This window comes from Rothia nasimurium (assembly GCF_928391935.1).
In the GTDB taxonomy this organism is placed as follows: domain Bacteria; phylum Actinomycetota; class Actinomycetes; order Actinomycetales; family Micrococcaceae; genus Rothia; species Rothia nasimurium_D.
Genome location: NZ_CAKMTD010000002.1, coordinates 57,672 through 173,014 on the forward strand (window position 1 = coordinate 57,672; position 115,343 = coordinate 173,014).

General features: G+C 59.4%; 96 protein-coding genes, 7 tRNA genes and 1 riboswitch (2 of these 104 cut by a window edge). Of the genes, 39 read left to right on the forward strand and 64 right to left on the reverse strand.

Features of this window, described 5'->3' with window-relative positions; translation table 11 throughout:
• Positions 1-1,323, reverse strand: partial view of a DNA polymerase I gene (polA, locus tag L7A15_RS03555; protein ID WP_336603510.1) — the 5' end (the start) only. The gene continues 1,500 nt to the left of window position 1, outside the view; 1,323 of the gene's 2,823 nt are visible here — the first part of the coding sequence; its start codon is at positions 1,321-1,323; its stop codon lies off the left edge, out of view.
• A gap of 104 nt (positions 1,324-1,427) precedes the next feature.
• On the opposite strand from polA, the gene L7A15_RS03560 reads away from it, so the two are divergent.
• The 3 genes from L7A15_RS03560 (at position 1,428) to L7A15_RS03570 (ending at position 3,438) form a co-directional block, all read left to right on the forward strand.
• Positions 1,428-1,844, forward strand: coding sequence for a PaaI family thioesterase (locus tag L7A15_RS03560; protein WP_237208780.1), 417 nt, complete (start codon positions 1,428-1,430; stop codon positions 1,842-1,844).
• Positions 1,845-1,973: 129 nt separating this feature from the next.
• Positions 1,974-3,242, forward strand: a complete 1,269-nt coding sequence (locus L7A15_RS03565) for a dicarboxylate/amino acid:cation symporter (RefSeq protein ID WP_237212276.1) — start codon at positions 1,974-1,976, stop codon at positions 3,240-3,242.
• A gap of 25 nt (positions 3,243-3,267) precedes the next feature.
• A complete protein-coding gene (locus tag L7A15_RS03570) occupies positions 3,268-3,438 on the forward strand; it encodes a hypothetical protein (RefSeq protein WP_237187663.1) in 171 nt (56 codons plus the stop codon).
• Positions 3,439-3,569: 131 nt separating this feature from the next.
• Here L7A15_RS03570 and L7A15_RS03575 read toward each other — a convergent pair whose 3' ends face one another.
• Positions 3,570-4,184 carry an ANTAR domain-containing response regulator gene (locus L7A15_RS03575; RefSeq protein ID WP_237187662.1) on the reverse strand — a complete coding sequence of 205 codons (615 nt, stop codon included), beginning with the start codon at positions 4,182-4,184 and terminating at the stop codon, positions 3,570-3,572.
• Positions 4,185-4,359: 175 nt separating this feature from the next.
• On the opposite strand from L7A15_RS03575, the gene L7A15_RS03580 reads away from it, so the two are divergent.
• The 3 genes from L7A15_RS03580 (at position 4,360) to L7A15_RS03590 (ending at position 5,210) form a co-directional block, all read left to right on the forward strand.
• Positions 4,360-4,442 (forward strand) — tRNA-Leu (locus L7A15_RS03580).
• A 101-nt stretch (positions 4,443-4,543) separates the two neighbouring features.
• The gene (locus tag L7A15_RS03585; protein ID WP_237187661.1) at positions 4,544-4,756 is read left to right on the forward strand and encodes a hypothetical protein; all 213 of its coding nucleotides are present in this window, start codon (positions 4,544-4,546) and stop codon (positions 4,754-4,756) included.
• 217 nt (positions 4,757-4,973) lie between these two features.
• A complete protein-coding gene (locus L7A15_RS03590; protein ID WP_237187660.1) occupies positions 4,974-5,210 on the forward strand; it encodes a hypothetical protein in 237 nt (78 codons plus the stop codon).
• An 88-nt stretch (positions 5,211-5,298) separates the two neighbouring features.
• On the opposite strand, the gene L7A15_RS03595 is transcribed toward L7A15_RS03590, so the two are convergent.
• From L7A15_RS03595 to pyk, 3 genes are all read right to left on the reverse strand, one after another.
• Positions 5,299-5,481, reverse strand: a complete 183-nt coding sequence (locus L7A15_RS03595) for a hypothetical protein (RefSeq protein ID WP_237212277.1) — start codon at positions 5,479-5,481, stop codon at positions 5,299-5,301.
• A 373-nt stretch (positions 5,482-5,854) separates the two neighbouring features.
• Positions 5,855-6,313 carry an SRPBCC family protein gene (locus L7A15_RS03600; RefSeq protein WP_237212278.1) on the reverse strand — a complete coding sequence of 153 codons (459 nt, stop codon included), beginning with the start codon at positions 6,311-6,313 and terminating at the stop codon, positions 5,855-5,857.
• Between the two features lie 140 nt (positions 6,314-6,453).
• Complete coding sequence (gene pyk, locus L7A15_RS03605; RefSeq protein WP_237212279.1) at positions 6,454-7,923, reverse strand: pyruvate kinase; 1,470 nt, start codon at positions 7,921-7,923, stop codon at positions 6,454-6,456.
• Between the two features lie 320 nt (positions 7,924-8,243).
• Here pyk and L7A15_RS03610 point away from each other — a divergent pair, with 320 nt between their 5' ends.
• The gene (locus L7A15_RS03610; protein WP_237208788.1) at positions 8,244-8,828 is read left to right on the forward strand and encodes a flavodoxin domain-containing protein; all 585 of its coding nucleotides are present in this window, start codon (positions 8,244-8,246) and stop codon (positions 8,826-8,828) included.
• A gap of 36 nt (positions 8,829-8,864) precedes the next feature.
• Positions 8,865-9,425 (forward strand): flavodoxin domain-containing protein, encoded by a 561-nt coding sequence (locus tag L7A15_RS03615; protein ID WP_237208789.1) that lies wholly within the window; start codon positions 8,865-8,867, stop codon positions 9,423-9,425.
• An 88-nt stretch (positions 9,426-9,513) separates the two neighbouring features.
• On the opposite strand, the gene L7A15_RS03620 is transcribed toward L7A15_RS03615, so the two are convergent.
• The 3 genes from L7A15_RS03620 to adhP all read right to left on the reverse strand — a co-directional run bounded on the left by L7A15_RS03620 (position 9,514) and on the right by adhP (position 17,302).
• Positions 9,514-10,977, reverse strand: a complete 1,464-nt coding sequence (locus L7A15_RS03620) for a glutamate synthase subunit beta (RefSeq protein ID WP_237208790.1) — start codon at positions 10,975-10,977, stop codon at positions 9,514-9,516.
• Positions 10,970-15,670 (reverse strand): glutamate synthase large subunit, encoded by a 4,701-nt coding sequence (gene gltB, locus L7A15_RS03625; RefSeq protein WP_237208791.1) that lies wholly within the window; start codon positions 15,668-15,670, stop codon positions 10,970-10,972. The genes L7A15_RS03620 and gltB overlap by 8 nt, the downstream gene beginning before the upstream one ends.
• 588 nt (positions 15,671-16,258) lie before the next feature.
• Positions 16,259-17,302: an alcohol dehydrogenase AdhP gene (gene adhP, locus L7A15_RS03630; protein ID WP_237208792.1), complete on the reverse strand. Its 1,044-nt coding sequence runs from the start codon at positions 17,300-17,302 to the stop codon at positions 16,259-16,261.
• A 153-nt stretch (positions 17,303-17,455) separates the two neighbouring features.
• On the opposite strand from adhP, the gene L7A15_RS03635 reads away from it, so the two are divergent.
• On the forward strand, positions 17,456-18,478 hold the full coding sequence (locus L7A15_RS03635; protein ID WP_237208793.1) for an aminoglycoside phosphotransferase family protein: 1,023 nt from the start codon (positions 17,456-17,458) through the stop codon (positions 18,476-18,478).
• Between the two features lie 116 nt (positions 18,479-18,594).
• Here L7A15_RS03635 and lgt read toward each other — a convergent pair whose 3' ends face one another.
• The 5 genes from lgt to L7A15_RS03660 all read right to left on the reverse strand — a co-directional run bounded on the left by lgt (position 18,595) and on the right by L7A15_RS03660 (position 23,043).
• A complete protein-coding gene (lgt, locus tag L7A15_RS03640) occupies positions 18,595-19,503 on the reverse strand; it encodes a prolipoprotein diacylglyceryl transferase (protein ID WP_237208794.1) in 909 nt (302 codons plus the stop codon).
• A gap of 11 nt (positions 19,504-19,514) precedes the next feature.
• Positions 19,515-20,363, reverse strand: a complete 849-nt coding sequence (gene trpA / locus L7A15_RS03645; RefSeq protein WP_237200741.1) for a tryptophan synthase subunit alpha — start codon at positions 20,361-20,363, stop codon at positions 19,515-19,517.
• The gene (trpB, locus tag L7A15_RS03650; RefSeq protein ID WP_237208795.1) at positions 20,363-21,697 is read right to left on the reverse strand and encodes a tryptophan synthase subunit beta; all 1,335 of its coding nucleotides are present in this window, start codon (positions 21,695-21,697) and stop codon (positions 20,363-20,365) included. Before trpB ends, trpA begins: the two co-directional genes overlap by 1 nt.
• 94 nt (positions 21,698-21,791) lie before the next feature.
• The gene (gene trpC, locus L7A15_RS03655) at positions 21,792-22,619 is read right to left on the reverse strand and encodes an indole-3-glycerol phosphate synthase TrpC (RefSeq protein WP_237208796.1); all 828 of its coding nucleotides are present in this window, start codon (positions 22,617-22,619) and stop codon (positions 21,792-21,794) included.
• A 172-nt stretch (positions 22,620-22,791) separates the two neighbouring features.
• A complete protein-coding gene (locus L7A15_RS03660; protein WP_237187643.1) occupies positions 22,792-23,043 on the reverse strand; it encodes an HGxxPAAW family protein in 252 nt (83 codons plus the stop codon).
• 623 nt (positions 23,044-23,666) lie between these two features.
• Between L7A15_RS03660 and L7A15_RS03665 the strand changes: the two genes are divergently transcribed.
• Positions 23,667-24,239, forward strand: coding sequence for a hypothetical protein (locus L7A15_RS03665; protein WP_237212280.1), 573 nt, complete (start codon positions 23,667-23,669; stop codon positions 24,237-24,239).
• Between the two features lie 84 nt (positions 24,240-24,323).
• On the opposite strand, the gene hutH is transcribed toward L7A15_RS03665, so the two are convergent.
• From hutH to hutU, 4 genes are all read right to left on the reverse strand, one after another.
• The gene (hutH, locus tag L7A15_RS03670; RefSeq protein WP_237212281.1) at positions 24,324-25,865 is read right to left on the reverse strand and encodes a histidine ammonia-lyase; all 1,542 of its coding nucleotides are present in this window, start codon (positions 25,863-25,865) and stop codon (positions 24,324-24,326) included.
• A 132-nt stretch (positions 25,866-25,997) separates the two neighbouring features.
• Entirely contained in the window at positions 25,998-27,017 is a 1,020-nt protein-coding gene (gene hutG / locus L7A15_RS03675; protein ID WP_237212282.1) for a formimidoylglutamase, read from the reverse strand.
• A 3-nt stretch (positions 27,018-27,020) separates the two neighbouring features.
• Positions 27,021-28,208, reverse strand: coding sequence for an imidazolonepropionase (hutI, locus tag L7A15_RS03680; RefSeq protein ID WP_237212283.1), 1,188 nt, complete (start codon positions 28,206-28,208; stop codon positions 27,021-27,023).
• Positions 28,209-28,210: 2 nt separating this feature from the next.
• Complete coding sequence (gene hutU / locus L7A15_RS03685; protein WP_237212284.1) at positions 28,211-29,875, reverse strand: urocanate hydratase; 1,665 nt, start codon at positions 29,873-29,875, stop codon at positions 28,211-28,213.
• Between the two features lie 147 nt (positions 29,876-30,022).
• Here hutU and L7A15_RS03690 point away from each other — a divergent pair, with 147 nt between their 5' ends.
• Complete coding sequence (locus L7A15_RS03690; protein WP_237208802.1) at positions 30,023-30,772, forward strand: UTRA domain-containing protein; 750 nt, start codon at positions 30,023-30,025, stop codon at positions 30,770-30,772.
• Positions 30,773-30,847: 75 nt separating this feature from the next.
• Here the strand turns inward: L7A15_RS03690 and L7A15_RS03695 are convergent, their stop codons facing one another.
• The 3 genes from L7A15_RS03695 to hisI all read right to left on the reverse strand — a co-directional run bounded on the left by L7A15_RS03695 (position 30,848) and on the right by hisI (position 33,533).
• The gene (locus tag L7A15_RS03695; RefSeq protein ID WP_237208803.1) at positions 30,848-31,471 is read right to left on the reverse strand and encodes a Trp biosynthesis-associated membrane protein; all 624 of its coding nucleotides are present in this window, start codon (positions 31,469-31,471) and stop codon (positions 30,848-30,850) included.
• Positions 31,472-33,040 carry an anthranilate synthase component I gene (locus L7A15_RS03700; RefSeq protein ID WP_237208804.1) on the reverse strand — a complete coding sequence of 523 codons (1,569 nt, stop codon included), beginning with the start codon at positions 33,038-33,040 and terminating at the stop codon, positions 31,472-31,474.
• Between the two features lie 94 nt (positions 33,041-33,134).
• A complete protein-coding gene (gene hisI / locus L7A15_RS03705) occupies positions 33,135-33,533 on the reverse strand; it encodes a phosphoribosyl-AMP cyclohydrolase (protein WP_237208805.1) in 399 nt (132 codons plus the stop codon).
• A 177-nt stretch (positions 33,534-33,710) separates the two neighbouring features.
• On the opposite strand from hisI, the gene L7A15_RS03710 reads away from it, so the two are divergent.
• Positions 33,711-34,349, forward strand: a complete 639-nt coding sequence (locus L7A15_RS03710; protein ID WP_237208806.1) for a TIGR03085 family metal-binding protein — start codon at positions 33,711-33,713, stop codon at positions 34,347-34,349.
• A 97-nt stretch (positions 34,350-34,446) separates the two neighbouring features.
• On the opposite strand, the gene L7A15_RS03715 is transcribed toward L7A15_RS03710, so the two are convergent.
• The gene (locus tag L7A15_RS03715; protein ID WP_237212285.1) at positions 34,447-34,938 is read right to left on the reverse strand and encodes a DUF2087 domain-containing protein; all 492 of its coding nucleotides are present in this window, start codon (positions 34,936-34,938) and stop codon (positions 34,447-34,449) included.
• Positions 34,939-35,417: 479 nt separating this feature from the next.
• Here L7A15_RS03715 and L7A15_RS03720 point away from each other — a divergent pair, with 479 nt between their 5' ends.
• The 8 genes from L7A15_RS03720 to L7A15_RS03755 all read left to right on the forward strand — a co-directional run bounded on the left by L7A15_RS03720 (position 35,418) and on the right by L7A15_RS03755 (position 47,929).
• The gene (locus tag L7A15_RS03720) at positions 35,418-37,409 is read left to right on the forward strand and encodes a type I restriction-modification system subunit M (RefSeq protein ID WP_237212286.1); all 1,992 of its coding nucleotides are present in this window, start codon (positions 35,418-35,420) and stop codon (positions 37,407-37,409) included.
• 2 nt (positions 37,410-37,411) lie between these two features.
• Positions 37,412-38,599: a restriction endonuclease subunit S gene (locus L7A15_RS03725; protein ID WP_237212287.1), complete on the forward strand. Its 1,188-nt coding sequence runs from the start codon at positions 37,412-37,414 to the stop codon at positions 38,597-38,599.
• Positions 38,599-39,471, forward strand: a complete 873-nt coding sequence (locus L7A15_RS03730) for a DUF6602 domain-containing protein (RefSeq protein WP_237212288.1) — start codon at positions 38,599-38,601, stop codon at positions 39,469-39,471. The genes L7A15_RS03725 and L7A15_RS03730 overlap by 1 nt, the downstream gene beginning before the upstream one ends.
• Positions 39,431-41,065, forward strand: a complete 1,635-nt coding sequence (locus L7A15_RS03735; RefSeq protein WP_237212289.1) for a hypothetical protein — start codon at positions 39,431-39,433, stop codon at positions 41,063-41,065. The genes L7A15_RS03730 and L7A15_RS03735 overlap by 41 nt, the downstream gene beginning before the upstream one ends.
• 239 nt (positions 41,066-41,304) lie before the next feature.
• A complete protein-coding gene (locus L7A15_RS03740; protein WP_237212290.1) occupies positions 41,305-41,499 on the forward strand; it encodes a hypothetical protein in 195 nt (64 codons plus the stop codon).
• A 261-nt stretch (positions 41,500-41,760) separates the two neighbouring features.
• Positions 41,761-43,419 carry a hypothetical protein gene (locus L7A15_RS03745; RefSeq protein ID WP_237212291.1) on the forward strand — a complete coding sequence of 553 codons (1,659 nt, stop codon included), beginning with the start codon at positions 41,761-41,763 and terminating at the stop codon, positions 43,417-43,419.
• Positions 43,420-43,547: 128 nt separating this feature from the next.
• Complete coding sequence (locus L7A15_RS03750; protein ID WP_237212292.1) at positions 43,548-46,694, forward strand: type I restriction endonuclease subunit R; 3,147 nt, start codon at positions 43,548-43,550, stop codon at positions 46,692-46,694.
• Between the two features lie 233 nt (positions 46,695-46,927).
• Positions 46,928-47,929, forward strand: coding sequence for an Abi family protein (locus L7A15_RS03755; protein ID WP_237212293.1), 1,002 nt, complete (start codon positions 46,928-46,930; stop codon positions 47,927-47,929).
• 1,005 nt (positions 47,930-48,934) lie between these two features.
• Here L7A15_RS03755 and hisF read toward each other — a convergent pair.
• The 7 genes from hisF to pnuC form a co-directional block, all read right to left on the reverse strand.
• Positions 48,935-49,696 carry an imidazole glycerol phosphate synthase subunit HisF gene (gene hisF / locus L7A15_RS03760; protein WP_185173038.1) on the reverse strand — a complete coding sequence of 254 codons (762 nt, stop codon included), beginning with the start codon at positions 49,694-49,696 and terminating at the stop codon, positions 48,935-48,937.
• An 81-nt stretch (positions 49,697-49,777) separates the two neighbouring features.
• A complete protein-coding gene (gene hisG / locus L7A15_RS03765) occupies positions 49,778-50,623 on the reverse strand; it encodes an ATP phosphoribosyltransferase (protein ID WP_237187619.1) in 846 nt (281 codons plus the stop codon).
• Between the two features lie 25 nt (positions 50,624-50,648).
• On the reverse strand, positions 50,649-50,912 hold the full coding sequence (locus tag L7A15_RS03770; RefSeq protein ID WP_135012131.1) for a phosphoribosyl-ATP diphosphatase: 264 nt from the start codon (positions 50,910-50,912) through the stop codon (positions 50,649-50,651).
• A gap of 147 nt (positions 50,913-51,059) precedes the next feature.
• Entirely contained in the window at positions 51,060-51,374 is a 315-nt protein-coding gene (locus L7A15_RS03775; RefSeq protein WP_237201042.1) for a helix-turn-helix domain-containing protein, read from the reverse strand.
• The gene (locus L7A15_RS03780) at positions 51,361-51,717 is read right to left on the reverse strand and encodes a type II toxin-antitoxin system RelE/ParE family toxin (RefSeq protein WP_237208311.1); all 357 of its coding nucleotides are present in this window, start codon (positions 51,715-51,717) and stop codon (positions 51,361-51,363) included. Before L7A15_RS03780 ends, L7A15_RS03775 begins: the two co-directional genes overlap by 14 nt.
• Before the next feature lie 111 nt (positions 51,718-51,828).
• On the reverse strand, positions 51,829-52,941 hold the full coding sequence (locus L7A15_RS03785; protein WP_237208312.1) for a thermonuclease family protein: 1,113 nt from the start codon (positions 52,939-52,941) through the stop codon (positions 51,829-51,831).
• A gap of 249 nt (positions 52,942-53,190) precedes the next feature.
• Positions 53,191-53,904 (reverse strand): nicotinamide riboside transporter PnuC, encoded by a 714-nt coding sequence (gene pnuC, locus L7A15_RS03790; protein ID WP_237208313.1) that lies wholly within the window; start codon positions 53,902-53,904, stop codon positions 53,191-53,193.
• A gap of 143 nt (positions 53,905-54,047) precedes the next feature.
• A riboswitch (FMN riboswitch) is annotated at positions 54,048-54,182 on the reverse strand.
• Positions 54,183-54,327: 145 nt separating this feature from the next.
• Here pnuC and L7A15_RS03795 point away from each other — a divergent pair.
• Positions 54,328-55,722 carry an MFS transporter gene (locus tag L7A15_RS03795; protein ID WP_237208314.1) on the forward strand — a complete coding sequence of 465 codons (1,395 nt, stop codon included), beginning with the start codon at positions 54,328-54,330 and terminating at the stop codon, positions 55,720-55,722.
• 44 nt (positions 55,723-55,766) lie between these two features.
• Positions 55,767-56,075, forward strand: coding sequence for a hypothetical protein (locus tag L7A15_RS03800; protein WP_237208315.1), 309 nt, complete (start codon positions 55,767-55,769; stop codon positions 56,073-56,075).
• Between the two features lie 7 nt (positions 56,076-56,082).
• On the opposite strand, the gene L7A15_RS03805 is transcribed toward L7A15_RS03800, so the two are convergent.
• Both L7A15_RS03805 and rpe read right to left on the reverse strand, forming a co-directional pair.
• A complete protein-coding gene (locus L7A15_RS03805) occupies positions 56,083-56,880 on the reverse strand; it encodes a tetratricopeptide repeat protein (protein WP_237208316.1) in 798 nt (265 codons plus the stop codon).
• A 6-nt stretch (positions 56,881-56,886) separates the two neighbouring features.
• On the reverse strand, positions 56,887-57,552 hold the full coding sequence (gene rpe / locus L7A15_RS03810; protein WP_237187609.1) for a ribulose-phosphate 3-epimerase: 666 nt from the start codon (positions 57,550-57,552) through the stop codon (positions 56,887-56,889).
• Between the two features lie 170 nt (positions 57,553-57,722).
• On the opposite strand from rpe, the gene L7A15_RS03815 reads away from it, so the two are divergent.
• The gene (locus tag L7A15_RS03815; protein ID WP_237212294.1) at positions 57,723-59,075 is read left to right on the forward strand and encodes a Na+/H+ antiporter family protein; all 1,353 of its coding nucleotides are present in this window, start codon (positions 57,723-57,725) and stop codon (positions 59,073-59,075) included.
• Positions 59,076-59,158: 83 nt separating this feature from the next.
• On the opposite strand, the gene L7A15_RS03820 is transcribed toward L7A15_RS03815, so the two are convergent.
• The 14 genes from L7A15_RS03820 to L7A15_RS03885 all read right to left on the reverse strand — a co-directional run bounded on the left by L7A15_RS03820 (position 59,159) and on the right by L7A15_RS03885 (position 70,439).
• Entirely contained in the window at positions 59,159-60,937 is a 1,779-nt protein-coding gene (locus L7A15_RS03820; RefSeq protein ID WP_237212295.1) for an RsmB/NOP family class I SAM-dependent RNA methyltransferase, read from the reverse strand.
• Positions 60,934-61,860, reverse strand: a complete 927-nt coding sequence (gene fmt, locus L7A15_RS03825; RefSeq protein WP_237212296.1) for a methionyl-tRNA formyltransferase — start codon at positions 61,858-61,860, stop codon at positions 60,934-60,936. Before fmt ends, L7A15_RS03820 begins: the two co-directional genes overlap by 4 nt.
• Before the next feature lie 13 nt (positions 61,861-61,873).
• Positions 61,874-62,482: a peptide deformylase gene (gene def / locus L7A15_RS03830; protein WP_237212297.1), complete on the reverse strand. Its 609-nt coding sequence runs from the start codon at positions 62,480-62,482 to the stop codon at positions 61,874-61,876.
• Between the two features lie 24 nt (positions 62,483-62,506).
• Positions 62,507-63,388, reverse strand: a complete 882-nt coding sequence (locus L7A15_RS03835) for a PD-(D/E)XK nuclease family protein (RefSeq protein ID WP_237187604.1) — start codon at positions 63,386-63,388, stop codon at positions 62,507-62,509.
• A 123-nt stretch (positions 63,389-63,511) separates the two neighbouring features.
• Positions 63,512-64,735 (reverse strand): CapA family protein, encoded by a 1,224-nt coding sequence (locus tag L7A15_RS03840; protein WP_237212298.1) that lies wholly within the window; start codon positions 64,733-64,735, stop codon positions 63,512-63,514.
• A gap of 66 nt (positions 64,736-64,801) precedes the next feature.
• Positions 64,802-66,445, reverse strand: a complete 1,644-nt coding sequence (locus L7A15_RS03845) for a hypothetical protein (protein ID WP_237212299.1) — start codon at positions 66,443-66,445, stop codon at positions 64,802-64,804.
• An 88-nt stretch (positions 66,446-66,533) separates the two neighbouring features.
• Complete coding sequence (locus L7A15_RS03850) at positions 66,534-67,328, reverse strand: MOSC N-terminal beta barrel domain-containing protein (RefSeq protein ID WP_237212300.1); 795 nt, start codon at positions 67,326-67,328, stop codon at positions 66,534-66,536.
• A gap of 660 nt (positions 67,329-67,988) precedes the next feature.
• Positions 67,989-68,060 (reverse strand) — tRNA-Val (locus L7A15_RS03855).
• A 1-nt stretch (position 68,061) separates the two neighbouring features.
• Positions 68,062-68,135 (reverse strand) — tRNA-Cys (locus L7A15_RS03860).
• Between the two features lie 47 nt (positions 68,136-68,182).
• Positions 68,183-68,255, reverse strand: a tRNA-Gly gene (locus L7A15_RS03865).
• A 49-nt stretch (positions 68,256-68,304) separates the two neighbouring features.
• Positions 68,305-69,969: an ABC-F family ATP-binding cassette domain-containing protein gene (locus tag L7A15_RS03870; protein WP_237212301.1), complete on the reverse strand. Its 1,665-nt coding sequence runs from the start codon at positions 69,967-69,969 to the stop codon at positions 68,305-68,307.
• A 207-nt stretch (positions 69,970-70,176) separates the two neighbouring features.
• Positions 70,177-70,252, reverse strand: a tRNA-Gly gene (locus tag L7A15_RS03875).
• 19 nt (positions 70,253-70,271) lie between these two features.
• Positions 70,272-70,343 (reverse strand) — tRNA-Val (locus tag L7A15_RS03880).
• A 23-nt stretch (positions 70,344-70,366) separates the two neighbouring features.
• Positions 70,367-70,439, reverse strand: a tRNA-Gly gene (locus L7A15_RS03885).
• A gap of 228 nt (positions 70,440-70,667) precedes the next feature.
• Here L7A15_RS03885 and L7A15_RS03890 point away from each other — a divergent pair.
• On the forward strand, positions 70,668-71,237 hold the full coding sequence (locus tag L7A15_RS03890) for a GNAT family N-acetyltransferase (protein WP_237218499.1): 570 nt from the start codon (positions 70,668-70,670) through the stop codon (positions 71,235-71,237).
• 260 nt (positions 71,238-71,497) lie between these two features.
• Here L7A15_RS03890 and zapE read toward each other — a convergent pair whose 3' ends face one another.
• Complete coding sequence (gene zapE / locus L7A15_RS03895; protein ID WP_237208326.1) at positions 71,498-72,559, reverse strand: cell division protein ZapE; 1,062 nt, start codon at positions 72,557-72,559, stop codon at positions 71,498-71,500.
• A gap of 221 nt (positions 72,560-72,780) precedes the next feature.
• Between zapE and ybaK the strand changes: the two genes are divergently transcribed.
• Positions 72,781-73,278, forward strand: coding sequence for a Cys-tRNA(Pro) deacylase (ybaK, locus tag L7A15_RS03900; protein ID WP_237208327.1), 498 nt, complete (start codon positions 72,781-72,783; stop codon positions 73,276-73,278).
• 78 nt (positions 73,279-73,356) lie between these two features.
• Here the strand turns inward: ybaK and L7A15_RS03905 are convergent, their stop codons facing one another.
• Positions 73,357-74,661, reverse strand: coding sequence for an alpha/beta hydrolase family protein (locus L7A15_RS03905; protein WP_237191619.1), 1,305 nt, complete (start codon positions 74,659-74,661; stop codon positions 73,357-73,359).
• Positions 74,662-74,824: 163 nt separating this feature from the next.
• Between L7A15_RS03905 and msrB the strand changes: the two genes are divergently transcribed.
• The 3 genes from msrB (at position 74,825) to L7A15_RS03920 (ending at position 77,165) form a co-directional block, all read left to right on the forward strand.
• A complete protein-coding gene (gene msrB, locus L7A15_RS03910) occupies positions 74,825-75,268 on the forward strand; it encodes a peptide-methionine (R)-S-oxide reductase MsrB (protein ID WP_237208328.1) in 444 nt (147 codons plus the stop codon).
• Positions 75,269-75,364: 96 nt separating this feature from the next.
• Complete coding sequence (locus L7A15_RS03915) at positions 75,365-76,636, forward strand: HRDC domain-containing protein (RefSeq protein ID WP_237208329.1); 1,272 nt, start codon at positions 75,365-75,367, stop codon at positions 76,634-76,636.
• A gap of 43 nt (positions 76,637-76,679) precedes the next feature.
• The gene (locus L7A15_RS03920) at positions 76,680-77,165 is read left to right on the forward strand and encodes a Rieske (2Fe-2S) protein (protein ID WP_237208330.1); all 486 of its coding nucleotides are present in this window, start codon (positions 76,680-76,682) and stop codon (positions 77,163-77,165) included.
• A 94-nt stretch (positions 77,166-77,259) separates the two neighbouring features.
• On the opposite strand, the gene dxs is transcribed toward L7A15_RS03920, so the two are convergent.
• Positions 77,260-79,236, reverse strand: coding sequence for a 1-deoxy-D-xylulose-5-phosphate synthase (dxs, locus tag L7A15_RS03925; protein ID WP_237208412.1), 1,977 nt, complete (start codon positions 79,234-79,236; stop codon positions 77,260-77,262).
• 350 nt (positions 79,237-79,586) lie between these two features.
• On the opposite strand from dxs, the gene L7A15_RS03930 reads away from it, so the two are divergent.
• On the forward strand, positions 79,587-81,119 hold the full coding sequence (locus tag L7A15_RS03930; RefSeq protein WP_237208331.1) for an alanine/glycine:cation symporter family protein: 1,533 nt from the start codon (positions 79,587-79,589) through the stop codon (positions 81,117-81,119).
• A 77-nt stretch (positions 81,120-81,196) separates the two neighbouring features.
• The gene (locus L7A15_RS03935) at positions 81,197-81,820 is read left to right on the forward strand and encodes a mismatch-specific DNA-glycosylase (RefSeq protein ID WP_237208332.1); all 624 of its coding nucleotides are present in this window, start codon (positions 81,197-81,199) and stop codon (positions 81,818-81,820) included.
• Positions 81,821-82,008: 188 nt separating this feature from the next.
• On the opposite strand, the gene acnA is transcribed toward L7A15_RS03935, so the two are convergent.
• Positions 82,009-84,693, reverse strand: coding sequence for an aconitate hydratase AcnA (gene acnA, locus L7A15_RS03940; protein ID WP_237208333.1), 2,685 nt, complete (start codon positions 84,691-84,693; stop codon positions 82,009-82,011).
• A gap of 290 nt (positions 84,694-84,983) precedes the next feature.
• On the opposite strand from acnA, the gene L7A15_RS03945 reads away from it, so the two are divergent.
• The gene (locus L7A15_RS03945; RefSeq protein ID WP_237212302.1) at positions 84,984-85,748 is read left to right on the forward strand and encodes a hypothetical protein; all 765 of its coding nucleotides are present in this window, start codon (positions 84,984-84,986) and stop codon (positions 85,746-85,748) included.
• An 81-nt stretch (positions 85,749-85,829) separates the two neighbouring features.
• Positions 85,830-88,412, forward strand: coding sequence for a DNA gyrase/topoisomerase IV subunit A (locus tag L7A15_RS03950; protein ID WP_237212303.1), 2,583 nt, complete (start codon positions 85,830-85,832; stop codon positions 88,410-88,412).
• Positions 88,413-88,547: 135 nt separating this feature from the next.
• Here L7A15_RS03950 and L7A15_RS03955 read toward each other — a convergent pair whose 3' ends face one another.
• From L7A15_RS03955 to L7A15_RS04000, 10 genes are all read right to left on the reverse strand, one after another.
• Positions 88,548-89,045 (reverse strand): hypothetical protein, encoded by a 498-nt coding sequence (locus L7A15_RS03955; RefSeq protein ID WP_237212304.1) that lies wholly within the window; start codon positions 89,043-89,045, stop codon positions 88,548-88,550.
• A gap of 171 nt (positions 89,046-89,216) precedes the next feature.
• Positions 89,217-92,912: a thiol reductant ABC exporter subunit CydC gene (gene cydC, locus L7A15_RS03960; protein ID WP_237212305.1), complete on the reverse strand. Its 3,696-nt coding sequence runs from the start codon at positions 92,910-92,912 to the stop codon at positions 89,217-89,219.
• A gap of 210 nt (positions 92,913-93,122) precedes the next feature.
• Complete coding sequence (gene cydB / locus L7A15_RS03965) at positions 93,123-94,202, reverse strand: cytochrome d ubiquinol oxidase subunit II (protein ID WP_237208337.1); 1,080 nt, start codon at positions 94,200-94,202, stop codon at positions 93,123-93,125.
• A 15-nt stretch (positions 94,203-94,217) separates the two neighbouring features.
• Positions 94,218-95,789 (reverse strand): cytochrome ubiquinol oxidase subunit I, encoded by a 1,572-nt coding sequence (locus tag L7A15_RS03970; RefSeq protein WP_237208338.1) that lies wholly within the window; start codon positions 95,787-95,789, stop codon positions 94,218-94,220.
• Between the two features lie 263 nt (positions 95,790-96,052).
• Positions 96,053-96,214: a hypothetical protein gene (locus L7A15_RS03975; RefSeq protein WP_237212306.1), complete on the reverse strand. Its 162-nt coding sequence runs from the start codon at positions 96,212-96,214 to the stop codon at positions 96,053-96,055.
• Positions 96,215-96,251: 37 nt separating this feature from the next.
• Positions 96,252-98,180, reverse strand: coding sequence for an ATP-binding cassette domain-containing protein (locus L7A15_RS03980; protein ID WP_237189208.1), 1,929 nt, complete (start codon positions 98,178-98,180; stop codon positions 96,252-96,254).
• A gap of 10 nt (positions 98,181-98,190) precedes the next feature.
• Positions 98,191-99,261 carry a peptidoglycan-binding domain-containing protein gene (locus L7A15_RS03985; RefSeq protein WP_237189207.1) on the reverse strand — a complete coding sequence of 357 codons (1,071 nt, stop codon included), beginning with the start codon at positions 99,259-99,261 and terminating at the stop codon, positions 98,191-98,193.
• Positions 99,258-100,097 (reverse strand): hypothetical protein, encoded by an 840-nt coding sequence (locus L7A15_RS03990; protein ID WP_237189206.1) that lies wholly within the window; start codon positions 100,095-100,097, stop codon positions 99,258-99,260. Before L7A15_RS03990 ends, L7A15_RS03985 begins: the two co-directional genes overlap by 4 nt.
• A 267-nt stretch (positions 100,098-100,364) precedes the next feature.
• A complete protein-coding gene (locus L7A15_RS03995) occupies positions 100,365-101,381 on the reverse strand; it encodes a malate dehydrogenase (protein WP_237189205.1) in 1,017 nt (338 codons plus the stop codon).
• 126 nt (positions 101,382-101,507) lie between these two features.
• On the reverse strand, positions 101,508-103,601 hold the full coding sequence (locus L7A15_RS04000; protein ID WP_237189204.1) for a DNA gyrase/topoisomerase IV subunit B: 2,094 nt from the start codon (positions 103,599-103,601) through the stop codon (positions 101,508-101,510).
• 234 nt (positions 103,602-103,835) lie between these two features.
• On the opposite strand from L7A15_RS04000, the gene L7A15_RS04005 reads away from it, so the two are divergent.
• From L7A15_RS04005 to L7A15_RS04015, 3 genes are all read left to right on the forward strand, one after another.
• Positions 103,836-104,033, forward strand: a complete 198-nt coding sequence (locus L7A15_RS04005) for a DUF7455 domain-containing protein (protein ID WP_237189203.1) — start codon at positions 103,836-103,838, stop codon at positions 104,031-104,033.
• Positions 104,034-104,250: 217 nt separating this feature from the next.
• Positions 104,251-104,805, forward strand: coding sequence for a hypothetical protein (locus L7A15_RS04010; protein WP_237189202.1), 555 nt, complete (start codon positions 104,251-104,253; stop codon positions 104,803-104,805).
• Positions 104,806-105,335: 530 nt separating this feature from the next.
• On the forward strand, positions 105,336-106,157 hold the full coding sequence (locus tag L7A15_RS04015; protein WP_237189201.1) for a dihydrodipicolinate synthase family protein: 822 nt from the start codon (positions 105,336-105,338) through the stop codon (positions 106,155-106,157).
• A gap of 85 nt (positions 106,158-106,242) precedes the next feature.
• On the opposite strand, the gene L7A15_RS04020 is transcribed toward L7A15_RS04015, so the two are convergent.
• Both L7A15_RS04020 and L7A15_RS04025 read right to left on the reverse strand, forming a co-directional pair.
• Entirely contained in the window at positions 106,243-107,718 is a 1,476-nt protein-coding gene (locus tag L7A15_RS04020) for a class I SAM-dependent RNA methyltransferase (RefSeq protein WP_237189200.1), read from the reverse strand.
• A gap of 29 nt (positions 107,719-107,747) precedes the next feature.
• Positions 107,748-109,688, reverse strand: a complete 1,941-nt coding sequence (locus L7A15_RS04025; protein ID WP_237189199.1) for an APC family permease — start codon at positions 109,686-109,688, stop codon at positions 107,748-107,750.
• A 197-nt stretch (positions 109,689-109,885) separates the two neighbouring features.
• Between L7A15_RS04025 and L7A15_RS04030 the strand changes: the two genes are divergently transcribed.
• Complete coding sequence (locus L7A15_RS04030; RefSeq protein WP_237189198.1) at positions 109,886-110,578, forward strand: potassium channel family protein; 693 nt, start codon at positions 109,886-109,888, stop codon at positions 110,576-110,578.
• Positions 110,569-111,222, forward strand: coding sequence for a potassium channel family protein (locus L7A15_RS04035; RefSeq protein ID WP_237189197.1), 654 nt, complete (start codon positions 110,569-110,571; stop codon positions 111,220-111,222). The genes L7A15_RS04030 and L7A15_RS04035 overlap by 10 nt, the downstream gene beginning before the upstream one ends.
• A 107-nt stretch (positions 111,223-111,329) precedes the next feature.
• Here the strand turns inward: L7A15_RS04035 and L7A15_RS04040 are convergent, their stop codons facing one another.
• Genes L7A15_RS04040 through dut form a run of 3 tightly spaced genes read right to left on the reverse strand, consistent with a single transcriptional unit; the run spans position 111,330 to position 113,139 of the window.
• On the reverse strand, positions 111,330-111,848 hold the full coding sequence (locus L7A15_RS04040; protein WP_237212307.1) for an asparaginase: 519 nt from the start codon (positions 111,846-111,848) through the stop codon (positions 111,330-111,332).
• 5 nt (positions 111,849-111,853) lie between these two features.
• Positions 111,854-112,657 carry a DUF3710 domain-containing protein gene (locus tag L7A15_RS04045; RefSeq protein ID WP_237212308.1) on the reverse strand — a complete coding sequence of 268 codons (804 nt, stop codon included), beginning with the start codon at positions 112,655-112,657 and terminating at the stop codon, positions 111,854-111,856.
• 38 nt (positions 112,658-112,695) lie between these two features.
• Positions 112,696-113,139, reverse strand: a complete 444-nt coding sequence (gene dut / locus L7A15_RS04050; protein ID WP_237189194.1) for a dUTP diphosphatase — start codon at positions 113,137-113,139, stop codon at positions 112,696-112,698.
• A 157-nt stretch (positions 113,140-113,296) separates the two neighbouring features.
• Between dut and L7A15_RS04055 the strand changes: the two genes are divergently transcribed.
• Positions 113,297-113,761: a DUF3093 domain-containing protein gene (locus tag L7A15_RS04055; protein WP_237189193.1), complete on the forward strand. Its 465-nt coding sequence runs from the start codon at positions 113,297-113,299 to the stop codon at positions 113,759-113,761.
• A 98-nt stretch (positions 113,762-113,859) separates the two neighbouring features.
• Here the strand turns inward: L7A15_RS04055 and L7A15_RS04060 are convergent, their stop codons facing one another.
• Positions 113,860-114,159: a DUF4193 domain-containing protein gene (locus L7A15_RS04060; RefSeq protein ID WP_237189192.1), complete on the reverse strand. Its 300-nt coding sequence runs from the start codon at positions 114,157-114,159 to the stop codon at positions 113,860-113,862.
• 422 nt (positions 114,160-114,581) lie between these two features.
• Between L7A15_RS04060 and sepH the strand changes: the two genes are divergently transcribed.
• On the forward strand, positions 114,582-115,343 hold the 5' portion of the coding sequence (sepH, locus tag L7A15_RS04065; protein WP_237212309.1) for a septation protein SepH. The gene runs 609 nt beyond the window's last position; the window shows 762 of its 1,371 coding nt (coding positions 1-762); the start codon lies at positions 114,582-114,584; its stop codon lies beyond the right edge, outside the window.

Sequence of the window (115,343 nt, forward strand, 5' to 3'; positions counted from 1 at the left end):
GGGATCCTCAACCACCCCGGCCAGGGGCAGGTTGAGGGCAGCCAGGGACTTAAAGTTCTGCTTAACATCGAAGGTAATCTTTGGGGCAGACTCGTCTCCCAGCCAGGCAGAGAGGGCTGAGCGGACGTCGTCGCCCACCGTGGCCAGGTCACAGTAGGCGGCCTGGGCCCCGGCTAGTAGAACCAGGCCGTGTAGGGCCTGGGCATGGGCGGGGCTGGTTTCCCCGGCCCCGGTATCAACCACCGGGTAGAGGGTCACGGCGCTGGCCAGTCTCTCAGGCAGCTCTTTGCTTCGCTCAACAGCCCTGTGGGCTTCTTCAGTCTGGGCCAGGAAGCTGGTCAGCTCGTCTACGCTCTGAATCTCAAGCACAGATTCAACATCCAGGGAGACAGCAGGGGCGCTGGGCAGGCGTCCTGCAAAGGCCTCCTGCACCCGCTTACGAATCGAGGTGAAATCCAGGTAGTCAAACAGCTCACCCAGCTCAGGCTCCTGGGGGCCAAAGCTGTGGGCGTCCTCCAGGGTAACCTCCAGATCAAGGTCATCCACCAGGCGGTTGAGACGGCGGTTCCGCAGGACGTTCTCCACGTTCTCCCGCAGGGCCTCCCCCTTCTTACCCTTAATCTTCTCAGCGTTCTCCAGGACGCCCGCCAGATCGCCGTACTCGTTAATCCACTTGGCCGCAAAACCAGGGCCAACACCGGGAACACCGGGCAGGTTATCGGCCTGCTCCCCCGTTAGGGCAGCAAGATCAGGATAAAGATGAGGCGCAACCTTATACTTTTCCTCAACAGCTGCCGGGGTCATGTAACGAATACCCTTCGTGGGGCCAGTGGTCACCGGGTAGAGCACCGTCACCATATCACTGACCAGCTGGAAAGCATCCCGGTCCCCCGAGACAATCTGAACCTCAAACCCAGCCTCACGACCCTGGCGGGTATAGGTGGCCACAATATCGTCCGCCTCATACCGCTCCTTGGTCACAGACGGAATCTTCAAGGCCGCCAGGGCCTTCTGAATCAGCTCAATCTGGCCGTAAAACTCCTCAGGAGTCTCATTCCGGCCACCCTTATACTCCCCATACTCCTCAGTGCGGAAAGTCCCGCCCGAGAGATCAAAGGCCACAATAATATGGGTCGGGGACTCACTCTTAATCAAAGAAATCAGGGTGGAAAGGAAACCATGCACCGCATTCGTGTGCTGGCCCTCCTTATTCACAAAAACGTCAACGGGAGTACCGTAAAAAGACCGAAAAGCCAGGGAATGGCCGTCGATCAGCATGAGCTTGCCAGGGCGCTGGGCTGTTGATTCAGATGAAATAGTCACATCCCCATCCTACCGCCTGCCCAACCTGCCAGGCAGAACCTAGCCCGCACAGGCGTCCTGACCCTACAATAAAACCAACCACCCCACCCACTGAAAGGCCCCCCATGAGCACCCCCACCGACTACCAGGCCCTGCTTGCCCGCACCGGTCCTGGCGCCCTCTCCCAAAAACTCGGCATCACCATCCTCGAAGCCTCCCCCGAATACACCGTTGCCACCATGCCGGTAGAGGGCAACACCCAGCCCGTCGGCCTGCTCCACGGGGGCGCCTCCGCAGCCCTCGCTGAGACCCTTGGCTCCATCTCCGCCTACCTCTCCGTCGCTGACCAGGGCAAGGCCGCCGTCGGCGTCGACCTCAACATCACCCACCTCCGCCCCGCCCGCGAAGGTACCGTCACCGCAACCTGCCGGGCCGTCAAACTAGGCCGAACCGTCTGTGTCCACGCCATCGACATCACCGACGAGGCCGGTAAGCTCCTGGCCACCGCCCGCATTACCAACAACATCATCGACCTCCCCTAAGCCGCCCGCCCGTGATACCGGGCATACTTCCCCCTCAAACCGCCCAAGAAACCACATCACCGCACAGATTTGCATACACTAGCAGTCTGTGCACGCGCACAAAACCCACACAAACCCACAAGGAACCCCATGAAAAAGATTCCTCTGCTCGTGTGGATCATCGTCGCAATCCTTGGCGGTATCCTCATCGGCTCAACCACACCCGGCCTCATCTCAGGTATCAACGGCGCCCTCGGCACCTCCCTGCCCACCGACGTCATCGTCCAGCTCTTCGTGAGCTTCTCCACCCTCTTCAGCGCCTTCCTCAGCTTCACCATCCCGCTGATCATCATCGGCTTCATCGTCCCCGGTATCGGCTCCCTCGCCAAGGGTGCCGGGAAACTCTTGGGCACCACCGTCGCCCTCTCCTACCTCTCCTCTATCGCAGCAGGCTTCCTGGCCGTCACCGTCGCCCACCTGCTCTACCCCATCATCCTCAAGGGCCAGCAGCTCACCGTCTTCGACAACCCCGAAGAATCCCTGTCAGCCGGTTACCTCTCCTTCACCCTTGACCCCATCATGTCGGTCATGAGCGCCCTGATCCTGGCCTTCATCCTCGGCCTTGGAATCTCCGGCCTTCGCACGAAAACAATGCTCGGAATCTTCCAGGACTTCCAGACCATCATCGAAAAGCTCCTGGGCTACGTCATCATCCCCCTACTTCCCGTCCACATCGTCGGCGTCTTCGCCAACATGACCCTAGCCGGCCAGGTCGGCCAGATCCTCGCGGTCTTCGGCAAGGTCTTCATCATGGTGCTGATCCTGCACTGGGTCATGCTGGCAATCCAGTACACCGTCGCCGGGGCCGTCTCTAAGCGCAACCCCATCACCATGCTGCGCGGTATGCTGCCGGCCTACTTCACCGCCATCGGCACCCAGTCCTCAGCCGCCACCATCCCCGTGACCGTGGCGTCCGCCAAGAAGGTGGGTATCAAGGGCAAGATCGTGGACTTCGCTATCCCCCTCTGCGCCACCATCCACCTCTCAGGCTCCATGATCACCATTACCTCCTGCTCAGTGGCCGTGGTGTATATGACCAGCGGCTCCCTCAGCTTCACCGCCATGATTCCCGTAGTTCTGGTGCTGGGCCTGATGATGGTTGCCGCCCCCGGTGTGCCCGGCGGCGCTGTGATGACAGCTATCGGCCTGCTGCAGTCCATGCTGGGCTTCGACGAGTCCATGATCGCCCTCATGATCGCCCTCTACCTGGCCCAGGACTCCTTCGGCACCGCCACCAACGTCACCGGCGACGCCGCCATCGCCTCCCTCACCGAGCGCGTAGCTAAGGCCTTCGGTGCGGACGAGGACGACCTGCCCGAGACCGACGAGCTCGACGGCAGCCTGGCAGCAGCCCACTAAATCCCTGGCAAACGAAAGGCCCACCATGACCCCAGCACGCCGCAAACTAATCGGCAATATCTTCCTGGTTCTGACCCTCATGTTCACGGTGACAGCCCTGAGCCAGGGCGGCCTCTGGTGGGCCGCTGTAACCGTCAGCGCAGCCGTCACCCTCTGGGGTATCGGAACGAAGAGCAACCACAAGGACGCCCTCTAGCGCCGCCCCAGAAGAAGGAGGGGCGGGCACCTACCCCACCGGTAGGCGTCCGCCCCCTTCTTGTGAAGACAGCGAAGCCCGCCCCAGCAATACGCTGGGGCGGGCTTTGCTCTGCGCTTTAGGGTCTGCCCTTATTGGACCTGCTTGACGATGGTTTCGGCAACCTCACGCATGGAGAGGCGGCGGTCCATGGAGGTCTTCTGGATCCAGCGGAAGGCCTCGGGCTCGCTCAGACCCATCTTGGTCATGAGCAGGGACTTGGCGCGATCAACCAGCTTGCGGGTTTCGAACTGTTCCTTGATGTTAGCTACTTCGTCTTGCAGGGCCCGGATCTGTTCGTAGCGGCTGATGGCTACCTCAATGGCGGGGATGAGGTCGTTGGGGGTGAAGGGTTTGACGACGTAGGCCATTGCCCCTGCCTCGGTGGCGCGGTCGACGAGCTCTTTCTGGCTGAAGGCGGTGAGTAGCACGACGGGGGCTAGCTGCTTCTCGTTGATGAGGCCAGCTGCTTCAATGCCGTCCATGATGGGCATGTTGACGTCCATGAGGACGAGGTCGGGCTGGTGTTCTTCTGCCAGCTCGACGGCTTTCTGGCCGTTGTCGGTTTCGGCAACGACGGTGAAGCCCTGGTCTTTGAGGATTTCGACGATATCGAGGCGGATGAGGGCCTCGTCTTCTGCGACGACGACGGTGCGTGCCGGCTGCGGTTCGTGGTTCTCGGGCTCCTGGGTGGTCTGCTCTGACATCCCTGCTCCTTTTGGGTCGTATCGGCTGCGTGTCTATTGGGTTGTGTGTCTTACCCCTTATTTTGACATGTGTTTTAAGATTTATGGTGTTTCCTGTCAGGTGATTATGGGAACGTCTGGCGTCGATTGGCGCAACCGCCCTCTCACCGTGTAAGGTAGAAGAGCTTTACCGCTTGCCCAAGTGGCGGAATTGGCAGACGCGCCGCACTCAAAATGCGGTTCTTCGGAGTGTGGGTTCGAGTCCCACCTTGGGCACCACAAAACGCCTAGTCAGGGCGATATAAACCCTCTCCTGTTGACAGGAGAGGGTTTTTTGACATGGTAGAGATGAAGCCAGAAGAAAAGGATAAGCCACTGCTATGGAACTAACCTGTGCTGACGTCCAAAAAATCTTCGATGGGGTCAAGCACCTTATCCCTAAAAAACGCCATCAAGATATCAAAGATTTCCTCTTTGTAGGGGAACCAATTATGGCTATGGATTTCATCAAAAATTCCTTCATCTATGATGGGACTCCCATCCCAGAGGAATTCCAAGATACGATCGGCACTTGGGAAAACCGTATGTTTTGACCTCAGAAGAATAGCTAGCAGCACTAGCCGGGGCGGGCGGGCCTGTGAAGATTCCAGGACCAAATCTTGTGTTCAGCCGTGGATTCATTCGTAGGGGAATTGAGCGAGCAGGCGTTATCTAGGCAGCCTTCCCTGGGAGAAGAAGGTATTAAAATCGTTACGGCAAAAGGTGCAAGACCGTCTGCTGTTACTCCACACCAAGAGAGATGAGGCCCCAATGTCCCCGGCTATCACCTCAGATGAGGAACGCATACACGCAGCTGCAGAAGAGATGTTAGACATCCTAAAAGAATTTCTTCCAAAGATTCTGCTAGAAGAAATTTCAGTGTTGCTGTTCGTTGGGGAAGAAGGCATAGCCATTGACTTTATGGTGCCCTATTACAAAGCTTCCAACGTTAAGCTATCCCAAGGCTCACTGGACTCCATTGCAGAGCTGCACGAGCTTTTTCTTTAGATTCTTGAAAAGCCCTGCACCTGAAACAACCCTTGCTTAGAAACACCCAGAAAAGGTAACTAGCTCATTTGTGCTAACAACAACGGTTTTAGTCATGACGGTTGCCTGCTTTGAGGTGCAGTGCCAAAGTTGCTGCATTACCTGCAGCCAAGACTCCCCAGAGAACCGCCATACCGGTGTTGCCCTGACTAATCTGCAAAAGGACCAGCGTCACTGAAAGCACCAGAATTGCAATATTGAGGGCAATCAGCCCTTTTCTACTCTGTTTCATGGAGTTACCTATCTACTTATGGGGGAAGGGCCGCCCCGAAATGCCAGCCGAATTCAAACGCCCCGCCCCAATAATAACTTCAAACCCCAGCCCAAGAGCCCCTACCGAACCCCGTTCGATAGGGGCTCTTGCTCTACCCACAGTAGAAACACGTGACCGATACCAGCCCTGAGAACACAGGCATAAAAAACCCGCCCACCCCTTTTTTGGGGTGGGCGGGCTGGTGAGGATTCCAAGACCAAATCTGGTTTTGATCTTGTGGTTCCTGCGGTGGTTCGATTCAAAACCAGATCATCAGGCCTTGAATCACCACTACCAGTCTACACCGGCTAGGCAGGTCTGATAGACAGGTTACTTAAGATGTAGGGGTTTCTTAGGCCGATTCAGCCAGGGCTTTGAGGGCCTGCAGGCCCCGGTCGAAGTCAGCCCCGATCCGCTTCTGCATGTTAAAGACCTTGAACATTACCTTCATCATCAGGTTCTGCTCCCCGCTCATAGACCAGGCCACGACGGTACCTTCACCGGTTTCCTGCAGCTTGAAGTGGCTCCGATTCTCAGCCTTCCAGGGCTTGAGGAACTCAATATCGATTTCAACCAGGTCAGGCTCAACCGTAGCAACGGTCATGCGGCCCTCCCCTGCCTGCTTGTTGCCCTGCCAGTCCATGCGGGCGCCAACGCCTCGCTCAGCCCCTGAATAGGTCTGCTTCATGGCCGGGTCCAGGGCCTGCCAGGGGGACCAGCCCTCCCAGGCGTGCAGGTCTTCAATGAGGGAGCGCACCCGGTCTACCGGGGCTTTAATAACAATGGTGCGAGTGAGAAAGGTTTCTACCATAGGGGCCAGTTTACTGCCACCTGCCCAGGCGGGCGGGCGCGTCCTTTCGTACCCTTCAGCACACAAAAACCCCGGCCCCTCCCACGATGGTGGAGGGGCCGGGGTTACGGCTCACAGGGTAGGCCCTGAAAAGCGTAGGTTTAGTCGTTGAAGGGGCCGACCTGCTCGCGGGCCTCAGGCAGGACAGCACCGGCGTCGTCCAGGTCGCCTACACGGTGGACCTTGACGGTGTTGGTGGAACCTGCAACGCCGGGAGGTGAACCGGCTGCCATAACGATCATGTCGTTGGCTTCAGCCAGGCCGTTGGCCAGCATGTAGCGGTCAACAACGGCGGTCATTTCGTCGGTGTCCTTGGCGGCCGGGGAAACGGCTGCTTCAACACCCCAGAGCAGGGAGAGGAAGGCGCGGACGGACAGCTCGGGGGTCAGAGCCAGCACGGGCTTGGCCGGACGCAGGCGGGCCAGACGGCGGGCGGTGTCACCGGACTGGGTGAAAGCAGCAATGTACTTGACGTCCAGCTGGTCGGCGATGTTGACCGCTGCGCGGGTGATGGCGCCGCCACGGGTCTTGGGTGAGGTGCCCAGTTCGGGAACACGGAAGAGGCCGCGTTCTTCGGTGGACTTGATAATGCGGGCCATGGTCTGGATGGTGATGATCGGGTACTTACCCACAGAGGTTTCACCGGAGAGCATGACGGCGTCGGCACCATCGAGGATGGCGTTGGCGCAGTCAGAGGCTTCTGCACGGGTGGGGGTGGGGTTCTGAATCATGGTTTCCAGCACCTGGGTTGCCACAATGACGGGCTTTGCCCAGCGGCGGGCCAGTTCAATGGCCCGCTTCTGAACCAGGGGGACCTCTTCGAGGGGGAACTCAACACCGAGGTCGCCACGGGCCACCATAATACCGTCGAACTTATCGACGATATCCTGCAGATTCTCTACAGCCTGGGGCTTTTCGATCTTGGCGATGACGGCGATCTTGCGGCCCTCTTCTGCCATGATTTCGTGGACGCGGGTGATGTCGTTGCCGGAGCGGACGAAGGAGAGGGCGATGATGTCAACACCCATGTTCAGGGCGAAACGGAGGTCGCGCTCGTCCTTTTCGGTCAGGGCCGGGATGGAGACGGCAACGCCGGGCAGGTTAATACCCTTGTTGTTGGAGATGGGGCCGCCGACGATGACGCGGGTGGTGACGGTGGTTTCGTCAACTTCGATGGCTTCGAGGCGGATCTTGCCATCGTCAATCAGCAGGGTGTCGCCGGGCTTGACGTCGCCGGGCAGGCCCTTGAAGGTGGTACCGCAAATTTCCTTGGTGCCTTCAACGTCGTTGATGGTGATCTTGAAGGTGTCACCGGGTTCCAGGACCTCAGAGCCGTTCTTGAAGGTTTCCAGGCGGATCTTGGGGCCCTGCAGGTCAGCGAGAATTGCGACGTTCTTGCCGAGCTTCTCAGCCTGCTCGCGGATGGTCTTGTATGAGTTGGTGTGAACCTCATGGTCACCGTGGCTCATGTTTAGTCGGGCAACGTTCATGCCCGCTTCGATAGCCGCTGCAATCTTCTCGGGAGCTGAAATTGCGGGGCCAATGGTACAAACAATCTTTGCGCGTCTCATCAATCAACCTTAGGTCTGTAGGGGGCTGAGAACCTGGTGTTGGATCGGGAGGTGGACTTGCCCAGTGAAAACCAACGTATTCACAGGTAGCCAGGCCGAAACCAACACTTCCAGGTTTCATTATACGTTGTTTTATGAGGTTTTATCTGAGGTATGGGGCACTTTTTTAGGAAAACTTCCCAAAAAGTCCAACAAGAACACACATAAACAGTCACAAACAAAACACACTCCTCCTGGCCCTCCCCAAACTCTTGAGTCAGACCACCAAGGCTTGTATTCTGAATTTTGGTCTCCATTTTCATACAACTAACGAGGTTTCTATGCCCACCCCTACGGTCCTCATCCTCTTTGGCTCCACCTACGGCCACACCGAACGCTACGCCCACTGGATCGCCGAGGACCTCTCCGCCCTCACCCCCGCCCCGCAGGTGACCCTCTCCCCCGTCACCGAGGCCACCGACGAGATGATTGAGCAGGCCGATATCCTCATCATCGGCGCCAGCTACCTGGGTGGCTTCCTCACCGGCGCCCCCACCCTCCGCAAGCGTCGTGAGGCCATGGCCAAGGTCCCCCACCGCCTCTTCTACACTGTCTCCTTCAACGGCACCGCCGTCTACCCCCGCTCCTACCTGGACGACCGCGTCCTTAAGTCTTACAAGGCTGAGATTGCTGAGGGCCGCCCGGCCTTCCACTTCCGGGGTGGCCTCAAGATGGATGAGATGTCTAAGCTGCACCGCACTGCCCTGACAGGTGTCAAGACCGCCTACAAGCTCAAGCCCAAGCAGAACGAGTACGACAAGCAGCTCATTGAGGCCTTTGAAAACGGCGGGGCTGACCACATGGACCGCGCTTTCATTCAGCCGCTGGTAGAGCAGGTTGCCGCCTACCTGGCCGAGCAGTCCTAGCCCCTCAATTCCAAACCTCTTAGGGTGGTAGGCCAGATGAAAACTGTTCTGATTGTTTTTGGTAGCCAGTACGGCTACACCCAGCAGTATGCCCAGTGGATTGCTGAGGGCCTGGAGGGGCTTGCCTCCCCGGTGCTTGTTTCCACTGACCAGCTGACGGAGCGCCTGGTTGCAGACGCGGACGCCGTCGTGGTGGGTATGGGTGACTACGGTGGGTTTTTGACCGGGGCGGCCCAGGTTAAAGGCTGTGAGGCTGAGCTTCGCGTGCGCCCCCTGGTACTTTTTACGGTGTCTTTCAGTGGGCTTGCCGGGGCTAGCCAGGAGAAGCTGGACGGCATGCTCACCAAGAACCTGGGGGCGGCCCTGGTGGACGACGCCCTGGGCACCTTCCACCTGCGCGGCGGCCTTGACCACACCCGTCTTTCCCTCAAGCACAAGACGGTGATGGTGGGTATTCGTTCAGCGATTGCGGCCCTGCCCAAGAAGTCTGAGGCTAACCAGCAAATGCTCGATAGCTTTACATCCAAGACGGTTGATTATTCGACCCGTGAGCAGGTCCAGCCCCTGCTAGAGGTGCTCAAGAAGGCCCTCAAGTAGGTGAGCAGAACTCCCTCTCCCCTTTCCTTAAAAGAGCCCAGGCCCTGAACCTCCTTGTGAGGTTCAGGGCCTGTTTCGTGTGGTGGGGTTAGACGCTGAGGTCGATTGCCCGGTCGCTGGGGGCGACGGGGGCCGGCAGCAGGGTTGAGCCGGTCAGGTGCTTTTCGACGGCGGCGGCGCAGGCGCGTCCTTCGGCGATAGCCCAGACGACCAGGGACTGGCCGCGGCCGGCGTCCCCGCAGGAGAAGACGCCGGGGACGTTGGTCATGTAGTTCTCGTCGCGGGCGACGTTGGTGCGGCGGTCGAGTTCTGCCCCGATCTGGCTGGTGATGGAGTCGTTGTCCTGGCCGGTGAAGCCCAGGGCCAGGAATACCAGGTCAGCCGGGATGACGTGCTCGGTACCTGCCTTGGGCACGCGGCGGCCGTCGGGCAGGTATTCGGTTTCAGCGACCTTGAGGCCGGTGAGTTTACCGTTTTCACCCACGAATTCGACGGTGCTGGCCAGGTACTTGCGTTCGCCGCCCTCTTCGTGGGAGGAAGATACCTCGAAGACCTTGGGGAACATGGGCCAGGGCTCATTCTCAGGACGTTCGGTGCTGGGCTTCTTGCCGATGGCCAGGGTGGTGATGGAGGCAGCTCCCTGGCGGACGGCGGTACCAATGCAGTCTGAGCCGGTGTCGCCGCCACCGAGTACGATCACGTGCTTGCCTGCGGCGTTGATGCTCGGTGCTTCTAGGTCACCAGCTACCACCCGGTTGGCTTCGGTTAGGTAGGGCATGGCATAGTGGACGCCGTCCAGGTCGGCCCCGGGGATGGGCAAGGCGCGGGGGGCGGTGGCGCCGGTGGCCACAATGACGGCGTCGTAGCGGCGCTTGAGGTCGTCCCAGGTGATGTCCTTGCCGATTTCTACGCCGGTGCGGAAGCGGGTGCCCTCGGCCTTCATGACCTCGATACGGCGGTCCACGATATCTTTTTCGAGTTTGAAGTCGGGGATACCGTAGCGCAGCAGGCCGCCGACCTTGTCGTCGCGTTCGAAGACAGCGACGGTGAAACCTGCCTGGGTGAGCTGCTGGGCAGCGGCCAGACCGGCGGGGCCTGAACCGACGACGGCCACGGTCTTATCGAGCATACGGTCGGGCATAATGGGCTCGATGTAGCCGCCCTCGAAAGCCTGCTCGGCAATGGTGTACTCAATCTGCTTGATGGTCACCGCAGGCTGGTTGATACCCAGCACGCAGGAGGTTTCGCAGGGGGCCGGGCAGACGCGTCCGGTGAACTCGGGGAAGTTGTTGGTCGCGTGCAGGCGCTCAACGGCCTTCTCGGTCTGCTCGCGCCAGGTCAGGTCGTTCCATTCGGGAATCAGGTTGCCCAAGGGGCAGCCGACGTGGCAGAAGGGAACGCCACAGTCCATGCAGCGGGAGGCCTGGGTCTTGAGGACGGCCGAGTTCTGGGCGACCTGTACCTCGTTCCAGTCCAGGATGCGCACGGGGACGGGGCGCTTGGGTCGGTCTTGACGGGTGGTTACTTTCAGAAAACCGCGGGGATCAGCCACGAGCGGTCACCTCCAAAATCTTGTTCCAAACCTGCATGGATTCGGGGTCTTCGCCGGCGGCTACAGCCTCGGCACGGATTTCTTGAACGGCTGCGAAGTCGCGCGGGAGCACCTTGGTGATTCGACCAATGGTGGCGTCAAGGTCTTCGAGCAGGCTGGCTGCCAGGGTTGAGCCGGTCTCGGTGTGGTGGCGGGTCAGCAGCTGGGCGACCTCTGCGCGGTCGTCCTCAGAGAGTTCCAGGAAGCCGAGTTCGCCGGATTCGCGAGACTGCTTGTTGACCTTGGCCATGTCGAGGTCCAGGACGTAGGCGATGCCGCCGCTCATACCGGCACCGAAGTTGCGTCCGGTTGAGCCCAGGATCAGGGTCTTGCCGCCAGTCATGTATTCGCAGCCGTGGTCGCCAATGCCTTCAACGACGGCGGTTGCCCCGGAGTTGCGGACGAGGAAGCGTTCACCGACGATACCGCGGATGAACATTTCACCGCTGGTGGCGCCGTAGCCGATGACGTTACCGGCAACCACGTTCTCCTCAGCAACCAGGGGGGCGGCGGCGTCCGGAGCCACGATGATACGGCCGCCGGAGAGACCCTTGCCCACGTAGTCGTTGGAGTCGCCGGTCAGGCGGATGGTGATACCCTGCGGCAGGAAGGCACCCAGGGACTGGCCTGCGTGGCCGGTCAGGTTGAGGGTGATGGAGTCGTGGTCCAGCACCTCAATACCGAAGGTCTTGGTGACGGTGTGGCCCAGCATGGTGCCGATCGAGCGGTCGGTGTTGACCACGGGCGAGTCGATAGCCACCGGGGTGCGGTTGCTCAGGGTTTCCTGGGCAGCTGCAATAAAGGTGTTGTCGATGTGCTGATCCAGTTCGTGGTCCTGGTCCTTGAGGTGGCGGATACCCTGCCCCTCGTAGTCGACGGCGGTTGAGGTCAGCACCTTGGTCAGGTCGAGCCCGTCTGCCTTCCAGTGGTCAATAGCCTGAGACATGTCGAGCACCTCGGCGTGGCCGATGGCCTCATCCAGGGTGCGGAAGCCTAGCTGGGCCAGGTATTCGCGCACTTCTTCAGCGATGAATTCGAAGAAGTTGACCACATGGTCTGCCTGACCGGTGAAGCGGGCACGCAGGTCGGGGTTCTGGGTGGCAACGCCCACGGGGCAGGTATCCAGGTGGCACTTACGCATCATGATGCAGCCTTCTACGACCAGGGGTGCGGTGGCGAAGCCGTATTCTTCGGCACCGAGCAGGGCGGCGATGATGACGTCGCGGCCGGTCTTGAGCTGGCCGTCCGCCTGCACCACCACGCGGTCGCGCAGGCCGTTGATCATGAGGGTCTGCTGGGCTTCGGCCAAGCCGAGCTCCCAGGGGGCACCTGCGTGCTTGAGGGAGTTGAGCGGGGCTGCGCCGGTGCCGCCGTCGTGGCCCGAGATGAGGACGACGTCGGCCTTGGCCTTGGTGACGCCCGCTGCCACGGTACCGATACCGATTTCGGAGACCAGCTTCACGTGAACGCGGGCGGACGGGTTGGCTCGCTTGCAGTCGTAGATTAGCTGGGCCAGGTCCTCGATGGAATAAATATCGTGGTGGGGTGGCGGTGAGATTAGGGAGACACCGGGGGTGGAATGGCGGGTCTTGGCTACCCAGGGGTAGACCTTCTGGGCCATGAGCTGGCCGCCCTCACCGGGCTTAGCACCCTGGGCCATCTTGATCTGGATATCGTCGGCGTTAGTCAGGTAGAGGGAGGTGACGCCGAAACGGCCGGAGGCTACCTGCTTGATGGCTGAGCGACGTTCGGGGTCCAGCAGACGGTCAACGTCCTCGCCGCCCTCACCGGTGTTGGACTTGGCACCCAGGCGATTCATGGCAATGGCCAGAGTCTCGTGGGCCTCCTTGGAGATCGAGCCGTAGCTCATAGCACCGGTGGAGAAGCGCTTGACGATCTCGCTGACGGGTTCTACCTCGTCAATGGAGATGGGGGTGCGGTCTTCGGTAAAGGTGAAGAGGCCGCGCAGGGTCATCAGGTCCTTGGCCTGGTCGTCGACCAGCTTGGTGTAGGACTTGAAGATGTCGTAGCGACGGGTCTTGGTGGAGTGCTGCAGACGGAAGATCGTCTCGGGGTTGAAGAGGTGGGGCGGGCCCTCGCGGCGCCAGTCGTACTCGCCGCCTGTTTCAAGAGCGCGGTGGGGTACGGCAACACCGTCGTCGGGGTAGGCGTCGTGGTGGCGCTTGCGGACCTCAGCTTCAATGACGTCCAGGCCGACGCCGTCCATCTGGGAGTGGGTGCCGGTGAAGTACTGGTCAACCAGGGTCTGGGAGAGGCCCAGGGCCTCAAAAGTCTGGGCACCGCAGTAGGAGGAAACGGTGGAGATACCCATCTTGGACATGATCTTCTGCAGACCCTTGCCCAGGGCCTTGATGAGGTTGTAGACGGCCTCAGACTCGGTCACGCCGGTGATCTCGCCCTGGGCTACCAGCTCTTCTACTGATTCCATGGCCAGGTAGGGGTTGACGGCTGAGGCACCGTAGCCAATCAGGGTGGCGACGTGGTGGACCTCGCGCACGTCACCGGCTTCAACGATCAGGGCAACCTTGGTGCGGGTAGCTGAGCGCAGCAGGTGGTGGTGGACGGCACTGGTCAGCAGCAAGGACGGGATGGGTGCCCAGGCGCCGTTGGAGTTACGGTCAGACAGGATCAGGAACTGCACGCCACGTTCCACCGCGGCAGAAACCTTTTCACAGATTTCAGCCAGGCGGGCCCGCAGGGCCTCCTCTCCCCCATGAGCCGGGTAGAGGCCGCTGACCTTGAGGGCGGCGGGCATGCCGTCCTCGTCCTCGATGTGGGCGATCTTATCGAGTTCGTCGTTGTTAATAACCGGGAAGTTGAGCCCAACGTGCTGGACCTTGACCCGGCCGTTGCGGAGCAGGTTGCCGTCAGCACCGATAGAGGTCTTGAGGCTGGTCACCAGCTCTTCACGGATGGAGTCCAGCGGCGGGTTGGTCACCTGGGCAAAGGACTGCACGAAGTAGTCAAAGAGCAGGCGGTGGCGGGTAGACAGCACCGCAATGGGGGTGTCGGTGCCCATGGCGTAGATGGGCTCAGCGCCGGTCTTGGCCATGGGGGCCAGGATCTTCCGTAGCTCTTCTTCGGTGTAGCCGAAGGTCTGCTGACGCTTGAGAATCGACTTGCGGGAGGCACGGATGTGCTCGCGCTCGGGCAGATCAGCCAGGTCAACGATGTTCTCGTCGGCCCACTGCTTCCAGGGCTGCTCGGCGGCAACCGCTGCCTTGACCTCTTCGTCGGGCACCAGGCGTCCTGCCTTGGTATCAACGAAGAACATCTTGCCGGGTGAAACGCGGCCCTTCTCAACGATCTTCTCTTCGGGCATGTCGACCACGCCGACCTCAGAGGCCAGAATGACCAGGCCCTCATCGGTGACCCAGTAGCGGCCGGGGCGCAGACCGTTGCGGTCAAGGACGGAGCCGACGTTGTCGCCGTCCGTAAACGCAATCGCGGCGGGGCCGTCCCAGGGCTCCATGAGGGAGGAGTGGTAACGGTAGAAGGCGCGGCGGTCCTCATCCATGGTTTCGTGGTTTTCCCAGGCCTCGGGAACCATCATCATGAGCACCTGGGCTGCCGAACGGCCCGAGAGCATGAGCAGTTCAGCAACCTCATCGAAGCTCTGGGAGTCAGAGGCACCCACAGAGCAAATGGGGAAGAGCTCTTCGGGGTTGCGACCCAGCACCGGGGACTTGAGCTGGGACTGGCGAGCCCGCATCCAGTTGCGGTTGCCCTTGACAGTGTTGATTTCACCGTTGTGGGCGATGGTGCGGAAGGGCTGGGCCAGGGGCCAGGAGGGGAAAGTATTGGTGGAGAAACGCGAGTGGACGATCGCCAGCTTGGTGGCAAAACGCGGGTCGGAGAGATCCGGGTAGAAGGGCTCCAGCTGGGCGGTGGTCAGCATGCCCTTGTAGACAATCGTGCGGGAGGACAGGGAGGGGAAGTAGATACCCAACTTGTGCTGGGCCCGCTTACGGACGCGGAAGGCCTTCTGATCCAGCTGACGGCGCTCGGAATCCTCATCCAGGTTAATGACGGGAATGTGCCCGGTGAAGGGGGCGTTGACGGCATCCAAGTCTTCGCCGGAGGCTTCAGCGATGAACATCTGCACGAAGTAGGGCATGACCTCGCGGGCAGCCTGGCCCACAATATCAGCCTGAACCGGAACCTCACGCCAGCCCAGAACCCGCAGGCCTTCACGCTCAGCGATCTGGGTCAAACCAGCCTTTAGCTCATCAGCATTCTCACCACCGGTGGGCAGGTAGGCGGTACCTACGGCGTACTTACCGAGTTCGGGCAATTCAAAGTCCACGACCTCGCGCAGGAAGGCGTCAGGAATCTGCAAGAGAATACCAGCGCCGTCGCCAGTACCCTCGTCTGCACCCACAGCGCCACGGTGCTCAAGACGACGCAGGGCCGTCAGGGCATGATCAACAATGTCGTGCCCGGGGGTGCCGCGCAGGGTGGCAATCATGGCCAAACCACAGGCGTCCTTTTCGTTCTCCGGGTTGTAGAGACCGGTAGCCTCGGGAATTGCTGCGAAAGTTGTGAAAGGTGAGGGTGCGTGCCCAAGGGTGTGGGGATCCTGGGCAAAGGTCCCTGCAGCGTGTGCTGCACCGCCGATCGGTGTGTGACTCATAATGGCCATTCCTACTTACGTTCTAATGTGCCTGGGGGCTAAACGTAATGGCGGAGAAGCTAGCAGGGCTTGGCGCCTCGTTTAGCCGCTCCCTTGCAGCATGTTTGGTCGGTGGGTGCTTCGCAGGCTCGGTGGAGCGCGTGAGCTAATCCTTGCCCGTGGTGGGGCTGATGATTCACCGTGTTCTACAGCCATGAGTTGGCGGCAGTGAACACAGCACCCATTCTGTTTGTCTTGAGTTACGTCTGTGTAAATTTATACGCACCTGAGAGTAAGTTTTCAACAGGTTACCCCCGGGGAGTGTTTAGACAAGTACCGAAGAAACGGCTGTAATGCCTGATTTTTCAAGGGAAAGCGAAAAATATAGGACTAGACAGGCACTTATTAGGTCATGAATAAATGTCGTAATTATTCATCAGTGGGCGTGTCACAGTGGCACCTGAGTGAAACACAAAAGCAACAATTAGTATCATATTTTGAGATTTTGTGTTTCATAGTGAGATTACCGGGGGTAAGCAAAAGGCCCTGCACCGAAGTGCAGGGCCCTCAGCCTACCCCGTGCGGGCAGGTACTAGGTGGGGTGCGAGCTTACTTGGTTGCCCCGGTAAAGTCGAGCACCATACGTCCGTTAATCAGGCCGGCGTGCATTTCATCGAAAATTGCCTGGGCGTCCTCAACCGGGCGGAGCTGAACCACGGGCTTGACCCGGCCCTGGGCGCCGAATTCAAAGGCTTCGACCAGGTCCTGGCGGGTACCCACCAGGGAGCCCTGAACCTTAATGCCGTCGAGCACCAGACGGGGGATGTTGAGGTCCATGGATTCGGTGGGCAGGCCAACGGCAACTACGGTGCCACCGGCGCGGACGGAATCAACGGCCTGGTTGAAGGCGGCCTTGGCAACAGCGGTGACGACGGCGACATGGGCACCTACCCCGTCGGTGGTCTTCTTGATTTCTTCAACAACGTCCTCAACATTGGCGGCGTTGATGACGACGTCGGCGCCGCTGTCCTTAGCCAGAACCAGCTTGTCTTCGTTGAGGTCAACGGCAATGACCTGGGCGCCGAAGACGTTCTTGGCGTACTGGACGGAGAGGTTGCCCAGGCCACCTGCGCCGAAGCAAACAATCCACTGGCCGGGGCGGACGCCGGATTCCTTGACGGCCTTGTAGGTGGTGACGCCTGCACAGGTAATGGAGGTGGCCTCTACGGGGTCGAGGGCGTCGGGCACCTTGACGGTGTAGTCGGCGTAGAGCAGGGTGTATTCGCTCATGCCACCGTCTGCGGTGTAGCCTGCGTTGATGACGGAGCGGCAGAAGGTTTCGCGGCCACTGGTGCAGTATTCGCAGTAGCCGCAGCCCTTGAAGAACCAGGGGACGCAGACGCGGTCGCCTACTTTGAGGTGGTCGACGCCGGGGCCGACTTCGGTAATGACGCCGACGCCTTCGTGGCCGAGTACGCGGCCGGGCTTTTCGCCGAAGTCGCTGGCTGCGACGTGGAGGTCAGTGTGGCAGATACCTGAGTATTCAATCTTGGCGAGGACCTGGCCGTGGCCTACCTCGGGAACCGGGAGGTCTACGATGTCGACGGTGCCATCGAGACGTTCAGAGACTACGACTGCTTTCATGGTTGCCATGGTTTATCTCCTAGGGGAGTTCATTGTGTCTGGTGTTGTGGCTCACTTAAAGAATAAACCTGACAGGTGGCTCCTTGCTAGGGGGTTTTTGATTTTTCTTCTCTGTTACGGTGCCGCCGCCCCTAAGCACACCTGGGTGACTACACTGAAAACATGAATGAGCAGAATCCAGTTGTTACCGCCCCCACTCAACGTGCCACCTGGGCAGACCTCCCCCGCCCCGTCCAGGTGTGGGTTGAGGAAGAACTCGGTGGTAGCGTCGTAAGCTCGGAGTCACAAAGCGGCGGGTTCAGCCTGGGCACAGCAGACCGTCTTGTCACCGCAAACGGGCGTAGGGCTTTCCTCAAGGCTGTTGACGCTCAACTGCACCCTGGCACAGCTGACCTCCACCGTAAGGAAGGTCTGATCACTTCTGCTTTTCCCGCCACCGCCCCAATCCCGGCCGTCCTTGCAACCCGCAATTTTTCCGGGTCGGACGGCACAGGTTGGGTTGCCCTGCTCCTGGAAGATATCGAGGGGCGGCACCCGGAAAATCCCTGGCAGAAAGAGGAGCTGGCCGCCGTTTTTCGGGCCTTAGAGAGCATGAGCCAGGTTCCTGTTGACCCAAGGCTCAACCTGCCGGCCACCGAAGCTGACCTGACCGAGGAACTCATCTTCTGGCATCAACTCGCCCAGGGTGTAGCCCTAGAGCACCTGGTCTATGTTCAGGGCACTGATTCCTACCAGCAGCTGGTGCAGCTACTGCCCTTGATCAACCAGAAGGCCGCCGAGTTTGCTGCCTTTGTGGACGAGCACCTGGTTGCCCATCTGGCAGGTAGCTCCTATGTGCATACCGATTTGCGGGGTGACAATATTCTGATTCGCCCCACCGGCGAGGCTGTTTTGATTGACTGGCCCTGGGCAACGGTGGGCAATCCCCACTATGACGTCGCTTCTGTCGCAACGGACGCCCTGATTGCCGCCCCTAGCCTGAGCCTCACCGAGGTAAGGGAGCTGATTCCGGCGTCCGGGCGCCCTCCCCTTGAGTTTTTGAAGGCCAATGTCATCGCACTAGCGGGCTACTATCTCTACGCTTCGATGCAGAAGCCCAGCGAATCAACCAACGCGTCTCTGGTGAATATGCGGGCCCACCGCGCCGCCGCCCTGCTGACCAGGCTGGCCCAGGGCGAAGAATAATCTGCGCTTAATTCTAAGACCCCCTCCATTCTCTCTTCACCCCCTCAAAAATCAAGGGGGTAAAGAGAGAACGGAGGGGGTCATGTGGAGTTCTGTGGGCTAGAACCCGGGGGCTACTACCTGCCTGTACGGACGGACGCCGGGGCGGGGTCGTCCGCGCCGGGCACAACAGCACCCTGCATGTAGGCGCCAGGCAGCTCCCCGCGTCTACGCGCTCGTAGCCCCATCAGGGCAAACATGACGATACCCAGCAGGAAGATCGAACCGGACGTCCAGACGTGAATACGGACGCCCAGCAACATCTCAGCAGTATCAATCCGCAAGAAGGTCTCAATCATCAGGCGGCCAAAACCGTACCAGACAACATAAGTCCAGAAGACCTGCCCCAGCTGGAAGATACCGCGACGCCCCAGGGCAAGCAGCAGGGCCGCACCCAGGAGGTTCCACAGGGACTCATAGAGAAAAGTCGGGTGGAAGAGGGTGCCTGCCGGGTACTGGTCGGGGAAATTGGGCGAGGTAGCCGAAATTTCCAGGCCCCAGGGCAGGGTGGTGGGCTTGCCGAAGAGCTCCTGGTTGAACCAGTTGCCCCAGCGGCCCATAGCCTGGGCGATCATGATGCCGGGGGCGGCGGCGTCCGCGAACTTAGCCAGCGAAATCCCGTACCGGCGGCAGGCGTACCAGGCACCCAGGCCACCGACCGAAATTGCGCCCATAATGCCGATACCGCCCTCCCAAATCTTGAAGACATCAAGCGGGTTGGCGCCCTCACCGAAGTAGGAGCCGGGGTCGGTAATCAGCACATGGTAGAGGCGGGCCCCAATAATGCCGGAGGGGATTGCCCACATGGCAACGTCCCAGACGCGTTCGGGGTCTTCACCCCAGGCAGCCCAGCGGCGGCCGGTCAGCCACATGCAAACCACAATGCCCGCCAGTATGCAGAGGGCATAGAAGTGGATAGTCAGGGGGCCCAGCTGGATGGTTGAGATGGACGGCGAAGGAATAGAGGCAAGCAGAGTGGAAGTCATAAGCCCCTACCCTATTCGCGGCCAGCCAGCTGGCGGGTCAGGGCGCCGACGGCTGCCGGGCCACCCTCAGCCAGGGCCTTGACCAGGGCGGTACCCACGATCACACCGTCGGCGTAGGCCCCGATTTCTTCAACGTGCTCGCGCTTGGACACGCCCAGGCCCACACAGGCAGCGGGGGCACCGGCAGCCCGCAGGTCAGCCACCAGGGTTTCAGCAGCGGTGTTCACCGAGGAACGGGCCCCGGTCACGCCCATGACGGATACAGCGTAGACGAAACCGCTAGAGGCCTGAGAAATCAGGGCAAGACGCTCGGGGGTAGAGGAGATAGCGGCCAGGAAGATGCGGTCTAGGCCGTGCTTCTCAGAGGCTTCAAACCAGTCAGCTGCTTCGTCGGGCACCAGATCGGGGGTGATTAGGCCAGCGCCACCGGCTGCTGCCAGTTCCTCAGCGAACCGGTCAACCCCGCGTCGCAAAACGGGGTTCCAGTAGGTCATGACCAGCACGACGGCGTCGGTGGCGGCGGTAATCTCGCGTACCGCACGGAAGAGGTCGTCGGTGCGGAAGCCCTTGTCAATGGCTTCAACGGTGGCCCGCTGAATCACGGGGCCGTCCATGACCGGGTCTGAGTAGGGCAGGCCGAGTTCAATAATATCGACCCCGTTGCGGCCCATCTCAATCGCGGCCTCAATAGACTCATCAACACTGGGGTAGCCCACCGGCAGGTAGCCGATCAGGGCGGCCCGGCCCTCAGCCTTGCATTCGGCCAGGCGGGCGGCCAGCTTGGAGTCGGGGTTGGGGGCGGGGAAGCTACCCTTGCGTACCGAGTAGCGGGCCTCGTCCGTAAAATCGATGTGGCTCATTAGGCACCCTTGCTTTCGTTCTGTGTGGCTGTTTCTGCGGCGGCTTCTTTGTTGCCCACGTTCAGGCTGGTTGAGGGAATAGCCTTGCCCAAACCGAACCAGGTGAGGGCGGTTTCCATGTCCTTATCCCCTCGGCCGGAGAGGCACACAATCATGGACTTTTCGTGGGCAGTGGCGGGGTCTTCTGCCGCCCACTGGCGGGCGACGCGCAGGGCCCCGGCCAGGGCGTGGGAGGATTCGATGGCGGGGATAATGCCCTCGGTGCGGCAGAGTAGGCGCAGGGCGTCCATGGCTTCGGTGTCGGTGACTGCCTGGTAGTCGACGCGGCCGATGTCGGAGAGGTAGGCGTGTTCGGGGCCGACGCCGGGGTAGTCGAGGCCCGCTGAGATGGAGTGGGATTCGATGGTTTGGCCGTCGTCGTCCTGCATGAGGTAGGTGATGGCCCCGTGGAGCATGCCGGGCTTGCCCAGGGAGATGGTGGCTGCGTGGCGGTCGGTGTCGATTCCATCGCCGCCGGCTTCAAAGCCGTAGATTTTGACGTCGGCGTCATCCAGGAAGGCGTGGAAGAGGCCGATAGCGTTGGAGCCACCGCCGACACAGGCTGCGATGCCGGTGGGCAGGGTGCCGGTTGCTTCAAGGAACTGTTCGCGGGCTTCTGTGCCGATGGCGTCGTGGAAGTAGCGCACCATGGCCGGGAAGGGGTGGGCGCCTGCTGCGGTACCGAGCAGGTAGTGGGTGGTATCGACGTTGGAGACCCAGTCGCGCAGGGCCTCATTGATAGCGTCTTTAAGGGTGCGGGAGCCGGTCTGCACGGCAATGACGGTGGCACCCAGCAGCTGCATACGGGCGACGTTGAGGGCCTGGCGTTCGGTGTCTTCTTCGCCCATGTAGACCACACATTCCATGCCGAAGAGGGCGGCGGCGGTGGCGGTGGCTACGCCATGCTGGCCTGCGCCGGTTTCGGCAATCAGGCGGGTCTTGCCCATGCGCTTTGCCAGTAGGGCCTGGCCGATGACGTTGTTAATTTTGTGGGAGCCGGTGTGGTTGAGGTCTTCGCGCTTGAGGAAGAAGCGCACTCCCCCGGCCTCGGCAGATAGGCGGGGAACCTCGGTCAGCAGGGAGGGGCGGTTGGAGTATTCGGCTGATAGGCGGCGGAACTCGGCGAGGAATTCGGGGTCGTTTTTTGCCTCGTTGAAGGTGGCTTCGAGCTCGTCCATAGCTTTAATCAGGGATTCTGCCATGTAGCGCCCACCGTACTGCCCGAAGTAGGGGCCGGGGGCGTTTTTGAGGCTCTGGCCTGCTGCCAGGAATTGTTCTGCCAGGGTTTCGGTCATGGGGTTTCCCTTCGGTGGGCTGGTCTTAAAGTTTGTGGGTGAGGGGCGGACGGCTGGGCCTGCCTTTCCTCACAGGGGGCAAGGACGCTCGGGGTTAGGCAGGGGCAGAGCCCAGCCAGGTTTTGCGGGCCTGGCTACCGGCGGCGCGGAAGTCCCGCAGGGTTTCGGTGGGGGTGCCAGACTTGACCAGGGCCTCACCCACCAGCACAGCCTTAGCCCCATGGGCGGCGTAGTCGGCGACGTCCTGGGGGCTGGCAACGCCCGACTCAGCCACGATGATGGCGTCCTGAGGTAGCAGGGGGGCTAGCTTGCTGAAGTTGGCGTTATCGACCTCTAAGGTCTTGAGGTTGCGCACGTTGACACCCACAATGCGGGCGCCCACAGCAACAGCCCGTTCGATTTCTTCGGGGGTGTGGGTTTCGACCAGGGCGTTCATGCCGAGTTCGTGGGTGAGGTCGAGGAAGCGGCGCAGGGTGTCGTCGTCCAGGGCGGCGACGATGAGGAGGATGAGGTCGGCCCCGTGGGCGCGGGCTTCATAGATTTGGTATTCGTCAACGGTGAAGTCCTTGCGCAGTACCGGGATGGTGACGGCGGCGCGGACGGCGTCGAGGTCGGCCAGGGTGCCCTTGAAGCGGCGTTCTTCGGTGAGCACAGAAATGGCGGCTGCTCCCCCGGCCTGGTAGGCAGCGGCCAGTTCGGCGGGGTCGGGAATGTCGGAGAGGGCGCCCTTGGAGGGTGAGGACCGTTTGACTTCGGAGATGATTTCGACGGTGCTTTCTGCTGCCCCGAGGAGGGCGGCGTGGGCGTCGAGGGCGGGGGCTGCTGCGAGCGCTCGGGCTTTCATGGTGTCGAGTGGGATGATGGCCTGGCGTGCTGCCATGTCTTCGCGGACGCCAACGATGATGTCGTCGAGTACGGTCATGGGTGCCCCTTTGTGGGTGTGGTGGTGGCTGTCTGGTGTGTTCTAGTATCTCGCAGGTGGTGGCTGGTGTGCCAGGTGGGTTCACCGGCTGAGAATATTTGGTTGGCTGGATACAGGGCGGGGCACCCGGCTGTGTGCTGGGTGCCCCGGAGGGTGTGACTCTCTTTGAGTCTTAGTGGTGGGTGTACTTGGTGTGCTTGCCGCCCTGGCCGTAGCCTGCTGAGCGGAGGACGATACCGGCGACAATGCCGATGGCTAGCACGGCCATACCGACGATGAAGATGGGGGTGTTGGCGAGGCAGAAGCCGACTGCGCCGATGATGGAGCCGACGGTCATGATGATGACCATGGCCCAGGAGGCGGTGGTGTTGCCGTGGTTGGGGTAGGGCAGGTCAGGGACCATCTCAACGGTCTGGTGTGCCATGTGAGTCTCCTTGTGGTGTGTGGGGTGCGCTGGTGTATGGGCCTAGGCGCACGGGTGCTTGGTTTCTATCTTAGGAGATGGGGGGTGAAAGTCTGAAATATTTAGGACGGTGTTGTGCCACCTTTGTGGGGTGGGCCTCATGGTGGGGTGGTCGGTTTTATACTGGGGTTGTCTTTTCACGATTATTTGGGGGTTGTATGCCTGGGGGTATGTGGTCGTTTCGGCCGGTTGTTGCTGTTGCTGTTGGGGCTGTGCTCTTAGTGTCGGGGTGTTCGGCGGGTAAGGATTCTGCAGCTGATGCTTCGCAGGGTGCTACAGCTCTATCTGTATCGGCAACTTCTTCACCGTCTGTGTCGGTGACCCCTTCTAGCGAGTCCAAGGTAGCTACTTCTGCTAGCCCGGCGGCTTCTGAAGCCACTTCTGCTACTCCAGAACCTGCGGGTGATGGCGCATCAGTTGCGCCTGATGTGGCATCCCCAGCTGAGTCGCCTGCCCCGGCGGAATCACCTGTTCAGGCCATTCAGCCTCCTGCGGTGAACCCGGCTGAGGCTGCCCCGGGTACCTCGTGCGGGCCGTCCTCAACGGGGGCCTCTACCCTAGTGGTGGCTTCTAACGGGACGGAAGTGACCTGCGACCAGGTACAGTCCATCTTTGCAGAGTTCAACACCACCTTCACCAGCGGAGATACCTCCAACTACCAGATTCAGGGATTTACTTGCCACACCAGGTCCCAGAAGGATGTTTTGGATGACGCACGTTCCGTCACTTGCACCCAAGGTGGTACGAGGCTTGAAGCTATGACGTATTATCCGCTGGGAGGAATTCCTGTGCAGACTCCCGCTGCATACCGAACAACACCAGAAGATATCGTCTTTACAACCGATACTATGTCATGTCGAATTTGGTCTGGTACTGCCAGCCATGTCAGTTGTTCTCTCACCTATCAGGGGCAGCCTAGTGAAGCTGTGTTCAGTGATACCTATATTTCACGTTCAGATGATAGTTTTGTACGAAATGCGCCGCAGATTCGTCCTGCACAGTCCGCGTCTATCACAGAACAGGGCAAATACCTGGGTGTCAATGAAACGATTAGTGAAGGCTCAGTAGCATGCATTAATCATGGGCAATCTGTTGAATGCGCCGGTGAAGCTTACTCAGGTTTTATCGTCAGTGAAAATAGTTTCCAAGTTAGATAACTGTTTAGGGGAGGCACTTTCCTGTGCCTCCCCATTATTGTGCCCACAGAAAGGGGCAGGGTTTTTTGCCCTGCCCCCTGCCTGTTAGTTGAGGGGCCCGGTGACTGTCTCGGCGGCAGCCAGCAGCTCACCATGAGCCACCAGCTCAACCGTGCGCTCAATTTCGGGTGAGAGGAAGCGGTCGGGGCCGGGGCCAGCGACGTCCTGACGCAGGCGCCCGATCACAGCGGCAGTTGCCGGAGAAGGGGTCTGCGGGGCCCGCAGGTCGATACCGCGGGCGGCGGTCAGAATCTCAATGGCCAGGACGCGGGTGAGCCCGTCCACTGCCTTCCGCAGCTTACGGGCAGCCGACCAACCCATCGAGACATGATCCTCCTGCATAGCCGAGGAAGGAATGGAGTCCACGGAGGCGGGCATGGCCAGGCGCTTGAGCTCCGAAACAATGGCGGCCTGGGTGTACTGGGCGATCATGTGGCCCGAGTCCACGCCGGGGTCGTCGGCCAGGAAGGGCGGCAGGCCGCGGTTGCGGGCAACGTCCAGGAAGCGGTCGGTGCGGCGCTCCGAAATGGAGGCGGCATCGGCTACGGCAATCGCCAGGAAGTCCAGCACATAGGCCACCGGGGCGCCGTGGAAGTTACCGTTGGACTCCACCCGGCCGTCCAGGGTCACCACGGGGTTATCGACGGCAGAAGCCAGCTCGCGCAGGGCAACGGTGCGGGCGTGTTCAATGGTGTCTCGCACAGCCCCAGCGACCTGGGGTGCACAGCGCAGGGAGTAGGCGTCCTGCACATAGGTGGTGACGTTCTCGGCGTGGTGCTGGATAATGCCGGAGCCTTCCAGCACCTTCTTCATGTTGGCAGCTGCTGCCCCCTGGCCGGGGTGGGGACGCAGCTGGTGCAGGTCGGGGGCAAAGACGCGGTCGGTGCCTGTCAGGCCCTCCACGCTCATAGCCGCAGCGACGTCGGCGAGCTTGACCAGGGCGTCCAGGTCGGTCAGGGCCAGCACCAGCATACCCAACATGCCGTCAGTGCCGTTGATGAGGGCCAGGCCCTCCTTTTCAGCCAGTTCAACCGGGGTCAGCCCGTACTTTTCAAAGGCGTCGGCTGTCTCGTAGAGCTGGCCGTCAGCGTCCCGCACCTGCCCCTCCCCCATGATGGCCAGGGCGCAGTGCGAGAGGGGGGCCAGGTCGCCGGAGCAACCCAGCGAACCGTACTCGCGCACTACCGGGGTCAGCCCGGCGGAAAGCATGTCAGCGTAGGCCTGGGCGACGACGGGGCGGACGCCGGTGCGGCCGGTTGCCAGGGTGGAGAGGCGCAGAAGCATGAGGGCGCGGATGACCTCGGTTTCAACCTCGGGGCCAGATCCTGCTGCGTGCGAGCGCACCAGGCCACGCTGCAGGGCCTGACGCATGTCCACTGGAATGTGCTTGTTGGCCAGGGCGCCGAAGCCGGTGGAGACGCCGTAGACGGGGCGGTCCTGGTTGGCGAGGTTGCGTATGTGCTGGCTGGATTTTTCGATTTCAGCCAGGGCTTCGTCGCTGATGGTGACGGCGGCCCCGTGGCGGGCAACTGCGACGAGGTCGGCGAAGCTGACGGGCCCCAGGCCGACGGTGACGGTGGTGGTCATGGTTTCTCCTTTGAAAGTGTATGAGGCGAAGCAGGCTCGCAGCGAAGCTGCTGGCTGCGGGGCTGGCGTGAATCGCTTGTGAGCGCTAGCGAACCAGCGAGAGGGTCGGCAGCAAGCGCGAGCCTGCGGAACCTAGAGTGTTTCTGAATCTGGAAGTGGCATATGCCGGGTCAGGGCGGTGTGGATGAGGCGGGCGGCGGTTTTGGCGGTGTGGCCGTCGATGTCGAGGGAGGGGTTGAGTTCGGCGACGTCGAAGGCTACGAGTTTGCCGGAGGCCGCTACCTGGCCGATGATTCGGTTGATGATGGCCGGGTCGACGCCAAGGGCAGCGGGGGCGCTGACGCCGGGGGCGACGGCTGCGGGCAGGACATCCAGATCCAGGGTGAGGTAGACCAGGTCGACGCTGGCAAGGAAGGTAGCGAGGAATTCGTCGAGGACGGCGGTGTTTGCCCAGGTCACTTCTTCGTCGATTAGGTAGGGAACCCCGTGGGTGTCGGCCGTGTCGAAGAGAGCCTGGGTGTTGGCTGCTTCTGATATGCCGATGACCGCGTAGGTGATCTGCCCGCCGGTTTCGGTTTCCCTGGCTAGGGCTTGGCTGAAGGGGGTGCCGCTGGTGGCGCGGTCGGCGGTGCGGAGGTCGAAGTGGGCGTCCAGGTTGAGAATACCCAGGTGGCTGCCGGTTTCTGCCTGCTGGCGGAGGGCTGAGGTGGCGACCCCCAGGTAGGTGCCGTAGGCGACTTCGTGCCCGCCGCCGAGGACGACCGGTAGGCTCCCGGCGTCGATAGTGGCGGCGACGGATTGCCCCAGGCGGTCCTGGCCGTCTTCGAGCTGGTCGTCCTCTACGAGGATATCGCCTGCGTCGGCTAGGGAGAGGTCAGCCCGCCGGTCACTGCCAAAGGCGCGGGCCAGGGCAATGGTTCCTAGGGCTGAGCGCAGGGCGGTGGGCCCTTCGGCGGCCCCGGTGCGGCCCTGGTTGCGGGCGACGCCTGCGTCTGAGGCAAAGCCGATGAAGACGGCGTCGGGTACAGGCCCGTCGAGGCTGTCGAGGCTGGTCAGGGGGCGAACCGCCTGGAATACCCGGCGGTGTTCGGGGCCGGGCCCGTCGTCGCGTCCGCTCCATGCCGGGGCGGGTCGGTCTGTTCTGATCTGCACGATTTAACCGTCCTTTCTTAGATCAACGACCAGTTGCCCGTCCTTCCAGACCCCGGCGACCAGGGGTACGCCGGGCCGGTAGGCCAGGTGCAGGTGGTTGGGGGCGTCCAGGGCCAGGACGTCGGCGCGGGCTCCCACGGTAATGGCACCGATGTCGGTACGCCCCAGGGCAGCTGCTCCCCCGGCGGTTGCCGCCCAGACGGCCTCGTCCGGGCTCATGTGCAGATCGCGCACAGCCAGGGCGATGCAGAAGGGAATGGAGGTGGTGAAGGAGGTACCGGGGTTGCAGTCTGCCCCCAGGGCCACCGTCACCCCGGCGTCCAGCAGGCGGCGGGCGTCAGGGTAGGTGCCCCGGGTCGAAAAATCAGCCCCGGGCAGCACGGTAGCCACCGTGGAACTATTGGCCAGGGCGTCGACGTCCGCGTCGGTCAGGTAAACCACGTGGTCCACGCTTGCGGCCCCTAGCTCAACGGCCAGCTGCACACCGGCACCGTAGGTCAGCTGGTTGCCGTGAACCCGCGCCTTCAACCCAGCTGCCATACCGGCCTTGAGCACGGCCCGCGACTCCTCCTCGTTGAAGGCCCCGCGCTCGCAGAACACGTCAATCCAGGAGGCGTAGGGGGCGCACTGGGGAATCATGGTGTCAATGACCATCTGCACATACTCGTCCTGCCGTCCCTGGTATTCGGGCGGGGCGACGTGGGCCGCCAGCAGGGTGACCTCGTCGGTGCAGGCTGCAGCCACCTGCACCGATTTCAGTTCAGATTCAGCTGACTGGCCGTAGCCGGTCTTCACCTCAACGGTGGTGGCCCCGCTGCGCCGGTACTCGGCCAGCAGGGAACGGACCCCCGCTTCCAGGTCAGCCGACGAGGCCGCCCGGGTCGCCGCAATGGTGGTGCGGATCCCGCCAGCCTCATACGGTTTGCCCTCCATGCGGGCGGCGAACTCAGCCGAGCGGTCCCCGGCAAAAACCAGGTGGGAGTGGGATTCCACGAAGCCCGGCAAGACGGCCCGCCCGGCCAGGTCGGTTGCCCGGTCGCAGGCCGGGGCCTGGCTGGCTGCGCCAACCCAGGTGATCCGGCCGTCCTCCATGACCAGGGCGGCGTTCTCAAGCACGCCGAGGGGGCCGCGCTCAAGGGCCGGGTCATTGGTGACCAGGGAGCCGATATTGGTTAAAAGGTGGCTGGTCATGGCTAACGGTTTTCCTGCATGGGAATCCGCACCCCGCGCTCAGCTGCAACCTGCTGGGCGTACTCGTAGCCGGCGTCCGCGTGGCGAATCACGCCCATGCCGGGGTCGTTGGTCAGCACCCGCTCCAGCTTGGCAGCGGCCAGCTCAGAACCGTCGGCAATGCAGACCTGGCCTGCGTGGATAGAGCGGCCCATGCCCACGCCGCCGCCGTGGTGGATGGATACCCAGGACGCACCCGATGAGGTGTTCACCAGGGCGTTGAGCAGGGGCCAGTCAGCAACGGCGTCGGTGCCGTCCTTCATGCCCTCAGTCTCCCGGTAGGGGGAGGCCACCGAACCGGAATCCAGGTGGTCACGGCCAATGGCGATGGGGGCAGACAGCTCACCGCTTGCTACCATCTCGTTGAACTTGAGCCCAGCCTTGTGGCGCTCGCCGTAGCCCAGCCAGCAGATACGGGCAGGCAGCCCCTCAAAGGCGACCTTCTCACCGGCCATGGTGATCCAGCGCTTCAGGTGCTCGTTCTCGGGGAAGAGCTCGAGAATAGCCTGGTCGGTCTTCTTGATGTCTTCAGGATCGCCAGAGAGGGCGCACCAGCGGAAGGGGCCCAGGCCCTCTTCGAAGAGGGGGCGGATGTAGGCGGGTACGAAGCCGGGGAAGTCAAAGGCACGCTGGTAGCCTGCCTTGCGGGCCTCGTCGCGAATGGAGTTGCCGTAGTCGAAGACCTCAGCCCCGGCGTCCATAAAGCCCACCATGGCCTCAACGTGGGCGGCCATGGCCTCGCGGGAGCGCTTGGTGAAGAGTTCGGGGTCGCGGGCAGCTTCTGCCTTCCAGTCCTCGAAAGCGACCTCGGTGGGCAGGTAGCTGAGCGGGTCGTGGGCGCTGGTCTGGTCGGTGACGATGTCGATGGGGGCCTTGCGGCGCAACAGCTCGGGGAAAATCTCGGCGGCATTGCCGACGACGCCGATGGACAGGGGCTTCTTGGCGTCGCGCGCCTCAATGGCTAGTTCTAGGGCGTGGTCGAGGTCGCGGGCCTTGACGTCCAGGTACTTGTGGTCGATGCGGCGGTCAATGCGGGATTCGTCCACGTCCACGCAGATAGCGACGCCCTCGTTCATGGTCACGGCCAGGGGCTGGGCACCGCCCATACCGCCAAGGCCAGCGGTCAGGGTAATGGTTCCGGCCAGGGTACCGCCAAAGCGCTTGCGGGCAACCGCGCCAAAGGTCTCGTAGGTGCCCTGCAGAATACCCTGGGTGCCAATGTAAATCCAGGAACCTGCGGTCATCTGGCCGTACATCATCAAGCCTTCGGCTTCGAGCTTGCGGAAGTGCTCCCAGTTGGCCCAGTCGCCCACCAGGTTGGAGTTAGCCAGCAGGACGCGCGGGGCCCACTCGTTGGTGCGGAAGACACCCACGGGCTTGCCAGACTGCACCAGCATGGTTTCGTCGTTCTTGAGGGTCTTGAGGGTGGCGACGATAGCGTCAAAGGCCTCCCAGGAGCGGGCAGCGCGGCCGGTGCCGCCGTAGACCACCAGGTTATCGGGGTGTTCGGCTACCTCGGGGTCGAGGTTGTTCATGAGCATACGCAGGGCACCTTCCTGCTGCCAGCCAAGGGTGTTGAGTTCGGGGCCGCGAGGGGCGCGGACGGGGCGGGGGCCGCTGGTGGTCATGTCTACTCCTTTGTGCATGATGGTCTGCTTTGCCCAGCTTCTGGTTCTTTACTTTTTCCCCGGCCGCTAGGGGCGGTACAGTGTAAAGATGAAGAGGGTCACACCCCCATCATCTTGTATATACAACCACTTGTCAATGGAGTCGGCGTGTCAAAATTAGAAGCCCTGACAGCTCAATACCTCAAGGAACGGGCCTCAGACCTCCCTGCCTACCTCACCCTCAAGCGGGCCCTGACCGACTTCATCGCCGCTGGCTCCTGGCAACCGGGTGAGCCTGTCCCGTCCGAAAACGAGCTGGCCAGCGCCCTGCACCTGTCCCGCATGACCGTCAACCGGGCCGTCCGCGAGCTCACCCACGACGGGCTTCTCACCAGGACGCGCGGGGTCGGCACCTTCGTTGCCGACGGCAAGAAAACCTCCTCCCTGCTGGAGGTCCGCAACATTGCCGATGAAATCACCGAACGCGGCAGTGCCCACTCCAGTATCGTGCGGAGTGTCGAGGTGATTGGTAGTGCCAGCGCCCCTGCCTGGGTCAGCCGGGAGCTGGGGGCTGAGATGGGCCGCAGCCTGATTGTTCACCTGGACGACGGCACCCCCATCCAGTTGGAGGAACGGTATGTGAACCTTACTGTGGCCCCCCACTACCCCACCCAGGACTTCGCCACCATCACCCCTAACGCCTACCTCAATTCGTGTGCCCCTATTACCCGGGGAACCCACAGCGTTGAGGCTGTGCTACCCACCGGCGCCCAGGCGTCCGACCTGCACATCTCCCCCACCGCCCCCTGCCTGCGCCTGCAACGAAGCACCTGGTCAGGCGACACCCTGGTTAGCCAGGTGCGCCTGCTCCACCCGGGGGCCAGCAGCAGGCTAGAAGGGTCTTTCACCCTGCACTAGCCACCCTCCCTTTAAGCACATAAGAACCCCCTTGATCGCTCAAGGGGGTTCTCTTACACGGACGACGGGCCGGGTTTAGGCGGTTGGGTCCTGCCCCTCGCTCAGGGCGTCCCAGGCGTCGATTTCGTCCGGCGCGTCGGCTGAGGCCAGGCGGGCGGTGCGGGCCGCTGACCGGTCGTACTTGCGGCCGGTCTTCCAGTAGGAGGTTGCCACCAGGGCCCAGACACCCGCCAGAGCAACCAGCACACCAGCAGCTGCCGCCAGCAGGGGCAAGGCTGTCAGCTCATAGGCCTGGGCCGGGGCATTAGTGCCGGTGATAGCACTGACCTGGGCTATAGAAGCAGCCTGCGGGTCAGCATTCACACCAAAGGCCGCAACCGCAAGCCCTAAGCCAGCACCTGCCAGCAGCAGGGCCAGGATCTTCCGCAGCTTTGGGCCTGCAATACGCACCGCTACCGAGGCCACCAGGGCCACCAGGGCCAGGGCTGAAACGGCCGGGGCTGCGTCCGCCCCAGAAATATCGAGGGTCGAGGTGGAGACGACGGTGGTCACCTCAGCCCGGATCCACACAGGCAGGGTGGTGAAAAAGGCTGCCGCAGAAACGGCTAGGGAGCCCAGCATGACGCGGGCGGGTTTGGCCCAGCCTGGCACGGGGCGGGTGGCGGTGCTGGCCTCAGCAGCGGCCTGATTCTGACCCATTTAGTCCATCACCTCGGTGGACAGGGGCGCCAGGCCCGAGGCGGTGAGCACGGCACGCAGGGGGGCCGCAGCCTTATTGACGGTTTCCTGGGCTTCAGAGACGGGCACCGAGTCCATGACGATACCGGCACCTGCCTGCACGTAGCCCCGTCCGCTCTTGAGCACGGCGGTGCGGATAGCAATGGCCATATCCATGTTGCCCGCAAAGTCGAAGTAGCCACATACCCCGCCGTAAATGCCGCGCGCGCTGATCTCGTACTCGTCCAGCAGCTGCATGGCGCGGGGCTTGGGTGCCCCGGAGAGGGTGCCTGCGGGGAAGGCCACGCGCAGCACGTCGTAGGCGTTCATGCCCTCAGCCAGCTGAGCTGTGACCTCTGAGGAGATGTGCATGATGTGGCTGAAGCGTTCGATTTCCATGAACTGGGTGACACTGACGGAGCCGGGTACGGCGATTCGGGAGAGGTCGTTGCGGGCTAGGTCGATGAGCATGAGGTGCTCGGAGCGTTCCTTCTCGTCGGCAAGCAGCTCTTCGGCCAGGGCCAGGTCTTCGTCGCGGGTGGCGCCGCGCGGGCGGGAGCCGGCGATGGGGTGGGTGGTGGCGGTGCCGTCCTTGAGGGTGACCAGGGCTTCTGGGGAGGAGCCGACGATCTGGAAGGGTTCGCCGTCTTCGGTGGATTCGAAGTTGAAGAGGTACATATAGGGCGAGGGGTTGGTTTGGCGCAGGACGCGGTAGACGTCCAGGGCGCTGGCCCGGTTTTCTACTTCGAAGCGGCGGGAGAGCACGATTTGGAAGACGTCGCCGTCGATGATGTTTTTCTTGGATTTGTCGATGGCGTCGAGGAAGCCCTGTTCGTCCCAGGTGTGGGTGACTCCGGCGATTTTTTGGTCGATGGTTGCGGTGCCGGTGAGGGTGGATACGCTGTCGGGGGCGGGTTGGGCGAGTTTGTCCATCATGGCGTAGACGCGGGAGAGGGCGTCGGCGTAGGCGGCGTCGACGTTGTCGTCGGTGCCGTTGAAGTTGATGGCGTTTGCGATGAGGGTGACGGTGCCGTCGGCGTTGTCGTGCACGGCCATGTCAGAGACGATGTTGAGGGCGAATTCGGGGAGGTTGACGTCGTCGGCTGGGCCGCCGGGTAGTTTTTCCCAGTGGCGGACGACGTCCCAGCCCATGTAGCCGACCAGGCCGCTGGTGAGCGGGGGTAGGCCTGCCAGGGGCTTGGTGTGGAGCATTTCGAGGGTTTCCCGGATAGCTTCAACGGGGTCACCTTCGGTGGGGGCACCGGCTGGGGTGAGGCCCTGCCAGATGAGACTGCCGTCCTTGGTGGTGAGGGTTGAGCGGCTGGAGGCCCCGATAAAGGAGTAGCGGGACCACTGCTTTTGCTCATTGGCTGATTCCAGCAGGAAGGTGCCGGGGGCTGGTGCCCCGTCGGCACAGACCAGGGAGCGGTAGATGCCGATGGGGGTCATGGCGTCGGCAAGCACTTTGACGCGCACGGGAATGACCCGATCGGTGGTGGCGAGCTGGCGGAACTCCTCAAGGGTGGGCTCGATAATTCCTAGGTCCTGCATTGGTTTCCTCTGGTGGGTGTGGGGCTGGGTTCGGTGGGCGGGGCTGGCTGGTTGGGTGAGGACGGCCGGGCGGCTGGGCCTGGGGCTCTTCCGGCTAGGAGCCGGGTCGGGTTCCTACCTGGGCTGGTAGTTGACCTCCGGCTTGGAAACAGGTGGTGGTGCCGGTGTGGCAGGCTGCTCCGACCTGGTCTACTTCCAGCAGGAGGGCGTCGCCGTCGCAGTCCATGCTGACGCTTTTGACGTACTGGTAGTGGCCGCTGGTGTCGCCCTTGCGCCAGTATTCCTGGCGGGAGCGGGACCAGAAGGTGACCCGCCCTTCGGTGAGGGTGCGGCGCAGGGCTTCGTCGTTCATCCAGCCGAGCATGAGCACATCTCGGGTGTCGTACTGCTGGATGATAGCGGCAAAGAGGCCGTTTTCATCGCGCTTGAGGCGGGCGGCAATATCGGCGGGCAGGGTTGCGCTTTCGGTGGCGGCTGAGGCTGGTGTAGTCACCTTTCCATCCTAGCTGATGGTGACCCGGGGGCTGGGGGCGGTAGTCTCACCATCTGGCTATGTGCTGGGGCAGCCGTCGAGGGGGGGGGGACAAAAATCTTGGGGCTGACCACTCCCTGCTGGTCGGTGCTGGCAGCACCTGCTTTCGGGCCTGTCACCAGGACTAGACTGGGAGCTATGACCTCTTCAGCCCTTGTTACCTCCGAACGCACCGCTCTCGTGCAGGCTCTTGCTGACGCCGGGCCGTCCGCCCCTACCCTCTGTGAGGGCTGGGAAACCCGCCACCTGGCAGCCCACCTGCTGTTGCGCGAGTCCAAGCCCACCCTGGCAGCCGGGGTCATGGGCGGCCCGCTGGGAGCCCGCACCGAGCAAGCCACCAACCAACTGGCCGACGAACTGGCCGGCCTGCGCCGCTACGAGAAGGCCCTGCGCGACTTTGAGGCCCTGCCGGGCTACCTGCACATGCACTCGCTTTTGCCCGGCCTGGATGAGGCCATGAACCTGATTGAGTATTTTGTGCATACCGAGGACGTCCGCCGCGCCTCACCGGCTGACGGTGAGGCGCTGACCCCGCGCGTCCTGGCTGAGGGTGTGCAGGAGAAGATGTGGAAGGCTCTGCAGGCCCGTGCCCGGGTGATGGTCGGGAGGAAGTACCCGCAGGGGCTGGTGTTGGAAGCCCCGGGCTACTCCCCCGCTGTTCACACTGTGCTCGCTCCGCCTGCTGGCCGGGTGGCAACCGTGCTCACCGGCGAGCCGGGCGAACTATTGCTCTACCTGTTCGGGCGTGAGGCTGCGGCCCGGGTTGAGGTGGGCTAGTAGCCAGTTTCTGTGCCCAGCCCTAAGTAGGGACCAGAAAACTCCCGATAGTATGTGTGCACCACAAGGATTTCGGGAGGAATCTGGTCCCTAGTTGTTAAATAGCCTCTGCGGTCAGGTAACCCGGCAGCCACATCGCTTCCCAGGCCGGAGCTTCGGCAGCCAGCACGGTACCTGCCCGGTCAGGAGCCCGGGTCGCCAGGCAATAGGTGGATGCGTCAGCGGTTCGCACCAGGTAACCGTACTCGACCATTTCCCGACGCATAAAGGCATAGTCCTGCCAGAGGGCGGCCAGAATCTCGTTGACCTGTTTCTCGCTGTAGGTGCGACCCGGCTCAAAATAGGTCACGAGGTGCAGCAGCAGGTGGGCGCGGGTGCGGCGCTTGGAGGGCCAGGAGGTCAGGCGTCCGCCCTGCAGAAAACGGTCAACGACTGTGCGGTGTTCTGCGTAGGCTTGTTCGCGGGGATCGGTGAGGACGTCGGTCGTCGGCTTGGTCTCGAGGAGGGCTGCTCGGGCGGTGGTGTAGTTCTCACCGGTTTCTTCCATGCGGGCGCGCACGAGCTTTTTGAAGTTTGATTGGGCAGTCACGGGTATCGACTTTCTTCGCACTCTAGCTGCGGTATCAATCGACGGTTCGGTGGTGCCTACCCCGGTCTTGGAATGCCGGTGCAACCCGAGAATTCTCTTCCCTTCGCGCTGATGGCCTGCTTGCTAGAGTCACAGGGGCAATGCGCTGGGCGGTGGGTGACGCCTCACACCTTTATATCACAGTTGCTCCCGAATGTAACCGAAAATGCCATCTGCGTGTTCTTTGACCGCGCAGGTGGCATTTTTCATTTCCTTCAAGAAGCGGACGGACGCTCTCCCCGGCTTGGCGAGGCCCCTCCCCTTGCCTGGCAGGAGCTCTTGAACCTTCTGACGTTCAGTAGGCTAGACACAAGTGCTGCACGTCATCTTCCCTGCCGATTGCTTGGGTATTATTAGTTTTCATCAGGGTAAAAGCTCTGCCCCTGGTGGTTCGGGCTTTTATCTGTGAGTCTTTGTTCTGCCAACCATGAGGGGCTTGTGTGTCTTCTTTGAACTATTCTCAGTTCATTTGGAATGTGGCTGATGTGTTGCGCGGTACCTATAAGCAGCATCAGTACGGTCAGATTATTTTGCCTTTCACGGTGTTGGCGCGTCTTGATGCGGTGCTTGAGCCGACTAAGCAGGCTGTTCTAGAGGCAACAGAGGGCTATGTGCTCGATACGATTCCTCCAGCGATGCTTTCTGCCCGCGCGGGTCACGATTACAGTTTCTATAACCTCTCCCAGCACAACCTCAAGACCGTGGCTAATGACCCCGATACGCTTGAGCAGAACCTGCGTTCTTACATTAACCAGTTCAGTGAGAACGTGCGCGATATTTTTGAGAAGTATAAGTTCGAAGACACTATCGCAGACCTGGCCGCCCAGAACCTGCTCTATCAGGTGATTCAGCATTTCTCGCGGGTGAACCTGCACCCAGAGAATGTGAGCAATGAGCAGATGGGCAACATCTTCGAAGAGCTCATTCGTAAGTTCGCTGAGGCTTCGAACGAGACTGCCGGTGAGCACTTCACCCCGCGTGAAGTCATTGAGCTGATGGTTAACCTGCTGCTGGCTGATGATGAAGATTTGCGCACTGATTATATTGCCCGGTCGGTCTATGATCCCACAGCTGGTACCGGCGGTATGCTGTCGGTGGCTGACGATAAGATTCACCAGCTGAACCCCACCGCCGATGTGAGCCTGCTGGGCCAGGAGCTCAACCCCGAGTCGTATGCGATTTGTAAGGCGGACATGGTGGTTAAGGGCCAGGACGTTGATAACATTGCCCTGGGTAATACCCTGACTGACCCGGCCTTTGAGAACCGCACCTTCCATTACGGGCTGAGCAACCCGCCTTTTGGTGTGGACTGGAAGGGCGCTAAGGCTGTGGTTGAGGCTGAGCATAAGAACCAAGGTTTTGCGGGCCGGTTTGGTGCTGGCCTGCCCCGGGTTTCTGACGGCTCGCTGCTCTTCTTGCAGCACCTGATTTCTAAGCTCAATGAACCAACGGTTGCGAGCAATGGCGTTGCCCAGGTGGGCGGCCGCGGGGCTATTGTTTTGAATGGCTCTCCCCTCTTTACGGGTGGCGCGGGCTCTGGTGAGTCCAATATTCGTAAGTGGGTTTTGGACCAGGACTACCTTGAGGCAATTATTGGCCTGCCCACTGACATGTTCTATAACACCGGTATTTCTACCTATATTTGGGTGCTGAATAAGCAGAAGAAGGCTGAGCGTAAGGGTAAGGTTCAGCTGATTGACGCGACGAATATGTTTGAGAAGATGCGTAAGTCGGTGGGGTCTAAGAGGAAGCGCCTGAGTGAGGAGCAGATCGCTGAGATTACCCGCCTCTACGCTGCTTTTGATACTGCCGATGATAAGCGGTCTAAGGTTTTTGATCGTGAAGAGTTTATGTATCGCACGATTACGGTGGAGCGCCCTTTGCGGTTGAATTGGGGTTTTACTGCTGAGCGGGTGGAGCGTTTGTTGGCTTCTAAGGAGTTTGGCAAGCTCAAGTTGGCTGAGGGTGAGGACGCCGCTGTGCGGGTTTCTCTTGCTTCTTTGGTTGAGAGCGAGGCGGGTGCCGTTGGTGGTGATGTGACTGGTGTGAAGGCTGAGCTGTTGCAGGTGTTTGCGGACGCCGGTGCCCTGGTGAAGCCTGCGGCTTTGGCTAAGCTGGTGGATGAGTTAGCTGAGCGCGATGAATCCGCCGAGGTGGTAATGAAGGCTAAGAAGCCGGTGGCTGACACTACCCTGCGCGATACTGAGAATGTGCCATGGGGCGAGGATATTCACGAGTACTTGGAGCGCGAGGTCAAACCTTTTGTGCCCGACGCCTGGATTGATGAGTCTAAGACTAAAGAGGGCGCGGAGATTCCTTTTACCCGCCACTTCTACGAGTACGTGCCGCCGCGCTCCCTGGAGGAGATCAACCGCGACCTCAACGAGGTGCTGGGACGAATCAAGAAGAGGCTGGAAGAGGTGCAGGCATAATTATGGGGCGTTCTCTTCCACTATGGCCGTTCCTGCAGGAAGTCGATATACGCGCAGGTAAATTAGCAGAAAACCTTCCCTTGCTTTCAGTCTCTCAAACAAGAGGTGTTGTAAGATTCTCAGAGATTTTTGATAAAGAACCACGTGCTGAGAACCTGAGCAATTACAAGCTTGTAGAACCTGAAGATTTGGTTATTAACCGCATGTCGGCGGATAAAGGTGCATTGGGAATTGCATCTGAAAGAGGTATTGCTAGCCCAGATTACATGGTGCTCAGAAGCAAGGGCGAAGTCTCACCTAAATATATCGCCTACTTGTTGAAAAGTGATTTTGGTTTATCTGAAATTAAAAAAATACTACGTGGCATTGGCACTGGTGACACCAACACAGTAAGAACTCCTCGTATATCAAGACACGAATTGCTCCACATTAAATGGCCCAATATCCCAGTTCTTGAAGATCAAAAAAGAATTGCAGATGAGCTTGACCGTGAACTGGCGGAGATTGATGAGTTCATCGCCGACCAGCAAAGGCTTCTTGAACTGGCTACCGAGAAGTTCAATGCTGAACTACGTCAGCTAACGTATCCCGCCAATACTCCCACTGTTCCTTTGAAACGGTTTGCTCAGATTACGTTGGGTAAGATGATTACACCTTCAGACAAAGGCGGCATGGAGTTGGCGCCCTATATCAGGGCGGCCAATATCCAGCCTGGCGGTGTTTTCACCTACCAGTCGGACCAAAAGACAATGTGGTTTTCTTCTGACGAGTTAGCTTACTTGGATTTAAAAAAGGATGATGTTCTGGTCGTTGAGGGAGGAGCTGGCTTTGGCCGGAGCGCTGTCCTCACAGAAGATTTACCCGGCTGGAGTTTCCAGAATTCTATTAACCGAGTGCGCGTCAATAAGGAGTTAGCTGATCAAAATTTCATTAACTTCTGCCTTCAAGCACAATTGATTTTTGGTGAATTAAACTATTTAACCAACCAATCAACAATTCCACATTTAACAGCTGAAAAGTTATCTTTTATCAACGTGCCAGATATTAATTTAGTTTCTCAACTAAAAATATCAAAAATTTTGCTCAAGAAAAAAGGAGGTCTTACACAAATTCAAGAAGATATCAACAAATCTGTTCATTACGTGCGTGAATTTAGAAAATCATTAATCGATTTTGGGAGTAATAAATAATGTCGGAAAAATATTTGAACATAGATGCGCTTAAATTATCATACTCATACGAGGTTTCAAATTTAATTAACAAAAGTAGATTATTTCGAGAATTAATTCCAAATTCAGACACAGAACCCAATCAATCCGGCCACCCAGGAGAAGAGGGCAGATGGACTGAATCACTATTGGCAGATTTTCTTCGAAAAAATTTGCCACCAAATTTAAAAGTTTCAACTGGTTTTATTATTAACCCCCAATCCAATAGCAGATCTTACCAAATAGATATTTTAATTTACGATCCGTCTATCGCTCCGCCGTTATTCGAATACGGCGACGGAGTTATTGTACATCCAGCTTCAGTAGCAGCTGCAATTTCAACCAAATATAAAATCACCAGAAAGAATATTAAATATGAAATAGAACAGCTTTCTGAAATCGGTGCTTTATGTAAAGATTACCACGTGAAGGGTCCGTATCTATGTTTATTTGGATATAACCTTGAATATTATCCTTACGAGAATAAGAAATGGATAAAAAATTTAAATTTCTACTCTAATATAGTTCGTGACTATTACTCAAGTGGAAATTGTAAAAATATGAACGAGGTAATTGATTCAATAATTTCATTAGACGGATCTATAATTCACTTGAGTAAAGGAAAGCCTGAAAACTGCAGAAATCAAGTAAAAATATTAAATATTGGAATTAATTGGGGGAATGCACAGGTTGCTGGTAGATTTGGTGATGAGTATTTACTATTATCTGAAATGATTGAAGGGATTTTAAAATTCAATAAGTATCAAAATAAGATAACTTGGCCTATCCCAGCAGCAAATAAATACAGACCTAATGGGAAATTTAAAACAACTGCTTTTCACGGGAAAATTTAATATTATGAACTGGAATAAAATTAATCCAAATCTACTATTCAACGTATTAGAGCAACAAAACTATTCACATCTTGATTTTGCATCGCCTGGCGTAAAAAACGCTAGAGATGAATCATATCGTCATTTTAAAAATGGTACGTTTTACGATTTTCAAAATGCACGAGATTTTGTTACTAAAAAAAATAATGATGTTATAGATAAAATGATGGATGTGTTAAATACCATTTCTCCGCTATCATCTACTTGGTTGCTGTTTGGCGAACGTAGCGATTTTGAACTCCCGCAAGGCGGTGAATTAATTTCTCGTTCTCGACCAGCTTGGATTATTGGAGTTTTTGCACAGGGCATTGACGAATCAAAAGAACTTGCATTTAGATTTTATAATCTATATCAGCAATGGCATGCAAATACTATTGCGCTCTGGCAAATAAGTAGTTTACATAATAAAAATAGAATTAATGATAATTTAGTTGTTTCTAGAATACTAGAGTGCGCTACGAGACTTAGATGGATATCAGATTTAACAACGCTCGAAATCGGATTTTGGGTTGATCAGAATTTACCTGAATTGAAATCTGTCTGGGGATCTTCGATGATGTCCCAAATTAATCATAATATTGAGAATTTATTAAAGAGCCGCACTTCAGAAGATTTTAAATTTTCACAACTTGCATTGAAGAATTTAAATATTGATTTCATTGATAGTTTGACAGTAAAAAATAGAGAACTGAATCACAACAGTTTGCTCCAGGCTCTTGAATCTGAAGATTGCGCAAAATATCCGATTGTCAAAGTGGGTGATAATTATTTGATTCTGAATACAACAGATTGGATGTTTGATAGAGAGCATTCCATCATCTTTCATTTGATGTCCAAGCTGCCGTCACATCTTGCCGGAAAAATGCTTGAAGACATAACTAAAAGAATTCTTTCAAAAGTTGGACCCACTGATATACGTTGGCAATCTAGCGTTAACTATATGGATATTGAAAATGGCAACTTGGAAATCGATGTAATTGGAAAATCAACTAAATATTGTTTTATTGGTGAGTGTAAATCTTCATATGATCCAAATAATAAATACAGTATTGATGCAAGCTATGACCAAAAAATTATCACTAAAGCTTCAGAGCAATTAGAGAAAAGAATTAAAGCTTTCGAAAATCCTGACAATCAAGGGAAGACATTCCGCGAAGGCAACGTCTTTGGTTTTATAGTAACTATATCAAGCTATGCTGGAGCTATTTGGGATTATTCCAGAAATCCGAAAGCATTATCTATATTTCCATTAAAAATGCTGATACTATGCTGTAGTATATTTCACACCTCAAAAGATATGCAAAAGTACCTAAATTGGAGATCCTCCCTCCTCTCCATCAGATTTAAAAACAGCGATGAACTCGAACTTATTATTGCATTTATCAATAATCAATTGGATATTCCTTCAAAAGTTGTCAACAGTAACATTGCTCTTATGCGTGCATATGAAATTACTGATAGCCTGCGCCTCTTAGGGATACCGCAAAATTTAAAAATTAAGGATAATAAATCAAAATGGAGAAAGTTATTAAATGACAACTCCCATCCACTTTAATATTTTATATTTAGTAAGATTTGATGAACACTCTCTTCTGTCTATCTATTTTATGGCAGTATCACCCAGGTATCATCAACATTTTATTTGCCAAGCTAATACGTTCTTCAAAAAAATTTGACTATGCAATTTACAAAGGTAGTTTCATCAGCTATTTTTCGCCTTTAAAAATACCGGATTCGCCACCGGAACCTTAAACTAGGTACTATCATGCTTTCGCGATAGGTCAGGAGCCTCCCATGCCCCGCACCCACCTCGAACGTCCTCTTCAGCAAGACATCTGTGCCTACCTGGCCGCTCACGGGTGGGTGCACTCCCCCAACTCCGCAGGCTACGACGCCAGGCGCGCCCTCTACCCCGCCGACGTCCTCACCTGGCTACAAACCAGCGACCCCAAAAACTACCATGCCGCCCTAACCCAAACTAGCGCATAGACTCCGCAGCCCATACCTTCAGCTGATCGGCTCGTCACCAAACTCAGAGCTCCCGAAGTATCAAGGCAATGGAAACCCTCAACGCCTGGCTTGAAGGCTAAAAATGCTTCAGAGGATCAGGGCAAATCAATATATAAACGATAACCTCCGTACTGCTATTATTAGTGTTATACACCATTTTAATATTTTGAGAAAAATCATAAATATTATAAAAGTAAACACATTGCAGTTATTGACAATCAGACCAAAAAAGGACAAACATTGATTTCTTCCGAAAAAGCTGCCCTGTTAGCTATTCTCCGTTCCGAGCGTATCGCTGTATTCCTACAGTTTATCTCTAGCACTTCAAAGACAAAGGAAGAATACAACCAAGCAAAGGATTTTGTTCGCGAAACAGCTAAGAACATCGAAAGCAAATACGGTAACATAATTCATCCTGAAATTTTTACCATCATCAACACACCGGAAGGTTCAGACTTGCTTCGAGAACTAGATAGTTTTCAAGAGAACCTTGCCCAAGAACTCATTAATTACATCAACATAAAACATCGTGAACAGCATCTACGTAAGCTCAAAATTAAATCTCATAAAGAATACCTAGCAGCCTTACCCGAAATCACTGAAGACGAAATATACGAAGCCCTTGTAGAGGGTTTAATCGTAAACTGCCTAGATGTCACAGGCAACAACTTACCTATCCGCTCAGATGAAAACTACACCGGCGCGTTCATGGATACTCCAATTGCAACCGCCAAAATCAGCGCAGAAACCCTAGCCACAGCAATCAGCAAAGCATGTAACGGTGGAGCTGAAATTGAGGTTAACCCCAAAGGACTCCGTCTACATCAGGTAATGGTCGTAGGTGCTCTCGATCTAAACTGGTTAGAATGCCCCTTCCCACTTGGTTTTGAAGGATGCAGTTTTACATCATGGCTATCGCTCGACTACCTCAAAGTTCCTTGGATTTCATTCGAGTACTGTGACTTTACCTGCCATGGTGGTTACTCGGATGGTAAAGCAGGCGCGATCAACGCCACTGGAATCCAGGTAGAGTATGATTTCAGGCTCTTAGACAATCAGGGACTCGGCCAACTTTTCCTGCCTGATTCCTCAATTGGTATTTTCTGCCCAAGAGACCAAGATGAAACTGCAACTGATTTCGGAAGAAATTATGAAGAGAGCTCAGCACATGATTCAGATATGCGTGTAGTGTTTGAAGAAGCAACATTTAAAAAACTTTATCTCTCTTTAGAAAGTAAAAACTATTTCAAATTAGGAAATAAAGCTGGTCATTATCAAATTGAAGCTATCAAATTAACCAACGAAGATGGTCAAAAACCCAAAGAAACTGCTAAAAAAGTTGTAGACTGGCTCTTTAGAGACAATGAAGGAAAGACTTATGATATCAATGGTTCTGTAGCCAAAGAGTTTGAGGACGCTCTTTATCGTTCTGGCTATCAGGAATTATCTAAAGAATTCGGTATTAGAATTTCAGATTTAATTAGTAAGACAGAAGGCCCAAAAGGAATTGTGAAACGTATCTTCCTCGGATACACTGTGCGCTACTTCTACGAGAACACCCGAGCATTGCGCTTCATCCTTGCTCTATGGGCTATTGCCTGGACTTTCATGCTCACCATCTCCTTGGTAGCTCCCGAAACTCTCACTGCTTCACCATTGGCAAACGAATACGAATATCAAGAGCGATGGGTACAGTCAATTCTTGATGCGGCTGGTTGGTCGTTACTGTATTCGATGGACCTAGTATTCTCGCCACTTTCACTTGGCCAAACTGAAAGTTTCTGGTCCAGCGTACCTATCATCAACATCTTTTTTGCCATCATCAAGGGCATAAGCTTGTTGCTCATGGGTCTGTTTCTCACCGGTGTAACCCACATAACCGACAAAAACTCAAAATAAAAGAACCGCAGAGGACTGAGAACAATGTTTTCAGTCCTCTGCTGTCAAAAACAACCATCTGCATCTAGTACTTCTAAACTTGTTGAACGACAGTTTTACCTAGCCCCTCAGGTCAGGAGTCCCGCCCCATGCCCCGCGCCCACCTTGAACGTCCTCTCCAGCAAGACATCTGCGCCTACTTGGCCGCTCACGGGTGGGTGCACTCACCCAACTCCGCAGGCTACGACGCCAGGCGCGCCCTCTACCCCGCCGACGTCCTCACCTGGCTACAAACCAGCGACCCTAAAAACTACGCCACCCTCATCAAACCCGGCACAGACCCCACCACCCAGCAAGCCCAAGAAAACCGTCTGCTCGACCGGCTCGTCACCAAACTCTCAGCCCCCGAAGAACAAGGCGGCGGAACCCTCAACGTCCTGCGCAAAGGCTTCAGTGTACCCGGCGCACGCCGCCCCTTCCAGTTACTGGCTTACCCACCCCAAGACAACCGCAACCCCGACCTCACCGCCCTCTACCACAAGAACATCCTGCGCGTCGTTGAAGAGGTCTACTACAACCCAGCCAGCGATAAAGCCCGCATCGACCTCGTCCTCTTCATCAACGGCCTCCCCGTAGCCACCATCGAACTCAAAAGCGAATACACCCAAACCCTGCAAGAGGCCATCAAGCAGTACCGCACCGACCGCGACCCCAAAACCTCACCCCTACTCCAAGAACACCGTGGCGCCCTGGTGCACTTCGCCCTCTCCCAAGACGAAATCGCCATGACCACCAAACTGGCAGGCAGCGCCACCAGCTTCCTCCCCTTCAACCGTGGAGCAAACGGCGGGGCAGGCAACCCCATCATCGACGGCAAACTCGCCACCAGCTACTTCTGGGAAGAAATCCTCGAACCCAACACCTGGATCACCATCCTCACCAAATTCATCTACACCAACCACCAAAAAATCACCGACCCCCTCACCGGCAAAACCACCCACAAGAGCCACATCAGATTCCCCCGCTACCACCAGTGGCGGGCCGTCACCAAACTCGTCCAAGCAGCCCGCACCGAAGGCGCAGGGCACAAATACCTGGTGCAACACTCAGCAGGCTCCGGCAAAACCGACTCCATCGCCTGGACGGCTCACCGGCTCTCCAACCTGCACACCCCAGAGGGCGAGCGCGTCTTCGACTCCGTGATCGTCATCGCCGACCGGCAGGTGCTCGACCAGCAGCTGCAGGACGCCATCGACCAGCTGGTCACCACCGCCGGAACCTTCCAGCCCATCACCCGCGGCAGTGGGGACTCCAAATCTAAGCAGCTGGTTGAAGCCCTAACCACCGGTGTGCCCATCATCGGCGTTACCCTACAAACCTTCCCCTTTGCCCTGGCAGAAATGACCAAGGAAGGCGGCCAGCTCGCCGGTAAGCACTTTGCGATTATTGCCGACGAAGCCCACTCCTCCCAGTCAGGCAAGGCAACCGACTCTATTAAGGAAATGCTCAACACCGAGATTGACGCCGGTATTGAAGAGTCAGACCCCGAAGCCGACCAGGTTGCCCTCACCAAGATGGCCCAGCGGGTCGTCGGTGAGGGCCACCAAGTCTCCTTCTTTGCCTTTACCGCCACTCCCAAAGCCAAAACCCTGGAGGTCTTTGGCCGCCGGGCCGACGGCAGCGGCCCCCACCAGCCCTTCGACCTCTACCCCATGAAGCAGGCCATTGAAGAGGGCTTCATTCTTGATGTGCTCAAGAACTACACCACCTACCAGATGGCCGCCAAAATCGCCCAGAAGAACGAGGACAGCGGGGCCGATGAAGAAATCGACATCCGCAAGGGCACCAAGAGCCTCATCAACTTTGTGGAGCTGCACCCCACCAATGTTGCTTCCAAGGTTGCGGTAATCCTTGAGCACTTTGAGGGCCGGGTCAAGCAGGAGCTGGGCGGAAAAGCCAAAGCCATGGTGGTGACGTCCTCCCGGGCAGCTGCCGTGCGCTACCAGCGGGCCTTTGAAAAAGCTATCGCCGAAAAAGCCCTGCCCCTGAAGACGCTGGTTGCTTTCTCCGGTGAACTGCCCGACCCCGACCTTGAGGTAGTACCCGGGGTTGATACCCCCATCGTGACCGAAGCGTCCATGAACCCAGAGCTCAAGGGCAGGAACCTAGCTGAGGTCTTCAACCAAGACGGCCAGCACATTCTAATCGTGGCCAACAAGTACCAGACAGGCTTCGACCAGCCCCTCCTGGTTGCCATGTATGTGGATAAGAAGCTCTCGGGAATCACCGCCGTGCAGACCCTCTCCCGCCTCAACCGCCGGGCTGACGGCAAAGAGAACACCTACATTCTGGACTTCGTCAACGACCCCGAACAGATTCGCGCCGCCTTCGCCGAGTACTACGAGGACGCCCGCATCGAGACCGAATCAGACCTCGACCTGGTTGCCAAGCAGGTAGACAAGCTAGAGGCAGCAGGTATCTACAACCGGGCCGATGTGGAACAGTTCTGGGAAAAGTGGGTCACCCCCGGTGCCCGGCAGGCCACCTTTGACTCCCTGATTTCTATCCCCGTGCAGCGGTTTGTCACCCGCTGGAAGGCGGCGAGCGAGGGGCTTGATGGTTCTGCTGATAGGGCCGCCCTTGAGGCCCTGTTGGAGTTCCGCTCAACCCTGGCCCAATATGTGAAGTCCTACGCCTTCTTCTCACAAATCTTCAACTTCGGCGACCCCTACTACGAGAAGCTCTCAGCCTTCGCCGACCTGCTCTCGCGCAAGCTGCGCCGCTTTACCCTCGATGAAGTATCACCTGAGGTCGTGAACGTGGACGACATCGTCCTCACCCACTACCGCCTGGAAAAGTTGCGGGAAGAGGAAGACTTGAAGCTCTCGTCCTCCCAGGCGGCTGGTCTGCAGGGCATGACGGAGGCCGGCCTTGCCAGCATTCAGGAGCGCGAGCGCAAGGCCCGTTCTGAGCTGATTGAGAAGATTAATAAGTACTTCCACGGCCTGGACTTGAGCGACGAGCACCAGGTGGGCTTTGCGACCACCTTTGTGGCTGAGGCGGCCAAGGACGCCGGGCTCAAGCAAAGCGCCATGGCCAACACCAAGGTGGACTTCTACCATTCGAAGAATGTGCGCGTTGGCCTGGCGAATAAGCTCTGGGACTACAGCTCAGACACGGCAGACCTGATTGACCATGTGCGCACCATGCCCGCCGACCAGTTCGTGGCCTTCATGCGCGAAATGGGCCTCTACGAGCTACTGCGGGGCGAGAAGGTGGAGGAGCTGACTCTGTAAAAAGGGACTACCATAGCGATCTTTGTATGCTGGTATAACTCCAACCAACGAATCGAAGTAGGCTATAACCTTTTTAGAAATTGTTACGCAGTTTGGAATCAAGTTCCTCCCAGCATTCAAAAGCAACATCGCATGTGGTAGGGTAAAGGTATCAGACACCGCCCACCTCTGTTACATGGAACCTCAAAGTTCTGCATGTATCATGTGGCGGTTTTCATTTTAAGTAGGTGCTTATGGCTGAAAAAGGGTTCCTAGACCACCCAGATCTCATCAACAGACTTGAGCAGCTGGGAATGCAAATCGACGATAAGACTAAAGCTGAAGCAGAGCTCAGAAGACTCGGCTACCACCGCACGAGCGGCTACAGGTATCCATTTAGAAAACTTCGAGAGCCCCTCACCGATGATCTCACCAAACGTAGAGAGTTCCGCCATGATGAGTTTGAAGCTGGCTCAAGGTTCGAAGACTCTATAGCGTTAGCAGATTTCGACACCAAGCTACGTGCCGTCATTTTGACCGGTATCTTTGATTTAGAAGTAAGACTAAGAACTGCTATCGCCCATGTCATCGCAAAGAAAAATCCAAAAGGTCATCTTGATACTTCATGCCTAGATACTAATCGATGTCGTGAACTTACTTCTTCTCGAGATAAAATAACCAAGTTTGAGGCTTGGAAAGCTCAGTACGAGAGCGCTAAAAAATCCAAAAATAATGACGATTTCATAGCGCACCATACGCTTGTCTACAAGACAGAAATTCCTGTGTGGGCAGCACTAGAAATTGTGTCCTTTGGAACCCTAATTCACTTTTATCTTTTGATGAAGGTAGAAGACCAAAATGATGTGGCAAGAAAGTTTGGGGTTCGACAAGGCACCAAGTTTGGCTCCTGGCTACTTGCAATCATGGACTTAAGAAACGACTGCGCTCATGGTGCTAGAGTTTTCAATAAGAGCATGAAAAGGAATGTGTCTGTTCATCAAAACTCTTACTTCAAAAAATATTTACAGCATATAGATAAGGAACTCCCTGCCGACAAAATATACATGCCGTGTGTCTTACTCGCCCATATGCTTAGATGCCATGAATCTGGTACTAACTGGCACAATACGTTCAAAACGCAGGTTAAAAAGTTACCCCAAATATATCTGCAAGAATTATCTGAACCGCTTATTACTGCCGAACGTAACATGGGTTTTCCTGGCAACTGGCAAGAATTAGAAATCTGGAATAACTAATATTCCACATGGGCCTCTACGAGCTGCTGCGAGGCGAGAAGGTGGAGGAGATGAGCCACTAGATTCGTATTCTAGGGGAAGCCAGAACAAGGTAAACGGCTGTGGCGTTCTCCCTTTCCTCTTCACAGAAAAGAATAGGAGCGATAGGCTGAACGGCAGTGAAGAAATATAATATTTCTAGGATAGGAGGGCAGGGAATGGCTATCAGCGCTGTGAGTTCTGCGATGTATAGAGCAGTCAGTAAAGCTAAAACGGTACTAAAGACCAGTAGCAAAACTACAACTCTTCGCTCACACACCGAACATACGCATGGCACAGATGGGCTAACAGACGCAAAACGGAGTCTTTACGCTCTGCAGGCAAAGTCTCTGCACAACAGCCTACCCATCAAAGACCTCGAAAAAGCATTTAGCCGTCTAGCTACAGAGAAACACTAAAGCCCTTTAAGTTTTATTTTCGAAATTTGGCTGGCAGAGGTAAGGCAAGCCAGGCGCACAGCGAAGCTGTTGGCTCGATGAAGTGAGCGGGTGCGAGCGCGCGAGCACACAAGAGCGAACGGAATCCGCCGCAAGGCGGGGCGTGAGGGTCAGGCTTACGCCTATTCCGCCCGCAGATTTATTTCCTCGCGCGCTCGGAATCTGCTGGGCTCCATCCAGCGTGAGCCTGGTGCGCCTTACTTGTCTTTCCCTACCGTACTTCGTACCCCGCCGATTGGATTACTAGATCAGTCCTATAGTGCGTTTATGTAGGCTCAAAGGAATCTTGAGAACACTTCGAAGTTAAACTTGTACATCCGATGTACAAAATTTTGTACATCGGATGTACAAGTTGTTAAAAGTACTAGGTGGTTTAGCTAGTTCACCAAGGGAGCTCAGCACTGCCTTCATCTAAAGGCTCAAGCCGAGCTTGCACAATGCTCTCATATACTTCAGGGATCAAACTAAGGTAAAGAGTTTCCTGAGTTGCTAACCAATCATCTTCGGTAGTCATCATCAAGATGCTTTCCTACCGTACTTCGTATCCCGCCGCCCGGATTGCGTCCTTCACTTCCCCGATGCTGACCTCGCCAAAGTGGAAGATAGAAGCTGCGAGGACGGCGTCCGCGCCTGCTTCGATGGCGGGCGGGAAGTGCTCGGCGGCACCCGCGCCCCCCGAAGCAATCAGGGGTACAGTGACGACAGAGCGCACCGCGCGAATCATGGGCAGGTCAAACCCGGCCTTGGTGCCGTCGGCGTCAATGGAGTTCAGCAGGATCTCACCCACGCCGCGCTCCTGGGCCTCAGCAACCCATTCAAGCAGGTCAAGCCCGGTAGATGTGCGTCCACCGTGGGTAGTCACCTCATAGCCGGACGGGGTAGCGTCCGACTTCTTGGCATCCGCCGAGAGCACCAGCACCTGGGAGCCAAACCGCTCGGTAATCTCATTGATCACCTCGGGCCGGGCAATAGCCGCAGTATTGATAGAGGCCTTATCGGCGCCAGTGCGTAGCAGGCGGTCAACGTCCTCAGCGGTGCGCACTCCCCCGCCCACGGTCAGCGGGATAAAAACCTGCTCAGCGGTCGAGGACACCACATCAAAGGTGGTCTGACGGTCAGACGATGAAGCGGTGACGTCCAGGAAGGTCAGCTCGTCGGCCCCCTCAGCGTTGTAGCGCTTGGCGAGTTCTACCGGGTCGCCAGCGTCGCGCAGGCCCTCAAACTTGACGCCCTTGACCACGCGGCCGGCGTCCACGTCCAGGCAGGGAATAACTCGAATTGCGACGCCCACGGCTCGCTCCTTTCAAGGGTCAGTAAAACCGCCAGCGCCCCGGCCCCTAAAGGTGAGGGGCAGGACGCTGGCGGGTAGGTTTTAGAGGCGGGCTGCCTGAATGGCGGTGACCAGAATACCGCGCCCGCCGATTTCGTAGAGGGAATCCATGACCTTATTGGCTGCCTTGCGCGGCACCATGGAGCGCACCGCAACCCAGCCCTCCCGCGAGAGTGGTGAGATGGTGGGGGCTTCCAGGCCGGGGGTAAGTTCCTTAGCCGCGCCCAGGTTGGCCTCGGCAATGTTGTAGTCAATCATGACGTACTGGCGGGCAATCAGCACACCCTGCAGGCGGCGTTGCAGGCGCTCAAGCCCGGCGTGGTCCTCAACACCGGGACGCTTAATGAGCAGGGCCTCGGAACGCATGATCGGGTCGCCAAAGGGTTCCAAACCAGCTGCCCGCATGGTGTTGCCGGTTTCCACGACGTCGGCGATGGCGTCCGCAACGCCCAGGCGAATCGAAGACTCAATGGCCCCGTCCAGGCGCACCACCGACGCATTGATACCGGAGCGTTCCAGGTAATCGGTCAGCAGGCGCTTGTAGCTGGTGGCAATGCGCTTACCCTCAAGCTGGGCGGGGTCGGTGAAGGCCCCTGCCGGGCCAGCCAGGCGGAAGGTGGAGCGGGCGAAATCGAGGGAGAGGGCCTCTTCGGCGTGGGTTCCGGCGTCCAGTAGGAGGTCGCGGCCGGTGATACCGACGTCCAGGGTACCTTCGCCGACGTAGACGGCAATGTCACGCGGGCGCAGGTAGAAGAACTCCACCTCGTTTTCCTGGTCGACGAGCACAAGTTCGCGGGAGTCGCGGCGCTGGAGGTAACCTGCTTCGGTGAGCATGGTGACGGCAGCCTGAGACAGCATGCCCTTATTGGGGACTGCAACACGCAGCATAAGTATTTTTCCTTTGCAGTGGGGTTTAGAGGTACTTGTAGATATCTTCGGGAGTCAGTCCCTTGGCGATCATCATGCACTGCAAATGGTAAATCAGTTGTGAAGCCTCTTCTGCGAATTCGGCATCTGACTGGAATTCGGCGGCCATCCACACTTCGGCTGCTTCTTCGACGATTTTTTTGCCGATGAAGTGGACGCCCTTGTCGAGTTCGGCGACGGTTCCGGAGCCCTCGGGGCGGGTTTCGGCCTTTTCGGCCAGTTCTGCGAATAGGGTTTCAAAGTTCTTCACGGTTTCTAGAGTACCGCTCTTTGAAGCTGCGGCGTTACCGGGCAGGTGGAGATTTCATCTTTCGGTCATGCCCGCTTATTTTTCCGGCAAGGACGCGCCCGCCCTCCTACCCCAAGCCAGGGCAGGAGGGCGGGCGTCGGGGCCTACTTACCGGGTGCTGTAGATTGTGTGGCTCGTACCCACCGGAAAACTAGCCGAAACAGTAAGTTCTGCTCCAAGTGCTGTGATGTATTTGTGGAGGGTTTTGAGACTCACGCTCCCAATGTCTCCCTTTTCCATTTGGGAAATTCTTTTTTGGGAGACACCGATTTTTTCAGCCAGATCGGTCTGCGTCATTCCTAGATCTTTACGCAGTTTTTGCAGTTGGTATACATGGGCTTCAGCATGCATGACATCAACCAGGCCTTGTAATTCCTGGGAATCAACCGGTCGCATTTGTTTCAGTTCTTCAAGCGTTGTCACGGCGCTTCCTTAGGTATTCTTCGTAACGTTTCTCAGCAAGGGGGATGTTCTGTTTGTACCATTTGGTCCATTGGCCGGTTTTGTCACCAGCTACCAACAGAATTGCTTGTTGTTCTGGGTCAAAGATAAATAGAATTCTAATATTTTTTGCATGTCCTCGGGGCCTCAATTCTTTGAGGTTGTGTAGAGACGAACCGGTAATGCGATCAATAAAGGGCCTGCCACCAGGAGGCCCTACAGACCCAAGATATTCAAGAGCTGCAAGCACATGAAGATACTCTTGGCTAGGCAGTTCCATGAGCCAGTCTTGAACTAAACTCACTTCAACCGTCCACCCTTGCATACCACTAGAGTACTACAAATATGTTCTATTGCATAGATGAAGACAAAGAATAGCCCTCCTACCCCAAGCCAGGGCAGGAGGGCGGGCGTCGGCTTTCTGCCGAGGTGCTACTTATCGGTTAGGGCAGGGAGTCCAGCTCTTCCCACCGGGAGCGTAACACCGGGGGCCAGTGTAACCAGGGTAGGGGTTGGGTTCCGGCTCAGGTGCAGGCGCAGGGGCCGGCGGTGGGGCAGGCTGGTTCTGGCCAGGTGCCGGATTAGGGACGGGCGCAGGGGCAGGTACAGGAGCTGGGGCAGGTGCAGGCGGCTGGTTTAGCTGGGCTTGACGTTGACGTTCAGCCTCAGCAGCCTGCTCGGCAGCAATCCGGTCTGCTTCAGCCTGGGCCGCAGCTGCCTGTTCAGCAGCTACTCGTTCAGCTTCAGCTTGAGCGGCCCTTTCTGTTTCTAGCCTCTGAGCTTCGGCAGCTTCAGCAGCCTTGCGCTCCTCTTCGGCTTTCTTGGCTTCGTCTTCTTTCACCGCTGAGTTGTAGGGTTCCCGGTGCTTTTCGATGGTGTCTGAAAGGAGGCTCATCATCTTGATACCCCCGGCAGAGGCCATCAGGTTAGCGATGTAGTCTATATCAGCAAGGTTGTTAAGGGTATTGAGGAGTTCTTCGGCTACCTCGAAAGCCTCAATAAAGGCTTCCGGGGAGGCCGGGTTTTCGATGGCATCTACAGCTGTGAGGACAGCACTTTGGATGGAGCAGTTGTTGCCCAGGTCAAATAGGCCTCGGTTCTGAGCTTCAGCTTCTTCTTGGGCCTTGAGGATTTGGGGGTAGAACTTTTCGTTGGGGGCAATTTTGATCGCGTTCCCCAGCCCCTCGCGGGCGATAGCCTCGTTGACGAAGGTTCCATCCTCTTTATACACTCCAGCGAGCAAGCGGTCATATCCGTCCGTTTTTTCTTGGTCGAATTCGAGGGTGACGGGTGTTCCTTCAGGAAGCATATCAGTGAGGAACTGGCTAGCTTCAGGGCCTAAACACTCCACAATTTGATTGGGGTGTTTGGTTTCTGGGGTGTCGATATTGAGGAGGCGGACGGTGGCGTCCTTCCCCTGGTATTCAACCTCAATGGTATCGCCGTCGATAACCCTCTTGACGGTAGCGGTGTCGCCACCTCCACAGGAGGTAAGGGCAAGTGAAGCAAGAAGCACCATCCCTACGGTGCGAGCAAAATGTGCCTTCATGTGTGTCTTTCAATTCTGAGCTTTTCAGCTGGTGTCGACTCTGACCCGATTAGCTTATAAAAATCGTCGGGATGTCTGCTGAAAATCACCCTGTATGACAAGACGTGAATTGAAGTCACCGCTGTGAAGTGTTCAGGTCTTTATGTCGACATGATGTCAAAAACTCCTTCACCCAACGTCATAGAAGCTGAGCAAAGGAGTTTCTGACCGGTATGCAATCTAGGGTTTTAGAGCCCGCGCAGAGCCGTCCTACGACCGGACGTCCACGGTGGGGTCGGGGAAGGCGGTTTCGACCTCAACCTTGGCGGCCTCCTGGTTGCGGGTGCGCCACCAGACAAAGAAACCTACCAGGGTAAAGGCCCCGTAGAAGAGGTACATAAAAGCGCTGGCATAGTAGCCTGCCGACCAGAGCAGGGGCACGCCGACTACGTCCACGGCGACCCAGACCAGCCAGAATTCTACCCAGCCCTTAGCCATGCCGTAGGTGGCCAGCAGGGATCCGGTGAAGATCCAGGCGTCAGACCAGACCGGCTCATAGGAGCCCAGGGCGCGGAAAATCGGGGTCAGCACGCCGGTGCCGATCAGCATGAAAGCGATCATGAAAGCGCGTTCCTTCCAGCTGGCCCACTGGGGAACCACCGCAGCCTGGCCTGCCTCGCCGGTCTTGCGGGTCTGGTTCCAGCGGTACCAGCCCCACACGGACACAGCAATGAACATGACCTGACGGCCTGCCTGGCCGAGCAGGTTAGCGGTACCGTAGGTTGAACCAAACACGGTGCCCAAGAAAACGGTGAGCAGCAGCAGGTTGCCGAGAATACCGACGGGCCAGGCCCAGACCTTACGGCGCATACCGCCGAGGGCTGAAAGCAGGCCAAAAACATTACCGAGGACTTCGCGCACTAGCAGGGACTGGTTGTCACCAATCGCAATTTGAGCGTCGAAGAGCCACCGCAAGAGATCCATAAAAAACTCCCAAAGCTAGTGGCTCCGGGAGAACAAATCGAAGGGCACCCGCGTGTGCCAGCCATGGGGCGTCGGTCAGGACGCCGGTGGGCCGGGTAGGCGGGTGGGGCAGGTACCCCGGGTGTGGGGTACTCAACGGTTTGCTCGTGCTACCTTCCATCCAGACTGTACTGTCTGCCAAGGAATTTCACCTTGCAGGTATCAGGCACATGACTTGTGCCGTCAATTAGCGGGCTGTCACCGCAGGTTCGGATTTTCACCAGGTCCCGGAGCACGATTTATATTTGCACTTCAAGGTATAGCACACCTGGGGTTTCTGTGCGTCATATTGTGTCTTTTTGAGACGGCCTCCTTCCTTTCGGATGGGTTTGCCCCTACAGTTGATAAAGTCACTTTGACCCTAATACTGTGAAGTTATTCCCCATGAAAACCACCGCCCCACCCACCATCCAGACCGCTCCCCCGCAGCCGCAAGCGTCCGCGTCCGGCCTCGACCACCGACTCGACACCCTGCCCCTAACCCGCCGCCACGGAAAAATCCTCGGCATCACCGGAATCGGCTGGGCCCTGGACGCCATGGACATCGGCCTCATCTCCTTCGTCATGGCCGCCCTCATCGCCCACTGGGGCATCACCCCAGGCCAGGCCTCCCTCTTGGGGTCCATCGGCTTTCTCGGCATGGCCCTTGGTGCCATCGCCGGCGGCCGCCTGGCTGACCACTTCGGCCGCCGCGCCCTCTTCGCCCTCACCCTCCTGATCTACGGGGCAGCCACCGGCCTCTCCGCCCTCGCCACCACCTTCACCGTCCTGCTGGCCCTCCGCTTCATCGTCGGACTCGGCCTCGGCGCAGAACTACCCGTCGCCTCCACCTACATCTCAGAATTCTCCCCCCAGCGCCTCCGCGGCCGCATGGTGGTCATCCTCGAAGCCTTCTGGGCCATCGGCTGGATCCTCGCCGCCGTCATCGGCACCTTCATCGTCGCCAGCTCCCCCGACGGCTGGCGCTGGGGCCTGGCCCTCGGTTGCATCCCAGCCCTGTACGCCATCATCGTCCGCCTGGGCCTACCCGAATCCGTCCGCTACCTGCTCGCCCGAGGCGACCACCACCAGGCTGAAGCCATCGTGCGGGACCTCGAAGCATCCCCCAGACTCTTCAAGCAGGCACCAGACAAGACCGACAGCACCCACCAGCCCGCCCCCGAACAGGCCAAGGGAACCGACCAGGCCGCCACCGCCAGAGGAATCTGGGGGCAAGAACTCCGCCGCCGCACCGCCGCCCTCTGGGTCGTCTGGTTCTGCGTCAACCTGGCCTACTACGGGGCCTTCATCTGGATCCCCTCCCTCCTCGTCCAGCAGGGATTCAGCCTGGTCACCTCCTTCACCTTCACCCTCATCATGACCCTCGCCCAGCTGCCCGGCTACGCCGTCAGCGCCTGGCTCATTGAAGTCTGGGGACGACGCGCCACCCTCGCCACCTTCCTCCTCGGCTCAGCAGCCTCAGCCATCGGCTACGGCTCAGCAACCGACATCCCCTGGATCATCACCTTCGGCTGCCTACTCTCCTTCTTCAACCTCGGAGCCTGGGGTGCCCTCTACGCCGTCGGCCCAGAACTCTACCCCGTCCACCTCAGGGGCCGGGGCACCGGAGCCGCCGCAGGGTTCGGACGGCTGGCCTCCATTGCAGCCCCGCTCCTCGTCCCCGTCCTGCTCGGCATCGTTGGAGTCACCGGCCTCTTCATCGTCTTCGCAGTTGCCTTCACTATTGCCTCACTCGCCACCCTCCTACTGCCCGAAACGAAAAACCGGCAGCTGGCCTAAGATAGGTAAGCAGGAGTTTTACCCACCGGCCACGAGAGGAAACCATGAGCGAAGCCAAGCCCGCAAACGTCCAAAAACGCGACACCACCTTCAAGCAGGAACACGGGGCGGTATCTCACCTGGTCAAGCGCAAGCCCGACCAGGCTGTTGCCCGTGCCATCAAGGGGGCACAGAAGGTGCTGGACGAGGGCCAGGGCAAGCAGGCCCTGAACGTCCTGACCCTGGCCAAGCCCGTCCTGGTTGCCGGGTCTGAGGACGCCGCCGCCTACTACACCATGCTGGCCACCATTCACCGGGCCATGGGCAACGAGCAGGCCGCCCAGCGGGCCGAGCAGAACCTGCCCGCTGCCTAAGGACGTCCTAGCGACCCCCGGTTAGCTGGTTCAGCAGTTCCTTCACGAAGGCCTCATTTTCGGTCTCCCCTGCCTGGGCATAGTGCTCTGCTGAGAGTTCCAGGTAGCCCTGGGCGGCGTCCGCGTCCCCTCCCTGAGCTGTGACCAAGGCCAGCAACTGGTAGGTCTCTGCAAGAAAAGCATGATCATCAAGTTCCAGGGCGAGGTCAAGCGCCTCAGAAAGCAGGGGGCGGGCAGCGTCCGTATCCCCCACCGCCAACAGCCCCTGGGCCTGGGCATTGCGCACGTGCATGAGCTGAACCGTGTGATTGCCCGCGGCGTACAGTTCGTATGCCTGGGCCAGATAGCCCTGGGCCCGGGTCTCGTCCTGGGCCTGCCGGGCAAGCCCCGCCAGTGCCACCAGATTGTGGGCCTGACCCTCCGCATTCCCCTGGGCCTCATAGCCACGCAAACCCTGGTTATACCAGGTCTTGGAGCGCTCAAAATCGCCCAGCTCAGCATGCAAGGAACCAACCTCGGTGGCAAAATCGGGCAGCTGCTCGGCATCAGGTTTGACCTCAGCCAGCAGGGCATGGGCGCGTGTAACTTCAGTAAGAGCTGGCGCGAGATTCCCCAGGACGCGGTTGACCTCGCTCAAAATTTTCAAGGCAAGAATCTGCCCAAAGACTTCACCAGCGCTCTCAAAACCACCGGCGGCAGCCTCCAGGGCAGGTAGGGCATCTGGGAGTTGCCCAGCAGCAATGAGCTCCTGGGCACGGGCCAGCTCACGGTCAGCTTCTTCAAGGGAAGTTAGGTTCTGGGTCATGGCGTCCTAGTGGGTGTGGGCGGACGCGGCAGCCCGGCGCAAGCCCGCAATAGCGGCTTCGAGGTCATCCGCCCCATAGACGGAAGACCCGGCAACAAAGCAGGTGGCCCCGGCTTCTGCGGCACGAACGATTGTTTCTTCGGTGATACCGCCGTCCACCTGCAGGATCACCTCAGCCCCGGAGCCCTCAATGGCAGCAGCCGCCCGCTTAATCTTGGGAAGGGTGACGTCAAGGAAAGCCTGGCCGCCGAAGCCCGGTTCAACGGTCATAATCAGGAGCATGTCCAGTTCGCTGAGCATATCCAGGTAGGGCTCGACGCCGGTGGCCGGGCGCAGGGCCATACCCGCCCTAGCACCGCCCTCACGCAGGGTACGGGCCAGCTTGATGGGAGCAATAGCGGCCTCAGCGTGGAAGGTCACCGACTCGCACCCCACCTCAGCGTAGGCAGGGGCCCAACGGTCGGCGTCCTCAATCATCAGGTGAACATCAAAAGGAATGGGCGAGACCTCCTTGAGGCGCTTCACCACGGGTAGCCCCCAGGTCAGGTTGGGAACAAAGTGGCCATCCATGACGTCAATATGGGCGGCGTCGGCGGTCGAAATAGCGGCCAGCTCCTCCCCCAGGCGGGAGAAATCAGCACTCAAAATAGAGGGGTTAATCAGGCAAGTCATGGGCGTCCTTTCATCAGGGGCTTTGTACCCATCGTAGTGCCGACCAGCTACCGGTGGCGAAAAGCAAGACCCATCACAGTCCATCTAGTGGTTTCAAGGACTAGTGGCACACCGCCAAAGACTACACTTTATACAGTCTTTTACATACTTATTCAAAGGTTTTGGATCTCATGAACTCAGTTCTGCTCGCGGTCCTGGTCATGCTGGCCCTGTCAGCTGCCCGCGTCCACGTCATCCTGGCCCTCTTCATCGGCGCCCTCGTGGGCGGTCTCACCGGTGGTCTGGGGCTGGACGGCACCATGGTCGCCTACCAGGAGGGCCTCTCCGGCGGCGCCATGCTCGCCCTCTCCTACGCCCTACTCGGCGCCTTCGCCATGGCTGTCTCCAGCTCGGGCCTGCCCCAGCTGCTGGCCAACGGCATTATTGCCAAGGTCGGGGTTGAAAGCACCGACGGCAAAAACCGGGTGGAGTTCACCGTCAAGTGGCTGCTGCTGGCCGGTATTCTGGCCATGTCCGTCATGTCGCAGAACCTGATTCCCGTCCATATTGCCTTCATTCCGCTGATCATTCCGCCCCTGCTGGCCGTCTTTAACCGTCTGAAGCTCGACCGCCGCCTTCTGGCCTGTGTGCTCACTTTCGGCCTGGTCACCACCTACATGTATGTGCCCGTTGGCTTCGGCGCTATCTTCCTCAACGATATTCTGCTGGGCAACATCGAGTTGGCCGGTATGGATACCAGCGACATCAATGTCATGACCGCCATGGCTATCCCGGCCCTGGGCATGGTGGTTGGCCTGCTCGTTGCGATTTTCGTCAGCTACCGCAAGCCCCGTACCTACCAGACTGTTGAGCTTGCACCTACTGAAAATGGTACCACCGAGATCAAGAAGTTCAACGTGGTCGTTGCCATTATCGCGATTATTGCAACCTTCGCGGTGCAGGTCGTCATGCAGTCCATGGGTACCGAGGCTAACTCCCTGCTGGTCGGTGCCCTGGTGGGTCTGACCATCTTCATGGTCACCGGTGCGGTCAAGTGGAAGGAGGCCGACGACGTCTTCACCGCGGGTATGCGCATGATGGCCCTGATTGGCTTCATCATGATTTCAGCCCAGGGTTTTGCCGCGGTCATGGAAGCCACCGGCGACGTTGACCCCCTGGTCACCACCGTGGCTGACCTCTTCGCGGGTAATAAGGGCGCGGCCGCCATGGCCATGCTGGTAGTGGGTCTGATTGTGACCATGGGTATTGGTTCGTCCTTCTCGACCCTGCCCATCATCACCACCATCTATGTGCCCCTCTGCCTGGCCCTGGGCTTCTCACCCCTGGCTACGGTTTCTATTATCGGTACCGCAGGTGCCCTGGGTGACGCTGGCTCCCCCGCCTCCGACTCCACCCTGGGCCCCACCGCCGGCTTGAACGCGGACGGCCAGCACGACCACATTCGTGATTCGGTGATTCCCACCTTCATCCACTACAACATCCCCCTGCTGGTTGCAGGTTGGGTAGCGGCCATGGTTCTCTAGCACCCCAAAAGGACCAGGAAAATCGGAAAAGACCACCAGTTAGGTGGTCTTTTCTGATTTTCCTGGTCCCTAGTGTTGGGGGTCTAGTTCTTGCGGAAGAGGGCGAAGAACATGGCGTCAGTACCGTGGAGGTGCGGCCAGAGCTGGGCGGTTGTTGCCCCCTCAGCCAGGGCGGCTCCCTTGGGGGCCTCCGGGGTGAAGGCCGGGTCCAGTTCCCCGGTAAGGACGGACGCCCCCGCCTCATCCGCGCGGGCAACGGCCCGGAGGGCGGCACCAGAGTCCAGCAGGGTCACATCAACCTTCCGCAGAATATCGTGAACAATACTCTGGGTTTCAGCCGTGTGGGGGGAGCAGGTCACATAGGCTATCAGGCCACCGGGGCGGGTCACCGAGGCTGCGGCCGTAAAGAGATCAAGCTGCAGGGGCAGCAGCTCGGCAATGTCGCGGGGGCTCTTGCGCCAGCGGGCTTCGGGGCGGCGGCGCAGGGCACCCAGACCGGAGCAAGGCACATCGACCATGACGCGGTCAAAGAGTACACCGGCAGGCATGCCCTCGGGCAGGTTCCTACCTTCAGCGACTGTGCGGGCGATCTGGCGGCCGTCCCCGGCTACCACCGAGTAGGTTCCGGACGGCAACGGGGCCAGGGAGCGGCGCACCAGCTCGGCCCGGTGCTCGGCAGCTTCATTAGCCAGCAGACGGGCCCCGCGCTGGGCCCCCAGGGCGCCGAGTAGGGCGGCCTTACCGCCGGGGCCAGCGCAGAGGTCAAGCCAGTTGCTGTCGCTACCCTCAAGGGGGGCGTCAGCCAGGGCCCGGGCAACCAGCTGGGAACCGGCGTCCTGGGCACGGACGACGCCCTCCCGCACCGATTCAAGCCGGGCCAGGTCGCCGGCAGAATAGAGGGCCGCGCCCTCCACCAGGGGGCCCTCTTCGGCACCTGCTGCGCGGGCCTCGTCCAGATCTCCCAGGCCGGGCAGGGCCACCAGATTGACCACGGGTGAGGCGTTATCTGCATCCAGCAGGGCCTCCACCTCGTCAGGCTTCCGGCCGTGGGCAGCTAAGGCCTGGCGGAAGGACCGCACAACCCAGGCCGGGTGGGATTTCTCTAAGGCCAGGCGGGTCAGCTCATCGGGGGCCTCTTCGGCAATCAGGGCATACCAGTCTTCCGGGGTGCGCTCAGAGACGCGGCGCAGCACGGCATTGACGAAGTTAGCCGGGCCGCTGCCGATCTCAGCCCGGGCCAGGGCAACCGTCTGGTTGAGGGCGGCGTGGTCGGGCACGCGCATGGCCAGTAGCTGGTGGACGCCCAGGCGCAGCACCAGCAGGATCTTGGTGCCGATTTTCTCCACCGGGCGGTCAACACAGTGGGCCAGAATCGCGTCATAGGTTCCCTGGTTGCGCAGGGTGCCGTAGGTCAGTTCGGTGGCGAAGCCAGCGTCCCGGGCATCAAGCCGGGCCGCGCGAATCGCCTTGGGCAGCACCAGGTTCGCGTAGGAGTCCTCTAGGGCAACAGCGCTCAGCACCTCAAAAGCCACGGCGCGGGCCCTATCTGCTGTGCGGGCTCGCTGGGAAGGGGCGGACGCCGAAAAGGTCCGGTCCTTGACCGCCTTGCGGTTGCGCTCGTGCCCCTTAGCATTACGGCGAGTCTCTCCCCCGCCGCCGCGCTTGACCTGGGGCTCGCCACCGGGGTTACGGTTGCCGCGCGAGCCACGGGGGTTCGGGGTGCCACCGGCCTGCCCCTGCTGGGTGCGGTCGTCGCGCTTGCGGGCCCCGCTACGGCCCTGGCCAGCCCGGTTAGCACCGGAACGGTTAGCCCCCGCCCGGCCCTTACCGCCGTGAGAGCGTCCGCCTGCATTCATGCTCATACCAGCACAACCTTTCCTTCTGCCAGGGCCGAGCCCTGACCACGCGCCCAGTCGGAGGCGTTCATCATTTTCTTGCCTGCAGGTTGCACCTGGGTCAGTTCCAGGGCGCCGTCGGTGCAGGTGACGGCCACCTTTTTACCGGCCCAGAAGAGGGTGCCTGGCTCCCCCACAGGCTGGGCCTGGCTGGTCTTGGCCATGCCGAGTTTGAAGCGGGCCCCGTCCAGTTCTGCCCAGGCCCCGGGTTCGGGGGTTACCCCGCGCAGCTGGGCAATAATGTCAGCGCAAGAACGGGAAAAATCTACCTTACCGTCGGCGATCGTGAGCTTGGCGGCGTGGGTGGCCTCCCCGGCCTGCGGGGTGCCGGTGGCTCCGGCGGCAATATCGTCAAAGGTAGCAGCCAGCAGAGCCCCGCCGGTTGAAGCCAGGCGGTTGAGCATATCCCCGGCGGTATCGAGTTCCCCCACCTGGGCTGATTCCGAGCGGAAAACCGGGCCGGTATCGAGCCCGGCGTCGATCCGGAAGGTATTGGAGAAAATCTCAGTCTCCCCCGCCATGAGGGCCCGCTGCACAGGAGCTGCCCCGCGCCAGGCAGGCAGCTGCGAGAAGTGCAAGTTAATCCAGCCCTGGGGTAACAGATCGAGGGCGCTCTGCGGTAGCAGGACGCCGAAGGCCACCACCGCCGCAATATCGGCACCCAGATGCGCGACGGCGTCCGCAACCTCATCTGACCAGCGGTTAGCCTTGATGATAGGCAGGCCCAGCTCCTGGGCGCGGGCTGCCACCGGGGACGGGGTCAACACCCGCTTGCGGCCGACGGGGGCGTCCTCACGGGTCAGCACCCCCACCACCTCGTAGCCCGCCTCAAGCAGGCCGTTGAGGGGCGCGACGGCAACCTCGGGGGTTCCTGCGTACAGTACTTTCATGTCAGTCTCCCTCTTAGATTCCAAAAGCGCCCGGCTTCTTGGCCCCGCCTGCTGCCCCAAAGGAGCCGCCCAGGGCACCAAAGCTGGATGAGGTCGTCTGGGCCCGGTCCCCCTGAACCGCTGCGGCAACATCGTTGTAGTTGGCCTGGCGAATCTTGCGCCAGATGTTTTTCTTGTCTTCACCCTCGACCCGGTCAATGTACATGGTGCCGTAGAGGTGGTCGGTTTCGTGCTGGAGCATGCGGGCAAAGAGGCCCTCGCCCTCGTAGACCACCGGTTCGCCCTTGCAGTTGACGCCGGTGACCCGCGCCCAGTTCTTGCGCGGGGTGGCGGCAGAGAGGCCGGGTACTGAGAGGCAGCCCTCGCCGCCTTCCTGGGGTTCGTCGCCTACTTCAAGTACGGGGTTGATGATGTGCCCCTCGCGCCCCTCGATTCCGCCGAAGGTAAAAATCTGCTTGGAAATCCCTACCTGGGGGCCAGCTAGCCCGACACCCTCCACCGCGTACATGGTTTCGAGCATGTCAGCGACCAGTTTTTCGAGGTCGGCGTCAAAGACGGTGATGGGGTCGCACTCGGTGCGGAGGACGGGGTCGCCCACGGTTCTAATGGTCAGAATGGTCATGGTGTCTCACTTTGGTTTCTTCGGTTAGGACGCGGCCGCCCCGGCCTCAATGGTCGGGGTGGGGTGGGGCGGGGGCACCACCGGCATGAGATGGTCTTCAGGGGTTTCGGTGAGCTGACGGTTGAGGTCCCAGACCCGTTTGAGGGCGCAGAACTTGTACCAGTTGCGCTCTAGCACCTGGGGGTTGGCCTGCTGGGGCACAACCTGGGTTTCGCCCAGGGCAACGCCCATGAGAATACTGGCCCCTGAGTGTTTCCAGGGCTCCCACTCCCCTTTTTCGGGGTCGACCAGGGCTTCTTCAGCTTTGACCCCGGCCACCAGCTGCATGACGACCTTGTCGTCCAGGGGCTTGACTCGCCCCTTGCGGTCGGTGCCCTTGGTCTTGTAGTCGATAATGCAGGTGTGCCCGGCTATTTCGGCCACCAGGTCGAGGGTTCCGGCGTAGCCAACCGTCTCGTTCCAGATGGTAACTTCGGTGGCCAGGGGCTTGGGCCGGTAGAGTTCCCACCATTCGTCGAAGCGGTCGGCGTAGGCCTGCTCCCCGTGGGCGATCAGGTTTTCCCGGTAGCCCTCAACCTCGTGGGGCAGCCCCATGGCGCGTAGGGCCACCTGTTCTGCGTAGTTGTGGACGCGGTCGCCCCGGGCGGCAGCGGCGTCGCGGTAGCGTTCTGAGGCGGCGGCTGCGTCGCGAATCACCGCGAATTTGAGGCCCGGGGAGCTAGAGGCCCGGTAGGATCGCTGATCTTCTAGGGCGGCCTTGGCGGCCATGTAACCGTGCCAGCCTGAAAGGTCGTTGGCCTGCTGCCCGATGACGGTGGTGATCGATGGAACCAGGAGTTCCCCGCCCACGGTACGCGCGTACATCCGGCCAAAGTCGGTGGCCTGCGCGAGCATGGGAGTAGTCAAAGAGGAAAGTCCTAGCGTGGGGGTTGGGCAAAAAATCGGGCGCCCAATCACTGCGGGCGCCCTATAGATTATACGCGCCTGCCCCCTTCAGGACGAGGGGGCAGGTAGGTTAGGTCTACTACCTTAGGTCCATTCGCGGGCACCAGCTTCTGCAGCCCCCATAGATTCCACAATCTTCTTGACCCTGGCGTTGGATTCTGCCGCATACGCCTCATCGACGCAGTCAGTTTCGGGACGGATGGGTGAGGTAATGCAGTAGCGGTAGCCGGGGGTATCAACCATGGTGGACGACACCCACCGCAGATCGTGCACGGCCCAGGTACCGTCGTCACCCTTGGTAAAAATAGGGTTGACCATGATTCCCTCGTTGTTGGCGACGTAGGTGGGTGAGAGTTCGGTCAGGTTATTGCCCAGCCCGTAGATGATCCAGGTGTCCTTGTATTTTTCAATGGGCTGGACGGCGTGGGCGTGCTGGCCAACAATCAGGTCGAACTGGCCTGAGTCGACGAGGGCGTGGGCGGTTTCGACCTGCTGGGCGTTGGGTTCGTGGACGTACTCGTCGCCAGCGTGCATGTTAGCGATCACCAGGTCTGCCCCCTGCTCCCGGGCGGCCTTGGCCTTGGCAGTCATGGCTTCGGCGTCCAGCATATCTACCTGCCAGGGGTAGTCAGGCACATTGCCGTTGAGCCCGTAGGTGCCGGTGATGATAGCGACCTCGGCCCCGTTGGCGGTGGTGAAAATATCGGGTTGGCTGGCTTCTTCTTCGGTTAGGTTGGTGCCGGTGACGCCCATGCCGGCTGCCTGGACGGCCCGGTAGGTGCGTTCCAGCCCGGCTGTTTTCTGGTCGATGGAGTGGTTAGAGGCCGTCATGCAGACGTCCCAGCCGGTTGCCGCAGCGGCGTCCAGGATCTGCGGGGGAACGTTGAAGTTGGGGTAGCCCAGGTAGGGTCCTGCCGGGTCTGCGACGGCAGTTTCCATCTGGCAGACGCCCAGGTCAGCCCGGTCCAGGTAGGGTTTCTGTTCAGCGATCAGCGGGCTAAAGTCCAGGCCGGTTTTTCCGAGGGCAGCAGCGTCAGCGGCGGCCTGGTCCCAGAGCATGTTGTGCATGAGGAAGTCCCCGGCAAAAAGCAGGGAGACGCAGTCGCCGCCCTCCCAGCAGGCCCCGCCAGCGGCAGATGCAGTGAGGCCGCTAGTGTGACCGTTAGTGGCCGCCCCCTGCTGGCCCTCCCCCGCCGCACTGGTGTTAGAAGCCGGGGCGGCGGCGTCCTGAGTTTCAGGGGCCCCCTGGCTACAACCGGCGAGGGCGAGCGCAGACAGGGCAAGGAGGGGAAGGAGCTGACGGGACACAGTTACTCTTTCGACGATCTAACAACTCCTCCTAGCTTACCGTTCCGTAACCGGGAACACAGAGTATTACCAGATGTCTACGCCAGCTAGGGCAAAGGTGGTGTCTCCTCCCTGGAGGGTGATGCCGGTGAGGGTTGCCCCACGCAAATCCTGGGGTAGGGCCAGGCGGACGGTCGAGGGCATGTAGTAGCCGTCGCTGTAGTCGGTTACCCGGCTGGCGAGCGCCGGGTGCGTCCCGCTGATGGTGGTGGTGAAGTCCCCGCGGTCAGTGGTCAGGGTGACGGTGAGCCCTTGCTCCTTGGACGGCGCACCTAGGGGTAGAACGTGAAGGGCCAGACCGTCCGCGGCTGGCCAGGTACCGCTGATACTCGTTTCTGTGAACGCCAAGACTGGCACAGTTGATTCGGCAACCCCGGCTTCAGGTTCGTCGCAGGGTCCGGCAGGTGTTGCCACCACGTTTTCGGCCAGGACGCACACCTGCCCACCGGTTGCCTCCAGGTCGGTTGCCGCTAGGCGGGTCACCGAGAAACCTGGCGTAGCAGCCAACCAGCGGACGTCCAAACCCGTGACCTGTTCGGGGAAAAGTATCGGTGGGGTTGCGGAGCTCTCCGTCACCAAGGTTGAGACGTCGTTGGAGCTCTTGGTGCGGGCCTGGGTTCCTGCAGTTGGCATGATCTGGCCGAACCATCCGAGGGCGGTCTCGGTGAGGGCTTGCTCGTGGGTGGCGGCGTCCCGGCAATCCAGCACATCACAGCCAATGCGGTCGTCCGTGCCAGCAACCGACATGGCCCTGTTGATGTACATGTGCCCCAGCCCTTCAACACGTCCTTCATAGGCGGGGGCGGTCCGTTCCTGGCCCAGGTAGCGGGTCAGGTATCGGTTTCCAGCGCTTTTGACGTCGCTATCGAGTTCGCCGGTGAGGGCCAGGTAGGGCACATCGGGTAGGGGCTGGGCAAATTCGTCAGCTGTTTCGGTGGTGAAGTAGGGGCCAAACGCCATGACTCCTTTGAGCTTATCCCCCAGGAGTTCATTGGCGGCTGTAATCAAACCGGCAGACCGTGAGTGTACCAGCAAACCAACCTGGTCAGAATCAATCTGGGGCAGGTAGCTGGCTGTGCTATCTGACTCTAGTAGGGTCTGGACGACCTTGGTCCAGGCCTCGGCCTGGCTGTAGGGGGTGGTGGCGTCCACCCCGATGAAGGCCGGGGCCAGATCAGGAATCAGGACGGTGTACCCCTGGGCGGCTAAATCAGCTGCCAGGTAGTTCATGCCCCGGTTATACCGGATTTCTTCGGTTCCACCCGGGCAGGGGTAGGCATAGTTTTCACCGGTACAGCCAGGTGCACGGAGGTGGCTGACAATGATCAGGGGCTTAGGGCCGGACTGATTGTTTGAGGAGGCCAGGGTTCCCCGTACCGGCAGGCTAAAGTCGCCGACGCTAACGTTCCCAAGGTCAAGGTGGGCCATGATTATTTTGTCGTCCTTGGCCCACTCGATTGGCGCTATTGGGCGGTCATCAGCGGCGGTGGGGCCGTCCGCCCATTCAAATTCAACGGCTGGTGTGCCTGAAGGGGCCTGTACGTCCACCATCTGTTCGATGGTTGTTGTGCCTGTATTCTGAGCCTGGTGTACGTTGGGGTTGCTGCAGGCGGCTAGGGTCAGTGCGGATACCGCGAAGATGCCTGCTAGGGACGACCGGTTTACTAACATGCCAGAACCTTCTTCCTTGAGGGTTGTTGCCTTTATTATCCGCCAAATGAGGCCTTGAACCAACAGGGTGTAGGGGTTTTTGCCTTGTTCAGGGGCGGGTCGAGGAGGTGAGAGGTTCGGCGTAGATACCAGCGATAGGTTCACCCCTGTGGTTGCGGGGCCGGTAGGTAGAGAGCAGCTTCAGCAGCTTGGTGTCCCTCTGGCCGGTGGCAGGGTGGGCGTCGATGACGACGCAGCGGCCTATTCCCTTGCCCAGGGTGAGGGTGAGCCCTGTAAGCCGCTCTGGAGTATCTTGCCCGGGGTGGAGGGTGACGGTTCTCCCCTGCCAGCTCTCTTCGATGTAGGGGGTGTCGGTTTCGACAATGAGGTTGCAACGGAACCTGGCTGCCTGCTCTGGGGTAAAGTTTTGGCCGGTGGCTTGAGCGCGGTGGGCGATGTCAGCCAGGGTCGCGGTGCCGATGAGGGACAGGGCACCGGAGTAGATGAGGCTGGTTTTCGGGGCGTAGGCTAGCTGAACTTCTGTGCCCAGGTAGGTGCTGAGGGCGTCATTGACCTCGTGGGTGTAGGGGGCGAGTTCTTTAGGGCTTCCCCAGGAGGTGTAGCTACTGGTTGGCGTTTCTTCGAGGGCGGGGACGGTGTGGTTCCCGTGGCCGGGGATGTTGAGGGTGAGGTGGGTGGTGGGCCCGTCCTGGGTGAGGCGGGTGGTAACTGCCATGAGGCGGGGGTGGGCGACGGTGCGGAGGACAGTTTTGTTGCTGGGTTGGGTGAGGGCCCAGCGGCGGTTGGTAGTTATTCCGGACGGCGTGATGTCGGCGGATTTTTGGGCCTGGTGGCGGGCGCCTTTGAGGGGGCTAAATCCGAAGTGGGTAACGGTAAGGTGCATGGTTCTAGTGTTACACACCCCCTCCCCCACCTTTGGACCATCTCAGGCGCTTCTGACCACCTTTGGACCAGCCCAAGCCCACCCCGTCCTACCATTGGACCAGCCCAGGCCCACCCCGTCCGGCCATTGGACCACCCCAGGCCCACCTTTGGACCAGCCCGGGCGCCTCCTGCCCACATATGGACCGTCCCAAGCCCACCGCGTCCTACCATTGGACCAGCCCAAGCCCAGCCCAAACCCGTCCTGCCCATGTTTGGACCATAAAAAAGTCAGCAAACCTATATTTGGACCACCTCAAAGTCAAAAAAGGGCAGGATATTGTTGATTTTTGACCTGAATATGGTCCAAATATGAGACATCTGAGCAGATACAGGTCCAATATCCGGGGGGCGGCTGAGCGAAGAGTAGGTGAGGCTGGCGGACGGGACGAGGCGGGCAACGGATCTGGACGGAGCGTGTAACGGGACGGGGCGAGATAAATAACGGACAGGGGTGAGGCGGGCAACAGTCCAGGCCGAGGCAGGTAACGGGACGGAACGAGTAACTGACCTGGACGGAGCGGCTAACGGGCCAGCCCGAGGCAAATAACGGGCCGGGGGGGTAATTGGTGCCTCATGAAAACAAAAGGCCCCCTAGCCGAAGCTAGGGAGCCTTTTTCTGTGCGCGATACTGGGATCGAACCAGTGACCCCTTCCATGTCAAGGAAGTGCGCTACCGCTGCGCCAATCGCGCGTGGAGGTGAGGACGGGATTCGAACCCGCGTACACGGTTTTGCAGACCGTTGCCTAACCACTCGACCACCCCACCACACGCTCAGACCGTGGCCTGAGTTGCGAAAACTGTGTTTTCGAGAGAGCGGTTGACGAGACTTGAACTCGCGACATCCACCTTGGCAAGGTGGTGCTCTACCAACTGAGCTACAACCGCAACTCGAATAACTATACACAAGTGTAGGTGGTCTTTCAACCTGGCGAAACTATTGCAGATGCACTTCTTGCCAGTCACTTAACTTGGAAAGAAGGTACCGGTCATGAGTTGCGACAACAACACTCGACTGGGTTCCCCTGAGATGGGGTATAAGTTGGTCGAGCAGGGTCATTGATAGGTGGTTGGTCGGCTCATCGAGCAGCAGGACGTGAGGACGTTGAGCTATAGTGACTGCCAGGTGTAGTCTCCTTTGCTGGCCAGCGGAAAGCTGCCCAACACGGGTGGTACGCGCTTCGGTGGCCAGTAAACCCAGGCTTTCTAGAGTCGGTGTGTCCGGATACTCCGCGTAGGTACCTGTTTGAATGAGGCTCTGCCGATACACATCTTCTGGGGTTAGCTCTGGGTTCCACTGGGGCACCTCTTGCGACAGCAGGGCTATCTTCATCTCAGGAGCTACGGTCACACTTCCGCTTGTGGGGGCCAGCTCCCCTGCCAGCATGGAAATCAAGGTTGATTTACCGGTCCCGTTTCCTCCGGTCACCACGATTTTTTGCCCGGTCCTTAGCGATAAGCTAACGCCATGGGCGCTGCGCCCCAGATATGCGATATCGCTAGCTTCAAGCAATAGCTTTTCTTTCTCAATTCGCACCTCTGGGTACTGCAGAATACTCGGTGGTTCAGGAACTTCAATGCGATAGCTTTCCAGCTCGTTGAGACGTTGCTTGAACGCTTTGACGTGGCCAGCAGCTCGCGTAGCTCGCTGATGCTTTCCCGTCCCCTTGGGCGGCCGCCACCCTGTGTGCAACCTAGCCCCTGCCTCTTCAACCGCCTGTTTCAGTTCTTCTGTGCGGTTGACGTGGTCTTGGTAGGTTTTCTCCCACGCAATACGGTCTTTTCGTTTTCCCTTCTGCCACCCTTTGTAGCCACCAGAGTAGACCTGGGGCACCCCTTGTAATGACGGGTCAAGATCGCAGAAAGTCTGCGCAACATCAATCAGGAGTTGCCGGTCATGGCTGACTACCGCAAATCCGCTCTTTAGCTCCTGCAGGGACTGAGTCAGGAATTCAATCGACTCTCTATCTAAATGATTGGTTGGTTCATCGAGTAGAAGTACATCTGCCCCTGCGCCGAGAAGCACAGCAAGCCTCACCCTGTACCTCTGGCCCACCGACAGGGTGCTAAGGTTTCGGGATCGGTCTGTACACGCTTTTAGTCCGTGGAGCGCTTGATCGATTTTTCTGTCAATATCCCATGCTTCCAGTGCACTAGCTTTTTCTAGCGCTTGAGCGTAGGCAGCCTCTGCACCCTCATGTCCAAGCGCGAGTAATTCTGATGCTCTATCGAGGTCTGCAAGTGCTGTGTGTGCATGCTGAGTGGATAGTTTGATGAGGTCGCCTACAGTTTGATGGTCGATCACTGCCATATCCTGCCCAACAAAAGCGATTGTCCCCTGAGATGCCACTTCACCCAGGTCAGGGTTTTCTAGGCCTGACAGTATTTTGAGCAGGGTGCTTTTCCCTGTACCGTTCTCTCCAACGACCGCCATCTTGGTATGTGCCGATATTGTCAGGTTTAAATCAGAGAACAGTAATTTTCCGCCTCTAGTGGCGGAGATATTTTCAGCCTTGATGTGTGCGGTGGCGGATGTTCCGCTCTGGTGAGTAACGAAGCCTAATGTTTGAGGTTCTTCGGGGTGACGTTTATTGTTTCGCATATTCTCTCTAGTCCGTTGAGGGTACGACTATGTACCCGTTCATCTGGGGTGATGGAACGGCGGCTGAAGAGATTGAACCCTAGGTGTAAGCCGCCTTTAGCGGCGGATCCAGGGCTTAGCGATAGCTGCTGCGAAATACATGGTGAACACTCTATCAAGTGGTAGATAACGATACAAAAGCCCCGGCTCATTGAACCGGGGTTTGATTGGAGCGGTTGACGAGACTTGAACTCGCGACATCCACCTTGGCAAGGTGGTGCTCTACCAACTGAGCTACAACCGCATAGACTGTAGTAGTCTTGTGCGCGATACTGGGATCGAACCAGTGACCCCTTCCATGTCAAGGAAGTGCGCTACCGCTGCGCCAATCGCGCTAGACACTCAAGTGAGTGTTGCGAGCGGTTGACGAGACTTGAACTCGCGACATCCACCTTGGCAAGGTGGTGCTCTACCAACTGAGCTACAACCGCAGATGTTTCTGTTCCTTGTGGGGAACCGAACCAACGAGTAAATACTTTACACGGTTTCGGCACTCTTGCCAAATCGGTGTTCCCCGCTCCGTTTGGCCGGTTTTTCCGCGTGTTTTCGCGGTTTTTCCCACCATACTCTTCTGTGGCTGAAAATTTTTCTTCTATGCCCTGCGCCACATTGGGTGGCGCGTAGACTGTAGGGAAGATTTCTATGTGTATGGAGTTGATATGCATCCCCAGTTGTTGGCTGAACGGTTTACTCTGCGTCCTTTGCGTGTTTCCGATGCTAGTCAGATGGCTGCAGCTTGCCAGGATCCGGACATTATTCGGTTTTGCCTTTCAGTGCCCCTGAACTATACGGAAGAGACTGCCCGTGATTTCGTTGCCTACACCCATCAGGCGGGTGCGAGCGGGCATGAGCTGGTGTGGGGTATTGATGCGAGCGGGGTTTTTGCCGGTGTGGTGAGCCTGTTTAACGTCACGGATTCGTCAGCTGAGGTTGGTTACTGGTTGGCTCCGGGTAGCCGGGGGCAGGGTTTGTTGACGGAGGCCCTGGGTATGGTGGTGGGCTTTGCCTTGGATCCGCAGGGCTTGGGCCTGGACCGGCTGAGTTGGAAGGCGCTTGCTGATAATGGGGCGTCTGAGCGGGTGGCTCGCAGGGTTGGGTTTACCGGGTTTCGGACGCTGGTGAAAAGCCAGCCGGGACGCCCGCTTGAGGACGGTTCCGCTCCCCTGCTTGATATGCGTGTCGCTGAGTTGACGCGGGTGCGTTGGGCTGAGCTGGGCTTCCCTGGCTAGGACCCTGCACAAGAAAGGGACGCCGGGGCGCACTTTCCTGCCTGTAGCAGGTGGGTGCGCCCCGGCGTCCTTGTTGTAGGCCTAATCGTCCAACATCCCCTCACGCGCTAGGGCTGTGAGGCGAGACGGAGTGAGCGGGATGAGCTCCCGTTTTCCGCGAAGCGAAATAGAAAACGGAGCGAATTGGCTGAGCCTGCGAAGCCTTAAATGAATCCGTAATAAGCCTGATCTAAGCCACTACTAGAGCGAACGGAGTGGTTTCACGCCGCCTTATCGTCGAGCATTCCTTCACGCGCCAGGGCTGTAAGGCGTGAAACCGCGCGGAAGTATTTTTTCTGGTATCCGCCGGTCATCATTTCTTCGGTGAAGACGCGGTCGAAGGGGACGCCGGAGGCGATGATGGGGAGGTCTTTGTCGTAGAGGCGGTCGGCGAGGACGACGAAGCGGAGGGCGACTGCTTGTTGGGTGATGGTGGTGACGTTGCGCCAGGCGATGGCGTCGAGGCCGTCGATGAATTGGCGGTAGCGGGAGGGGTGGACGCGGGAGAGGTGGTCGATGAGGGTTTCGAAGTCGTCGATGGCGACGGTGCCGAGTCCACCGAAACGACTATCAATCAGTGAGTCGAAATCAGCGTCTGCGACGGGTGCGGGGGCGGCGGGGAGGCCGCGGTGGCGGAAGTCTTCGCCGTCGACGCGCAGGACGTCGAATTGGTCGGCGAGGACTTGGATTTCGCGTTTGAAGTCGGCGGCGGCGAAGCGGCCTTCGCCGAGGGCGCCGGGCAGGGTGTTGGAGGTTGCGACGAGTTTGACGCCGGCTTCTGCTAGTTCGCGCATGAGGCGGGACATGAGGACGGTGTCGCCGGGGTCGTCGAGTTCAAATTCGTCGATACAGACGAGTTTGTAGCCGGAGAGGGCTTCGACGGTTTTGCGGAAGGTGAGGGCGCCAACGAGGTTGGTGTATTCGACGAAGGTGCCGAAGGCTTTGGGGCCGTCGACGGAATGCCAGAGGGAGGCGAGGAGGTGGGTTTTGCCGACGCCGAAGCCGCCGTCGAGGTAGAGGCCGGCTTTAGTGGCGTCCTTCTTTTTGCTGCCGCCGAAGAGTTTGCCGAAGAAGCCGCCGCCGCTGCTTGATCCGCCGCGGTTGATGGTTTCGCCGAAGGCTCGGAGGGCGTCGACGGCTGCCTGTTGGGAGGGCTGGGCGGGGTCGGGGCGGTAGGTGTCGAAGGATACTTCACCGAAGCGTTCTGAGGGGCGGAAGCCGGCGAGGAGTTCGTCGGCTGATACCTGGGGGGTGCGGTCGGTGAGGTGGGTGATGGTTGCCACGGGAGGTCTTTCTGTGGGCGCGCCTATGCGCTTGGGTTCCTGACATTCCTAGTGTAGTTGCTTGGGTGGGCGTTACCGAATGTTGCGGTTTGGGTGCTGGTGACCTTGAGGCGGTTGGGTTGTTCACACTTGGGGGTTTGGGGCGGACGGTGGCAGGTTGGTGGGGTGGGTTCGTTTTAGGCTGGTAGGTGTTCGTGTTCTGTGTGAAAGGTGGTTTTGGTTTGGCCAAAGCGAAGAAGAAGGCGGGGGCTGCTACTGCGGCGATTTCCCTGTTGCAGGAAACTGGTACGCCTTTTGAGGTGCGTGAGTATGAGCATGCGGAGGGTGAAACCAACTTTGGCCTGGAGGCTGCTGAGAAGTTGGGCCGCTCCCCCGAGCAGGTTTTTAAGACCCTGATGATTACCCATGAGAAGGATTTTGCGGTTTGTGTGGTGCCGGTGGGTGGCAAGTTGAATGTGAAGGCGGCAGCGGCTGCGCTGGGCTGGAAGTCAGCTAAGATGGCTGCCCCTGATGTGGCGGAGAAGCGCACCGGCTATGTGGTGGGTGGTATTTCTCCCCTGGGTCAGAAGACGGCCCACCCTACCCTGGTGGACGAAACCGCCCAGCTTTTTGACACGATTTTGGTGTCGGGCGGGCGTCGGGGCCTGGATGTTGAGCTGGCGGCTGATGACCTGGTGGCGCTGACCTCTGGGGCCTATGCCGATATTGCAGCCCCCTAGGTTTCACGCCCCCCGGGGGGCCTTCCCTGTGATAGCTGTTGAGGACGCACCTGCTGTGGCGGGTGCGTCCTTTTGGTGTTAGCCCTGGGGTTGGGGCCCTGCCAGGGTGTCGGTGAGCCAGCGGGTGACGGTGGTGGTCCACCGTTCGGGGTCGATGTTCCATTCTCGGGTGTGGGAGGCGCCGGTGAAGGGGACGAAATCGACCAGGGGGGAGAGTTCGGCCAGGCGGGCTGAGGGCTGATAGGGGACGAAGAGGTCGTCGGTGGAGTGCAGGATGAGGGTGGGGCGGGTGATGTCGTCTGCCCGGTGGGGCCAGGAGATCCGGGTGAGGTTGATGGGTTCTTTGAGGCCGGTGAAGCTGGTGAGGGCCGGGTGGCTGATCATTTTGACGCCGAGTTGGCCGATGGTGAGGGGGAGCTTGTTGAGGTGGGTGTGGTATTGGATCAGTTCGAGCCAGTCGAGGGCGGGGCCGTCGAGGACGAGGGCGCGGATGGCCCGCCGGTTTCGGGCGAGGTCGGCGGTTTGGAGGGAGATGGAGCCGCCCATGGACCAGCCGAAGAGGACGACGTCACGCGCCCCGTGGGTGAGGGCGTAGTCGATGGCGACGTCGACGTCGCGCCATTCGGTGAAGCCGAGGCCGTAGCGGCCGTCTTCGCTGGCGGGGGCTTCGCGGTCGTTGCGGTAGCTCATGTGGAGGCTGGTGAGGCCGAGGGCTTGGGTGGCGTCGAGGGCGCGGAGGGTTTCTGCGCGGGTGGCTCCCATGCCGTGGACCATGATGGCCCAGGTGGTGCTGGGGCGGGGTGCGTCCTGATCTGCCTGCGGGTGGGTGAGGGAGGCGTCGGGGTGGACGAGCCAGGCGGGGGCGGGCCCGACGGGCAGGTTGAGTTCAATGTCTTGGTAGGCGTAGCCTGCCTGGGCGGGGTCGGTGGCGACGACGCCGCTGATTCGCCCGCGTTTGATTCCGGTGATGTTGCCGTGGGGCACGGATTCGATGGTGCGGACGACGGTGTTGTCGGCTGGGGTGTAGTTGATGATGTCGCCGAGTACGGCGAAGCCGGCCCCTCCTGAGAAGTAGAAGCCGTAGCGTCCGGGGGCCCGGGTTTTGTCGGTTGCTTCTAGGCGGATGCTGGTGGGTTGTTGGCCTTCTGCGATGTCTACGGTGTCGTAGCCTAGCCCGTAGACGTGGGCGTCCTCGGCGGGGGCCCGGGGCGGGACGACGATTTTGCGGGCGAAGTGGGTGGCGATGGCAGCGGTGCCCAGGCCGGCGAGGATCCCGGCAGAGGCGAGGGCTGCCCCGGTGACGCCTGCGGCGGTTGCGAGGGTGAGGGTCTTGGCGGTCTGGGTGAGGGCGGGGGTGCCGGACGGGTGCTGCTGTGGTGCCATAGTTTTAAGTGTAGGCGAGATGGGGCTGGGGTGGAGTTTAACCGGCTGCGCCCCGGCTTGTAAGGGGCGGCGGGAATAAAGTTGCCTGCTGGGGCGCTCCAGCTGGTAAGACTAATAGTGTGGCGTGGGAGTTACCCGGGCCCTGGAAGGTAAGGAGTTGTGTATGAGTGAGCATGTGCCCGGTGTGGGCAGGATTGTGAAGGATTGGAAGGCTGTGCTGAATCCCCTGGAATACCAGGTTTTGCGGCAGGGCGGCACGGAGCGGGCCTTTACGGGCGAGTATTGGAATACGACGACCGAGGGGGTGTACTCGTGCCGGGCCTGCGGTACTGAGCTGTTCCGGTCGAGTGAGAAGTTTGAGAGTCATTGCGGCTGGCCCTCTTTCTTTGAGCCCTTGGCTGAGGACAGGGTGCGCTATATCGAGGATCGTTCACTGGGTATGGTGCGGGTTGAGGTGCGCTGTGCTGCCTGCGACTCCCACCTGGGGCATGTCTTTGAGGGTGAGGGGTACGGTACCCCCACCGACCTGCGCTATTGCATTAATTCGGTCTGCCTGACCCTGGAGGAGAAGCCGCTGGGCAGCAGCGAGCGCCCCGAGTCTGAGTAGGGGCCACCCCGGGGCCTGCGACCTGCGCCACTCTTCTACCGGGTGGGGGTGCTGGCATAATGGGGAGGTAAGTTTGTGCTATGAGGGAGATACACCGTGGGTCAGGCCCCTGAGAAGAAAACCGCAGGTCAGTCCAGCAAAAGCTGGGGTTTACCTGCTGGCGTGAGTATTCCTGAAGTGGTGACCCTGAGTGAGCCCGAGGGTGGTACTCCGTCCGTCATTAATACTGAGCGGGGCCTGTTGAGGGTTGCCGAGCTACTGGCTAAGCAGAGCGGGCCTGTTGCGGTTGACACTGAGCGGGCCTCGGGTATTCGCTATGGTCAGCGGGCTTTTTTGGTGCAGCTGAAGCGTGGCGATTCAGGGGTTATTTTGATTGACCCTGAGTGTTTTGAAGACCTCTCCCCCATTAACGAGGCCCTGGCTGGGGCTGAGTGGGTTCTTCATGCTGCGACCCAGGATTTGCCCTGCCTGGCTGATTTGGGGATGTACCCTGACGCTCTTTTTGATACGGAGCTGGGCGGTCGCCTGGCTGGTTTTGAGCGGGTTGGCCTGGGGTTCATGGTGGAACATTTGCTGGGGTACAAGCTAGCTAAGGAACATTCTGCGGTGGATTGGTCCCACCGGCCTCTCCCTGCGTCCTGGCTCAACTATGCGGCCCTGGATGTTGAGATTCTGCTTGATTTGCGGGACGCGGTGGAGGACGAGCTGCGGGCCCAGGGCAAGTTGGGTTTTGCCCTGGAGGAGTTTAGGTATGTGGTTGAGCACCCGCTCAGCGATGAGAAGCCTGATCCCTGGCGGAAGACGAAGGGGATTCGGGATGTGAAGACCCGCCGTCAGCTCACTGCCTTACGGAACCTCTGGTATGAGCGTGACCGGCTGGCCCAGGCGAAGGACGTAGCGCCGAAGCGTTTGTTGCCGGATTCCTCCCTCATTACTGCTGCCCGTCTGATGCCCCGGTCTGTTCCGGCTATCTTGCAGATTCCCGGTTTTCAGACCCGGGCTTTGAAGCGGGAGGCCCCGCGCTGGGTGAAGGCTATTGCTGAGGCTCGGAATACGGATGACCCGGTTCCTTTTACGACTCCGGCCTCCGGCCCTCCCCCCTTGAAGGCTTGGGAGGTAAAGCGGCCTGAGTCGGCGGAGCTGATTGCTGAGGCTAAGCCGGTGATTCTTGAGCTTGCTGAGCGGCTGGGTATGCCCCAGGAGAATCTCTTGACCCCGGACGTCCTGCGTCGTTTGTGCTGGGAGCCGCCTGCTGATGCGTCGGTGGCTGGCATTCAGACTGCCCTGGAAGCCCTGGAGGCCCGCCCCTGGCAGGTTGAACAGGTCGCAGGCCCCCTGGCTGCTGTGTTTGCGCGGGTGCGCGGTTAGTTTTTGTTCTTTAGCTTGCCGGAAGGCAGGAAGGTGGAGTTTTATGTGTACTTCATGTGGTTGTCAGGATCAGAAGCCTGAGTCGGTGGACGGGGTCGTCGGTGGGGTGTCCCGCCGTCACCTGGTTGCGGGGACGGCTGCCCTGGGGGCAGGTGCTGCCCTTTTGACGGCCTGCGGGGGTTCTACCTCTGGTGAGTCGCAGAGCCTCGTGGCTGAGGACGGACGCCCCTCCCAGCCCACTGACATGGTGGCGGCGGCTGATGTGCCCGTCGGGGGCGTGGTGAAAGCTACTGCCGGTGGTTTCTCGGTCATGGTGAGCCAGCCGGTGGAGGGCCAGTTCCATGCCTTTTCCTCGGTTTGCACCCATCAGGGTTGCCAGCTCAATGCTCTGAAGGACAAGTCCATGAGCTGCCCCTGCCATGCCTCCGTTTTCTCGCTTGAGGACGGCTCCGTTCAGGGTGGTCCTGCTGAGGCTCCCTTGCCCGAGTTTACGGTTGAGGTCAAGGACGGCCGTATCTGGGTGTCCTAGTTTCATCAACAAAAATCGCCCCTACCTGGTATGCAGGTAGGGGCGATTTTTGTGAGTGGGTGCAGCCAGGACCGGTAGGTCTAGGCCCAGCACCCTAGTGGCTGTGCTTGGGCTTTTCTCCTACGGTGCGGGCGTAGGGCACCATGTCCCCGGCCAGCTGGGCTAGAATGTCGGCGCTGATTTTCTCTGGGGTGAGGCCCACCTCTTCGAGGATTTCGTGGCGTTCGGCGTGCTTGATGAACTCGGCGGGCAGGCCCAGTTCGTTGAGGGCGGTGTCGATTCCGGCGGCCCGCATTTCCTGGCGGATTCGGGAGCCTACGCCACCTGCTCGCACGCCGTCCTCGAGGGAGACGACGATTCGGTGGTCCCTGGCCAGTTCCAGGACGGAGGCGGGCACGGGCATGACCCAGCGGGGGTCGATGACGGTGACGGAGACGCCCTGGTTTGTGAGAATCTCTGCGGTGTCGAGGGCCAGGCGGGCAAAGGCCCCTACGCCGATGAGCAGGACGTCGCGCTGGCCGGATTCGGGGTTGACCTGCCCGTGGCGGGCCAGGACGTCCACCCCGTCGGCTAGGCGTTCGAGGGCGGGAATGTCGGCCCCGACGGAGCCCTTGGGGTAGCGTACGACGGTGGGGGCGTTGTTGATGGCAACGGCTTCGCGGAGTTCTTCGCGTAAGGTCACGGCGTCGCGGGGGGCGGCCATGTGCAGGCCGGGAATGAACTGGAGCAGGGCTAGATCCCACATGCCGTGGTGGGAGGCGCCGTCGGGGCCGGTGACGCCGGAGCGGTCCAGGACGATGGTCACGCCGGCCTGGTGGAGGGCAACGTCCATGAGGAGCTGGTCGAAGCCCCGGTTGAGGAAGGTGGCGTAGAGGGCGACGACCGGGTGCTGGCCCCCGTAGGCCAGGCCGGCGCTCATGGCGATAGCGTGCTGTTCTGCGATACCGACGTCGATGACGCGGTCGGGGTGGGCTGCTGCCATGGGCTTGAGGCCCACGGGAATGAGCATGGCCCCGGTGACGCCGACGATATCGGGGCGTTCATCGGCGATATCCTTGATTTCTTGGGCGAAGACGCTGGTCCAGGATTTGCCGGAGGACTTAGCCAGGGCTTCTCCGGTGTCGGGGTCAATGACGCCGACGGCGTGGAACATGTCATCCTTGTCGCTGACAGCCGGAGCGTAGCCGTGCCCCTTTTCGGTGATGGCGTGCACGATCACAGGCCCGCCGAAGTTCTTTGCCTGGTGGAGGGCCGTTTCAACGGCTTCCTGGTCGTGGCCGTCAATGGGGCCAACATACTTCATACCCAAGTCTTCGAAGATCCCACCGGGGACCATGACGTCCTTGATTCCGGCCTTCATGCCGTGCAGGCCCCGGTAAATCATCTGGCCAACTGGCCCGCCCTTCTGGAGTTTAGTGCGGGCGCAGTCCAGGGAGCGTTCGTAGCGGGAGTCCAGACGTACCTGGTCGAGCTTATTCTGCACCTCTTGTTTGAGGGCGGCCAGGTGGTTGGCGAAGCCGCCGACGGTGGGGGCGTAGGAGCGGCCGTTGTCGTTGACAATAATGACAACCTTGCGATCACGGTCAGCGGCGATATTATTGACGGCTTCCCAGGCCATGCCGCCAGTGAGGGCCCCGTCGCCAATGACGGCTACGGTGTAACGGTCGGTCTGCCCGGTGAGTTTATAGGCGCGGGAGATTCCGTCGGCCCAGGACAGGGAGGACGAAGCGTGGGAAGACTCAACGATGTCGTGTTCGGATTCTGCCCGCTCGGGGTAGCCTGCAATGCCGCCCTTTTGGCGTAGGGTCGCAAAATCCTGGCGGCCGGTGACCAGCTTGTGAACATAGGACTGGTGGCCGGTATCAAAAATAATGGAGTCGGTGGGTGAGTTAAAAACTCGATGGATGCCAAGGGTCAGCTCTACAACTCCGAGGTTAGGCCCAAGATGGCCACCTGTTCGGGAAACGTTGCTGACAAGGAATTCGCGGATTTCCTGGGCAAGTTCTGCCAGCTGAGCGTCGCTCAGGGCTTTGAGGTCGCCCGGTTCTTGGATCGTTTCAAGCAGTCCCACGGTTTCTCCCTTGTTGCCGGGCCGCTCCCCCACCCTAATATCTGCGGACGTAGGGCCTTGGGTTTCCCGGTGCGGATCGAGTTGCGCTGCAGGTGAGATGTCCTGCAATTAAGCTACTTTACCCGGTCGGGTGGGAGTTTGACGATTCACAGTGTGAGAGGGCGGGACGGTTTCTGTGTTTCTTACATGTAAACGTGGGCGTGGCTGATTCGAAACACCTGCAGGGGAGTTTATTATCTTTGTTCAACAGCTCACACTGTGCACCAGGACATAGATCTGGTTCACAGCGAAGCTCATTCATCACGCTGCTGGCCTCCCCCCGCCAGCTCACACACGAATGGAATGTTGAAATGTCCGAAGTCATCAACTGGGTCAACAATATTATTTGGTCCCCTGTTCTGGTGTACCTCTGCCTGGCTGTTGGTGTGTACTTCACCATCCGCACCCGCATGCTACAGATCCGCCAGATTCCCACCATGATTCGCGCAACCTTCAAGGGCGAGTCTTCCAAGGACGGCGTCTCGTCCTTCCAGGCTCTTGCAATGTCACTTGCAGGTCGCGTGGGTACCGGTAACATCGCAGGTGTTGCAACCGCTATTGCTTTCGGTGGTCCCGGTGCCGTTTTCTGGATGTGGACTGTCGCTTTCTTGGGTTCTTCGACCTCCTTTATTGAGTCCACCCTGGGCCAGATTTACAAGGAGCGCGACAAGGTTACCGGTGAATACCGTGGTGGCCCGGCCTACTACTTCGAGAAGGCCTACCGCCACACCCAGTACTCCGGCCTTTTCAAGGTCTATGCCTCCATTTTTGCTTTCGCTACCGTCCTTGCCTGTGGCTTCTTCCTGCCCGGTGTGCAGGCTAACGGTATTGCTTCCTCCATGCAGGGTGCCTTCCCTGATGTTCACCCCTGGATGACTGCCACCGGTATCACCATCCTGCTGGCCTTCATCGTCGTCGGCGGCGTCAAGCGTATCGCAACCTTCGCCTCCGTTGTAGTGCCCTTCATGGCAATCATCTACATTGTCCTGGCCATGGTCGTTGCCTTCATCAACATCAACATGCTGGGCGATGTCATCAACCTGATCTTCTCCTCCGCCTTCGGTCTGCACGCCACCTTCGGCGCGATCATCGGTTCTGCTGTTGAGTGGGGCGTCAAGCGCGGTATCTACTCCAACGAGGCTGGCCAGGGCACCGGCCCCCACGCTGCTGCGGCCGCTGAGGTCAAGCACCCCGCCGCCCAGGGCTTCGTCCAGGCTATGGCTGTCTACATCGACACCCTCTTCGTCTGCTCCGCCACCGCCTTCCTGATTCTGTCCACCGGCATGTACCGGGTCTACGAGGGCGGCACTGCCGACACCCCCGTCCTCTCCGAGGGTCACGGAGGCCTGGCTGAGTCTGTCACTGTTGGCCCGGCTTTCGCCCAGTCAGCCTTTGATACCTTCATCCCGGGTGCTGGCCCCATCTTCATTGCTGTATCCCTCGGCTTCTTCGCCTTCACCACCATCGTGGCCTACTACTACATGGCTGAAACCAACCTGCGCTACCTGACCCGCAACTTCAAGAGCGAGCTGGCCTCAAACGTCCTGCTGCGCCTGCTCCAGCTCCTGATCCTGGTTGCTACCGTCATTGGCTGTGTTTCTACCGCTGGTGACGCCTGGACCCTCGGTGACATCGGTGTGGGTCTGATGGCCTGGCTGAACATCGTCGGTATTCTGGTGATCCAGAAGCCCGCCCTGCAGGTACTCAAGGACTACGAGCAGCAGAAGAAGCAGGGTCTTGACCCCATGTTCGACCCCCGCCCCCTGGGTATCAAGAACGCTGATTTCTGGGAAACCTACTACGATGTGAAGACCGGCGCTATCCCGGTACAGGACGCCAAGTAACCGTCTCTACGATCTAGCATCAAGTGCCCCGCACCACCCTAGGCTGTGCGGGGCACTTCTGCGTGTAGGGTAGGGTCATGAGCACTCTTCACCCCTCCCCGCTGGGCGACCAGCGCCCCACTCGGGAGCAGCTTCAAGACTTCGTCAACGGCACCCTTGATGACCGATTACCTGCGGCTGGCACTCCCCTCCGTCTGCTGATCGTAGGCATCAACCCCGGGTTGTGGACGTCCGCAGTCAACGCCCCCTTCGCTTTTCCCGGTAACCGCTTCTGGCCATCGCTTGATAGGGCAGGCATCGTCACTCCCAGGGTGGACGCTTCACGCGGCTTGAGCGACGAGGTTGAAGAACAGTTAGCCCGCCTGGGTATCGGCATAACCAACCTGGTTGACCGGGCAACTGCACGGGCTGACGAGCTCACAGCCCAGGAGCTGAAGGACGCCCTCCCCCGGATAGTTGCCCTCACCCACGCCTATAGACCGCAGGCTGTAGCGATTGCGGGAATCACAGCCTATCGGACAGCCTTCGGCGACAGGAAGGCTCAGCTGGGTCGACAAGACACCTCCCAGATTGAGGGGTGGAACCCGGCGAGCCAGCTCTGGGTCGTGCCTCAGCCTAGCGGTTTGAACGCCCACGAAAATATTGATTCCCTAGCGGATAAATGGCGACAGGTCTGGGACTCCACGCAACCGCTCGCCTAGCCACCCCCGTCCCTGCCGCCGTCCCCGCTGCCGCACATAAGGGACCAGATTCCTCCCCAAATCCTCAATGCCTACCGATACTTCGAACAGTTATCTGGTCCCAACTCTATAGAAAACAAACAAAAAGGTCTGTGGCCCCCACTGAAAAGTGGGGGCCACAGACCGTGCACCTGTTAGCGCTCTAGAACTTAGGAGCCGCGAACCAGGTTACGCAGGACGTACTGCAGGATGCCGCCGTTGCGGTAGTAGTCGGCTTCACCGGGGGTGTCGATGCGAACTACAGCGTCGAACTCGGTGACCTTGCCGTCTTCTGCGGTGGCGGTGACCTTGAGGGTCTTGGGGGTGGTGCCCTCGTTCAGTTCGGTCAGGCCGGTGATATCGAAGGTTTCGGTACCGGTCAGGCCGAGTGATTCGTGGGATTCACCGGCAGGGAACTGCAGGGGTACAACGCCCATACCAATCAGGTTTGAACGGTGGATACGCTCGAAGGACTCAGCGATAACTGCCTTGACGCCCAGCAGGGTGGTGCCCTTAGCAGCCCAGTCACGGGATGAACCGGTGCCGTATTCCTTACCGCCCAGAACAACCAGCGGAATGCCAGCGGCCTGGTAGTTCATGGAGGCATCGTAAACGGTGGACTGTTCGCCGTCCTTGGTGAAGTCGCGGGTGAAGCCGCCTTCAACGCCGTCCAGAAGCTGGTTCTTGATACGGATGTTGGCGAAGGTACCGCGAATCATGACCTCGTGGTTACCACGGCGGGAGCCGTAGGAGTTGAAGTCCTTGCGCTCTACACCGTTTTCAATCAGGTACTTACCTGCGGGGGTGTCAGCCTTGAAGGAACCTGCAGGTGAGATGTGGTCGGTGGTGACAGAGTCGCCCAGCTTGAGCAGGACGCGGGCGCCCTTGATGTCCTCAACAGGGCTGGTTTCCATGGTCATACCCTCGAAGTACGGGGGCTTACGCACATAGGTGGACTTGTCGTCCCACTCGAAGGTGGAGCCGGTGGGGGTCTCCAGGGACTGCCAACGCTCGTCACCGTCGAAGATGGTGCCGTATTCCTTGTTGTACATCTCGGTGTCGAGCGACTCGTCGATGATCTTCTGGACTTCTTCGGGGTCGGGCCAGATGTCCTTGAGGTAGACCTCGTTGCCGTCGGCATCGGTGCCCAGGGAGTCCTTCTCGAAGTCGAAGTCCATGGTACCGGCCAGGGCGTAGGCGATGACCAGCGGCGGGGAGGCCAGGTAGTTCATCTTGACGTCCGGTGAGATACGGCCTTCGAAGTTACGGTTACCTGAGAGGACGGCGGTGACGGAGAGGTCTTCGCTCTGGATTGCCTCTGAGATTTCGGGCTCCAGGGGGCCGGAGTTACCGATACAGGTGGCGCAACCGTAGCCGACGACGTAGAAGCCGAGCTTCTCGAGGTCAGGCAGCAGACCTGCCTTCTCGTAGTAGTCGGTGACGACCTTTGAGCCGGGGGCGATGGAGGTCTTGACCCAGGGCTTGGCGGTCAGGCCCTTGGCGGCGGCATTGCGCGCGAGGACGCCTGCAGCCATCATGACCGAGGGGTTGGAGGTGTTGGTGCAGGAGGTAATCGAGGCGATGGACACTGCACCGTTCTTGAGCTCGAACTCGCGGCCGTCTGCCATGGAGACCTTGGCTGACTTGTCGGTTTCGCCGTCCTTGGCGTAGTTCTTGATGTCGGAGGCGAACTGGCTCTTGGACTCTGAGAGCAGGATGCGGTCCTGGGGACGCTTGGGGCCTGCGATGGAGGGGACCACGGTGGAGAGGTCCAGTTCCAGGTACTCGGAGTATTCGACGTCGACGGAAGGATCGTGCCAGAGGCCCTGTTCCTTGGTGTAGGCCTCGACCAGGGCGACCTGCTCTTCGCTGCGGCCGGTCAGGCGCAGGTATTCGAGGGTCTTCTCGTCGATGGGGAACATGGCGGCGGTGGAGCCGAACTCGGGGCTCATGTTGCCGATGGTTGCACGGTTGGCCAGGGGCACCTGGCCTACGCCTTCGCCGTAGAATTCAACGAACTTGCCGACGACGCCGTGTTCGCGCAGCATTTCGGTGATGGTCAGAACGACGTCGGTTGCGGTAGCACCGGAGGGGATGGAGCCGGTGAGCTTGAAGCCGACGACGCGGGGAATCAGCATGGAGACGGGCTGGCCGAGCATTGCTGCTTCAGCTTCGATACCGCCAACGCCCCAGCCGAGGACGCCCAGACCGTTAACCATGGTGGTGTGGGAGTCGGTACCTACGACGGTGTCGGGGTAGGCGCGGAGGACGCCGCCGACCTCGCGGGCCATGATGGTGCGGGCCAGGTATTCGATGTTGACCTGGTGGACGATGCCCATGCCCGGGGGTACGACCTTGAAGTCGTCAAAGGCGGTCTGGCCCCAGCGCAGGAACTTGTAGCGTTCGCCGTTGCGCTGGTATTCGATGTCCATGTTGCGGGTGATCGCGTCGGCGGTGCCGAAGGTATCAATCTGCACGGAGTGGTCGATGACCAGTTCGGCTGGTGCCAGGGGGTTGATCTTGGAGGGGTCGCCGCCCAGTTCCTTCACGGCCTCGCGCATGGTGGCAAGGTCGACGACGCAGGGGACGCCGGTGAAGTCCTGCATGATGACGCGGGCGGGGGTGAACTGGATTTCGGTATCGGGCTCTGCGGTGGGATCCCAGTTGGCGAGGGCCTTGATGTGACCTTCAGTGATGTTGGCGCCGTCTTCGGTGCGCAACAGGTTCTCAAGCAGGACCTTGAGTGAGTAAGGCAGCTTCTGTGAGCCTTCGACTGCCTTGAGTCGGTAAATTTCGTAGTCGGTTCCGTTGACGTTGAGAACGCCCTTTGAACCGAAGCTGTCCACAGTGCTCATATGTGTGGGACTCCTCTCGACACTGTCATACGATTGGACCTGCGCCACCGGGTCCACCGCTACTGTGCAGTGGGTGTGTGATGCTCATGGTTGAGCCGGTGGGCATGGGTCCACTGCCTTTAGTGTACCGGGTATCACGTTGTTCACATATTTTGAAGACGACCCGTAAGCAAATGTTTCGTCTACCGGCTTGTGGGGGCGGACGCCGGGGCCACCTCGGGCGCGACTTTTCGGCTTTGGCAAGGAAAATGTGCCGTTAATATATTGCGTTCTCGTGCCAGAATAGGGCCATGACAGCTTCTTTTTCTTCTCCTGCAAAGGCGCAGACCAACCTGGTAGCCACGTCCCTCAATGTGGCTTTTCGTTGGTTACTCATTGGGTGTACCACGGTTTTTGCGCTGGCTACTTCCGTTAATCATCTCCTACCGTCCACGGTTCCTCTTCCTCTTCTATCTACCGTGGTCTGGGTAGCTGGTCTGTCATTTCTTACCGCCCTTCTTGCCCTGGTGGGTATTGGGGTAACCGCAATTGTGCTGGCACCGTCCACGCCAACCCGTCAGGCCCCGTCCGGGCAGGGTAGGCGGGCACCGGGCATCCGCCTACCCCTTGCGTTGAGTGGGCTTGGTCTTCTGCTGGCTATCTACTACGGTCTGCATGTCTTTTGGTGGAACCCTCTGGCTGTGGCCCCGGGCTATACCCTCACGGAGGTGTATGGCCAGCTAGCTGAAGCCGGAGAATTTAGCCTCGTCACAGTGGTGGGGTGGGGGCTTACCGTTGCCCTGCCACTCCTTGCCCTCCCCTGGGTGCATGAGTGGTTGAGTGTCATACCCTCCTATACTCCCCTGAGGGCTGTGGGCTTCTGCGCCCTGGTGGTAGCAGCCGCGTCCTTCCTACTCTATTTAGGGTGGGGCTGGCATATGGGTATGGGGCTGGCTGATACCTTTATGACCAGCGGTGCTGACCGCTCCCCCACAGCTATTCCATTCGGCGTGGCCGTCCTAGCCCTCGGCACCCTGGGCATCTACGGGCTCTTTGTGCCCGCCCGCGCCCGTTAGCACCAGTAGCCAACCTGCCAGCGTCCCCCTTTCACGGTAGAATAAACGAACCTATGTTCGAATTCCCAGGAAGAGGTCTCGATGGCTCGCCGCACCACCGCGCACGATGACTACCCCACCGACGTCGTCGAAAATATCGTCGATATCGACGTGACGAGCGAGATGGAAACCAGCTTCCTGGAATACTCCTACTCGGTCATCTACTCCCGCGCCCTGCCCGATGCCCGCGACGGCCTCAAACCCGTGCAGCGCCGAATCCTCTACATGATGCAGCAGATGGGCCTGCGCCCCGACAAGGGCCACGTCAAAAGCGCCCGCGTCATCGGCGAAGTCATGGGTAAACTCCACCCCCACGGCGACGGCGCCATCTACGACGCCATGGTGCGCCTAGCCCAACCCTTCTCCATGCGCCTGCCCGTGGTCGACGGCCACGGCAACTTCGGCTCCCTGGACGACGGCCCGGCAGCCTCCCGCTACACCGAGGTCCGCATGGCCCCGGCGGCCCTGGCCATGACCGCCAACTTGGACGAAGACGTCGTCGACTTCGTACCCAACTACGACAACCAGTTCATGCAACCGGCCGTCCTGCCCGCAGCCTACCCCAACCTGCTGGTCAACGGCTCAGCCGGTATCGCCGTCGGCATGGCCACCAACATGGCCCCCCACAACCTGCGCGAGGTTATCGCCGCAGCCCGCCACCTGCTGGATCACCCCGAGGCAACCCTCAAAGACATCATGAAGTTCGTGCCCGGCCCCGACCTACCCTCCGGCGGCACCATCGTGGGCACCACCGGCATTAAGGACGCCTACGAAAAGGGCCGTGGTATCTTCAAGACCCGCGCCAAAGTCTCCATCGAACAGGTCACCGCCCGCAAACAGGGCATTGTGGTCACCGAGCTGCCCTACCTGGTCGGCCCCGAAAAGGTCATCGAAAAAATCAAGGACGGCGTCAACTCCAAGAAGCTGCAGGGTATCTCAGACGTCGTTGACCTGACCGACCGCAAAAACGGTCTGCGCATGGTCATTGAAATCAAAAACGGTTTCAACCCCAAGGCCGTACTCGCCGCCCTCTACAAGCACACCCCACTGGAAGACTCCTTCGGCATTAACAACGTAGCCCTGGTGGACGGCCAGCCCCAGACCCTGGGCCTGCTCGACCTGCTGCACGTCTACGTTGACCACCGCCTGGACGTCGTGCGCCGCCGCACCAGCCACCGCCTGGGCAAGCGCCGCGACCGCCTGCACCTGGTTGAGGGTCTGCTGGTGGCCATCGTCGATATCGACGAGGTCATTCAGATTATCCGTTCCTCCGACGAAACCGCCCAGGCCCGTGAACGCCTCATGCAGATTTACGACCTGAGCGAGGTGCAGGCCAACCACATTCTCGAACTGCGCCTGCGCCAGCTCACCAAGTACTCCCGCATCGAGCTTGAAGCCGAACGCGACGAACTCTTGGCAGAAATCGCCTCCCTGGAAGAAATCCTCGGTTCTGACGCCAAGCTCCGCGCCCTCGTCTCCGAAGAACTGCAGCAGGTCGCCGACGAATACGGCACCGACCGCCGCACCAAGATCGTCACCAAGGACGAGCTGGCCGACGCAGTGGCCGCCCTCTCGGCGTCCGCCTCCAAGGCCAAAAAGGAGGCCGGCCTCTCCCTGGAAATCGCAGACGACCCCTGCTGGGTCCTGCTCTCCACCAGTGGCCAGTTTGGGCGCACCAAGGGAGTCAAGGGGGCCCGCCCTGCCCTGGTTGACCCGGGCAAACGCCTCAAGCACGACGCCCTGCTCTCCCTTGTACCCACCACCGCCCGGGGTGAAATCGGGGCTGTCACCTCTACCGGCCGCCTGGTTCGGGTCCCTGTCATCGACATCCCCGTCCTGGAAGAAGCCGGGGGCAGCCCCCAGCTCGCCAGCGGAGTCAAGGTCGCGGACGCCATCACCCTAGCCCGTGGCGAAAAGCTCGTCGGCCTGGTTCCGCTCAACGCCATCCTGGCCCTGGCTACCGAACGCGGCGTCGTCAAACGAGTCAACCCAGACTACCCGCTCAACGCCACAGAGTTTGAGATTATGAAGCTCAAGCCCAAGGACGCCGTCATAGCCGTAGCCGTCTGCGATACCGATGATATGGTGCTCACCTTCGTCACTGAACAGGCCAAACTTCTCACCTTTGATGCATCCAAGGTACGCCCCCAGGGACGTACCGGCGGCGGCATGGCCGGTATGAAGGTAGCCGACGACGACAGACTCATCGCCTTCGGCGTCACCGCCCCCGGCGCGGACGCCCAGGTTGTCACCATCACCGACGGCGGTGATGAAGGAGCCACTGCCAAGGTCACCGAGCTCACCGAGTTCCCCCAAAAGGGCCGCGCCACCGGTGGCATCCGGGCCCACCGCTTCCTCAAGGGCGAAACCGCCCTCGCCCTGGCCTGGGTAGGTGTCGGCCCAGCTAAGGCTGTCTCATCAGCCGGGGTTGCCCGCACCCTGCCTACCGAGTTCGGCCCCCGCGACGGCTCCGGCGTCCTGCTTGCCCAGGGCATCGACGCTATCGGGCCCAACTACCAGGCCCTGACCTCCCCGGCTCCTGCCTCAGAGGAGACCCCTGTGAAAGCTGAGGCTCAGGTAGAGGCTGATCTGCCAGTTGAGCCAGAAGAAGACGCCCTCTTCTAAAGAGATTAGGGAGCGGACGCACCCTCACCGACTAACCTTCTTGCGGGTTCGCTAGCGCTCACGCGCAATTCATGCCAGCCCCAGCCAGTCGGTTACGGGCGCGCCCGCTCCTTTCTTCCACTACGCTGCTTTCCGCTACACTGCTGAACGCAGCCGGGAGTTCGCCTCAGCAACAACCTGCTCGGGGTTGCTAGCGGACGCCGTCACCCGGCTACCGTTGGTCAGGGTAAAGGTGACGGAGGGGCCGCCGGTCAGGTAGCCGGTGTTACCTCCGCCCATAATTCTCAGACCAGCCCCCTGCACCAGACCGGTCACTGGGCCTACCTCCGCTTTCTCAATCTCGCTGTAGGGTAGCTCTTTCGAGAAGAACTTCATGGTGGTGATTTTGACGGAAGTGTCCAGCAGGTCAATGCGGGTACTGCTGAAGATGATCGGAATAATGATCAGTGCTACGGCAGCCCCCACAAACACTGAAATAAGAAGCCCCTGGCTGCTGCCGTCCTTGTCGACGGGGCCAAAAATCAGAATCGGCAGGGTGACGCTGACCAGTACAAAAGCTACTACTCCGCAGAGGAATAGCTTGAAATTCTTGGTCAGGGGCGCAACATAGCTCTGTTCTTGAAGAGTAGACATGAGGAATCCTAAATTTCTGTTTGGCTAGCTTCAGGTAGGTAATACTTAGAACACACTTTACCCCCCATAGAAAATTTCCAGACAGCAGGTGGTTTCTGTTGCTGCCCTAGATAGAGAAAACCCCTCCCGTATCGTCCTTTGACAGGAACCACAGGAGGGGTCTTCTACCTTCTATCGAAGTTTCACCACGGTATCGCAGGCGGCAATGTCTTCGGCACGGTGGGAAACCAGGACGACGGCGGGCAGTTTGGTCTTGCCGTCAGAGGCCTCACTGGCCCCCCGCTTGGTGCCCCGGGCAACCTCACTGATGAGGGCGATTGCTGCAGGGGCGTCCAGGTGGGCGGTTGGCTCATCCATGAGCAGCAGGGGCGAATCAACCAGGAGAGTTCGGGCAATAGCGATACGCTGACGCTGCCCGCCAGATACATAGGAGCCACCCGCCCCCACCAGGGTGTTGAGGCCCAGCGGCAGGGAGCGCACGAAATCACCGAGGCCTACCCGGTCGAGAACCTCAAACATTTCCTCCTCGCTGGGGCGTTCGTCCGCCGGGCGGGCGATGGCCAGGTTGTTGGCAATCGTGGACTCAAAAATGTAGGCAGACTGGGGGCACCAGGCGGCGTAACCGCGCAGGCTATTGGCATCAAAGACCTTCCCGTTGACCCGGATATTACCGCGTTCAGCAGGCAGGAAGCCCAGTAGGGTTGCCAGGGCCGTGGTCTTACCGGAGCCAGAAGGGCCGGTGATGCCCAGCCACTGGCCCGAAGAAACTGAGGCCGACAGCCCTGTAAAGACGTGTTCGTTCATGTCGGGCCAACGGGCAGCCAGGGACTCTAGTTCCAGGGTAATCGAGTTGTGCGCGGCCCGTTTCTTGCTGCCGATGCCGGGGTCACCCAGGATATCCCGGATTCCTTCTTCAACTTCTCCCTCAGTTTCGCGTCCTTCCCGGTCAAAGGTGTCCAGGTGGTCGCGGGTGCGCTCAACCAGGGCTGCGAAGGCAGGCCAGCCCCGTACTGCTTCAACGTGGGCTGCGGTGGTCTCAAAGAGGCCAGTGAGCATCAGTACGACGATGGCTGCGGTGGGGGCAGAAATGTCACCGGCCTGGACGGAAGGCCACACGGCTGCAATAACGCCGAGGGCGGCCCCCCACCAGGTAAGTATCATCAGCGCCTGGCCAATGCCGATGGCCCGGGAGCTGCGCAGCTTGGACTTGCTGGCGGCGCCGTCCTGACGGGAAATAGCAAGGGCTACGGTCTGGTCTAGCCCGTTGTTGTGAAGGTCAGTTGCTGAGTCCAGGGCTGAAACGCCCAGGCGCAGCATGGCTGCCGTTTCGTAGCGGGCGATGGCGTCTGCCCGTCGGTCTGATACTCGCACTAGGGCGGGAATAAGAACAGTTGCTACGAGTACAGCGGCACTCACCGGCAGCAGTGCTGTGGGGGTTGCGACGGCGGTGACGACCAGGACCAGGAGCATAACAATGAGGTGGGAGGCTACCGGCAGGATGACGCGGGGAATTGCGTCGCGAAGTTCGTCAATGTCGCCAATGAGACGGTCAAGGATTTTGTCACCGCGCAGGAGGGAGCGGACTGACAGAACAGTGCGTCCGGCAGCGTCCCAGGCCCTAATACGTAAGGTATTTGCAGCGCGGAGGACGACGTCGTGGGTGCGGAGGCGCTCAGCGTACCGGGCGGAGGCCCGGCCCAGCCCAAAGAAGCGGACGCCAGTCACGGCAACGAGTAGGTACATCATGGCTGGTTGCTCGGCAGCTCGCACAATCAGCCAGCCGGAGAGGGCGGTGAGGCTCACGGCAAAGCAGACAGTCAAAACGGAGAGCATCACGGGCAGGACTGCGTCGCGCAGTCGGATGCCGGTGAGCATGCCCGTGTTGCGGAGTGTGGCAAAAATACTGCGGTGACGGGTGCGGGTTCGTCGGGTGGGCTGCTGATCCTGGGCGGCGACGGGGCGGCTGTCTTCCATTTCGCCGGTTGCTACGGCGTCGGACAGGGTGCCCAGGGCATAGGCGCCCAGGCCGACTGTGTTCTGGCTGGTGAGCTCCCAGTCGATGCCGTGTGGTTTCGGGACTGCCGTCAGCACGTTGTTGGTGGCGGCGGCTAGTTTGGTGTCGTGGGTGACGATGATGAGGGTGGCGCCGGTTTCCTGGAGGGCAGCGAGGGCGACGTTAACCTTGGCCGCTGAGATGGGGTCTAGGTGGGCGGTCGGTTCGTCGATGAGGACGGTGACGTGGTCTGCCTGGGCTTGGAGGGTTGCGACCCTAGCTAGGGCGCGGGCGATGGCCAGGCGGCGCATCTGGCCGGCGGAGAGGGATTCGGGGGGAAGGTCTGCTAGTTCGCCAAGGCCAACTGCGGTGAGGAACTGCCCGAAGTATTCGCGGTCTTCACTGATGAAACGCGGGGTGGTTTCGAGTAGGCCGGAGGCGTAGGTGATGCCGTCTAGGGCGCCTTCGCCCTTGGTGACGGTGGCGTAGAGGGCGACTTCTGCCAGGGCGGTGGGGGCGATGAAGGTTGGGGACTGGCTGATCCAGACGGTTTCTCCGGTGCCGGAGACGAGGCCGGAGACGTGTATGGGGGCGCTGGTTCCTGTCGGTACTAGGTCGTTGCGGAGGGCACCGCCCAGGACGGAGAGCAGGGTGGTTTTTCCGCAGCCGGAGGGGCCGGTGATGGCGGTGGTGGTGCCGTGACGCAGGGTGAAGCTGACCCCAATGAGGGTGCGGTCCCGGCCAGGGTAGGATACGGAGAGCTGGCGCACGGAAATGCGGTCGCCGCCGGGGGCGACGGTGGGGTGCGGGATGGGCTGGTCGATGATGGCCTGGGCCCGGCGTAGGGCGGCAACCCCGTCTTCTGACTGGTGGTAGGCGGTGCCGACGTCGCGCAGGGGCTGGTAGCATTCGGGGGCTAGGAGCAGGGCGAAGAGGGCGACGTCGAGGCCGAGTTCCCCGTCAACTAGGCGCAGGCCGATGAAGACGGCTACCAGGGCAACGGAGATTGTGGTGATGAGTTCCAGGGCCAGGGATGAGAGGAAGGCTGACCGTAGGGTGTACATGGTTGCCTTGCGGTAGCGTTCCCCGAGGTCGCCGAGGGCCTTGGACTGGGCGCGGGCGCGGCCTAGGCCGACCAGCACAGGCAGGCCCTTGACCAGTTCAACGATGTGGTCTGAGAGGCGCAGCAGGTTGCGCTGGGCGCGGGCTGTATCTTCTGCTGTGGTCCGTCCGATCAGCACCATGAAGAGGGGGATCAGGGGCAGGGTGAGCACAATGATGAGTGCCGATACCCAGTCGTAGAAGGCAATAAAGATGAGGAGCAGGGTGGGAATGACCGCTGTGGAGACGAAGGCGGTGAGGGTCTTGGTGTAATAATCGTCCAGGGCTCCTAGGCCACGGGAGAGTAGGACGGCGGTGGCCCCGGTGCCGTCGGGGGTGTCAATTCCGCCGGTGGCAAGGACCCGTCGAATGAGCTGGCGGCGAATTGTGGTCTTAGCGCCGGTTGCAGCTTTTTGGGCGTAGAAGGCAAGGGACCAGTCGGCTGCGGCCCGGATCATGAGCGCAATAGCGCCGGTGACGGTGAGCGAGAGTAGGGACAGGTCCATGAAGGGGGCGGCGAAGAAGATACCGTCCAGCTGGGCCTGGCCGTTCCCGGCGAAGACTGCGAGCTGTTCTGCGTGGGCGCTTTCGTAGCTTTTGCCTTCGTACATGACGGCGTAGGTCATGCGGGCCAGCAGGGTGATTGCGGTTCCCAGTACGGCAGCAAAGACGATCAGTGCAAGGGTTTTGATCGCCGTTAGCACTGCGAAAATAGCGAGGTTTCGTTTGGCGTTAGGCCCAAGTGGGGGCCGTTTGCTTTCAACGGTTGCCATGATGTGAGTGAATCGTCCTTGAGGCCGCGAACAGTTTGTTCACCATTCTAGTGGGTTAGTCAGGGAGCTGTGGGCTCCTACTTGAGGATTGCTGGTGGGTATCAGCACAGTTTTTGGAGCCGGGGGCTCCTGGTGGTGAAAGGACGCAGGGAACCTGGGTTCCCTGCGTCCTTGCGTGGGTGGGTGCCGGGCGGCACCGGGGGCTGGCGCTTAGGCGTTGTGGGCTTTTGCGCGGGTGGGCAGAGTGGCCAGGTCGGCTGCGTCGTGGGCGGCCGGGATGTGGTCAACGTGGAGGCGCTTGCGGAAGACCCAGTAGGTCCAGCCCTGGTAGACCAGCAGGATCGGGACGCCGAAGAGGGCGACCCAGCTCATGACCTTGAGCGTGTACTCGGAGCTTGAGGTGTTGCTGATGGTCAGGTTGTAGGCTTCGTCGAGGGTTGAGGGCAGCACGTTGGGGTAGAGGGCCAGGAAGATGGCCAGCACGCCGAAAGCAATGAAGACTGCGTACCCGGCAAAAGCCTTACCCTCGCTGCGCTGACGGGCAAAGACCCAGGCAACAGCCAGGGCGATAACGGCCAGGACGGTCAGGGCGTAGGAGATACCGTTACCGGTGGTGATCTGCATGTAGAGCACCCAGATGACGGCAGGGAGCACCAACAAGGGGGTGAACTTAACCAGGGCATCTGAGGCGCGGTGGCGGACGTCGCCGTCGGTCTTGAGGGCAACGAAGGTCAGGCCCATGAGCAGGGCCAGGCCCACCATGGACAGGCCGCCCATGAAGACGGCGGGGGTCAGCCAGGCAAAGGCACCACCGACGCGGTCACCGTTAGCGTTGATGGGCAGGCCGGTGGAGGTCAGAGCCAACAGGGCACCGACGAGGAAGGCGATCAGGAAGGAGCCCAGGGAGATAGCCAGAGTCCAGCCAGCGATCCAGCGTTCGGAGTCTTTCTTCCCGCGGTACTCGATAGCAACCGCGCGGAAGATGAGGGCCAGCAGGGCCAGGGTCAGCGGGATGTAGAGGGCTGAGAAGAGGGAGGCGTACCAGAGGGGGAAGGCTGCGAACGTAGCAGCACCGCCGGTCACAACCCATACCTCATTGCCGTCCCAGACCGGGCCGATGGTGTTGAGTAGGAGGCGGCGTTCTTTCTCGTTCTTGGCGAAGAAGCGGCTCATGAGCATGCCTACGCCGAGGTCGAAGCCGTCCAGAATGATGTAGCCAACCCAGAAGAAGCCGATGACGGCGAACCAGAGGGTGGGCAGAAGGGGCTGATCTGCGAAAAGGTCAAACACGGTTCAATCCCTTCTTTAGTAGGCGAACGCGAGGACGTCGCGGTCGTTGTCGGAGTTGTCTGAGTGGGGGTCTTCAACCAGTTCGGGCATGGCTGCTGCTACACCGGCCTTGACGTACTTGGCCAGCAGGTAGACCTCAACGATCATGAGCACGCCGTAGACCAGTCCCAGGGATACGAGGGAGAAGAGAATCTCGTAGCCGGAGACGCCGGGTGAGACGGCGGCGGCGGTGAACATCATGATGGCGGGGTTGCCGTCGGGGTTGGGGGCTACGACGAAGGGCTGGCGGCCCATTTCGGTGAAGATCCAGCCGGTGGCGTTGGCGCCGAAGGGGGCCAGGATGCCGAGAATCGCCAGGTTGGAGATCCACTTGGCTTCGGGGACGGTCCCCTCCCCCTTCTTGCGGGTTACCCACAGGACGTAGAGGAAGGAGAGGGCGCTGATGCCGCCGAAGGTGATCATGCCGCGGAAGCCGTAGTAGGTGACTTCCATGAGGGGCAGGTAGTTGACTTCGGTACCGGCGCGTTCCCCGTAGAGCTCAGGGTTATTCGGGATGGTGCTGCCGTAGGTTTCTTCGTACTGGGGCAGCAGGGTGGTGATGCCGGGGACGTCGGTGGTGAAGTTGTTGTAGGCCAGGAAGGAGAGCAGGCCGGGAATTTCAATCACTGCCTGAACCTCGTCACAGTTCTGGGCGCCAGGTGATGAGAGAGAAAGGACAGAGAAGCCGGTGCCGTCGTGGCAGGCTGCTTCTGCGGCGGCCATCTTCATGGGCTGCTGCTCGATCATGAGCTGGGCCTGGTGGTGGCCGGTGAAGGCGGTGCCGACGAAAGCCAGCAGGCCGACGATAGCGCCAATGCGGAGGGACTTGAACCAGACGGTGAAGTCGGTCTTGTCGCGGGCACCTTCGGTGGTTTCGCCGACGATGACCTTGCCGTTGTCGCCGATGGTGTCGATTCCGTCGCGGCGGCGCTTCCAGAGCTTGTACCAGGCGATACCGACGAGGAAGCCACCGGCAACCTGCAGGGCACCGAAGATGGCGTGGGGGTAGGCGACCAGGGCGGTGTTGTTGGTGAGGACGGCGAGGACGTCGGTCATGACGGGGCGGCCGTCGATCATTTCAACGCCGACGGGGTGCTGCATCCAGGAGTTGGCGACGATGATGAAGTAGGCAGAGAGCCAGGAAGCGGCAACTGCGAGGAAGAGGCAGGCTGCGTGGACCTTGGGCTTGAGTTTGTCCCAGCCGAAGATGAAGAGGCCGAGGAAGGTTGATTCGACGAAGAAGGCGAGCAGGCCTTCCATGGCCAGGGGGGCGCCGAAGACGTCGCCGACGAAGCGGGAGTATTCGCTCCAGGCCATGCCGAACTGGAATTCCTGGACGAGGCCGGTGGCCACGCCCATGATGAAGTTGATGAGGTAGAGCTTGCCCCAGAACTTGGTGAGGCGCTTGTATTCGTGTTTGTTGGTGCGGACGTAGGCGATGTAGAAGCCGGTCACGACGGCGCCGAGGCCGAGGGTGAGGGGCACCATCATGAAGTGGTAGACGGTGGTGATGCCGAATTGCCACCGTGCTAGTTCGAGAGGATCCATTGCTGTCCTTGGGATCGTGTGAGTGTTTTCCGTAGCGCGTTGGGTGCTGAGAGCAGGTGTGTGGTTCCACGCGCGGGTGTTCCGTACCAGGATAGCGCCGGATAATGGGAGGCTTCTTAGGGTGCCTTTGACCTAATAGGGGGCTGATTTGACCTTTATCTTTGGGTCATTTAAACGCTAAGGCCCCACCTGCTGCATGGTGGGGCAGGTGGGGCCTGGGCCGCCCCGGGTGGGCGGGAGGCTTTTAGCGACACTGTGTCTTGTCAGAGCAGGTTTCTGGGGCCCAGTAGGCCGAGGTCAGCTACGGCTTGCCGCTCGTCTGCCAGTTCGGCGACGGAGACGGCGATCCGCTCCTGGGCAAAATCGGCGTGCTCCTGACCGTGAATAATCTCATATCCAATGGGTGGACTAACCCTATCTGGCAAGCGAATACTACCCAGGGAAATGAGGGCAGATACCTATCTAGGCCCTCATCGCTTCTGCGGGTTGTGCCTGGGCTGCTAAGTAAGCGGGGTAGGCGGCGGAGAGCATACCGGTGAGGGCGCCGATGGCGAGGCCGATCCAGATCCAGCCGGTAGACATGACAGGGGTCCAGCCCAGGTTGAGGCTGGTAATAACTATGCCGAGGGTGCCGAGGCTGGCTCCTGCAATTCCGCCCGCTAGACCGACGAAGGTTCCTTCGAGCAGGAAGATTCTGAGGATTGAGGCTTTGCTTGCTCCGATGGCGCGGCGCAGGGCTATTTCGGTGCGTCTGGATTGCACTGAAGTGTAGAGGGTGGTGGCGCTGGTGAGGCTGGCGAGGAAGATGAGGAGCCAGGAGATTCCGGTGACGAGGGTGGCGAGGTTGGAGGATACGCCGCGTTGGATATTGCGCAGGTCGGCTACGGTGCTGACGCTGACGGTTTCGGGGGCTACGGGGTTGATGATGAGAGGCAGGGCTTCGGCGAAGGGAGCCGGGTAGCCCGGTTCTGTGCGTATGAAGAGCTCGCTTTCTACCACTTGGCTTGCCTGTTCAGGAGTCAAGCCGTAGCTGTAGTTGGTGTAGATGTTGGAGCTAGCGGTTACGTCCCTGGGGCTGTCATCCACCAATCCCAGCACGGTCACAGGTTTACCCGCTAACCAGATGATTCCGTTGCCGCTGTTGGGGTTGCCTATGCCGAGTTCTTCGGCGGCTTTTGTTCCGACGAAGGCTACGGGGTGGTTTCCGTCGAGTTGCCAGAGGGCGTGGGGGTGGCTGACGGTTGCGTCGAGGTAGGTGAAGTGCTGTGAGTCTACGGCGTAGGCGGTGCCGCTGAATCCGCTGGGAAGGTTGGGGAGGGCGCTGGGCGCGAGGTCACGGGTTGAGAGGTAGCGGGAAGCTGTGACGGTTTTCGCACCGGGGTAGCTGGCGATTTCTTGGGTGAGGGTGTTGATGTTTTTGCCGTCGTAGGCGGTAGTGGCGTCGGACGGTGTGATAGTGGCTTTGACGTCGTCGAGGGCTGCGGTGGCAAGGGTTTGGGAGACTTGTTGGGAGGCGGTGGCGGAGAGTCCTTGGGCGGCTATGAGTCCGCCGACTCCGAGCATGAAGGCGAAGATGAGGGTGAGGGCTTTGATGGGGGTGATGGAGATGTAGTTGAGGGCATCGAGGGCGTCGTCTACCCAGGGGCGGGTGTTGCCTTCTGCTGTGGTGTTGCGGGTTGGTGTTCTGGGTGCGGTGGTGCCGGGTCTGGGGTGGGTGGCCCCGGTGTCTTTGATGATTTTTCCGTCGTGGAGGGTGATTTGGCGAGGTACCTGGCTGGCGAGGGTGGGGTCGTGGGTGATGAGTATGACGGTGGTGCCGGTGGCGTTGATGTCTTTGAGGTGGTTGAAGACTAACTGGGCATTTTTGGAGTCTAGGTTGCCGGTGGGTTCGTCGGCGAGGAGGACGCTGGGTTGGGTTGCCATGGCGCGGGCGATGGCGAGGCGTTGGCGTTCGCCGCCGGAGAGTTCGTTGCCTTTGGCGTTGGTACGGTGGTTGAGCCCTGTTTTGTTGATCCAGGTGGCGGCTCCCGTGGCGCGGTCGGAGAGAGGCCGGTTTTGGGTGCGGAGCCCGAGCATGGCATTTTTGGTGACGGTTTCGTAGCCGAGCACGTGGGAGGCTTGGAAGATGAAACCGAAGTAGTGGGAGCGGAGGATGTCGCGTTCGCGGGCGCTGACGTCCTTGAGGTTTTCGCCGTCGATGGTGTAGGTGCCGCTGTCTGCGCTGGTGAGTAGGCCGAGGACGTTGAGGAGGGTGGATTTACCGGAGCCGGAGAGCCCGGTGATGGCAATGAACTCTCCGGCGTGTATGTCGAGGTCTATGGAGGACAGCGCGGGAATGTCTTGATTCTTGTATTCCTTGGTGATTCCTCGGAGTGTGATGAGTGGTTGCACGGGGTTACTCCTAGGAAACGCGGACGCTGGTGCCTTCGGTGAGGCCTTCTGTTTCTTCGATTCCGGCCCAGCCTTGTACCTGGGTGAGGACGGTGACGTTGATGCGGGTACCGTCCTCGGTGAGGACGTAGGTGGTGGTTCCTTCTTGGCGGATAGCGACGGCGGGTACGGCTAGGTATTCTTTGGTGGAGGCGTTGAGGCTGAGGGTGACGATGGTTTTGTTGTCGGGGATTGTTGGCAGGTCTGGGGGAAGGTTGACGGTGAGGTCGTAGCCGGGTAGGAGGCTGTCGGTGCCTTCTTTGAAGTCACTGAAGCTGTAGTCGGTGGTGCGGGTGATTTCGCCGTTGGGGCCGGTGACGGTGACTTCGGGCTGTTCGTCGAAGTCAGTTTTTTGGGCGACGCCTATGCGGGCGGTGATGTTGCGGGTGCCACTGTTGGTTTGGAAGAGTACGGCGTTTTCTGCGGTGTTGGTGCCGGGTGTGGTGACGGTACTGACCGGGGGTAGGTCTGCGGGGATAGGGAGGAAGGTGCCGGTGTGGAAGCAGATTTTTTCGCCGCAGGGGCTGGTGTATCCGATGTTGGCGAAGAGTCTTTCTGCGGCTTTTTCTGTGGGTTCGTCGAATTTTCCGGTGATGGTGAGTGGGTAGCCGAGTTGGTTGAGGATTTCTTGGATTGCTTCGATATCGTAGCCTGCGTCCCCTGGGTGGACGTCGCGGTAGATGGGTTTGTTGGACCCGGTGACTGCGATGACGGGGTTGCTGTCTACGGTGGCAACGAGGGTTCCGGGGCGTACGGTGTCGCCGGGTTTGACGGCGACGGTGGTGACGACTCCGGTGCCCTTGTAGGTGATGTCTTGGGACGGGGGTACATGGACGCTGCCCTGGTAGGTGGCGGTGGTGCCCAGGGTGCGGCGTTCTGCGGGGGCGTGGACGGCGAGAGTAGTTTGGGCGGAGGCGAGCGCCTCGTCCTGGCTGCTGGAGCTGTTTTTGCCGATGATGAAGCTGGTAACTGCTACCAGCAGGCAGGCGAGCACGAAGCCGAGGACGAGGCGGGGGTTAGCCACTCTGCGGGTGGGGTTCACGGGGTGATTCCGTTCTGCAGGAGAACTTGCTTGGCCTGATTAACATATTCTTCCTTGCGCTCGCCCAGGGTGTTGAAGGCGGCCTGGTTCTTTTCGATGAGGGCCTGTTCGTATTGGGCTTGGGCGTCATAGTAGCGTTCCATAAGCCGCACGTCTTTTTTGCACTGGACATCAACCAGGGCCTGCTTGATGTTGGCTTCCTTTTCTTCTGGAATTACGGGGATGGGCTGTTCATAGGTGGTATCCATTGGGATGCCTTGGCCCTCCAGGCATTGGATCCACTCTTGGACTGCAGAATTTACATCTGTATCTTGAGTCATGAGCGTTTGCACCTGCTGACTCACTTCGCTCAAAATAACCATGTCTCCGACAGGCCGGGCAGAAACACCTCTCATGATGACGGGTATTTCGTCCCCCTGGGTCTTCTCAAGGCAGTCTGATTGCACCTTATTGCGCTCGGGATTTTCATCAGTTTCGCCTTGGTCGAGGTAGACCTTGCCCTGCACCGGGTTTATGTCATATCCATATTTTTCAGCAAAGGGATAGGACCAAACGGCATATGGAATATGTGGCCTATATTCAGTTTGGTAGGTGTGACGGCTGGTTTCATACCCAGCATTATTCACGCATTGTTTAAAAGGGAAAAAGTTTGCAGTGATAATCATTGTAAATTCGTCCTCAGAATGAACATATCGACTGAGGGGAGTTTCTACAATTTGTTTCTGCTCATCAAATATGGCGTGAATATTTTGATAGGCGTTTCTATCTACCTCTGGGATATCTAGAGCAGAAGCTAGATCACTAGACTCGGGTTCCTGTGAAGCCTGGTTGCCCATGTTTCCACAAGCAACCAGGCACAAGCAACCGATTATCATGAATGAGGTGGTTACTTTCTTAAACATATTATCTAGGGTTTCTTATTCACTACAGGAACCAGCAAACATGAACGATTTGCAATCATCGCCCATAGAACACTCATCTCCGAAGGCTTCATTGCCTTTTCCTTTCTAGGAGTGGGGGGTCTTCCCCCCCCAAGAAATTCAACATGATTTGATGCACATCACATTAGTTCTGATTGGTGCTTAATGTCAAGAACTTTTTCCCTATCGCTTACCTAACAAGCCTAGGGTTTCCACAGCCTGGCGTTCTTCTGCCAGCTCAGAGACAGAACGCTCAATCCGCTCTTGAGAGAAAGCCCCATGGGCCAGGCCTTGAACGATTTTATAGCCACCGTCAGCACAGCGCACGGGGAAAGAAGAAATCAGCCCCTCAGGCACACCGTAGGAGCCGTCCGAGGGAACAGCCATAGAGGTGGTTCGCTCCCCCGTTCCCAGCACCCAATCCCTGACATGGCAGAGGGCGGCATGGGCTGCCGAAGCGACAGATGACCCACCGCGCACCGCGATAATTTCAGCACCCCGGTTAGCAACGGTCGGAATGAAAGTCTGCTCAAGCCACTCCTGACCCAAACCCTTCTCCGCCAAAACCTCCCAGGCCGGGCGTCCGCCCACCGTGGCGTGGAAAACATCGGGGTACTGGCTGGCAGAGTGATTACCCCAGATCGCTAGCCCCTCAATCTCAGAAACCGCAGCCCCGGTTGCGCCAGCCAGCTGGCCGACAGCCCGGTGGTGATCAAGGCGGGTCAGGGCAGTGAAGCGTTCCAGGGGGACGTCCGGTGCATGGGAGGCCGCAATCAGGGCGTTGGTGTTAGCCGGGTTGCCCACGACAGCAACCTTCACATCATCAGCAGCATGGTCGTTGATAGCCTTCCCCTGCACCGAGAAAATACCACCGTTAGCTTCAAGCAGGTCGGCCCGTTCCATACCCTTGGTGCGGGGGCGGGAGCCAATCAGCAGGGCGATATTGGCCCCCTCGAAGCCGACTGCCGGGTCGTCCGTCATCTCAACAGACTCCAGCAGGGGGAAGGCGCAGTCGGTAAGCTCCAGGGCGGTGCCCTCAGCAGCTTTCAGGCCAGCGGGAATTTCCAGCAGGCGCAGGCGGACGGGAGTATCCGGCCCCAGCATCTCACCAGCAGCAATACGGAAGAGGGAGGCGTAGCCGATTTGCCCGGCGGCGCCGGTGACGGTCACAGTAACAGGGTGCTTCTTTGCATGTGTCATACACAACAGTTTACTCCTGCACTCGGCCAGCTAGGCGGTAGCCCAACTGTTCAAAGCCAGATTTTTCCGGCTACAGGGTAACAAAGGTTTCGCTCCCCCACCGTCACCCGACGTCCTCACCTTGGGCTAGGCGTCAATGGCCGTGTGGTCCAGGCGGCGGGCCCCGTTGATAATGAAGTCCTTACGCGGGGCAACCTCTGAGCCCATCAGCAGGGTAAAGGCCCGCTCGGCTGCCTCGGCGTCCTCCACCCGTACCCGGCGGAGCATCCGGTGGCGAGGATCCATAGTGGTCTCAGCCAACTGGTCGGCGTCCATCTCACCCAGACCCTTATAGCGCTGGATGGGCTCCTTGTAGCTCTTGCCCTCAGCCTCCAGCTGATCCAAGAGCTCATGCAGTTCTTTCTCCGAATAGGTGTAGACCATCTCGTTGGCCTTACCCCGGTTGACTACCTCAACCCGGTGCAGGGGCGGAACAGCAGCGTAAACGTGGCCTGCCTCAACCAGCGGCCGCATGTAGCGGTAGAAGAGGGTCAGCAGGAGGGTGCGGATGTGGGCGCCGTCCACGTCCGCGTCCGTCATCATGATGATCTTGTTATAGCGCTTCTGCTCTAGGTCAAAGGTGCGGCCAGAGCCAGCCCCAATGACCTGAATAATAGCGGCGCACTCGGCGTTGGCCAGCATGTCGGTCAGGGAGGCCTTCTGCACGTTCAGAATCTTGCCGCGAATGGGCAAAAGGGCCTGGTAGGTAGAGGATCGAGCCAAACGCGCTGTACCCAGTGCCGAGTCCCCCTCCACGATAAAGAGCTCAGACTTCTCAACATCGGTAGAGCGGCAGTCCACCAGCTTAGTGGGCATAGAGGAGGTTTCCAGGGCGTTCTTACGGCGCTGGGTTTCCTTGTGAACTCGCGCCGAGATACGCGACTTCATCTCGGCAACAACCTTCTCAGAAACGGCCGCCGCCTGGGTCTTATCCCCCCGGGCTGTGGAGGTCAGCTTGGCAGCTAGCTGCTTGGCAACCACCTTAGAGACAATCTGGCGCACCGCCGGGGTACCCAGAATCTCCTTGGTCTGGCCCTCAAACTGGGGCTCGGCCAGACGCACGGTGAGCACGGCAGTCAGCCCCGCCAGCACGTCGTCCTTTTCAATCTTGTCGGTGCCCGCCTTGAACTTTCGCGCGTTATCGGCAATGTGCTTGCGGAAGGTCTTGAGCAGGCCCTGCTCAAAGCCGGTCTGGTGGGTACCGCCCTTGGGGGTGGAAATGATATTGACGAAGGTGCGCAGCTTGGTTTCATAGCCGGTACCCCAGCGCAGGGCAATATCCACCTCGCACTCGCGCTCAACTTCTGTGAGCTGAGAGTGGCCATCGGCATCGAGCACGGGGACCGTCTCGGTGAAGGTGTCTGTGCCGGTGAAGCGCCAAATGTCGGTTACGGCCTGGTCATGGGCCAGATAGTCCACGAACTCGGAGATACCACCGTCGTGCTGGAAGACCTCCTCAACGGTCTCAAATTCGCCGGGGGTGCCCGGTAGGCGGCGTTCGTCGCGAACGGCAATGCGCAGGCCGGGAATGAGGAAGGCAGTCTGGCGGGCTCGGGCTGCCAGATTCTCGTAGCTGAACCGGGCGTCCGGGGTGAAAATCATGGGGTCAGCCCAGTAACGCACGCGGGTGCCAGTAACCCCGCGCTTGGCCTTACCAACCACCTGCAGGGCGTCCGAGGAGGCGGTGAAGGGGGCGTCGGGCTTGGGGGTGCGGGCGTCATCGAAGATGCCGGGAACACCGTGGCGGAAGCTCATCTGGTAGGTTTTGCCGCCGCGGTCTACCTGCACGTCCAGGCGGGAGGACAGGGCGTTCACAACCGAGGCGCCCACACCGTGTAGACCACCCGAAGCGTTGTAGGAGCCGCCGCCGAACTTACCGCCGGCGTGCAGCTTGGTGTAGACCACCTCAACGCCAGAGAGGCCGGTGCGAGGTTCAATGTCGGTGGGCACGCCGCGGCCGTCGTCCTGCACCTCAACCGAGCCGTCCTTGTAGAGAATGACCTGGATGGACTGGCCGAACCCTGCCAGGGCTTCGTCGACCGAGTTGTCGATAATTTCCCAGAGGCAGTGCATGAGGCCGCGGGAGTCGGTGGAGCCAATATACATGCCGGGGCGTTTGCGCACGGCTTCGAGGCCTTCGAGCACCGATAGGTTGCGGGCGGTGTAGTTGTTTGCTGCCACGAAACTCTCCTGCAGGTATGGACGGGACGCCTATCTAGTCTAGTACATGTGTTCGGGTTGGGGGGCTTGCCGCTACTGTGCCTGAGCTGTGGCGGTGCGGACGCCCGGTGTCGGTTTGGGCTGAAGCTTGGGTTGACCGCTGGGGTTTAGCGCTGTGGGCGAAAGGACGTGCGGGGCGGCTCGGTCGGTGATTGTATGGGATGTAAGAAAGAAAGCTTTTGAAAGGAGCCTATCGTGAGTGCAACTCTTGAGACTCGCCGCGAACTGACAGCTGCTGACCGGTGCGATGCCTGCGGCGCCCAGGCCTATGTGCGTGTGGTGATGGAGTCAGGTTTGGATCTGCTCTTCTGCGGCCACCATGCTCGTGCTAAGGAGGAGGCCCTGCGCGCTGTAGCTGTCGAGTGGGACGACCAGACCGACCGCCTCAGCTAGCGCCTGCTCCGCCCCGCCGCGCCCCACAGGGGTAGGTACCATCTAAATCAGAAAAACCCACGAACTAGGTGGGTTTTTCTGATTTAAATGGTCTTTTCTGGCGAAGGCAGGTCAGGACGGGGGCGATGCAGCTCCCCAGGCACATCTTGTAGCAAATACCTAGATAAATCACCAGTAAACATGTAGCCTAGAGCACAAGTTCAGTGAAAGGGAGCCTATGCCGATAGACGTAAGCCGCAACTACCGCCAAAGCAACCGCCCTGCCATCATCACGGGAGCCGCGTTTTTCGTCAGCCTCATCATCACCGTATTTGCTTCCTTAAGTGTTGCGGGCACCTTCGCCAGTCAGAGCGATTCAGCAGACATCAGCCAAGAAGATCTCACCATCACTCGCATATCCTCAGTCCCTGGCTACTCACAAGCCATCTGCTGGGCCGCATACACCCGCGTTGCCGAGAAAAACCTCTTCGGCACCGAACTCATAGCCCACAAATTCGGGGTTGCCTGGTGCGCGCAGAACGGCGGTATCGTCTACCAGGGTGACATTACAGAAACTGTCTACGAGAGCCCCAACCTACGTTCTCACCTGCCCTCCAACAGCCTCTACCAGGGTAGCTACGCCCTGCAGCCTGTTCCTGAATCGACAATGCTTGTAGCCAGGACTATTGAAAACGCTCTGGCCTGGCCTAACTTCACTGTTGAACGGTGCGTCGTCTACTCTCTCACCGCTGACGGTCAGGCAGAAGGGAGCCTCTCATGCCACACCAGCTAGGCTCAGCCCCTGGCAGAGGCACAGGCCCAGATGGGGCGCCTGTTTTCCTCCTGAAAGCGCCTGGGCTTTTCGCGACCTGGGTTTATCCAGTCAGCCTGCTCCTCCTATGGGCTGTAGGACAGCCCTTAGCCCTGTGGTTGTGCCTGTGCGCAGGGGCCTACGCGCACGGCGTCCGCTACCCCCGGACTTTCGGCATTTTCTACCCGCTCTATTTTTGGCTTTCGATCCTAGGGGTGCTGTCCCTGCCGAGCCTTTATTTACTCCTCAACCTGGTAGCCGTTGCCGACGTAACCCGCTGGAGCCCCTAGCCCCATCTTCCCGACGGGGTAGGTACCATTTAAATCAGAAAAACCCACGAACTAGGTGGGTTTTTCTGATTTAAATGGTCTTTTCTGATGTGATGGTGAGTGAATAGTTTTTACAACTATTTCAATCAGGACCTAGCGTCTAGATACGCCCGCTGGTTGCCTTTGGTCAATGCAGACAGCCTTCAGTACCTAGACTCACAGACCCTCGCCAAGGATACTCCCATGCTTAAAGAAGCCTTTCATGTCGCCGTCCCCACAGCCTTTGCCGCCGATGAAGATCTCGATACAGCAGAAACCCTGAAACACATAGGGTGGCTCATCAGCAAAGATATAAACTCTGTGATGGTCTGTGGGAGTACCGGCGAGCAACACAGTCTTTCTCCTGCAGAAAAACTGGAACTCCTTGCTGCATTAGGCGATCTAACAAAGCCTCAAGGGTTCGAACTTCTCTTCGGGGCAGCTAGTGTCCGCCTCAGAGACACCACGCAGCTGGTCAAAGAACTCCAAGAAGCAGCACATATAACAGGCATTGTCTTGGGCTTCCCACCCTATATACGCCCCAGCCAAAATGAAGCTACCTACTACGTCCGCGAAGTTGCAGACCATACCAACAAGCCAATCGTGCTCTACAACAACCCAGCCCGAACCGGCTTCAATCTGGCTCCTGAGACCCTCGAAAAGTTATCGGATCTGCCCAACCTGGCAGGGATTAAAGAAGCTGCTGACCCAACACAGATAAAGACAATCAGCGAGATACTGCCCCACCTTCCTCTCTATGCAGGGGGCGAGGTTGGTCTCTCCGACCGCATTCAAGCTGGGTGTTCCAGGCTCTCATCTATTGGTGGCAACCTCTACCCGCAAGAGGTTAAGACCTGGTTCGAGACTCTTCTCTTGCAATCAGATAGCCCCTGCCCAGAACCTTTGCAGGCCAAGCTAACAGACCTCTACAGCCACCAGGTTCTTCCCCGCCTCAAAGCAGAATTGCCGTTGGTCACAGGCCATAGTCTCGGTTCCTGCCGTCTCCCGCTCGGTGCAGATAGCTAACCCCCGCCAGTAGGTACCACCTAAATCAGAAAAACCCACGAACTAGGTGGGTTTTTCTGATTTAAACGGTCTTTTCTGGGAGCCCCTATGCCCCGTACCGGCTAAACACTGCCACCGCTTCAACGTGGTGGGTGTTGGGGTACATATCAAACGCTTCAACCGACTCTAGCCGCCAGCCTGCTGCCCGCAGGTAGCCGGTGTCGCGGCCCAGGGCAGCCGGGTCACAGGCCACATAGACAATCCGCTGGGGGGCCAGGGCAGAAACCTGTTCCATCACTGCCCGGCCAGCGCCTTCACGTGAAGGGTCGCAGATGACGACGTCCGGGGCGGCAAAGCGCCCGGCAGAGACTTCTGCAGAAACCTGCTCAAGCACCTTGCCGACGTCCCCGCGTTCGACGCGCACGCGCGTCCGCTCAGATCTGTGGGTGCGGGAGGGGCCCTCGTCACCAAAGTTCTCGGACGCATTGCGGCTGGTCACCGGGGATCCCTCAACCGACAAAACCGTGCCCCTGTCCCCCACGGCGTCCGCTGCGAGCGCGGTGAAGAAGCCGGCACCGGCGTAGAGGTCGTAGACCGTCATGCCCGCTGTCAGGCGGGCAGCTTCAAGCACAGCGTTGCCCAGCACCTCGGGGGCGGCCCGGTGGATCTGCCAGAAGCCGGTGGCGCCCACGTTCCAGTAGAAGTCCTGGGCGTAGACGGTGGCTGTCTCCAGCAGGGTGGGGTTGGCGGCACCGGCGATGACGTCAGCGGGTTTGGTGCCGCGGCGGCGTCCGCCCTTTTTCTCGGGGGTGAAGACCAGGGTGATCATGCGCTCTTCCAGCGGCCCCCAGAGAGCCCGGGCCTGGGTCTCGATATCCTCGGCAACCGCCGAAGGCGTGGTGCGGGCAGATACGGTAAAGACCAGAGCCATCATATCGGTGGCGGAGACTGCCACATCAACCCGGGTAATACCGGCTAGTTTGAGCCGGTGCAGCTCTAGGGCCTCGATGCGCTCATCGGCCAGGGGAAAGCCCGTAACGGGGACAGGCACCGAGCTAGAGTGCGGGAACATGGCAATCTGCTGGCTTTCGCGCTCCACTGCAAAATGCACGCGGGTGCGCCAGTGTAGGCCCCGATCATGGCCGGGCAGGGCGTGGCCGGGCAGGGCATGGACCGGCAGGTTAGCCAGTAGCGGGTGGTTTTCTGGCACCCCGCCCAGGCGCACCAGCTGTTCGGCCACAATCTGCTGCTTGTATGCCCGCTGGGTCGCTAAGTCCAGGTGGCCGTATTCCATACCGCCGAGGGGCTGGGCGGACGCGAGCGCGTCCGCAGGTGCCCAGGGGTGGGGGCGGCGCTCCGGTGCGGGGTTTTCTACGGAGACGACGTCGGCGAAGAAGTAGCGGCCTTTGGGTCCGCGCCCGGTGATTCGGGCGGTGGCAGTCTCTCCTACGACGCCGTGGCGGACGAAGATGACCCTCTCCCCTGCCCGGGCGACGAGGGCTCCGCCGTGGGCGGGGCGTTCTGGGGTGAGGGTGAGTAGGGTGCCGATGGTTGGTTCGGGCATCTGGTGGGTTTCAGGCATGGGTTTCTCGGTTTTCACGGGGTTTGAGGTTAGCGGTTGAGTTGCCAAGGGACGGAGGCGACGACGACTCCGGGTTCGTGGCGGAGGGCTGCTTTGAGTTTGTGGACGGTGCGGCGGTGGAAGATTCCTTGCCACCAGTGGGGTACGACGTATTCGGGGAGGTAGACGATAAGGACGTCGCGGGGGGATTTTTGGCGGCGGTGGCTGATGTAGTCGAGGAAGGCTGCTGCGGGGTCTCGGTAGGGGGCGTCAAGGACGGTGAGGTCGATGGGGAGTTCGAGGGTGTTCCAGGTGTCGATGGTGTCGCGGGTGCGGGTGAAGTCGATGTTGACGGTGACTGCTTCGAGGGTGGAGGGGCGGGAGGCGCGGGCGTAGGCGAGGGCGCGGAGCATGGGCTTACGGATTCGTTCGACGTAGACGATGGCTTGGACGCGGGAGGGGAGGGCACGGTCGGCGGCGAGTTCGTCGGGGTTGGTGGAGAGGGCGAGTTGCTGGTCGATGCGGGTGTAGTGTTTGTTGGTTTTGGTCATGATCCAGGTAAGTAGCAGGATGAGGGTTGTGGTGACCCAGGCGCCGTGGGTGAATTTGGTGGCGAGGATGACGGCGAGGCCTGTGGCTGTTGCGGCGACGCCGACGGCTGTGATGGCGATGTCTCGCCAGAGTTTGCGTCGTTCTGGGATTTTGAGGGTGATGCGTTGGGCCCGCCAGCGGTTGCGTAGTACTGAGTATTGGGTGAGGGTCATGGCGGTGAAGACACCGACGATGTACATCTGGATGAGGGTGTGAACGTCGGGGCCGACGATGGCGACGAGGGCCATGGAGGCTAGGCCGAGGGCGAGGACGCCGTTGGCGTAGAGGGAAGAGGATGACCGGGCGGAGAGGTGGACGGGGAGGTATTGTTTGGCGGCGATGATGGTGGCGAGCATGGGGAAGCCGGTGAAGGCTGTCATGGCTGCGATGATGAGGACGGCTATGGTTGCAGCGCCCATGAGGACGGTGGCTAGGTGGGTGGTGAAGATGGCGTCGGTGATTTGGAGGAGGACGGGCACCTGGTGGAAGTCTTCGCTCACCGGCTGGTTATTTACTCGCAGGGTTGAGAGGTCAAGGACGAATACTACCCCCGCTTGGCGGGCCAGGTAGAGGGTTCCGAGCAGGGAGAGGGCTGATAGGCCACCGACGACCATGAGACTTACTGCAGCGTTGCGCTGGCGGGGTGGGGCAAAGGCCTTGACGGCGTTGGAGATGGTGTTGACGCCCGTCATGGCAACTGAGCCGGAGGCGAAGGATCTGACGAGTAGTAGTCCTACTCCGAGTTGGGTGGTCAGGGCTGTTTGTGCTTCTTGGGTTACTTCGACGGTGTATCCGGCTGAGGGGGCGTATGAGAGTTGGCCGGTAGCGTCTGCGATCATGCCGAAGAGGACGACTCCTGCCAGCATGACGAGGAAGACGTAGGTGGGGATGTGGGAGAAGCGGAACATGAAGCGTAGTCCTCGGAGGCACATGAGGGTGACTACGGCAATCATGGTGCAGGCGAGAAGTCGTTGGTGGCCCAGTAGGACGGGTGTGATGGATTCTAGGTACTGGGTGGCTGATGAGAGGGATACCGCGACGGTGAGCATGAAGTCCACCATGAGGGCAGCCCCGAGCAGGACTGCTGCACCTGGTCCTAGGTGCTTGTAGACCAGGGCGAAATCGCCTTGTTCGCCTACATGGTTGATGTTGTAGCGGTAGGCGCCCACTACGATGAGTAGGACTACCGCTATGCCGAGGCCGACGAGTGGGGAGTAGGCTAGGGCCCCGTGTCCGGCGATGAGCAGGGTCAGGATGATTTCGTCGGGGGCGTAGGCTACGGACGAGATGCCGTCGGCGCCAAAGAGCGGTAGGGCACGTCGCTTGGGCAGGTTGCCTTGTTTGGCGTTCCTGCTGTCAATGGGCGCTCCCAGGATGGCCCGGGCTACCCTTGCCTTCAACTTCTTCACAGGGTCTAACGGTAGTCGCTGTGCTGGTGTTTGCTGGGCTGGTACACACCACATTTTGCGGCGTGTTCTTGTGGTGGGTTGGTGTGGCGGGTGGAGGGGTGAGTGCGGGCTGTGGGATTTGAGGCGTAGACTAGGGTGTGCCCCGGGTGGGGCGCACACTTTGTTTCCCGGATGTAAGAGGTATCCCCTTGCCCCACTTTGTGATTATGGGCGCTGGCCGTGTGGGCGTTATGTTGGCCCATACGCTTGAGGACGCTGGCCATTCTGTGGCTGTCATTGATCAGGACGACCGGTCCTTCCGCCGTCTACGCAAGGATTTTGCGGGTAAAAAAGTTACTGGTGTTGGGTTTGACCGCGATACCTTGAAGCGGGCTGGTATTGACCATGCCTATGCTTTTGCTGCTGTTTCGTCCGGCGATAATTCCAACATTATTGCCTCGCGTGTGGCGCGTGAGACCTTTGGGGTGCAGCATGTGGTGGCCCGAATTTATGATCCTAATCGTGCTGAGTTCTACCAGCGTTTGGGTATCCCTACGGTGGCTGCTGTTCGCTGGTCTACGGATCAGGTGCTCCGCCGTATCCTCCCTGAGCAGGCCATGGCTGGTGATTTTCGGGAGGCCTCTGGTCGTCTGATGCTGGGGGAACTCCAGTTGCATGCTGATTGGGCTGGTCGTGCGATTCGTGAGATTGAGCAGGCTGCGGGGGTGCGCGTCGCCTACATCACCCGGTTTGGTGAGGGTATGCTACCGACCGTTGAGACCTCCTACCAACAGGGCGATACGGTGCATGCCATGATGCGTACAGAAGACATTAACGAAATCGCCCGGGTTCTGGGGACAGCGCCAGCCCGTGACGATGAGGGGGACCTGGAATGGAAGTAATTATCATTGGTGCAGGTTCCGTTGGCTCTTCTAGTGCCCGGGAATTGTTGTCGCACGGCCATAAGGTCACGATTATTGATGTGAAGCCTGAGGCTGTGTCTCGTTCTGAGATTCAGAAGGCAACCTGGGTTATTGGTGATGCCTGCGAGTTGTCTGTCTTGCGGCAGGCAAAGCCCGAGAACGCGGACGTCGTCGTTGCGGCTTCTGGTGACGACAAGACGAATCTGGTGGTGAGCCTTCTGGCCCGCAGCGAATTCGGGGTACCCCGTACCGTCGCCCGCGTCAATAACCCTAAGAATGAATGGCTCTTTGATGACGCCTGGGGTGTAGATGTTGCGGTGTCAACGCCCCGGCTCATGACCGCCCTGGTGGAGGAAGCAGTTGAGGTGGGCGATGTAGTCCGTCTGATGACGCTAAAGTCTGGGTCTGCTACCATCGCCGAGTATACGGTCCCTGCCGATCACCCGATTATTGGCTACAGTATTAGCCAGGTTCAGTGGCCGTACGAGACCACCCTCACCGCGATTCTGCGCGATGGTTTGCCAATCACTCCCACCTCCGACGACGTCATCGAGGGTGGGGATGAGCTCTTCTTCATTACTACCCCAACCGGTGAGGACGACATTCGAGACCTCTTTAGTTAGGGCACCTCCCCTGCCCCGCCCCTGCCGTCCTGGGGAATAAGGACGAAGTAGCCCACCCGGTAGAGTCACCGGGTGGGCTTTGTGCGTGGTAGGGCGAAAGGCAGGCCCTAGAGGGCCTGAACGATTTCGTATCGGGGATTGTAGATGACGGGGGTGTTTTCGCGGGTGCTGAGCATTCCTGAGACCCGTAGATAGCCGCCCGCCTCGATTCCGGGTACCTGCCGCTGGCCAAGCCAGTATAGCTTGAGACGGGTTCCAGGTGTCAGGGGCGGGTAGTCTGGATAGAGCACGCGCGGGGCAACCTGGTTGACGCTGAACCGGGTGGTAAAACCGGTTTCAGCATCAAGCACAGAAATCTCACCCGTTCGTGTTTCCTCGGTGGTGCTGACGTCTGTTGTATCGTCAAGGTCCTCCCCCGTCTCAGCGATGGGCATCCCCGTCATGGGGTGGGTTTTCGCAGGCGGCAGGGGTTTGGATCGTTCGACCAGCAGGGTGACTTCAAATCGGGGGTTAGCACCGACCTGGGCCAGGGTCACCTTGGCAACCCGCCCGGCCACCCGCGCCCGGAACCGTTCAGGGTAGGTTTCAAGCCGAGTACTGTTCTCGCTACCACCTGACCTGTTCATCACAATTAGCCGATCTCGGTAATCTCAGGACCTCGGCGGGGAATCTCCAAACCTGCAGGCTCCTGGGCAGCAGCCTGTTGGGCTGCAGCCTGCTGGGCCGCGATAGCATCCTGAATGTTCTGGGGGACGCTCATGGGCAGGAGATCACGGGGGGCCATAGGGTCAGCACCACGGTGGACCACAATGTTCCGGAAGACCTCTTCAAGGGCAGTCGCAGATTCACCAGGCAGCACGGCTTTCCCCGTGAATACAGCTCGCACAAACCAGCGAGGTCCATCAACCCCAACAAAACGAGCGATACGGAAGCCCTGACGTCCGTCCGGCAAGGTCGCAGGAACACGGGAGATAAGCTGACGACCAAAAGGACCGTCATTGATATCAACTTGCCCGGCCTGACGACGAACGCTTTCAGACAGCTCCCTCCGAATGTCATCCCAGATACCCCGGCTCTTCGGGGCAGCAAAGGCCTGCACCTGGACGGTACCTTCCCCCATCTGCAAGGTCACTGCAATCACCTGACCCGACTTCTGATCAGTCTCAAGACGCAGATTCAAGCCGGGGTTGCTCTTAACCAGCAAACCTCCCAGGTCGATATATTCAGCACCGGTTTTGATCTCAGAAGAGTCCCAGGGGCCGTTATCACGAACGAATTCAGGGAAAGCATTCTCCAGAGGCACCTCCTGAGATTCAACCTTCACCTGAGGGTCAGATGCCGGGTTCTCAGCAGCACCCTGCCCTTCCTCCAGCGGAGCCTTCTCGTCAACAGCCGGGACGGCAACGTCCTTCTTTTTCTTACCAAAACCAAACATGCGATCTACCTTCCAAAACGAAATAACTTCTGGTCTCTCTACTTCAAGCCCGTGGACCCGAAGCCCGATGAGCCACGCTCCGTAGCGTCAAGCTCATCCACCACCACAAACCTGGCAGTCTCAAATCGTTGAATGACAAGCTGCGCAATGCGGTCGCCACGCGAAATCACAAAGGGAGTCTCCCGATCAGTGTTCAACAGGCACACCATCAGCTCACCCCGGTAGCCAGAATCAACCGTACCGGGAGCGTTCACGATAGTAACCCCGTGCCGGGCAGCAAGCCCCGACCGGGGATGAACAAGCCCCACATACCCCTCAGGTAGGGCAATAGCCACCCCAGTCGGCACCAAGGCCCGCTCCCCGGGGGGCAAGGTCAGGTCAACCCGGGACCGCAAGTCAGCCCCGGCATCACCAGGCTGGGCATAGGCAGGGGGTTCAAGACCGTCATCCAGCAACTTGATTTCAATTGATACATCACTCATCACCCCTATACTGTACCGGCTCACCCACACCAGCACAGCGACAACACAAGCCAGCACCCCAACTGCACCCAAGATTTCACCAAGAGCACCATAAAGCACCCATCTCGTACACTGGTACTAGGCACCCATTACACCACCTGCAGAAAAGGAAGAACTCGTGACAGCTCCCTCCCCCGTTCTCTACCAGGAACGTCTCACCCCCGGACCGGGGCTCATCATAGGTTGCGTAGGGGTCGGCCTAGCATCGTTTCTCGTAGGCGCCCCCATCAGCATTACCGCCGGCATCATCGCCGGTGTCATCATGTGCCTGCTCACCCTCGCCATTTTCTTTGGCACCGCCCCCACCCTAGAAGTCACCGAAACCACCGTCCGTTTCGGACGGGCAACCATCGAGCGAGAATACGTCGGAGAAGCCTACGCCTTCCGCGGTGAAAATGCCCGTGTAGCTACAGGCCCCGCCCTCGATGGCCGGGCCTACATGTGCTTCCGAGGCTGGATTCCTTCAGTAATTCGAGTCCAGATCGACGACCCTGCCGACCCTACCCCCTACTGGATCGCATCCTCCCGCCACCCAGAGAAAATTGCTGAGATCCTGAACCAGGGACGGGAACAAGCAAAGTAACTAACTCTGCACAAGCACCAGAGGTCAATCGTTAAAAACACCAGGGGCGGGCGCACCATGCGCCCGCCCCTGCTATAACTTCTGAGTGTTAGACCCGATTAGCCTTCACACTCAACGCAGAACTTAAGGTCACCCTCTTCACGAACGATCTGAGAACGGTGACGGACCAGGAAACAAGAAGAACAGGTGAACTCGTCATCCTGGGCAGGAAGAACAACAACGTTCAGTTCCTCATTCGACAAGTCTGCACCGGGAAGCTCAAAACTTTCGGCTGCTGCGTTTTCGTCTTCGTCTACCGCACCTGACTGCATCTCAGAGGGACGGGAACGAAGTTCCTCAAACGACTGGTCTTTGCTCTCTTCATCCTGCTTGCGGGGTGCATCGTAATCAGTGGCCATGAATTTCTCCGTGTAAAAACTGTGCGAAGGGTAGATACCCCCGGTCTGTCGAGAGGCATCGGCTACCCCAATCACCAGCCGGCTAGCAGATCTCCTGAAAGAATCAGCCCAAAGGTGCATATGAGGTAACGGGTAGAATTGTTCACCATTTGCCCCCTTTGTGCAAGTGCAAATTACATGTTCACTCAGAGCACGTCATATCGGCCCAGAAGCCTGCCCATTCCCAGCCCCTCAATACCTCAATCTAGCCTTGAACTTGAAATAATATCCCCTGAATTTTCAGGTTTTTATACATTTTCAGGACGAGTAGCCCCGAGCTTCCCCTTCAAGCACAACTTGACTCTGTACCCTTTCAAGTAAGCGTTAAGATTGAAAGCCCATGCCCTGTCCGAGGGCGGAAACAGTGTGAAGGAGTCACAGCAGTGCAGGAACTGCGTCTAGCCGGCATCCACGACGACGGGGAACACCTCGTCCTTGAAACAGCAGAGGGCACAACCTACCTGCTTTCTATCGACCAGAATCTCCGACAAAGCATTGCCCGTGCCCGCCGTATCACCCCCATGCGAGGTGGCAAGCCCGGTGAATTTGGCCCCCGCGACATCCAAACTCGCTTCCGCCAGGGCGCCAGTGTTGAAGAAATCGCTGCCGAATCAGGGTGGGAGCCAGAACGCATCCGTCGCTACGAATGGCCGATTGTTGCCGAACGCGCCAACATTATCCGCACCGCCCAAGCCGTGATGGTCTCCCCCGTTCCTGGCCAGGGTGGAAGCACCCAGCCCCTATCCCAGCTTGTCGCCTCCGTTGCCCAGTCAAGCGGGTTCTCAGCCGACGACCTGGATTGGAGCACCTGGCAGCAAGAAAGCGGCCAGTGGACCATTTCTGCCGATCTCACCATGCCCGCTGACGGCTCTCTTGACCTACCCCGCTCAGTCATGTTCCCTGCCCGCTGGACCTTCAACCCTGCAAATCAAAGCATCTATGCTACGAATGAGGCAGCCTACTTCCTGCTGGACCGAAAGCAGAACAATGACGGCCCCATCCCGGGCCAGGCTCCTGCCCAGCAGCCTGCGCCCCAGGCCCCGGCACAGGACCTTTCTGCACCTGTTGCTCCCCCCAGCCTTCCTGCAGCTTCGGCCACCAGCCAGGTCAAGGCCGTCCGTGTCCCTGAAGCCAAGGAACAGAAC

Excerpts from the sequence above, each read along its gene's own strand:
- L7A15_RS03560 (WP_237208780.1), top strand. The coding sequence starts at position 1,428 with ATGAGCACCCCCACCGACTACCAGGCCCTGCTTGCCCGCACCGGTCCT.
- L7A15_RS03565 (WP_237212276.1), top strand. The coding sequence starts at position 1,974 with ATGAAAAAGATTCCTCTGCTCGTGTGGATCATCGTCGCAATCCTTGGC.
- L7A15_RS03570 (WP_237187663.1), top strand. The coding sequence starts at position 3,268 with ATGACCCCAGCACGCCGCAAACTAATCGGCAATATCTTCCTGGTTCTG.
- L7A15_RS03575 (WP_237187662.1), bottom strand. The coding sequence starts at position 4,184 with ATGTCAGAGCAGACCACCCAGGAGCCCGAGAACCACGAACCGCAGCCG.
- L7A15_RS03585 (WP_237187661.1), top strand. The coding sequence starts at position 4,544 with ATGGAACTAACCTGTGCTGACGTCCAAAAAATCTTCGATGGGGTCAAG.
- L7A15_RS03590 (WP_237187660.1), top strand. The coding sequence starts at position 4,974 with ATGTCCCCGGCTATCACCTCAGATGAGGAACGCATACACGCAGCTGCA.
- L7A15_RS03595 (WP_237212277.1), bottom strand. The coding sequence starts at position 5,481 with ATGAAACAGAGTAGAAAAGGGCTGATTGCCCTCAATATTGCAATTCTG.
- L7A15_RS03600 (WP_237212278.1), bottom strand. The coding sequence starts at position 6,313 with ATGGTAGAAACCTTTCTCACTCGCACCATTGTTATTAAAGCCCCGGTA.
- pyk (WP_237212279.1), bottom strand. The coding sequence starts at position 7,923 with ATGAGACGCGCAAAGATTGTTTGTACCATTGGCCCCGCAATTTCAGCT.
- L7A15_RS03610 (WP_237208788.1), top strand. The coding sequence starts at position 8,244 with ATGCCCACCCCTACGGTCCTCATCCTCTTTGGCTCCACCTACGGCCAC.
- L7A15_RS03615 (WP_237208789.1), top strand. The coding sequence starts at position 8,865 with ATGAAAACTGTTCTGATTGTTTTTGGTAGCCAGTACGGCTACACCCAG.
- gltB (WP_237208791.1), bottom strand. The coding sequence starts at position 15,670 with ATGAGTCACACACCGATCGGCGGTGCAGCACACGCTGCAGGGACCTTT.
- adhP (WP_237208792.1), bottom strand. The coding sequence starts at position 17,302 with ATGGCAACCATGAAAGCAGTCGTAGTCTCTGAACGTCTCGATGGCACC.
- L7A15_RS03635 (WP_237208793.1), top strand. The coding sequence starts at position 17,456 with ATGAATGAGCAGAATCCAGTTGTTACCGCCCCCACTCAACGTGCCACC.
- lgt (WP_237208794.1), bottom strand. The coding sequence starts at position 19,503 with ATGACTTCCACTCTGCTTGCCTCTATTCCTTCGCCGTCCATCTCAACC.
- trpA (WP_237200741.1), bottom strand. The coding sequence starts at position 20,363 with ATGAGCCACATCGATTTTACGGACGAGGCCCGCTACTCGGTACGCAAG.
- trpB (WP_237208795.1), bottom strand. The coding sequence starts at position 21,697 with ATGACCGAAACCCTGGCAGAACAATTCCTGGCAGCAGGCCAGAGCCTC.
- trpC (WP_237208796.1), bottom strand. The coding sequence starts at position 22,619 with ATGACCGTACTCGACGACATCATCGTTGGCGTCCGCGAAGACATGGCA.
- L7A15_RS03660 (WP_237187643.1), bottom strand. The coding sequence starts at position 23,043 with ATGGCACACCAGACCGTTGAGATGGTCCCTGACCTGCCCTACCCCAAC.
- hutH (WP_237212281.1), bottom strand. The coding sequence starts at position 25,865 with ATGACCACCACCGTCACCGTCGGCCTGGGGCCCGTCAGCTTCGCCGAC.
- hutI (WP_237212283.1), bottom strand. The coding sequence starts at position 28,208 with ATGACCAGCCACCTTTTAACCAATATCGGCTCCCTGGTCACCAATGAC.
- hutU (WP_237212284.1), bottom strand. The coding sequence starts at position 29,875 with ATGACCACCAGCGGCCCCCGCCCCGTCCGCGCCCCTCGCGGCCCCGAA.
- L7A15_RS03695 (WP_237208803.1), bottom strand. The coding sequence starts at position 31,471 with ATGGGTCAGAATCAGGCCGCTGCTGAGGCCAGCACCGCCACCCGCCCC.
- L7A15_RS03700 (WP_237208804.1), bottom strand. The coding sequence starts at position 33,040 with ATGCAGGACCTAGGAATTATCGAGCCCACCCTTGAGGAGTTCCGCCAG.
- L7A15_RS03710 (WP_237208806.1), top strand. The coding sequence starts at position 33,711 with ATGACCTCTTCAGCCCTTGTTACCTCCGAACGCACCGCTCTCGTGCAG.
- L7A15_RS03725 (WP_237212287.1), top strand. The coding sequence starts at position 37,412 with ATGGGGCGTTCTCTTCCACTATGGCCGTTCCTGCAGGAAGTCGATATA.
- L7A15_RS03730 (WP_237212288.1), top strand. The coding sequence starts at position 38,599 with ATGTCGGAAAAATATTTGAACATAGATGCGCTTAAATTATCATACTCA.
- L7A15_RS03735 (WP_237212289.1), top strand. The coding sequence starts at position 39,431 with ATGGGAAATTTAAAACAACTGCTTTTCACGGGAAAATTTAATATTATG.
- L7A15_RS03740 (WP_237212290.1), top strand. The coding sequence starts at position 41,305 with ATGCCCCGCACCCACCTCGAACGTCCTCTTCAGCAAGACATCTGTGCC.
- L7A15_RS03750 (WP_237212292.1), top strand. The coding sequence starts at position 43,548 with ATGCCCCGCGCCCACCTTGAACGTCCTCTCCAGCAAGACATCTGCGCC.
- L7A15_RS03755 (WP_237212293.1), top strand. The coding sequence starts at position 46,928 with ATGGCTGAAAAAGGGTTCCTAGACCACCCAGATCTCATCAACAGACTT.
- hisG (WP_237187619.1), bottom strand. The coding sequence starts at position 50,623 with ATGCTGCGTGTTGCAGTCCCCAATAAGGGCATGCTGTCTCAGGCTGCC.
- L7A15_RS03780 (WP_237208311.1), bottom strand. The coding sequence starts at position 51,717 with ATGCAAGGGTGGACGGTTGAAGTGAGTTTAGTTCAAGACTGGCTCATG.
- L7A15_RS03785 (WP_237208312.1), bottom strand. The coding sequence starts at position 52,941 with ATGAAGGCACATTTTGCTCGCACCGTAGGGATGGTGCTTCTTGCTTCA.
- pnuC (WP_237208313.1), bottom strand. The coding sequence starts at position 53,904 with ATGGATCTCTTGCGGTGGCTCTTCGACGCTCAAATTGCGATTGGTGAC.
- L7A15_RS03795 (WP_237208314.1), top strand. The coding sequence starts at position 54,328 with ATGAAAACCACCGCCCCACCCACCATCCAGACCGCTCCCCCGCAGCCG.
- L7A15_RS03800 (WP_237208315.1), top strand. The coding sequence starts at position 55,767 with ATGAGCGAAGCCAAGCCCGCAAACGTCCAAAAACGCGACACCACCTTC.
- L7A15_RS03805 (WP_237208316.1), bottom strand. The coding sequence starts at position 56,880 with ATGACCCAGAACCTAACTTCCCTTGAAGAAGCTGACCGTGAGCTGGCC.
- rpe (WP_237187609.1), bottom strand. The coding sequence starts at position 57,552 with ATGACTTGCCTGATTAACCCCTCTATTTTGAGTGCTGATTTCTCCCGC.
- L7A15_RS03815 (WP_237212294.1), top strand. The coding sequence starts at position 57,723 with ATGAACTCAGTTCTGCTCGCGGTCCTGGTCATGCTGGCCCTGTCAGCT.
- L7A15_RS03820 (WP_237212295.1), bottom strand. The coding sequence starts at position 60,937 with ATGAGCATGAATGCAGGCGGACGCTCTCACGGCGGTAAGGGCCGGGCG.
- fmt (WP_237212296.1), bottom strand. The coding sequence starts at position 61,860 with ATGAAAGTACTGTACGCAGGAACCCCCGAGGTTGCCGTCGCGCCCCTC.
- def (WP_237212297.1), bottom strand. The coding sequence starts at position 62,482 with ATGACCATTCTGACCATTAGAACCGTGGGCGACCCCGTCCTCCGCACC.
- L7A15_RS03845 (WP_237212299.1), bottom strand. The coding sequence starts at position 66,445 with ATGTTAGTAAACCGGTCGTCCCTAGCAGGCATCTTCGCGGTATCCGCA.
- L7A15_RS03850 (WP_237212300.1), bottom strand. The coding sequence starts at position 67,328 with ATGCACCTTACCGTTACCCACTTCGGATTTAGCCCCCTCAAAGGCGCC.
- L7A15_RS03870 (WP_237212301.1), bottom strand. The coding sequence starts at position 69,969 with ATGCGAAACAATAAACGTCACCCCGAAGAACCTCAAACATTAGGCTTC.
- L7A15_RS03890 (WP_237218499.1), top strand. The coding sequence starts at position 70,668 with ATGCATCCCCAGTTGTTGGCTGAACGGTTTACTCTGCGTCCTTTGCGT.
- L7A15_RS03905 (WP_237191619.1), bottom strand. The coding sequence starts at position 74,661 with ATGGCACCACAGCAGCACCCGTCCGGCACCCCCGCCCTCACCCAGACC.
- msrB (WP_237208328.1), top strand. The coding sequence starts at position 74,825 with ATGAGTGAGCATGTGCCCGGTGTGGGCAGGATTGTGAAGGATTGGAAG.
- L7A15_RS03920 (WP_237208330.1), top strand. The coding sequence starts at position 76,680 with ATGTGTACTTCATGTGGTTGTCAGGATCAGAAGCCTGAGTCGGTGGAC.
- L7A15_RS03930 (WP_237208331.1), top strand. The coding sequence starts at position 79,587 with ATGTCCGAAGTCATCAACTGGGTCAACAATATTATTTGGTCCCCTGTT.
- L7A15_RS03935 (WP_237208332.1), top strand. The coding sequence starts at position 81,197 with ATGAGCACTCTTCACCCCTCCCCGCTGGGCGACCAGCGCCCCACTCGG.
- acnA (WP_237208333.1), bottom strand. The coding sequence starts at position 84,693 with ATGAGCACTGTGGACAGCTTCGGTTCAAAGGGCGTTCTCAACGTCAAC.
- L7A15_RS03945 (WP_237212302.1), top strand. The coding sequence starts at position 84,984 with ATGACAGCTTCTTTTTCTTCTCCTGCAAAGGCGCAGACCAACCTGGTA.
- L7A15_RS03950 (WP_237212303.1), top strand. The coding sequence starts at position 85,830 with ATGGCTCGCCGCACCACCGCGCACGATGACTACCCCACCGACGTCGTC.
- L7A15_RS03955 (WP_237212304.1), bottom strand. The coding sequence starts at position 89,045 with ATGTCTACTCTTCAAGAACAGAGCTATGTTGCGCCCCTGACCAAGAAT.
- cydC (WP_237212305.1), bottom strand. The coding sequence starts at position 92,912 with ATGGCAACCGTTGAAAGCAAACGGCCCCCACTTGGGCCTAACGCCAAA.
- L7A15_RS03970 (WP_237208338.1), bottom strand. The coding sequence starts at position 95,789 with ATGGATCCTCTCGAACTAGCACGGTGGCAATTCGGCATCACCACCGTC.
- L7A15_RS03990 (WP_237189206.1), bottom strand. The coding sequence starts at position 100,097 with ATGGGCAACCAGGCTTCACAGGAACCCGAGTCTAGTGATCTAGCTTCT.
- L7A15_RS03995 (WP_237189205.1), bottom strand. The coding sequence starts at position 101,381 with ATGACACATGCAAAGAAGCACCCTGTTACTGTGACCGTCACCGGCGCC.
- L7A15_RS04010 (WP_237189202.1), top strand. The coding sequence starts at position 104,251 with ATGCCGATAGACGTAAGCCGCAACTACCGCCAAAGCAACCGCCCTGCC.
- L7A15_RS04015 (WP_237189201.1), top strand. The coding sequence starts at position 105,336 with ATGCTTAAAGAAGCCTTTCATGTCGCCGTCCCCACAGCCTTTGCCGCC.
- L7A15_RS04020 (WP_237189200.1), bottom strand. The coding sequence starts at position 107,718 with ATGCCTGAAACCCACCAGATGCCCGAACCAACCATCGGCACCCTACTC.
- L7A15_RS04035 (WP_237189197.1), top strand. The coding sequence starts at position 110,569 with ATGGAAGTAATTATCATTGGTGCAGGTTCCGTTGGCTCTTCTAGTGCC.
- L7A15_RS04040 (WP_237212307.1), bottom strand. The coding sequence starts at position 111,848 with ATGAACAGGTCAGGTGGTAGCGAGAACAGTACTCGGCTTGAAACCTAC.
- L7A15_RS04045 (WP_237212308.1), bottom strand. The coding sequence starts at position 112,657 with ATGTTTGGTTTTGGTAAGAAAAAGAAGGACGTTGCCGTCCCGGCTGTT.
- dut (WP_237189194.1), bottom strand. The coding sequence starts at position 113,139 with ATGAGTGATGTATCAATTGAAATCAAGTTGCTGGATGACGGTCTTGAA.
- L7A15_RS04060 (WP_237189192.1), bottom strand. The coding sequence starts at position 114,159 with ATGGCCACTGATTACGATGCACCCCGCAAGCAGGATGAAGAGAGCAAA.